This window comes from Dyadobacter luticola, from assembly GCF_005860805.1.
Classification (GTDB): domain Bacteria; phylum Bacteroidota; class Bacteroidia; order Cytophagales; family Spirosomataceae; genus Dyadobacter; species Dyadobacter luticola.
In genome coordinates, this window is sequence record NZ_VCEJ01000002.1 from 418375 (window position 1) to 533717 (window position 115343).

Below are 115343 nucleotides of genomic sequence, written 5' to 3' on the forward strand. Positions count from 1 at the left end.
CGATATCTACCGAGAAGACCGCAAGGCTGCAGGGTTCGGTACGGGGAATTATGGGTTCAACTTTTCACTTCCACAGGCATTGAAGGATGGCAAGGCCCACCAGCTTAGCATCCGCATCAAGGGTACCAGTTTTATTGTAGGCACAGCAAAAAGTGTAACTTGCTCCAGCAACGACTACAAGGGCCGTTTCGAATCTGCTAGTTGCACAACTATCAAAGGCTGGCTATGGGACAAGAATTTTCCAGATGTACGGCAAATCATTGAGCTCTTCGAAGGGGATACAATTTATGCAACACTGACTGCAAATGTTTACCGTGAAGATCGGAAAATTGCTGGATATGGAGATGGTTATTGTGGATTTACGATGGCAACCCCAGCTATAATAAAGGATGGACAGCAGCACCAGTTGAGTGCTCGTATTAAAGGCAGCAGTTACGTATTACTTAATTCTCCACTTAGTGTGACGTGCGCATCTCCTGCGCGCGTATCAATGACAGACGATTCTGATACGAGTGCGGTCAAAAAGAGTCTAGACCTGTTCGGAAATGAGTTTGAAGGAAAAGCAATTGAAGTCGTCGTAGCACCTAATCCAACCTCAGGGAAATTCTGGATCGAGTTTACGCCAACCCAGCAGTCTGCTGCAACTGTATTTGTTTCAGGGCAAAATGGTGTCGTAGCCCTGACGGAAGAGCTGATGGGAAAGGTTGGACAGACAGTAAAACATGAAATCGATTTGAGCTCGAATCCTTCCGGGGTTTATATAATTCAACTACGGTATGATGGAATGAAAATGGAATCGAAGAAGGTGATACTGGTGAAGTAAGCGTTAATCTTAAAAGTTTAAATAAGGCTGTCGATTATGTCGGCAGCCTTTCTCTTTGTTTAGATAATATTTATGAACAACTTCTGAGAATCTTCAAGCTTTATTCTCGGAAAATGTTAATAGATTCCCAGCACGTAGAGTGCTGAGCAATAAAAAAGGGCTAAAAAATGCATTGCCCCCAAGAAGTTAAACACTTCTCGGGGGCATTTTTTATGGGCAAAAACAGAAACACAGTTTAGAATTCAAGCTTAGGCTCATCAATTTGCACTTGAAAGGGGCTAATATTCGGGGATTGTCCAGTGAGTTCGGAGTAAGGCAGTCCTTACTGCGAAAATGGGTCGGGCATTATTGACAGGTTGGGTCAGTGAGCCTTTACCACACCACCGCCGGATCTACACCAAAGAATTCAAGCAAGAGGCAGTCCTGGCTTATCGGCAAACAGGCTTATCTTTGTATGAATGCTGCCTCAAATACAAGATACCCAGTGAGATTACGTTGCTCACCTGGATCAGGCAATACGAGCAGTATGGTATCAATGGTTTTAATAATGCCTGTGGCCGGCCCAGCAAGATGATCAAAAAAACCACATTCAAAAGAATTTACGGTCCTTTAACCCGGTTGGAAGAACTGGAACGAGAGAATTTGTACCTGTGCGCTGAAAATGAAGTTCTAAAAAGCTGGAAGCCTTAGCCCAACAGGAGCAACGCAAAGAAAAAGGCGTTAGTTGTTGATGGGTTAAGGCAGAAATTCCCGCTTGATTTATTATTACAGGTCCTGAAAATCCCCAGGAGCTGCTATTACTACCATTTGCAAACAAGGTCAGTGCTCAGCAAACACCGGGATGCCAAAAGCCAGATCCAACTGATATCACCAGCACAAAGGCAGGTTTGGCTATCGCAGGATCACCCTAGCTATGAAAAACATCGGCTGGCTGATCCAACCATAAAACGGTTTTGAAGCTGATGAGGCAGTCAGGATTGCGCTCATTGCTACGCATCAAAAAGTACCGTGCCTACAAAGGTGATACCGGCACGGTTGCACCCAATGCCTTACAACGCCATTTTAAATCCGAGCGTACTGGCCAGAAATGGACAACAGATGTAACAGCGTTTAAGGTTAAAGATCAAAAATTATACATATCGCCCATTATAGACCTGTTCAATGGATAGATTGTTATTTATAGCCTTTCAAATCTGCCAATTTCAAACAGGTTACCGACATGCTAAAAGCTGCATTTAAGAAAATAGATTGTAAAAAAGACCTGATACTGCATTCTGACCAGGGCTGGCAATATCAATGAAGGCTTATCAACGTATTTTGGCTGATAAAGGCATCACACAAAGTATGTCCAGAAAAGGTAAGTGCCTGGATAATGCTGTGATCGAAAACTTTTTTGGAACGATCAAATCCGAGTTGTTTTACCTGAAAGCTTACAACTCGGTCCAGGAGCTGGAAACTGAAATAAAGAGCTACATCAACTATTATAACAACGACAGAATCAGGCTCAATTTAAATGGAATGAGCCCGGTACAATACCGGGCTCAACACACTAATAGTTAATTTCTAAAAACGTCCAACTTTTCGGGTTCAGTCCAAGATAGGCCCTTTTTTATTATTATCTCTTTTACTCTTATACGCTTCTCTTTGCTACGTTATTATCGTCATTTTACTGCCCTCTCCCCAGCACCATCACCTGCACAGTCCTGAAAATCAGTCTCACATCATCAAAAACGCTATACGATTTCAAGTATTGAAGATCATATTTCAAACGTTCCACATTCTTCGCAACTGTATCCGCATATCCAACATTAATCTGACCAATGGAAGTAATACCCGGTTTTACAGTAAGAAGACGCTGAAAATCGTGAGGAGCAGCTTCCATTAGCATGTCCACGTCGTATTTGTAGAGAGGGCGAGGGCCGACTACGGACATTTCGCCTTTTAATACGTTAATAAATTGCGGTAGCTCGTCCAAACGTGATTTCCTCAAAATGCGACCAATTGGCGTTATCCTTGGATCGTCGTCGCCTTTTGAATGTTGTAAGCCCATTTTGTCCGCATCTACGCGCATACTTCTGAATTTGTAGATGTAGAACATTTCACCCCATCTGCCTGAACGTTGTTGTTTGAAAAATACAGGTCCCGGTGAGGTTATTTTAATTGCTGCCCAAACAAGGAAGAAAATTGGTGCACCCAAAACCATCACAATTGCCGAGAAAACAAGGTCGAAAGTCCTCTTTAACGTCTGCTCGTTAAAACTGGAAAATGGCTTGGTGTTGACCTGAATGATGGGGTACATATCGTGGTATTCGATTGTAGCCATGTTGGTCATAAAACCGCGGAAGTCGGGAACAAGACGAATCTGCGTTTTTCTGCGCTCGCCCATCTGGATCACGCTACGAACCTGATCATCGCTCATTTCGGAAAGACAGCAGTACACGTAATCCAGTTCTTTTTCTCTAACTAAAGATTCCAGCGAATTTAGATTATGGTCATCATTATTGAGATCGACCATTCCGAAATATCTGTAACCCAATTCTTTACGCTCATTGTAAAATTCACGGATCAACGTGGCAAGATCACCTTTTCCGACGATCGCATAGCGATTGTAGTTGTAGCCTGCCTGGCGATAAAATTTAAGAAAGAGAATCGCCGCAGCCCGTGTTAACGTTGACGAAACGATGAATAGGCCGTAAGTAAGCAAAAACTGGTACCTCGAATACTCTTCGCCTTGCTTGGTCAGATACAAAAAAGCCATGATCACAAAAATGTGGACCACGACCGCTTTGAGGAATTTTCCAAGCTGTGTATTGAAGTGATAAGAGAGCCTGGTAAAACGATAAGTGTTGAAAGTGTGGATTGTAAAAACCCAAACCAAGTTCGCTACAAGAAGCAGATTGACGTACCGGTTTTCCAAAGTTCCCCAATCATCCGGATCGAAGCGATACAGGTAAGCTGTCAGGAAGCACAGGTTCAGAAGAACCACGTCAGCCCATAAGTGGGCCTTGGGGAGGTTTCCAGAGTAATTATTTTTCATATTGTTGAACGTTGAGTGAACTTATCCGAACTTTCGCTGGCATTATTTCAAACCACAAAAGCCAAGTTGCACTGAAAGAGTAGATAGACGTACAAGTATAACGATTTTTTACAAGTTTGGCTCTTGTTTTTGTTATATTTTTACGTTTTCAGTAAAATCTATCAAACAATCGGAGTTAGTTAGATAAATACACTTCAACTATTCGACAATTCTCCTGCGTAGATTTGCTGATTGGCCAAGTCGATGGTAAGCTGTACCTGTTCGTCAAATGTCATTTCAGAGTTATCGATCAATACCGCATCCTCAGCCTTAATCAATGGACTTTCGGCTCTGTTCATATCATTAAAATCCCGTAGACGTAAATTCTCAGCGATTTCTTCCAACCCAACATTTTCGCCTTTTTCAACAAGCTCTAAATGACGGCGTTGTGCTCTAACTTCGGGTGAAGCAGTAAGATAAATTTTTAGCTCAGCTTTTGGGAAAACAACCGTTCCAATGTCGCGGCCATCCATAACGATACCGCCGTTCTCTCCCATTTTTTGTTGCTGTGCAACCAGCAGATGGCGAACCGCCGGAATCGCGCTAAATAGGCTCACTTTCTCAGAAACGTACATCTTCCGGATTTCACTTTCAATATTAACACCGTTTAGGTACACGTCATTGGTCATCGCCTCTGAGCGGTGAAAACCAATCTGGATATTATCCAATGCAGCGGTTACGGCCGTTTGGTCGTCTGAGGAGATATTATTTTGTAAGAAATAAAGAGTGGCAGCACGATACATGGCACCAGTATCAATATAAGGATACCCTAAATGCTCTGAAACTTTCTTGGCAGTGCTGCTTTTCCCGCAGCTCGACAGGCCGTCGATGGCGATGGTGATTCTTTTCATAAGAGTATAATTGGATTGTTGAGTAAAATGCTTTTTAACTTCGTGGGGAGTGGCTAGTTCAGAAAGACTTAGAAGCTTTGACTAGAAACGCGCCAGAATTATAAAGTAGCTTGCCATAATCGAGTGCAATAATTCCTCCTATCTGCAAGTCTGGAGACAAGTTGGTATGTGCTTCGGCATATCCCGAAAACTGGCTCACCGGCACGAATGTCTTTGTCTCGTGCGTTCCGAAATTGCGGGAATAGGATAGTTTTACCAATCCATCCCAACGGCCAAGGCTACCAGTAAATCCGGTATGTACGGCATAAAGCCGGTTGTTAATAAAATGGTAGCCTTCGCGCGTTACCTGACCTTTTCTAGCATCTGCTTCTCTTGTGATAAACGGCAACCCCAAACCGATCCCCTTATAACTCCAACCGTCGGTATATAAGTAGTGGTTCAAATAATTCTCGTTGCCCGTCTTAGTAGGCTTCGACCAAGGCTCTCCCGCTTGATTTTTAGTATACACGAATTCAAACAGAAACTTGCGCCATTTGACCGCTTTGGTACCTATGTTCTTATTGATAATCGAAAGCCCGTTTAATCCGTCAGCAATATTGGCAAGATGATACAAAGCTCCTACTTCATAGTAGCTTTGCCGATATGCTGCTACCAGCACGTTTTTGAAATCATATTCAAGGCGAACGTCAATGACTCCGACATGATTTCCAACTTTACTTCCATTCCATTTTTTACCAAACACTACTGATTGATAGCTTTCCCAGTCGGTTTGAATATAGCTTGAGAAGAGGGCACGCTCATTGCCCCAGAAAGCGTTGTCGTTGAAGCCCCCATAAAATTTGAATTTCCAATCATCTTTACCTATTCTACCCCAAAGCGACTTTTGGTGAAAGTAAGTATCTGCACCTGGAATTCTGCGGTTACGCACCTCCGTATATCCGACCCAGCCATGTGCATAATTTCCCTTGAACGCGAAAATTCTTCCTAGAATAGGCAGTGCATAAAACTCTGGAATACCAATTTGAACTTTGGGAATACCAAGCGCAGTCCCTGAAATGGCAAAGTTGCCAGCAGTTAAGAGCGTATCTGCTAAACCCATCACGTCTCTGGTTCTTCCACCTTTGAGTTCAAAAATCCAGAGTTTCACTTTTCCATAACCCTCAATCAGAGTTGCGTTTGAACCTTTCCCACCATTGGCACGGCCCTCGACAGCTGCACCCCAATCCAGAATCTGATGTCGAGTCGTATCGTAATCTTTACTGATACGTCCGATCGCACTGGCGGATGCGCCGGATAACGGAACACTTCCGTATTGATTGGTACGCATCCAAAAAGGGACGTGATCAGGTGTCGTGTAAGACCCCTGTCCTTCGATCCTGAAATTAACTTTATTGGATTGGGCATGACCTAAATAACCCATAAAATTCAGGATGCAAAGGATGACAACTCCTCTCATAGATTTCGACTTAATGAAATTTTTGGCTTAATTTGAGCCATTAAAAAGCTCGCGTTGAGGCTTCAACCTACTGAACCTTTACCTTAATTACAATCTTCTTAATATAACCGGGTTCACCATCTGCCCAAACCGGAGCATGGCCATCTTGTGGGAAAAACACAGCAAAAACATTATTGCCGATCACCACTTCGCCCTGCTTTTCAATTTTATTGAAAAATGTGTAGTCTTTTTCGGCATTGTATTCCATGCTGGGAGTTAATCTTTCCAGGTTCGACCACGGGATCAGCTCAGTGCCTTTAATGCAATACTGGACATCGATCACATGTTTGTGAGCCTCGTATCCGAAATCGTTTTCCGGCTTGGTTTCATATTCCATCACTACCGCTTTCGCCGTGTCAGTGATCGGATAGGTGCCCAATGCTATTTCAGGATCGGCATTTTTGATGAAAAGCAGACCTTGGTAAATGTCATCATTAATAGACTTATAAAACTCGATATTATTAAGTGTATCTACGAACATCGTTGAGAATTTAGAATTTGGATTTTATTAATTTTTACCGCTTGGCAAAGAAATACTGGCCTTTAAAAGGACCTACCGGTAAATAAGAAAGGATCAATTTTGGGATCAAAGTAAGACCAAATATGCTGTTTGTCCTGAAATAATCCGGGTAGAGGATTGCTTCGCTCATAACTTCTGGTGATGCCAGCATTTGTTCGAGAGATAGTCCTCGGTCTTTCAAAATTTTACTTGAACTTAGCAGCGAAGCATTTTCCAGCTCATCCAGATCGAATAATGCATCAAAATTAACTCTCGGGAAAACCTCTAACTTTCCGCCGTAGCCTGCATTCATAATGTTCACATCACGCCTTGCAAAGAATTCCCGTCCCTGCTCAAATTTTTCGAGCATTTCGTGGACTGTTGGATTATGATATTTCAAGCCTTTCCCAAAATAGCGAGGGTCGAAGTGATTTGGGTCGTGTTCGTCTGCTTCCCAGTCGCGTGAATTGATTTTCTTCACTTTCTGATCCGCGAAAGTCATGTCGACACCCAGGAGGTAAATGTTGGTAAAACCCAGGTAAGCTGCTACCTGAATCGCAGCATTCACAACCGTTTTATTAATGCCGCAATTGGGCAGGTCAGCACTGAACTCGGGACTGTCGGTATTAAGCCAGCAAACATTTTCCCGGTGATCTATATATTTGTCAAACTCAACATTCGAAGGGTGAATGTCAGGAAAAAATGCATTCGTTACAAGCGGCAGAATTTCTTCATTAATCTGCTCGTGCATGTCTTTGATAACCAAATCATCAGTTACCATGTAAAAATCTGGTACCCAGTTCAAACGTTCAAACATCAGGTTAAACCGGTTAAATGCCATGGTGTACTCATTTTCAAGTAAATACAGTGGCATTTGGTTCAAGCTGGGACCATTTCCGATCAGAAAAATCCTTTCACCTTTGTATTTATCCTTCAATGCAGCCCATTTCTGGAAGTTCCGATCATTTGCGCTCCTAAATAAACGCTTGATCTTTACCAGGTTATAGTTCCACAGCCTGGTCGTAAAAACCTTCGGGCCATCATTCTTAATAACGTTGAGTCCTTTGTCAATCAGTGCTTGCATAGGGCAGTCCTATTTTTTAAACAGAGAATTATAATCTACTTTTTCAAAAACCTTTAACTGGCCGTCCACAGTTGCATCTTTGATGACACGTCCATGTTTTTCGTATGCTTCTCTCGACATTCTGTAAGCAAGCTCTTCTCCCTTGTAATCAGGGATCCGCCACGCCATGCCTTTTTTATAATACCCTTGTACAAAGTGGTTCTTTTCATCTCCGGATGAGTAAACCAATGCGCCCGGGGTGCCTTTTTGTTCGTAGTTGTGGTCTTTGCCAACCAAGTAGACCTCATCAAAACCCATGTAAAACGCAAGCTGAATACATATCACCGTGACACTGTGACCAGCCCAGGTGGTTTTGGTAAGATCTGTTGAAAATTGAGGGGAATAATCGGATCTTATAAATGTAAGGTTTTCTTTGTTGGTAAAATGCTTCCGGGCATTCCAATTGAAAAATTTCGGTAGTTCCAGGGCGTCCAGATCGTCGCGAAATTGCATTAACTGGATCGCAATATCCTGAACTACAATATACGTAGGCATAAAACCCATATCGCCCGCATTCAGGTACATACGGTTCATTCCAATAGTGTATTCATCTTTCAGCAGTGTAAGATCCGTCTTTTTGAGACTTGGTCCGTTGGCTACGATGAAGCATCTTTTGCCTTTATGAATGTTGTGGTACTTCTCGATTTTTGCCTTATTCTGCTTTGCAAAGGACGAATTACCATGCCAGGACAGGTAATGAGGAATGTCTTTGACCCGTACCTTTACAGCATTGATCACCCGCTCCAAAGAAAGTTCTTTGAGGGACATATCCTTTATATATTGTAACCGGCTCATAGCTTATAAATTAAATTTCCCCATCTCCTCACTCGCCTTTCTTCCCATAAAAAAGAAATCCGTGCTGAATGCGACGAAGTTGTATCCTGCTTTATTTTTTTCTTTTACTAATTCAACGTTCGGGTCGATCACGTGGTAGCCCATCGAGAACTGGCGGTCGTTGCAGATTTTCTCTACTTTTTTGAGCGCTTCCTGCACGATCGGTTCGTTGTACTGGCCCGGAATTCCCAGAGATCCTGACAAATCATAAGGTCCGATGATGATACCGTCAATGCCTTCTGTTGAAATAATCTCATCAATGTTGTTCACACCTTCAATGTGTTCGATTTGCGCAATTACGACCAGGTGATTGCTTACCCACGACTTATATCCCTCAAAATCATAGCCGTAGCGCTGCGCGCGATTCAGGCCTACGCCACGTTTGCCGACCGGCGGATATTTGGCATAATCAACAGCTTGTCTTGCCTCGGCTGCGGAGCATACCATCGGTACAATGATACCGTCCGCACCGGCGTCCAGCGCTCTTTTGATCACCACTTCCTCATTTTTGGATACCCGTACCAGCGCCGCCATACCGCGTGCCTGGATGAAACCGATCAGAATTTGCAGTTCGTTGTAGTCAATCGAGGTATGTTCCAAATCGATCGTTAACCAGTCGAAACCGGCTTCGGCCATAATGTCGATTACCGCCTGGTGCGGGATCGTGATCCAGGAACCGATCGTGTTTTCCTTATTTTTAAGCTGTTGCTTTAATGTCGTGTTTTTCATAATCAGTTAAATTCTACCTCAGCTATTTTCGAACCGCTTCCGGATCATTCTGCATTCGCAAGCCTTCTTTGCAGCAAAAATTCCGCCCAATAGAAATCCTCCATATCGTCCATATCAGCCGCTTCCAGTCGCTCGATCGGGAACATCATCGGGTTGGAGCCGAGGCGGTTTTTGATCTTGTAATTGGTTTCTCTTGAAAAAATATAGAAGCATGAATTTTCGTGGTAGATCGGTTCCAGGTCCTGGGTGCGGATCAGCTTTTTCGGATCGTGGTTCACGCCCGAGCCGTCTGGCCAGTAAAAACGCTGCTTGGTTTCGGTTACTGAAAACAAGGCGTCATGCTCTGTTTGCGCGAAAAATGCTTCGATGGACGCGTTGATCGTCTCCGTCGTCAGCAATGGATTAGTACTATGGGTCTGCAAAAAGTAGGAGGCATCCGTTTGCTCAATGTCGTACTCGATCAGCGGCTGAATGCTCACCATATCACCCAGTAAAAAATCGGGGCGCATAAAAGCCTTGATCTTTGGGAATGCCTTGGTGCTTTCAAAAATCTCATCAGAATCGGTATTAACCAAAATTTCAGAGATGTATGGACTTGCAGACAAGGCTTCCATCACCCAGTGAAAAGCAGGCTTCCCTACGAGTGGCCGGATGTTTTTGTGCGGCACCCTTTCAGAATGCCCCTTCATTGGAACGAGAGCGGTGATTTTCGGAATCTCCATTTTAGCTGATGGCAATTTTTATGGTAATTTTTTTGATTAGCTGAGGTTGATCAACAAAATGCTGCGGTCCGTGGCCATCTTCCGGGAACATGATCGCGAAAATGCCTTCACCAATGTCGACATGCGTGCCGCGAGGGGAGGGGTCTTTGAAAAAAGTCCGGTCTTTCGCTTCGTCGTAAGGAATATTCACATTCATGCCTTCAATCGGCGACCATTTCACTCTTTCCAAACCGATTACCGGATACTGAATGTCGATCACATGTTTATGTGCCTCGTAACCTCTGGTAAAATCTGCAACCGTCTCATATTCACTTACAATCGCCTTCACATTTTTGCTGATCGGGTAGGTGCCTACCTCGATTTCGGGCTGGGCATTTTGTAAAAATTGTAACCCGGCATAAATGTCCGGCGACAATGCTTTATAAGTATCAATGTTATTCAGTGTACCGAGGATCATACGGTTTCCGCTTCGGTTAGTTGAGTTTCAAAATATTCTTTCATCCAGCCTACAAATTCGTCGTCAGCAGGGCGCATATCACGGAAAATTTTGCCGATGCCTTTATTGAGGATCAAACCCAATGTTTTACCCACATTCTTTTTGTCCTTGCTCAACGCTACCAGAAATTTGTCCAGCTCAATGTCGGAAATCGAAGTTCCAGCCCAGATCTGCGACAAAAGCTCGCGGATATACAGACGTGTTTCTTCTGAAATGTAGCCCAGTTTTACGGAAACAAAATTGGCCATATCCATGCCATAGCTTACTGCGATTCCGTGAGGAATACGATAGTTTGTCAGAGACTCAATTGCGTGGCCAAAGGAATGTCCGTAGTTGAAAACCAGCCTTTCATTCTGGTCAAACTCGTCTCTTTCTATGTAGCCTTTTTTGATTTCCAGACTTCGGTTAATGATGCCTGCCAAAACTTGTTTATCAGTTAATGCAGCGGCATATTCTCTTTTCAATCTTGCAAAATCCTCTTCTCCCGAAACCACATAATAATGTGTCATTTCACCCAGACCTGATTTCAGCTCAGCATCGGATAATGTGTTCAGGAATTCGAGATTGATGAAAATCTGATTGGGAGGATAAAAACCGCCAACCTGATTTTTGAACTTGTTAAAGTTGATAGAAGTCTTGCTGCCAATGCAGCTATCTCCTTGTGCCAGCAATGAAGTTGGGAAGAAGTACCATTTCACGCCACGGTACATGATCGATGCGATAAATGCCGTGGCATCCTGCGTGATCCCGCCACCAATCGCTACGAGACGATGGTTTTTACGGAAACCGTTTTCAATCAGGTACTGCATGATCGGCTCAACACCCTGGTAACTTTTTACCGATTCGTGGGCGTCAATACCAATGTGCCTGAACTTGTCCAGTACAGGCTGCAGTGTTTCCTTGTAAAGTTCTTTGATTTTATTGTCGATGATAATGACATCGCCTTCTTTCAGTTCGGCAAGAAGTGTAGCCTGGGTATCCTCGATAAACGTGACGCTATAATCGTGGATTACGGATTTTACGGTGAAATTATACATTGGTATATCCTCCATCAATGATTAAGTTTTGACCAGTCAGGTAGCTGTTTAGGTTGCTACTCAGATATAAAATAAGGTTCGCGATCTCCATAGGCTGGGCCATGCGGCGGATCGGGATGATGTCAGAAATTTTCTGGATTTCTTCCGGTGTGTTGGTACTTGCTGTAAGGTCGGTCAATGTAAAACCAGGTCCTACTGAGTTTACAAGAATGCCGTGCTCTGCGAGTTCTATCGCTAATGTTTTTGTCAAACCGCGGATCGCAAATTTGTTGGAAGTATAGATTGATCTGCCCGGTCTGGTGATTTCGCTCCATATAGAAGTGACGTTCACAATGCGTCCGTAACCATGTTTTTTCATGATTTTGCTGACTTCCCGGCAAAGGATATATGGGCCTTTCACATTGATGTCCGAAAGGAAATCAAAATCTTCCGTCGCCGTCTCGGTATTGACCGCGATTTTGTTCACACCAGCATTATTGATCAGAATGTCAATTTTCTTATCCTGGATCGCAGCAGTGAATGTTGCTACCGAATCCTGATTGGTAAAATCAACCTGTAGATAAGAAACCCTTTCAGGATCCGCGTTTTCTTTATTTAACTTTTCAACTTCTTCGACTTTGGTACCCGTAAGGATCACCGTAGCCCCGGCTTCAAGAAAACGTGCGGCGATTGCTTTGCCAATGCCTCTTGTGCCGCCCGTAATAAGGGCAAGCTGGCCGGTCAAATCAATGGAAACGTTTGATAGACTGCTCATGAGCGCTTAGGAAAAATGGCTTCATTGCCAAGCAAAAAGCAGCAATGAAGATAATGAGATAGGTGTCCCATATTACCGAGACAGTAGGAATACCCAGCCTTTTACACAATGCAAAAGGCTGGGTAATAGGACATTGATACTAGGTCAACGCAAGGAATTCCTCGTCAGTAGCCAGGTAGTTTACAATGATGTGGTTCAAAATCATGTGTACGTCCTCGATTGGGCCGTAATCACCTTTTGGATTTGGCGTGTACAAAGGTACTTTGGAGATTTCGTTCAATCTACCTCCCAGGAAGCCTACAAATGCGATAGTAGTACCGCCCAGTTCGTTTGCAAATTCAGCTGCTTTTACCAGGTTAGGTGAATTACCGCTGGCAGAAATCGCGATCAAAACGTCACCAGAAGTAAACTGGCCGCGCATTTGCTCTACAAATACGTCATCGAAATTGTTATCGTTTCCGATTGCCGTGATCATCGGAACATTGTCTGTCAATGCAATGATCTTCGGACGGAATTTTGAGAAATAACGAACAAAGAAGCGGAAATCAGCCTGCATGTGCGACGCCGTAGCCGCGCTACCGCCGTTTCCTACAACATATATGGTATTTCCGCTTTTGAAAGCTTCAATAAAAGTAGTGATCACCTGACCCAGTTTCTCAGGGTCAATCTGGTTCAAAATGTCGGTCAGACGACCAACGTAATCATTCAAATAGTTTTTTGCTAATTCGGTCCTTTCCATTTTTCTAGATTTGGTTGAGTAAAATTGAATTAAAAATCTTTCTGTTCGTACACTTTGTCGAGAATTGTCATGAGTTTCATGGCGTCATCCGAATTTCCGTAAACGATCGGTTTACCCTCATCGATGGAGTCGAAGAAATGATCCATTTCATATCTCCAGCTGTTGTTGTTTACATATTTCGTGATCACCTCGTCCTTCCAGGTAGCCGCAGGGGCTGTCGAGCGGTTTCTCGCCACCGACAATGTTTCCTCGCCGTAAGACATGGTTGAGGTAATCAAACCATTCAAAACCATGTAACCTTTTTCAAGGAATATCTCAAGAGAGAACAAGTGGCGCCACTGTGACATAGTCGAGTGCAGGGAAGCAACTTTGCCCGTCGCCGATTCTTTCAGGATCACGAAGGCATTATCCTCCACGTCCATGTGCCAGTAAAGATTGGATAATTCCGCTTTAACCACATCAAAATCACCGGAAAGGAACAGGAACAGGTCCAGCATGTGGATACCCTGGTCCATCAGGATACCGCCACCGGCAAGCTCCTTTTTAGCTCTCCATTGATTGAAGTAATCCTTGGTTACACTCTTTCCATAACGTCCCCGAAGCCAGAGCACTTTACCATATTCGCCGCTGTCAATGAGCCGCTTCATGTGCAGTACGCTATCGTGGTGACGGTGGTTGAAACCGTACATCAAAGTTTTGCCGCTTCTAGATTCAGCTTCCTTGATGTCCACAATGTCGGCAGCGGTAAATGCTGGCGGCTTTTCGCAAAAAACGTGCTTACCAGCATTGAGCGCGCGAATGGTAAGGTCTTTATTCAAAAAGTTGGGAGTGCAAACGATGATAACGTCCAGTTCGGGATTGTTGATGATCTCCTCGTGGCTCACATTAGGGATGCCATTCATATCAGCCCCAATACTTGGCTCTGATATCATCAGAACTTGCCCTTTTTTGATCTCGTCGATCGCGGTATGGCGGGTTTTACCCATTACACCGTAGCCGATGATGCCAATTTTGTAATTCATAAATTAAATAGTTGAGTAATTCTTAAATGAAATAATTAGCATTATAAAAATAAGCACTTACTTGATTTCTTCTAGCAGATTTTTCACAGCTTCAATTTCCATCAAGAGTTTGCCTTCTTCGGCGTAAGAGCCGAGGTGCGGTGTGAGCACAATATTATCAAGTTCAGTGAGCGGACCGGCATAAGGTTCCTCCACGAAAACATCCACCGCAGCACCAGCTATTTGTTTTGTCGACAAAGCCTGAAAAAGCGCATCTTCATCCACAATGCCACCTCTGGAAATGTTGATCAGCAAAGCCGATTTTTTCAGAAGCGCCAATTCTTTTTCCGAGATCACCGGTGATTTGTCTTCATTACCAGGCACATGCAATGTTACAATGTCAGCGTCGCTCAGCACGGTGTTGAAATCCACCAGCTTAACACCGGTCTTTTCAGCCCATTTCTCATTAGCATAAGGATCATAACCGATCACCGGGTTACCGATCCCACGGAAAAGCTCCGAAACCAGGCGGCCAATCCGTCCCAGTCCAACTACACCGATCACTTTATTAAGTACCAGGTTACCAGTCTGTTTTTTCCAGATTTTATTTTTCAAGGAAGCATCCGCCTGTGGAATCTTTCTCAAAAGCGACAAGGTCATCGCCAATGTTAACTCAGCCACGGCGCGCGTAGGCCCATCCGGCGTATTTCTGACAATGATACCTTTTTGTTGAGCGTAAGGCAAATCAATGCTATCCATCCCAATCCCAACGCGGCTGATTACTTTTAGATTAGGCAATGCATCCAGAACACGCGCATTCAATGTTTCAACGCCAGCCACGATCCCAATGCAATCTTTCGCCAGTTCAATAGCCTCATCTTCGGTCAGCTTCCGGCCATAAGGATTATTAATAACTTCAAATCCAGCTTCCTCCAACATTTGAAAAGGCTCTTTGCCGACTTGCCCAAAAGAGGAGGGGGAGGTTAGTACTTTCATGTTTGTTAAATTTGATAATGATGCTTCAATTGCGTAGATTTTTTCTCGCCAATATCTTCCTTTCGTTTGATTATTTCTGTTCAAGAAACTTTATAAAGCTTTCCGAGATTTTCTCAATATTAGCTTTATCGGTATAATATGGAGAACCTTTATGCCCGTCTATTACGCCAGCAAAACTACTTCTTATAATATATTCGGAATACTCCTGGCAAGACATTTTTTCCTTGTCTCTTTCTATGCATCGTTCCCGTAATTCAAAATAGTTAGATGTATATTTTAAGTCCTCCAACGTAATACGATGACAGTATTTTAGCTTATCGAAAAATATGTTACTGAATAGAAAAACATGCTTTTGATACAAAGCGCCTTCTAAAGCAACTGTTCCACTGTTTGTAAATATTGTTTCTGAAAGCCCTATAAGCTGATGCGAGCTTGTTTCCTCGTGAATAATAATAACATTACGAAGATTTTTTAGTCTTTTAAAGAAATCTTCACCTCTATTTCCAATCGCATTGGTGTGTTCCTTCACAACCAAATAGTAATCATTAGGAAGAATACGCCAAACATCCCGAATAATTAGATACTGGTCTTCGTAATATCTGCCAACTACATCTATCGAGGCTTCGGGCTGCATATGAAGCGTTATGAGAAAAAATTTTTTTCCCTCCAAAATGGATAAATTTTCTCGCTTTAATTGCTTGGTATAGTAGTATTGATTTTGCGAAACAGTAAGAAATTTATTAACCGCTTTGCCAATTGTCAATGATTGCGGATTGTCTTTTGGTCTCTCAATGAAACGATTTTGAGCCAAGAACTTAGTAATTCTATTTACTTTATATTTAAAAGTAATAGAATGCTTTACATCTTTTGCTACATCAGCTACCCGTTGAGGAACAACCGGCTTAAGAGGTAATTCAAATCCATTTAAAACATCTTCACCGTGAATGTATTCCGCTTTCTTAAATAATGTATCCTGATATTCAGTATCCATAAATGAAAATCGGCCATTAGGAATGCGTATAGATTGGGGGTGCAAATAGAAGCAGGAATTCTCAAATTTATCTTGACAAATACGGTTCATCAATATCTCATGCGCCCAAGTCATCTCTCCGAAGATATAACGTAGCTTTTTCTCCGTTACAAAATTGTAAAATAGCGACTGAAGTTTACTCAAATATGCCATACCATCATTAAACCTAAATTTTAGAACTCTGTCACCGTAAACAAGTTCGTGCAATTTGTACTCGCCGATGATCTCGCCAACATTACCTTCAATTAGAGCTAAATTCAGTAAAAGTACGTCCTCGGCAGGCCAGCCAGAGGATATAATATAGTCATATTGAAATTTTGCGGCACATATCCAGTGGATTTTTGTCCCTGACATTTTAGTAATAATAGACTTACTTATAAGGTCAAAAAACTGGCTTTTATGTCCGTTAGCAACAAAAGCAATATTCATAATGTCTTTTTTTAGTAAAGGTACCCTAATCTTGCTACTGGATAACCTCAGGACGTTTTTGACCTTTTGGCGCCTTCAGCGTTTCTATTGTTTTATTAAGGATGGAGGCGTCGTTCCTGTAAAATACGCACACCAATGCAAAAACCAGATCCACAATTAATAGCTCAGTCTTGTTATGACCTCCGTAAGCATAAAATGTAATCCCGGAAATTACTATTTTACACCAAATGCAAAGTATTATGATATTAGATAACGTTAAAAATCGCCTCGCAAGATTGGTGGCCCTTGTTATCAAGAAGGATATAAAGATAAGAAAGACGGCTCCACCAGTCTTCCCTAAATCCTCGATAACTGCCCCTATAAATGTATAAAAGACGTGCTGAGGAATATTCGTTTTCAATACCCAATAATCGCGCCTTTCAACAACATCGGTGAACGCTTTAAAGTCGAGCAAATCCTTGAAGTACGCAAAAATGTAATCGCCATTAGTTGTCCCTCTCATATTCCAAACGAACTCATTGAAGTACAATGTTCCCTCACCAGCGTAAAGTGAGATCCACTCGATTACCGGTACATCTGCGGCCACACTTTTTTGGTTATATCTAGCGAATGTGATAAAAAGAAAAATCCCTACAACCAGTGATAAAAGTATAATTCCGTACCTTCTGACAGCCTTTTTCGCGTTAAGTGGTAGGAAGTCTTTAAAAATTAGATAGAGAGCGAGAAAATAGACAACAGTGTATGTTAAAGTACTTCGCCCAGCTTGAACTACACCCATAGCATTCACACAGTAAATAGGTATAAGAAGCGCTATAATAACCTTCCAGTCCTTTTTACGAGAGGCAAGTTGAAGAAATAGTAAAATCGGTGTAACATCTGAAAATCTTGAAATCAGCACATACATAATTTTACTAATCCCACTCAGTTGTAAAGTATCAATAGTTCCCTCACCTTCATTCTTAAGACGGTGTATCTCAGCGAAGATCGACTGGTCCATTTGCGAAACTTTCGTGAGCAAAAAAGTGACTTCGATTGCTGGTAGAATGGAGATGGCACCGATTACCATTGACAACCAATATACGACGTTATAGTTAAATGTAATTCGCCAAAGCTTACTGGTGTCAAATCTAATGATGGGGTAAACGACAATTAAAAAAAGTACGAAAAGAAAGATCGCAGGAAATATCTTGAGATTCGAAAAGTTAGATAAAACAGAATTAAAAAAGACTAGTCCAAATATCGAAGAGACAGCATAAATGAAAAGCGCTAAACTACCCAATCTGACGGACCTCGCCCAAAGTTGAAAACCAAGAAACAGGCAGCAATACAGAAGAAGGTTTATCCAAACGGCTAATTCTTGTGGATCTCTCATATAACTCCTATCGAAGTGTTCTATTAAAGGAACTGTAATCTAGTTGCTTTTCTACCACTGATGAAAATCTTCCAATATTTACGGAAACTAAGACGATTTTTCCGGTGATGCCAGGAAGTTAGCTATGGTTTCTCCGTAAACTTTTTTCACATCTTTAGAAATTTTATTGAAGCTGACGTTAACATGTGCCTTAATCGCCTCTTTGTTTTCTAAGACATTCTTAATCACTTTCACGGCTTGCTCTCCATTGAAGTTTTCAATGTCGATGGAATAGGGTTCTAATTGAAAGTTCTCAACCAGAGCCGTCATTTTTTCCTGCACAGGAATCGAAACAAGGGGAATATCATTCAAAATTGTAGTGATCTGCCCATGATATCTCATAGATACGACCAAGTCACATTGCTTTAATTGAGAGAAATAAGTATCGAAGGTGATTTCTTCCTCATATTCGCATCCAAGCTCGTCAAGCAATATTTTATCCGAGAAATGAAATACCGGAAATATTGATTTAATGCCAGCTTCTTTAAGCAATGCAAATGTTTTTTTCATTTCCACACAGAACTGCTTATATTTTTCAAGCTTTTCTGCTGAGATGTGCTTTCTTATTTCGTCCATACCCTCCACACGGTGAAAAAATGGATGCAAGTGAAATGGCCAGATCAGAAAGGCAACGGTTGTCAGCCGGCTTACAGATTCAACATCTGTAGTATCGATAGATGCTGGCAAGCTGAAAACGGGATCATAATTTGAGATTAAATTTTCTGGCTTGCCACCGTTTTTAAGAAACCCGTTATACGATTTCTGATCACGGGTGATGATAAATTCTGCATGCCTTGCTACATCGCCAAAAACTTTTCTAAGAATAAAATTAGGGTAGGGATCTTTGTCAGCTCCAAGGCCCACAATTGCATATCTTTTGCCGTTTAATCGTGCATATAAAAGCGTATATAGATAAGACGGCACGTTACGCGTTACCTTATTTTTGTGAAGTTTTCGGTAATATTCAAATAGTCCGCCACCTCCCAGAAATACGAAATCACCGCTTTTGATTTCATTCATAATCTGTGTCTTATCCCATCTATAAAATGTATCTACACCGTAATTAGTTGTAGGTGTATGCTGACGACAAGATAGACTTATTTTAACGTGTTCTGGAATATATTGCTTAAGCGAGAAATAAATAAGGTCGTCACCGATATTTGTGTTTCCATACGCACCAAACCAGACGAGTTTTTTTACAGGATCTTTGCTTGGCTTAATGAAAATTTCTCTCAATTTAACTCTTAGGAATGTCAAGAAGAAGAGAGTATAAAACCCAGTCTCTTTAACTTCACTTTTTAAATCCTTGAAAAAATTCATATCAATCGTTAATTTCGCTTAAATAGCGTTGTTGAGTAAATATTCCTCTAAATGGCAAATGTGTCAGGGCAACTTCAGACAAGAACCTTCGTTCTTTTCCTTAGTTTGGTCGATACTATTGATATCACGTATGTACGTTCTTCCTTACGTAATCCAAAAACTGCAATTGTTAACATGCAACAGCTACTTGAAATGAATAACATTAGAAGTGATTCAATCGGTGATCTTCCAATCAAATATTCCTGAATGAGTTTGGGAATTATGTATGAAATTATAGAGACCAGCGCAAGCACTAAAACGACTTCCCGAACATAGTTTGCTATACTAAATTCAACTGCACGCTTTATCATTATTACTCTCAGCATGTTGCATACCACCGTATTGCTAATAAGAATGTAAAATACAATTTCGGCACCAAAACCTAACCTCAGAAACAGGTATGCAATCGGCAGACATAATAAGCGAGTGCCCCCTACTACGATCTGATACCATTTTACTTTGCCAGTCGCTTGATTAAGTGTAACAATGGGGTTAACCAGCAATTCTAATAATGTGTCAATTACAATTAATCGAATAAAAGTGACGGAATAAGCGGGAACCTCTTCAAGCCATAAGCCCAGGACAAATCGAGCTTCCAGAAGGATAGGTAATGAGAGAAGAAATAGTAGGTAAAAGGAGAATTTTGTGCTTTGAAAGACCAATTGAGTCATTTCCTCATGTTTGTCAGAGGCGTACGACTTGATAATCTGTGGACGAACTGCTGTGAAAAAGTTGTTTCCGAAATTGAGAACAACGGATTGTACCTGATAGGCAACACCCCGCGCAGCATTTACTGCAGGACCAAAAAAGATGTTAATGAGAATGTTTACGCCGTGATTTTTTCCAACGCTGGACAATGCACCAAATAAATTCCAGCCTGAATAGCTTAGTATTTTATTGAAAAGTTGCTTGTCCCAATAAAATAAAAATCGGCATTCTTCAAACCGCCGTTGACAATACGTGCGATAAATCAAGGTAACAATGCAGGTTACGGAAAAAGTTAGAATTCCATACAATTCCAACTTATCAAATGAAAACAATACCAGCAAATAAACGATTGCGAGCTTTAGTAACACTTCGATAATACTCACATAAGCATATACCTTCATGTTTTCATGCGCGATAATCGCGGCGTTGTAAGGTACTGTGAACATGGTCATCATCAACGATAAAATTGAAAATTGATAAACCCAATGCGCAGCCTCCATTCTGTCAGCAGGAATCGCCAACTTGTTATTCAAAAACCAAAGGCCAACTGTTTCAGCAAAAAGTAGTATCACCAGAGCTATCAATAAATAGATAGTCATGGTAGTACTAAATGTTCTTTTTAGTTGGTCACGATTCCCTTGGCCGATTTCAAAAGCAAAAAAACGCTGGGAGGCCGAAGACATCGTGTTACTTAGAAATGAAAACATGGTAACAATGCTACCTACCACGTTATAAATTCCGTAATCAACAACACCCATTGTCTTCAAAACAACCCTTACTGTGTACAGCGAAACACCCATGGTGAGAAGCATCCTGATATACAGAAAAAATGTATTTTTCGCTATTCGCTTGTTATTTTCAGCAGCCACAGGTGATTGGCGTTGATTTTGTAAATTCCATTACTCTACCTTCCAGAGTTATGGACTACCAACTTTATAAATACTGGTAATCCATAACTTGTATACATTGAACTCAAATTAGTTATTACTTTTTTCCTGCTTTCTATATTTTAATTTTTCTCTTTGGACATCTTCAATATCCAAAACTTCTTTCTTCTTGTAACTCAATGCTTTTGAAGTTGCGTCCAAATCGCGGACAAGTCTTCTTAAACCGTCTGGTTCTAACGAAGCAGAGTGGTCAGTACCCTTCCAGGTTCTGTCAAGGGTATAATGTCTTTCAATCCATTCAGCTCCTAATGTAAGCGCAGCCACATCGATAGCTATACCCAAATGATGTCCGGAGAAACCAATCGCCTTTACTTTCTCACCATATTTTTCTTTTAAAGTCTGGATTTCAAGTAGACAAACATCTTCAAAAGGCACAGGATATCCTGATGTGCAGCTATAAACTACGAGATCTTTATTACGGCCTTTTGTCACGAAAAATTCAACCAAATCTTCAATTTCATCCTTAGTTGTCATTCCCGTTGAGACGTGAATCTCTCCCTGATAATTATCTGCCAACCAACCCAGCATTTCGTAATTGTTGTTACACGCAGAAGGAATTTTGATTAAGTCAGGATTCAGCGGTGCAATTTCTTTTGCCGATGTCAGATCCCATACTGATGTTGAATAAATGATACCCAAATCATCACAAAAGTCTTTCAATTCTTTGTGTTGATCTGCTGTAAACTCAAGAAATTCACGGTGTGCACCGTAAGTATCTCCGTACGCATTTGCCGGATTTGGGTGGGGCGCATTGTATTGATCCTCAGTCAAAAGTTCTCTGTTGTTTCTTTTCTGAAACTTAGCTACGTCGGCTTTGCAAAATATCTTCGCTACTTTAATTAGCTCCTTAGCGATTTCCATATCCCCTTTGTGATTGCATCCAATCTCAGCTATAATCTTAGGCCTTTCCATTGTTTTATTTTTTGGTTTAAATTAATTATACGTTTGAGTAAATTATATGCGATTGTTTAATTTCTGAATTATTTCGATCGCTTCACGGATAGCTTTATTTCCACCCGAAGCGTGCAATACAAAGTCAGCATATTGCTTGACGATATCCAATGCATTGGCCGGAGCAAAACTCCAGCTTGCTGCCAGCATCGCTGCCAGGTCATTAATGTCATCACCTACATAGCCTATTTCACTTTCAGAAATATTCAATTTGCCGATCAGAAATTGCATTAAAGAATACTTATCCTTTACGCCTTTGAAGTAATTTTTAATACGCAATTTTTCAATTCGGCGGTCGACGATAGGACTATTCTCGGAGGTCATTACAAAAATTTCGAGACCTATTTCACGAGCTATTTCAAAGCCCATTCCGTCGCGCAAACTAAATGACTTGGCAATTTCACCTTCGGGACCGGTAAGCACGTTACCCTCCGTGAATACTCCGTCCACATCAAGAAAGAGATATTTAACTTTTGACCCTGATTTTTTACGTTTAAGCAGGCGACCTACAAGTAATTGTTCGACAATAGGCCAATCCGACGGCTCATCAATTTCGGTCAGGGATTCTTCGGGCATTTCTATCGTAGCAATCTTATCGCCTAGCCGATTTTTTGTCTTCAAATATTGTTGCTTGTTCGTAGCGTAGACTGCACCATTTTCAATCAGTAAACCTTCAAAATCCTGCCGTCTCGGTCGGTTAAGATAATCATAGTTTATACTTTTGCCATCATGAGACCAAATGAAACGTTTTGCACTAACAACAGTTAGCGCCGAATCTGATGCGCCAGATGTGACACTTTGCAAAACATTATTAATATCACTAAATTCAGTGATAGGTGAAGTTGCTTGAAGAAGGCAGATGATGTCGAATTCGTAATTTAAACCTTCGGCCAGTTCTAGCATTCCGCTTTCCGTAGACGCAGTGTCCGTTGCTGATTCTACACTTCTCGTCCAATATTTAACTTTTGGTGCCCACTGATAATCTAATTCGATACGCTCTTTAATTTCGAAGTCGTCCGAAAAAACATAAACTTCGTCCAAATCGCTTTTAATGGCTTCGCCTAGCACCCATTGATACAAAGGCCTTCCCAAAAGTTTCTTTTTATTTTTTCCTGGAATTCCTTTTGAACCTCTTCGTAGGGGTATAATCGCAATAGATTTCATAATGCATGCAACTAGTTAGCGTTGAAAGGTAGTGCTAAAAATAGAGAAGCTGCGCCATCGACACTAGATAAATGTTCATTGTTTAGGAACACTTATTTACAAGTCAAAGGTCAATGACAAAAGCCTTTATAGCTGTATTTAACAATGCCTTATAGGCGCGCAAATTACGCTAATTGATAAACGCGTTTCTTGAAAAATGGTAGGCAACAAAATCATTCTTAAAATGAATGTCGAATTATTGAAGTAAAATCGAGCCCACTTGAAGGCAGTTTCCATTTGAGTGGGAAGATAAGGAGTTAACTTAAGATAAGTTTTCATATGTCGTTGAGTATTGAGTGTATTTAAATTTATTGTATTAGTGAGAAAAGTAGACAAATTAACAAATGGTTGTCAGCTCATCCCTACTAACTTTTTGATTTTCTCCCCCACTCCTTTGCGTTTAGGTTTCTCATCTTCTGAATAATAACCATAACCGTAACCGCCATACCCATAGCCATACCCGTACCCAGTACCGTAATTAACTCCATTGAAAATTACGGAAAGGTTAGCAAAACGCTTTGTCCTATTAAGTTCGGCGATTCTTGTAATATGATCAAGTAGAGTATAGTTAAATCTAACTAGATATAAACTGGCATCAACGTAGTCGCTAATAATTGATGCGTCGGTAACTAAACCATATGGCGGTGAATCAATCAAAATATAGTCATATTCTTCACGAAGTTCTTTGATAAGTATAGGCAATCTACCGTTTCCCAAAAGTTCCGAAGGATTGGGTGGAATAGGTCCGCTGGTTATAACGTCAAATTTGGGATGGACACCAGTTGATTGAATTAAACTTGACACATCTCCGTGACCGATTAAATAGTTAGTTACACCTTTACTATTTGGAATGTTTAAGCGTTCATGTAATGTTGGTTTTCGTAAATCAAGACCCACTAGAATTACGCGCTTATCAGAATATGCTAAACTTGCCGCCAAATTGACACTTACAAAACTTTTCCCTTCACCCCCAATGGATGAAGTAAACATGAGCACCCGACATCTGCCATCTCCAAGATACTGTAAATTCGTTCTTAAAGCTCGAAATTGTTCTGCAACCGCAGATCGGCTGGTAATAGAGATGATCGCGTCCTGACCTGGATCGACTTTAAGCGTACCTATTTCTCCCAGCACAGATATACCGCTGATCTTTTCAATGTCATCTTTACTTTGAATAGTGTTATTTAAGAGGAAAATAAGATTTATTAATAGTACGGGAATTGCAAATCCAGCTAACAATGCGCCTGACCAAATAAATAGTTTTTTTGGCTTAATCGGTTCAATGGATGTTGTAGGAGCGTCAATTAAACGGCTATCAGTAACAGTGGATGCGTAGCCTAATGCTGTTTCTTCCCTTTTTTGCAAAAGATATAAATATAAGCCTTCCTTAATGGTTTGTTGACGTTTTATCCCAACATATTCTCGCTCTTTTTGAGGAATGCTGCGAAGACCTGCAGAAAATCTTGTATTGATGCCTTCTAAATTACGCTTTGTAACATCCATTCCTCTTCTTAAATTCTGAACATTCTCACGAATTGCTTGCTTCGTTTGCGCAAGCTGTGTATTAATAGTTTCGAGTAGGGGGTTGTTGGCCTGAGTCGTTCTTGCGTATTTTTCTCTTTGCAAAATTAAATCATTATACTTAGTCAAAAGAGAAACCAATACAGGGTCGTTAATCATGTATGTTGCAGGAGCCGTTGCACCATCCGTTGAATTCTTTATGTAGTTGTCAACACTTTCTAAAATGCTGATTTGCGTATTAATCTCGCTGAGTTTGGAATCATTTTCTTTTATGTTTTGCAGAAATAACTGAGATTCTGCACTTATATCAGTAAGTCCCTTGGATGTTTTATACGCTTCAACATCTTGCTCTACATCTCCTAACTCTCCGGTTATTAAGCCCAAGCGTGTCTCGATGAATTTTAAGGTATTGCTGGCCTCGCTATTTTTATCATTCAAAGACGATTGTACGTAAACATCCAACAGTTTGTTTAAAATGTCTTTACCACGCTGTTTTGATGGATCTTCAAAAGTTAATTGCAACACTGTACTCTTCATGTTTGCTAAACTTACAGTAAGCCGCGTGAGCATACTTGCTGTGAGCGTGGGTAGGTTAAAAAAACGCACCTCTATGTCCTTATATTCAGATGCAGTCCCTGCTTCAACCGTAAAGAGTCCCCAAGGATTACGAAATCTCTGGCCAAACTTATACACTTGCTCTTCATCATTGATTTTGTAATGTAAACTATCAATCATTTGAATATACATTGAATTCTCTAATGCATATTCAGATATGATTTCAGGTTTAACAACAATAGGACTGTTTTTATATAAGTCAACAGTTCTTAATCCATCTTTTGCAAAAAATGCAACTTCCAAATTTAGCTCCTTCGCAACTTGTCCCATTAGCGACTCGGCTTTGAAAATCTCTATTTCATTTTCAACAAGCTTGTCACCACCAAATTGAGTCATTTCTTCCAAAATGGAAGCACCAGCGTCGATACCCTTTTTCTCGTCCTTGATTAGAATTGAGGTTTGTGATAAATAGACAGGCTTTGTAATTTGCAAATATAAAAATGCAGCTATTAAAGAAAGGGCAACAAAAATAGGAAATAGGTACCAGTAACGGAGATATCGCAGCAAATACCCCTTTAGATCAAATTTTGAACGCTCTGGTCGAAAATAGTCATCGTCAATATCTTCGTGTCTCTTATTCATTTTAAAGCCTTTTTATAGAAGCAACGTTAAGTTTAAAAATGTCATATGCTACCTTGAAACCCGGTAAAAAGCTAGTGAAAGCGCCGCAATAAGACTTACGACCAGAGGTGCCAACTGTAGTGTTCTGTCGGTAGTGTTTATTTTAACTTTTGCGGGCTCTATGTAAATCACATCATTCTTGTGTAAATAGTAATAGGGCGAATTAAAAATATCACGTGATGTCAGATCCACTCTCGCGTATTGACGATTCCCATTTTCCTCACGAATAATTAAAACATTGTTCCTGCGACCGTAAATTGTTAAATCGCCCGCAAGGCTTAAGACCTCAGGTAGAGTGATTTTTTCGTCAGGGATGTTGTACACAGCCGGAGAGCGAACTTCTCCAAGTACAGATACCTTAAAATTGATATTTCTTATTGTGACAGAAGGTTCTTTTAAGTATAGTTGCAAACGTGATCTCAATGTATCCGCAGCGACTTTAATTTGCAAGCCCTCAACCTTTACTTTCCCTATCAATGGTAGTTCAATGTTCCCATCAGAGTCAACAAGATAGCCGAAAGGTTGAACCGCAGCAGTGGCCATTGTTCCATAGCTAGCAGAAGCGGAAGCATATCTGTTAGGAGCATTAAAGATTTCATTCGCCTCCGCATTCAAACTCCCCACAATGATCGATAACATATCATTCTTTTGAATCGTCGGAACGTAATTCTGAACGATTGGAGATGTGGAAAATTTCGTCGTATCCCCTTGGAAATATACAATGGTCTTTGGTGATACGCAGGAAGTCGTTCCTTTAATTATCACGAGAGAGATGAGGAGTAAAAAACAGGCTGACTTTGGAAAAAACCTGGTGTGCGAATTCATAGTAGAACGGTGAGTAAAACAAAAAAATATTAATTACTTGATCTTCAATGTTATATTTAAATGAATTCAAGGCCCAGCGGATAATATTCTGCAAATCTGTTCTTGGGAAACGACAGAGCTCGCGAAGCGCCTGGCAGGATTTTCTTGGTATTGTACAATGAAGTGTGTGGGAGTTATCTCTTACAAATATAGAATAAATTCAATTATCGTCATGGTATATCTATAAGTTTTTTATTTTGAAACGGATATTTCATGATCCAGTTATTTCGATTACTCTTCTGTATCATTTCCAAATGCTGAATCTTATGCGCGTCCGTGCCCAGGAATGTGATCAGATTATTGGTCAGCAGCCACTCGGCCATTTTTGTGATGTTTTCGCCGTAGTAGCCGCTTAATGACAGAATGTTTACTTGCAGCTCGCAGCCCTGGTCTACCAGTTTTTTGTAGACGTTGGGATCATTGTAAAAGTAGGTATATCGCTCAGGATGCGCCAGAACGGGCTGATATCCTTTTTGAATGATGGAAAAAAGCGTCTCCGAAGTGTTCATCAGCGGCGTGGAGTAGGGGAGTTCCACAAGCAATCTTTTGCCAGGTAATGTCAGAAATTCCTGACCGGAAGAAAGCAATTCGTTGAAGTGTTCGTCGATGAAATATTCGGCGGCGGCGTCTATTTTAACAGTCAAGCCGGCAGCGGAAATGGCTTGTCGTACTTCTTCTAAACCTTTGCGAATTATCTGCGGCGTATTTTTATAGCAATCCCATATAATGTGGGGAGTCGTCACAATGTTGGTATAGCCGAGCGCTTGCATTTTGGTAATCATTGCCACGGACTCTTCTACCGTTTCAACGCCGTCGTCTATTCCAGGAATGAGATGAGAATGTATATCTATACCGATGTGGTCTAAACTTACTTTCTTATCCTTTTTCTTATCAAATAACCAGTTGAGCATATGAAATTCAGCCTTTGAGTCTTCGCTTTTCAGAATTGAAAATCGCGCCTGCTGGCCGGAATTTTGATTTTATTAAAGTTGGACAAATTTAAGATAAAAAATATGACTTCATGCAGAATTTTCTACGGAATATTTTGCTTTTCCCTAAAAATGTAAAATTGTATTATTCTTTTGTAACATTCAAGGTTTTTGCATCCCGCTATGTTTTTTCAAACCCCTCAACTGGTCATTCGGGACGATTAGGCGATTGTAAGTCCGCAAACGGTTACAAAAAGTTGGATAAATCGATGTTTTGTGGGAATGGAACTTGTCCGTTTTAAAGTAGCGATATTTTGAAATATTCTTCGAAATACTTATTAACCGTTCTGCGCTTCCTTCTGATGTTTCCACAAATCCTGAAAAACCGTACTATGTTCACGCAAGTCGATAAAAGTCCCTTCATCCACCACACGACCATCGCGCAGAATGTACACGTAATCGAACTTGGTCAGTAAATGCAGGCGATGTAATGTTGATATAACGGCTTTGCCTTTGAATTCGGTGAACATCTTATCGTAAATCAGCGCTTCGGTTTTCGGATCGACACTGCTGGTGGGCTCGTCGAGTAAAACTATATCGCTGCCCCGTGCTGCCAGAATTCCTCGTGTCAGCGCCAGTCTTTGTTTTTGTCCGCCTGATAAGTTCACTCCTTTCTCCTGAATGTTTGAGGCTAACCCGCTGGGTAACTTCTCGATAACCTCCGTGAAATGCGCGATCCGGCAGACATCCAGAATTTCTTTTTCTTCAAATGGTAAGCCGAGCGTAATGTTGTAAGAAATCGTATTTTCGAAAATCTCCGGGTCCTGAGGGAACAATGTTACCTGGTCTGCCAACATTTCGATATCCGCATTCCGTCTTTCATCTACGCTGATAGTAGTACTTTTTTCGGGCTGGTAGAGGCCACGCAGCAGCGCCAGCAATGTGCTCTTTCCGCTTCCGCTTTCCCCGATAAATGCAATTCGATCGCCGCGGCGGATTCTTATATTAAGACTATGCAGGCTGTGCGCCCGCTGGCCGTCGTCATACATGTCATTGTGCGAAAAATTCAGGTTTTCAATGCGGATCTCGCGCCAGTTGACAGGCAGATCTTCCGCTTCATCATGCCGGTGCTGATTTTGATACGCTTCTCCGATGGACCTTGCAGTCTGAACCTCAGTGTTATATCGAATAATTTCAGTGTATTGCCAGGCGATATCCTGGAAAACACTCGTGAACTGATTGACATAGCTCAGCAAGGTCACGAGACCGCCGACAAGGAAGACTTCGCCGGGCACGTAGTGTTGATATACGTAACCGATAGTAACCACCACATAGATAATTCCGATGAAAACACTTGCCACAAACCATTTCCACTCGTTGATCACAATCGACCTTTTAAAAGGCGGAAAAATGTCGAGCACTTTCTCCATTAAACTCGACTTCATCCTCTTTTCGAGGCGCAGGGTGATCACCGTAATGATGTTGGAAAGGCTGTCAAAAAGCGTGGAAGAAACAACATGCTCTTTTTCGTTGGTTTCGTCGAGCGCTTTGATAAAGGGTTTGTCAAATTTGAAAATAACCCAAACATTGATGATGCCGATCAGTACCCCGATGCCTCCAAAGACCGGCGAAAACCACACGATGGCTATAAACGAGAAAACAAATTTTGCAAAAGCGTGCAGGAACATGAAACCGTTTTGGAAAAACTCTTTCAGTGCTTCGTAGGCTTTGCGTATCCGGTTGATGGTCGCGCCACTGTGATGGTCCTGGTGCCATTTAATTGGTAGGTGCAGCGCCTGGTGGTACATTTCGTCCAGAAAATTCTTGCTGAGATCAAAGGCCAGCTTACGCTCCATAATGCGCGCTGGTCCGTGAAATGCCCATTCTGCCAACATTAAAAAAAAGTAACCCGCCCCATAAATCCATACATTATTTAAAACCTTCGAAGGATCTTTTTGAATCGATTCCACAAACCAGCCGTAAATGAGCGGATTGGCTGCCAAAACCACATTTGCTATCACAAACATCGCGTAAATCAGCAGGTAACGTTTTCGTTGCTGACGTGCATAACGCCAGGCCGTGGCGAGCAACGACAGGTAAGGATTCTTCATTTAGCAGCAGTAGTTTTTGCCCGAATTCGAATTTTGATTCTTAAATCATTCGGAAGAAATGGTGTCAAATTTATTAACTACAAAATCATATATGAAAAAAGGTCTCTATTCAATTGGTGTTATCTTATTGTTAATCGCCGTAAATGCAACCTCAGTATTGGCCCAGGATGGCTGGATTTCGCTTTTTAATGGCAAAAATTTTGACGGCTGGAAAATCGGCGCAAATGCCAGTTCTTTCACGGTTGTCGATGGTACGATCCAGGTAGCTGGCCCACGCGCGCATTTGTTTTATGATGGGCCGGTAAAAAATCACATGTTCAAAAACTTTGAGTTCAAAGCGACTGTCATGACCAAGCCTGGCTCTAACTCAGGGATTTTTATTCACACAACTTATCAGGAAGACGGCTGGCCTTCGCAAGGTTATGAAGTGCAGGTAAACCAGTCGCACACCGATTACAAACGCACCGGTAGCTTGTATAATGTCATCGATGTGAAAGAAACTTATGCGAAAGACAACGAATGGTATACCGAATATATCAAAGTGGAAGGCAAGCACATTACCATCAAAATCAATGATAAAGTGGTGGTAGACTACGAAGAATCAGATGTAGACAAACGCGAAGGCGAAATGAAAAACCGCTTCCTGAAAACCGGCACCTTCGCATTACAAGCACATGATCCTAAAAGCGTCGTGTTTTATAAGGACATTATGGTGAAGCCGTTGACGGAGTAACATACGATTTTTTGGTCATTGATTGTCATTGGTAGAATGACAATCAATGACTCAACTTCCCACTCGAAATTCCCCCTCAGCTGCCCCCCGCCTTTTCATTCCGGCCTGAATTTTTTATATTTGTTGAAATCAAGCGGTTTGCTGACTGGGAAATTGAAGTCAGCTCTATCTATAACACGTTTGTGAAAGCCTATTTCACAGACTTTAAAAGCTGAATTTTGAATTTCAACGAATTTGAACTCCACGAAGACGTGCTTAGCGCCGTGGATTCCATGAACTACCAGCAGGCTACACCGATCCAGGAACAAGCTATTCCTTACATTCTGAGCGGCAAAGACTTGCTGGCCTGCGCTCAGACCGGTACAGGTAAAACAGCCGCCTATCTCATTCCTATCCTCGATAAAGTCGCGCATGAATCCAATGTGCACACCGGCGCGTTGATCCTCGTGCCAACCCGCGAGCTGGCAGTGCAGATCGACCAGCAGATCCAGGGATTGGGTTATTTTGTAGGTGCAACCAGCATTGCAGTTTATGGTGGAAATAAAGGTCCTGAGTGGGACCAGCAGAAAAAAGCATTGACCCAGGGCGCCGACATTATCATTGCCACGCCCGGCAGGCTGATTGCACATTTGCAGCTTGGGTACGTCAGTTTTCAGAGTATCAAACATTTGGTGCTCGATGAAGCGGACCGTATGCTGGATATGGGCTTTTTAAGCGATATTTTAAAAATTATGAGCTTTTTGCCTGCCAAAAGGCAGACATTAATGTTCTCGGCTACGATGCCGTCGAAAATCGGGGAGCTTGCCAAGAGAATCCTGCACAATCCCGAGGAGATCAGGCTGGCTGTTTCAAGGCCTGCCGATCGTATCGATCAGCAATTTTATCTGGCAAAGGACGAGCAGAAATTACCGCTGCTAATACATTTGCTTAGTCAGGTCGAAAGTACCAGCATGGTATTGTTCACCTCCCGTAAGTCAACCGTCGAGCCGATTGTCCGGGCCCTGAAAAAGCTGGGAAAAGGCGCGCATGGCATTTCTTCGGATTCGGAACAAAGCGAGCGGGAAATTGTGCTGCGCGATTTCAAAAACCGCCAGTTTCCGATCCTGGTTGCGACAGATGTTTTGTCCAGAGGTATAGATATTGATAACCTGAGCCACGTGGTCAACTACGATGTGCCCCGCGACCCCGAAGATTATGTGCACCGTATAGGGCGTACGGCACGTGCCGAATCAAAAGGAATTGCGATCACATTTATCAATGAGCACGACCAGAAATATGTTCAGAAAATAGAGCGGCTTTTTGAAACCGAGGTTGAAAAAAGGGCGATTACCCAAGATCTTGGGCTGGGAGAGGCGCCGGCGTTTGAGCCGAGGCGTTCGCGGCCGTCCAATGATCGGAAGCGTAAACCTTCCGGTAGTAACCAGGGCAGCAGGCCTGTCAGCCAGGCAGCCAAGCCAGGTGATGAAAAATCATCAAGAAGACCTAAGAGACGAAAACCGAAAAAGGAAGAAAAGAATAACCCCTCGCAGGCATAGCCAGCAATCAGAGTTTGTCAGACTTGACAGCACCCAGGCGAAGCAAATTGTAATTATATCAATGTTTGCTGTAATGTAACCAATGTTATCAATGTGGTATGCATTTTTTGCTTTTCATTTGCCTGCTTTCAATTGTCTAGCATGAACCTAAATTGATTATTGTTTGGACCGTTTAATAGATTGGATAAGAAATTATAAGTTTAGCGTTTCCGATCCTCCCATTGTAACCATGGAGGGCTTGTTTTCGCTTTTACTACTTTTAATTTTAAGTCTTGCCGCAGTTTTTTTCCACCTGATCAGAATCCTTTTCAATGCACCCGTCGATTTTTCGATGGACTGGAACCTGTTCCTCAGCTGGATTCCGCTGATCATCGCATTCTTTGCCGATAGTCTTACCAAACGTTTTGAAAACATCCCTGTTGCACTCGCACTGCTCAGCATTACTTGGCTGGCATTCCTGCCCAATGCACCCTACATGATTACCGACCTCGCGCACCTTACGGTTGATTATCAACGCGATCTGACCTGGCATGACACGATCATGCTATTTTTTTATGCAGAAGTGAGCCTTTTCAATGGTCTGGTATCGCTTTACTGGATCCACCGGTCGTGGCGGCGGGTGTATTCCAAAAGGTTCGGTAACATTCTGCTGCTGCTGAGCCTGCCTACCGCGGGGTTTGGCGTATACCTGGGTAGGGTTCGCCGGATGAACAGCTGGGATATTATTCACGAGCCGGGTGTCATTATCAATAATCTGCTCGACAGCATTCTAGACCGTACTGCGCTGGTTTTCAGCTTTGAAATAGGGTTACTTTTGGGAATCCTGTACCTCGTGCTCTGGGGAATTATCCGGTTCAGGATCAGATATAGCAAGAAGAACTAGCACAATCAGGGTAAATTGATTTCTTTTGCCCGAAACCTCTAAAAACTTACATCCATGCAGATTTCTGACAATGTAAAGGAATCTTACTCAGCCCAATACGACCAAAGTGTGGTCGACTGGCGCAATACCGGCGCGAAGTATAAAGCGCTGAACATTGTGGAGCTGGCAAAAAATATCAGCTTCAAAAATGTGCTGGAAGTGGGGGCGGGAGAGGGCAGTATCCTCAGCTGGCTGTCGCAGTGGGATTTTTGCAAGGATTTGAATTGCGTCGAAATTTCGGAAAGCGGCATTCAGCTGATCAAAGAAAAGAACATTAAAAACCTGAATGATATCCTGCTTTTCGACGGCTATAAAATCCCGTATCCAGACAATCATTTCGATTTGGTTATCTGCTCACACGTGCTCGAACATGTTGAGCATGAGCGGATTCTGCTGCGGGAAATCAAAAGGGTTTCCAAATATCAGATATTCGAAGTACCGATCGACTTTTCTTTTTATGTTGATAAAAAACTGAAACATTTTCTTTCCTACGGGCATATCAACATTTATACACCAGCATTATTCCGCTTTTTGCTTCAATCTGAAAATTTTAAGATTGAAAAAGATATATGTCATTTATACCATGATGAGGTAATTAAACCGATCTATAAAGACAATCCGACAGGCTTCTATCTCACCAAAGTGAAACATTTCCTGCTGCGCTTGTTCCCATACTTTTTAGGAATAAAACCAAATTCCTACGCAGTACTCACCTCAAAAACCGAGAAAGACCTCGCGATCTTCTAGGTGCCTGCATTGATTGATTTTCTGCTTCCCATCATTTACCAGGACGAATTTCTGGTTGCGATCAACAAGCCGCACGGATTACTGGTCCACCGGTCGTTCATCGCCAACGATACCGATCAGTTTGCCGTACAAATGTTACGCGACCAGCTCGGCCGGAAAGTATATCCCGTCCATCGTCTTGATCGTAAGACCGGCGGCGTGTTGTTGTTTGCTTTAAATGAGGAAGTTAATAGCTTAATGCAGCAGCAATTCCAGGAAGGAAATGTGCAGAAGACTTACCATGCAGTCGTAAGAGGTTTTACAGAAAGTGAAGGTTTTATTGATTATCCGCTCAAAAAAGAAGACGGCACAAGTCAGGAAGCATTGACCAATTACCGAACATTAAAGCATGCAGAAGTCCCTTTTGCAGTTGGAAAACACCCGACTTCAAGGTATTCTTTGGTGGAACTGAAACCGACCACCGGGAGGATGCACCAGCTCAGAAAACACATGGCGCATATTTTGCACCCGATCATCGGCGACCGGCCGCACGGCTGCAACAAGCAGAACAAATATTTCAAGGAGCAGCTCAATATGGATACCATGTTGCTGCACGCCAGTCAGTTGGCTTTCCGGCATCCGGTAAATAATGCGCCGGTCATGATCGCGGCGCCGATCCAGTCCGAGTTCTCACGAATGCTCGATTTGCTGGACCTGGCGCCGCTTTCGATCTGAAATATTAGTAAGGATTAAATTTTACGACTTCATTATTTTGTACCGGAACCGTGCGGAGGTAAGCATAAATCGCCTGTAAATCAGTTTCTTTCATGCCCGCATACATCATCCACGGCATTGGCGTATTGGCGCCATTTGCTTCCACTTTGTGAGGCACATAAGTCGAGTCTTTGTATTGTTTGAACCGCCGCACAAACTGGTCGCGGCTCCATAGGCCGATACCGGTTTTATTATCCGCCGTAATGTTGGCAGACCGCGCAGTGCCGGTTGGTAGTTTAAATTCCATCCCGCCGCCAAACTCGGTGCCTGGTACACGCGCACCTTTGTCGAATTTGCTGTGACATTCCACGCAGCCCGCAGCCAAAGTCATGTAGCCACCGTAAGCAACTGTATCAGACTCAGCAGGTTTCTTGCCCAGATTTGCTTTGGAAGGCATGGTATTCAGCAGCACGCTCACCGGGAAATCCGCCTCCGAAGGCTCCACATCGTGCTGGACCGGTTTCAGCGACCGGACGTAAGCAATAATGCTGTAAAGATCTTCCTGATCGAGCTGACCATAAGCGTGGTAAGGCATTACCGGAAACAATGCGTGACCGTCGCGGCTCACCCCGGTAGTTACTGCCCTGAAAACTTCACCGTCAGTCCATTCGCCGATGCCATAAGGTGATATATTTCTTGCGTAAAAATTACCCGGAAATCCGGCGTCTTTGCTGAATTTTTCACCACCACCGCCAAGTTCTTCGCCCACGAGCGGACCGGCGTAAAGATTCATATCCCTTTTGCTGTGACAATCCATGCAAACCGTCACATTGTGGGCCAGATACTTGCCCCTTTCAATCCGTTCAGGTGTTTTCTCAATTTTAATGTCGGGTGCCTCGCCGACATTAGGGAGCGCCGTTTTAACATAAGCAATTCCGGCAAGGGCAAAGACGATGAGGACGGCGAGTAGGATGCCAACGATTTTTAAAAGTTTTTTCATTTACAATTCTGGTGTTAAGTATAAACAGAGGTACTGAATCCGAAAGTCAGCAGGCCTCTTTTTGTACTGTAAATTCTTGTCGTTTAAACAAAAATCTATTTAACGGCAACCAGAAAGTTTTTTATCGGCTTTTTGTAAAATGCTTGCAACGTATTTTTCCGGAAGGGAGTCTGAAAGAAAATGACTTGCCTGAATTATCTATTTGCCATGAAAAATAAAGTAATCCCTGCCCTCTATTTGGGGCTGGCCATGTTCGGCCTCTGGATGATCCTCTCGTCCTGAGTAGCGACATCGCCGCGTCGCAAAACAAAAAAGCCATCGTGATTTTACTTACGATGGCTTTTTGTTGTTTATATAAAAACTGAAATGTCCTTAACTCCCAGCCTTCGGGAGGTTGTAAAACCTTCCCCGAATGTTACCCCCACTGCGTGACCCATTTCCCTGGCCCTGGCGATGATGAATTCAAGGAATTCAGGCGTTGAAATGTAGCTCTGTGGTTCGCCTTCGCCTTTATATTCCGGAATGTGAAACTGGCTTTTGAATGCACGCACCGCCTCGATTTTTTTATCATGAAAATCGGTGATATCGACAATGAAATCCGGCTGAATGAATCTGTCCTGGATCGCGTGAAAAACCTGTTTGGGCCGCCACGCTTCCTGCTCATTTCCAGCCTCATCATACGTTTTGATCATTCGCAGCCCCGAGTAAAAGCAACTCTCCGCAACCAGCTGACCGCCTCTGCCATGATCGGGATGGCGGTCGGTTATAGCATTCGTGATGACGATGTCGGGCTGGTATTTTCTGATAAAAGGAATGATCGCTTTTTGGTGGGCTTCGTCATTAACGAAAAAGCCGTCGGCCAGTCCGACATTCTCGCGCACTGTAATTCCCAGAATTTCAGCAGCGTCTTTTCCTTCCTGGATGCGTCCTTCGGGAGTACCCCGCGTCCCCAGTTCTCCGCGGGTCAGGTCTATGATCCCGACTTTTTTACCGAGCGCAATCTGGGACAATAATGTGCCGGCGCAGCACAGCTCAACGTCATCGGGATGGGCTGTGATGGCTAAAATATCTAATTTCATGATGAATGCTGATTATTTGATGCGGAGCTTTTGCCCGATCCGCAGGGTCGAACGCGTGGACATCCGGTTCCGGCGGGCAATCGAAGAAATGCTGACGCCATATTTGGAAGCGATGGAGCCCAATGTATCCCCGGACCTTACCTTATGTAAAATCGAGCGGCTGTAAGCGGCTGGCGCGTCACCGGATTCGAATTCACTTTTATTTGATTTTCCTCTTAAATGATCCCAGACGCTGCTCGTAAGCAGGAAATGATCCGATTTGATCGAAGCATTATCCCAGTCGAAAATGTTCCGCGGATCGAAAGGGTTACCCTCATACCGGTTCTCATAATGCAAATGTGAACCTGAGCTATGGCCGGTATTTCCGCCCAGCCCGATCACCTCGCCGGCTTTCACAATCTGCCCCGATTCCACCATTTGTTTTGAAAGGTGACCATACAATGTTTCCAATCCATTATAATGTCTCACCACAATAAATTTTCCATACCCGCTGCCGTCCCACGCCACAATCCGCACCATCCCGTCATACGTACTGCGCACAGTATCACCGGTTTCCAGATCTAGGTCGGTACCATTATGCCAGCGTCCCCAGCGGTAGCTGAAATTCGAGGTCGTCGGCGTGCGGGCCATCGGCGCGCTCCATTTACGGTTGAGCGCTTCATTATATAATGTTAAATCGACGGGCTCATCGAATTCCAAAGCTTTCAAACCATAAGGATTGATCGTCCGTGCGTCCCAGATTACATAATATTCCGCCGCTTTCACCCACTCGTCGGCCACCTGTAGCGAATCTTCCACGATCACGACTTCCGTTTCACCTTCGTCGATGGTCGTAGTATCCTCGTTTACAACCGGGTTCAGCGGTTTTACGGGTTCAAACTGGTTTTGAAATTTCAAATTGGAAGTTTCTACCTGGTATTCATCCTCAGGCTGAGGCGCGGTAGCTTTTGTAGTAGGGCCTTCGTTGGCGTTATTGCCGGATTGATTGATTTTTGGATTCCTTTTAAACTTGCCCCGCTCTTGCGCTTGTGCATTCCAGGAGAAGAGGCACAATGTAAGCAGCAGGCTTGCTAAAAAATTTACTTTCATAGTTCAAAAATGGATCAGACTATATGTACCTGAAAATGATACATATAGTCTGAGAATTTTAGGGGTTGGGCAAATAATTAAGCTGTTTCCTCGATAATAATTTCAACTTCACGTTCCATCAAAAACCGCTCGGCATCCAGCGCAGCCATACAACCTGTACCAGCTGCTGTAACTGCCTGTCTGTAAACATTATCCTGCGCATCACCACAAGCAAAAACACCTTTAATGTTAGTGCAGGAGCTACCTTTTACAGTCTGGATATAGCCGGTTTCATCCATATTAAGATAACCTTTGAAAATATCCGTATTCGGTTTGTGGCCGATTGCTACAAAGAAACCGGTTGCGTCCAAAAGTTGCTCCTCGCCGGTTTTATTATTTTTTACCAAAACCGATTCAAGCGCGTGTTCACCGTTCAGTTTCACCGTGTCGGTGTTCCACAAAATCTCAATGTTTGGCAGCATTTCAACTCTTTTCTGCATGATCTTCGAAGCGCGCATTTCGTCGCGGCGAACCAGCAGATACACTTTCCGGGCTAATTTGGCCAAATAGCTTGCTTCTTCCGCGGCAGTATCGCCGGCACCTACCACCACCACATCCTGTCCTCTGAAAAAGAAACCGTCACACACCGCACAAGCCGAAACCCCGTGACCATTCAATCTTTCCTCACCTTCAAGGCCCAGCCATTTGGCCGAAGCGCCGGTGGAAACGATTACCGAATCAGCCGTGATTTCGTGTTTGTTATCAATAATTACCTTGTGCGGATAGGAAGTAAAATCAACCGCGGTAGCCAGTCCGTACCGAATATCCGTACCAAAACGTTTTGCCTGTTTTTCAAAATTGATCATCATTTCCGGGCCGCTGATGCCGTCGGGATAACCTGGATAGTTATCGACTTCCGTCGTGATGGTCAGCTGACCGCCAGGCTGTGTACCCTGGTAAAGTACCGGATTCAGTCCGGCCCTGGAAGCATATATAGCAGCGGTGTAACCGGCAGGGCCGGAACCTATGATCAAACAAGAAACTTTTTCAGATGACATATTTATTAAATACTAAATGTTTATTAACGAATCAACCCTAATAATTTGAAAATCAGGGCGGCCTGGAACAGGCGATTACTAGTGTGTATGAGGGAGCAATACCATGATCGTCCTCGATGAATACAACATTGGCAGATCGACAAAAGTGCGAAATTATAGCTCTTTATGCAAATCCTTTCAGAGGATACGCCACTCGATCCGGCGGTTTTTCTGGCGGTTTGTTTCCGAATCGTTGGCAGCTACCGGCTTCGTTTCGCCATAACCTTTTGAGGAAATTCTATCTGCGGCAATACCGGATTTGTGCAAATATTGCTGAACCGACTGCGCCCGCCTTTTCGACAGTTCCAGGTTTTCCGTATCCGAGCCCACATCGTCCGTATGTCCCGAAATCTCGATTTTGATCGCTTTGTTTCGGGACAGGAAATCCGCCATTTTATCCAGCTCCACTTTTGATTTTTCGTCCAGCTCGTATTTTCCGGTCTGGAAAAAAATATTGTTCAAAACCTCCGCCCGGTCCTTTTCTATCGCTTCCATCGGAATGTCCAGATTGACGAATGAATCGGCATCTCCAACCGTAAAGGACAGACTCTTAAATAAATAACCATTTTTAGATACATAAAAAGCATATTCGCCGCCGCTGTTGAGTACGGTCAGGAATGTTCCGGTTTTGCCGTCGGAGGTAAATGCACCTACTTTTTGCTGGGTTTTTAAATCGAAAAGGTCAATGTCGGAGGCGAGGGGCGCATTTGTTTTTTTATCAAAAACTTTCCCTTTCGCATAGCGCGTCGGGACGATCATCTCCTGTAATGTGGGCGGGACGTGGAAAGAATAAAGCAGCGAGCGGCCTTTTCCTTTGTCCGAACTGTCATCGGTATAATATGCCATTTTACCATTTGAAGCAATAAAAAGCCCCACCTGATCCGCCACCGTATTAATAGGGTACCCAATGTTGACCGGCTTTGACCAGACCGTATCCATCCGCTGTGCGATGAAAATGTCGAAGCCGCCCATGCCCGGCAAACCATTGGACGCATAGAAAATCGTGCGGCCGTTTGCATGGATAAAAGGCGCATTTTCATCGTCGGAAGTGTTGATCACCGGCCCCAGGTTCTTCGGCGCCGACCATTGTTTTTTCTCGTCGAGCGTCGTCACCCAAATATCCCGCTTGCCCTGGCCACCTTTGCGGTCGGATGCGAAATACAGAATGTGTCCGTCCGCCGAAAGTGAGGGCTGCGATTCCCAGTCCCTGGAATTGACGCCGTCTCCCAGGTTCACCGGCGCGCTCCAATCTTTACCGTCTTTTTTGGAAATGTACAGGTCACAGCTTCCGAAACCATCGGCGCGGTTGCAGGCCGTAAATACCAGGGTGCGCCCGTCGGCCGAAACCGTGCAGGTACCCTCATTATTAATGGTATTGATCACTTTTGAAATCTCTTCCGGCACATTCCAGCGGTCCGCGGAGCCGCCATCATTTTTCCGGTGCGTGACGTAAATGTTCTCGTCGCGGTTTTCTGTCAACCCGGTGAAAATCAATGTTTCGTCATCGGCAGTAAGTACCGGAAAATACTGTGTCCCCAGAAAGTTGACCGTATCCCCCAAAGATTTCTTCTCAATAGGTAAAGGATTTTTAATCGCATTCTGGGCAAACTTCGAAGAGGCAATCGACTTCTCAGCCAATCTCGACAAACTCGATTTCGCCGGAAAAAGCGCGAAAGCCTTTTCATAGTAAACCTGCGCGGAATCGTATTTTTCGGACTCAAAAAAATATTTACCCAACCATTGAAATGCCGCAGCAGATTGCGGCGCAGAAGGTTTGATCTGAATTGCTTTGGAGTAGTATTTCCTGGTCAGGTCCGGGTTTCGCTGCAATTCGTAAATCTGCGCGAGCCGGATATTCACATCATAACTATTAGGCTCCTGCACCAGTACTTTTTCAAAAAGCGCCACGGCTTCCGGAAGGCGTCTTTCCTGCCAGGCCTGCTGCGCCTTATCGTAAATGTCGCGGGCTTTTTTGGATAATGTGACGTCCTGGGCGGACGAATAATGGGGGATCAGAAGAACAAAAAGACCAAATATGTAAGCAGCAAAACGCATCAGGGAATGTTCATATACTTGTGCGTTTGTAACGACATTTTCCATTTTGGATTGCCTTTGATATAGTCAATCATCAAAGGCAGCATCACGTCCTGCTTACTCCACTCGGGCTGCATCAACAGGGTACATTCGGGGGAGACCAGCGCCGCATGTTCCTCTGCAAAATCAAAATCGCTCTTATTATAAATGATGGCTTTCAGCTCGTTTGCCTTTTGGTAAATGTCTGGATGGGGAGTTTTAAATTTTTTTGGAGAAAAACACACCCAATCCCAATGTCCCGTAAAAGGATACACGCCGGAAGTTTCAATGTTGGTTTTAAAACCCGCCTGCTGCAAAGCGCCGGTGAGTGCGTCGAGATTATACATTAAAGGTTCGCCGCCGGTGATCACTGCCAGGCGGCCGGGATGCTGCAATGCGCCTTCCACGATCGCATCGATAGAAAACCTGGGATGAATGTTCGCGTCCCACGATTCTTTGACATCGCACCAGTGGCAGCCCACTTCGCAGCCGCCGAGCCGGATAAAATAAGCCGCGCGACCGCTATGCTGCCCTTCGCCCTGCAAAGTGTAAAAAGCTTCCATGACGGGAAGCTGGCTGGTGACGATAGGAGAAGTTTCTGTAAGCAAAATGTAAAAAGAGATTGTTAGTAATGTTGGAGAACAAATAATGTTCTTCAAAAATCCCACAAAGGTACACATTTCAAAAACGGAAGGATATAGGCCCAATCCTTCATTTAGTCGCATATTTGCAAAATGAATACAACGCCAATCCATCAGCAGGAAATTATTTGTGCACTTGCTACGCCGTCGGGCGTGGGTGCGATCGCCGTGATCCGGGTTTCGGGCCTGGGCAGCATCGCGCTGGTTAACTCGGTTTTCAAAGGAAAAAATCTGGAAAGTGTCGAAAGTCATACCGTGCATTTCGGGATTATTTATGATAGGGAAGAAGTGATCGACGAAGTGCTGGTCACGGTTTTCAAGACGCCCCGATCCTTTACAAAAGAAGATTCCGTCGAAATTTCCTGCCACGGTTCCGACTACATTATCAGGCAGATTTTGAAACTTTTGATTAAAAAAGGAGCGAGGATTGCCAAGCCGGGAGAATTTACGCAAAGAGCATTTTTAAACGGACAATTCGATCTCGTACAGGCAGAAGCCGTGGCAGACCTCATCGCTGCCGATTCACAGGCAAGTCACAAAACTGCTTTAAATCAACTAAGGGGTGGCTTTTCCAAAAAACTCGCATCATTAAGATCGGAGCTTATTCACTTCGCATCGCTGATAGAGCTGGAACTTGATTTCGGCGAAGAAGATGTGGAATTTGCCGAGCGCGAAGATCTGCGCAGACTTATCAATGCGCTTTTGGAGACTATCGCGCCGCTGATCGATTCCTTCGATTTTGGAAATGCGATCAAGGAAGGAGTTCCGGTAGCGATCATCGGCTCGCCAAATGTCGGAAAATCCACTTTGCTTAATGCTTTGCTGAATGAGGAAAAAGCCATCGTAACCAGCATTGCGGGAACAACCCGTGATGTAATTGAAGATACCATCGTTTTGGAGGGTCTCAAATTCCGCTTCATCGACACGGCAGGAATACGCGAAACAACAGATCTGGTCGAATCCATTGGAATTGAAAGATCCAAAGCCGCCATGGAAAAGGCGGATATCGTCATTTTTCTGTTTGACAGCGAAGCCACCTTGCTCGAAAACCAAGCGTTAGCAAAGCTGCTACCAGATGGTAAGGAAGTTTTATATGTGTTGAACAAGATAGACATAGACCCAGCCCAGGCAGAAAAATTGCTGGCACTGGACAGAATTATCGTGCCGATTTCGGCCCAAACGCAATCGGGTTTGCCGCAATTAACCAGCAAGCTGGTCGCCCTCGTCCACGGCCAGGCGGCCGGCGATACCGTGGTCACCAATGCCCGGCACTACGAGCATCTCGTAAAAACGCATGAGGCCCTTACCGAGGTAATCAACGGATTATCGCTTGGCATAACCGGGGACTTTCTGGCACAGGATATCAGGCTTTCCCTGCATCATCTTGGCGAAATCACAGGTACGATTGTGACTGACGATTTGCTGGATAATATTTTTTCGAAATTTTGTATCGGGAAGTAGAACGGCAAAGTAGCTGCAAGAGACTGTAAATAATGCCCTTAAAAACAGTCGCTTATGCTATAAATTCCATAGTTTTTTTGCAGTTTTTTTGAGCTGTTTTGTTTACATTTGTCCCCCAGTTGTCCCTCACAGATTAGCCATGACGAGACTGGAAAAAATCGGAGAGATTACTTCCCTTATTTACTCTTAAATGTTCTTGTTGACCCTTATAGTTATATTCTGCTTATGAGCTCCAATATTAAGATTAAGCGTATCTGCGAACATTGCGGGAAAGAGTTTACAGCCAAAACTACTGTAACAAGGTTTTGTGGTGATGATTGCGCAAAGCGTAATTACAAGCTCAGAAAGAAGAATATCAAGCAACAGAGAATGGAAGAAAAGATTAATGAGAGCAATAAACATACACAGCTGGTTCGCGACAAACCTAAAGTTCAAGTTCTTGAAAAAGAATTTTTAACTGTCAAAGATGCCGCTGTCTTGTTAGCCTGTTCCACAAAAGCGATTCATTTAATGATCGCATCGGGTAAGTTAAATGCGATAAACTTGGGAGTCAGGAAAACAAGGATTTTAAAATCAGAAATCCTGAATTTGTTTGCTCTGCCCGCACTAGCGGTAAAACATTTGGAGAAGAAGTCGTTGGCCGAAGAGCCGCTAACAAGAGATAATTGCTACACCGTTGAAGAAATAACATCCTCACTTGGCGTGACAAGAGATTCGGTATATAGCATGGTCAAGAGGAAAAAAATACCTAAATTTCAAGAGGGCAAGGAGATATACATTTCCAAAAGGCATATTGATAAAGCATATCGTTTGGTGAGAGGAGGTAGACAGTGAGCAAGGTAACACTTAGGCGAAAGAAAATTGGGAAGGGCAGGATAAGCCTCTTTCTTGATATCTATCCGCCCGTTCCAAATCCAGATACCGGCATTTTGACAAGAAAGCATTATCTGAGGATTTATATTTTTGAGAAGCCACGAAATGAACTCGAGCGGTTACATAACAAAGAGACAATCGAGCTTGCGGAAACTGTACGCGCTAGAAGGCAACTTGAAGTGCAAAGTCTGAGATTTGGTTTCTTGTCCAACAGAATGATGAATGGCGATTTTATTCGTTTTTTCGAAGATCAAAAGGAAAGACGAACGGGGTCAAATCTTGAAAACTGGAGAATGGCAATTGCTTACTTCAAAAGTTTTGCCGGTGATAAGGTACTTTTTCCACAACTGAATGAAACATTCAGCGAAGAATATGCGGATTACCTTTTGTCAGCTCCTGGTATAGGACGAAACAGTAGGCCAATTTCAAGGAATACAGCAGTCAGCTATTTCGCAAAGTACAAAGCAACTTTAAAGGTAGCATTCAAGAAAGGCTTTATACCAGTAAATCTTGGAGAGATTATTGATAGTATTTCTGTAAAAGATACACATCGCGAATTTCTATTTCAGGATGAAATACAACAACTAGTTAATACTTCATGCAAATCGGATGTTGTTAAAAGAGCATCTTTATTCTCAATCCTTACGGGCCTAAGGTTCTCAGATATTAATACGTTGACTTGGTCAGAACTGAAAGGATCTGCAGGTAATTACAGTATTCAGTTTCTAGTCGACAAAACAGGTAGCGCCGAGTTTTTACCCATTTCAGATCAAGCATATAACCTCCTCGGTCAGCCGAAAGAAGGAAAGGTGTTCGTGGGACTTAAATATCATCACGTCGATACTACCTTACCGGAGTGGATCAAAGAAGCCGGTATTAATAAACATGTAACCTTCCACTGTTTTAGACATACGTTTGCAACTCTTCAATTGCTATTTGGAACTGATATAGTTACGTTGTCTAAACTACTGGGTCACAAAGATATCAAGACGACCATGATCTATGTCAAAATCGTGGATAAGCTTAAACGTGACGCTTCGCATAGGATCAAACTCACGGTTGAAGGGGATTTAGTTTCAAAGAAATACCTTCGAGCGGAATAGATAGACTTCTTGTTTGCGGTCACATAGCTTAAAAAATCTTGGTTAAAGAATTATTTTTCAACCATGCATGCCCAAGGTTTGGTTTGGTCATGGTTTTAAAGACTCTTGTAGCTTACCCAAATATTGATCTATCACATCGTACTTGTATTCGGGATAATTTGTTCGGACAAATTCTTCCAAAACACGACTGAAATTAGCTTTCTGATAGTCGAGGATCGATAAAACTGGAAGCGATTCTTTCCACAAATCTTTCACCAGTGCGCATAAAGGTATGTATGGCGGGGCGTAAAAGACCGCATTGCTAGACAGTTTATTGAAGAGTTCTTTTTTAAGAGACTTGTCCAAATCGTTCAAGATCTGCTCAGCTCTACAATACTTTCCACCTTCTGACACAAGATGCGCCAAAATAGAGAAGCCTTCGTCTTGAAGGAAGGTGATCATATATTGCTGAAACCCCTCGTCCAATGCATAAAGCATATCCTGAGATAGTAAATAATAATCTCGCTTAAAGGCTTGAATCTGGAAATCGGAAGAATACCTTTCACATAGAACGCTTAATATCTTATTTTCAAGGGTTATCACTTGGTCTAACACCGGAGCTCGGTATCCCAAGACGGTTTGAACGCCATATTTTGTACGACTGAGCTGGTCAAAATAGCTGCTTTTGAAATAGAACGGTTTTTTCTTGTGTATCAATCTGATGTAAAGAGGAGCGGTTTGAATCCCATGGAAGCAAACATTTTTTAACCGTTTATTCAGATAGACTTGATAACTGATTCTTGGATGATCCTTCACTAGGAAAATGGATTTTTTTCAAAGGTACACTAATTCTAAATAAATTATGATAAACAATATATTTTATCATAATTATGATTAATTTCGGCTATGGTTGTTCATTGGCGGGTTTGGGTAAATAGCGCAATTCGTTCCCAGCATATCTAAGTGGACTGGTGAGGCCATTGACCGCCCAGATTGTCTAGGTTTGATAGTTTTACGGAGCTGTGAGATAGGAAGAGGAGAACTAGTATTTTTTAAAATTAGATGACTAATTATGGATTTGATAACTTTTGAACAGTTACCGAATGTGGTCGGGGAAATTAGAGACAGGTTGCTACGGATAGAGGGATATTTAGAAAAAAACTTTGGCTCAGCCAGTCTCGATGATACCAAAATGATGACGATATCTGAGGCAGCTAAATTTCTGAGCCTTTCAACTTCAACAATTTACAGCAAGGTGTGCAAGATGCAGATTCCTGTGCATAAAAAGGGCAAACGATTGTACTTCGAAAGAAGGGAATTGAGTGAGTGGATCCGAGGAGGTCAAAGGAAGACAGTTGAGGACTTGTACAATGAGGCAGACGAATATTTGAGAACTATGAGAAGTAAACCGCGTCGGGCTAATTGAAAACATATGCTACTTATAAGCTGTTTGCCCAACAAACTCGGCAAAAGCGCAGCTAAATAAGTGGCCCTATTTATGGAAGATTACTTAAGTCGCCAAAAGCTTACGGCATAATGGCGGCTTTTTCTATTCAATAGGGTCTGAAAGTTTAGCCGCCAGCCTTGGGACTGCGCGTCCCGGCACTTATTCCGTATCCAAGACCGCCGCTTCTTTGAAGTAACAGCCGTTTATCTTGCAGTTATCCCCTGGGCATCATTACCCTTCTTCGCGTTTTTCCGCATCCATCAAGTACCGGAAGCACTACTTACCAATGTAGGTTTCATTGTAATTACCGTGCTTTTCATCAGAAGGTCAATCCAGGAGAGCAGAGAAGAATACGATCGGCTGAGCAAATTGGCGAGTGGAGATGAAGAGGTGTCAATGTCCAAGCTCGATTTGATCGATCAAATGATCCGGCAGTTGGAGGCCAGCGGCATTTCACCTGCCCAACGTTTTGAGATTAATCTTGGGACAGTCGGGTTAACTTCCCGTGAAAAAGATGTTGTTCGCTTAGTCCGGGAAGGAAAGTCATACAAGTCCATAGCAGACCAACTTTTCATTTCAGAGCGGACGGTAAGTAAGCACATTCAGAACGTTTTCGAAAAGCTCGGCGTCTCCAATAAAATTGAATTACTTAGTCGGCTAGAAATTTGGGAAAACGGCTAAATTCGGTCGATAACCGTCATATACGTGTTTATGCGTAGTCGAAAATACGCTATTATGCGTAGCGTTCAATCCTCTAAATACTAGTTTTCTCGTATTTACTTTCCTTGCCAGATCTTCGAGTTTTACATACCATCAGACAGGTAGTCAACGGATGCGAAACGAATTGAAGATTGGTATGGAACAGGGGTATATTTTAGAATGGTTGGATCGTACAATTAATGAATTCAACCCTACACAAACGCAGTCTGCGAATTTTGAAGATCATCGCTTTCAATCCTTTTCGGAGGAGGTGCGGGATGAAAAGGCCAAACAGATCGCTTATTTGAAGAAGCTTGCCTTTAATTATCCCAAAAAGCGAAAATTCCAGGAAGTTCTGGATTCATATTTCAGTGCGCTGAATAATCTGATTGACAATGCAAAGCGCAACTTGAAGCTGATAGCAGCCGAATCAGTGATCTCGAAGAAAGCCCTAGAGCTTTCTGTCGCCAGCCTGGCCGACATCCATACGTTTCTTTTGACCAGGTACACAGTTAGCATAAGTCCAGATGAGCCACTAAGAAAATACAATTTAGAGGTGCCAGCCATTGATTTTGCTCAACCGACAGACAACATCTTATTGTCTTCTCATCCGGCGCTTGCTTCCTTAATACGAGATGAATTCAACGCAGTATTTAATATAGGCAATCTGGTAAACATCACCTCACGACAGGCAGAGTACTTTAAAGATCTCAACGACCAAATATGCACTCGCGAACAGCAAAATCCAGGTGACGAGTATTTTTGCAGCTTAGAGTTGCTACTCATTGAGCGGAATTTCAACTCTACCAGATTCGTCAAATATCTAAGCCATCGCTTTACCAACCAGATCGAGGAAGATGCCTCTGGTAATAGTATCGAAAAGTTAGCCTACTTACAAAAGTCATTCAATCAAATACCGGTAATCAAGGGATTGGCTTACGACCGACAACATGATGACCTGTCGCTGACGATCAACAACTGGTTCATTTGTGAAATAGAATTCAGGTCTAGAAGCAATACTGGGAAAGGTAGTGAATCCCCGTATACGGCTCCCAAAGCGAATAGCTATATAAAAAAGACTGCCGATAAGGTGCTCTGTAAATTAACCGTCGATCAGTTAGCTCTTTTTTTCAAGGCAGCCGATCAGTCAAAAATAATCGCAGCTAAGTCGCTATCTGCTATTTTCCATGCCGTCGCGCCCTACTTATCAACTCCGTACAAAGAAAACATTTCCCACGGGAGTCTAAGGTCAAAAAGTTACTCCGTCGAAGGACGTGATAAGGAGCAACTTCTTAGCTTTCTTGCCAAGCTGACCCGTCAGATTGAAGAGCTTTGAATTGGCATAGCTTTTTGTCTTTGTCAATGATTAGTTATAAAATAACATACATAGACATGGGAATCAAGCCAGGACCTAAAAAAGTTACAGAGTCAACGGGACAGCCAGATAAACGTCAACGGGATAATAAAGAATCCCCGGGTAATACGCCTTCGTTAAAACCACACAAGCATAAAAAGGGCGACTAGCTAGAACAAGGCAAGAAAATTGGATATGTGCCAATCATGGGGCCAGGATTTTTCCTGGCCATTTTTTGTGCGCTTCTACAGCAGGCAAGTTTGCTAACCTTCATTTTGCATGGACAGTGATGATCTCTTTCATCCGGGTGCTGTATCGGGGCGAAAGTTTATCTTGCTTCATCTTCCAACGCGTATTCAAATCTTGACTTGCCAGCAGCACCTTGTTCTGACCCATTGATTTATTTAATTTATCCATAACCGCCATCAGGTGGCCGTGACGAGGATCGGAGTTTTCAAAAATTTGTTGCTGCTTTGCATTCGCGGGAGTTAGCTCCATCACAATTACTCCCGCCTTTTTGTATCCATAGCCTTCCTTGAATATTCTATTTAGGGCATCCACAGCAAAGTGAGCAAGTTCCAGCGCTGAATTGGTCGGGAATGGAAGGTCGATTGTAATTGATTTATTGTACTGCGGTTGATCGGGCCGGAAGGTATTGGTGTGAACAAAAAGTTGAAGCACATTACAGCAGCTATCCTGTTCCCGAAGACGCTCGCTGCAAACCGAAGCGAATGTGATGACGCGCTCCTTTACATCTTCGAACGCGGTAAAATTCTGATTGAATGAACGGGTCACCGCTATGTTCTTTTTCAACTGTGGTGGTTCCAGATCTAGCGTTTTTTGGCCAGCCAGTTCTTGTTGCAGCCTCAGTCCGACGATGCTCAAATTTTTCTTTACCCAGTCTTCTGGCAGCAAAGTGAAATCCAGCACAGTTTCAATTCCAAGCGCCTTCAAGCGCTTTTCATGCTGACGACCAATTCCCCAGACATCGCCAATCCGGAAAAATGCGATTGCTTTGAGTAGCTTGTCCTGTGTATCTATGACGTGCACACCGCCCGTTTTGTCCGCGAACTTCTTGGCAATTTTATTTGCCAACTTCGCAAGCGCCTTTGTCGGTGCCATGCCCACGCTAATCGGAATGCCAGTGCTTTGTGTCACCGTTTTTCGCATATCTTCCCCCAGCTTCCGAAGATCCACATGCTTATTTCCATCGAAGCGAAGGAAAGCTTCATCAATGCTGTAAACCTCCATCGCAGGAGAGTAGCGACCAAGAAGAGTCATGACGCGATTACTCATATCACCATAAAGGGCGTAGTTACTGCTGAAAACGTGGATCTCCTGTTCTTTGAACTTCTTTTCAAACAGGAATGCAGGAGCACCCATGGTGATGCCCAATGCTTTTGCTTCGTTCGATCTGGCGATAACGCACCCGTCATTATTACTGAGAACAACCACTGGTTTACCATTTAATTCAGGCCGGAACATTCGTTCGCAGCTTGCGTAAAAATTATTGCAATCCACCAGTGCGAACATATCAGTAGAATTTGATGACGTTTGTGACAATTCCCCAGACCAAAAAATCAGTATCCTGGCCCACCCAAATTGGCGCGTATTGGTCGTTTTCGGCTACGAGCCAACATCCGCCCTCGTCGTAACGCACGCGTTTTACCAGAAAATCACCATTTAAAAAACAGACGGCAATGCAGTTTTCTTTGCATGGAAGACTTTTGTCGATGACGATAATATCGCCATCATCGATATGCACGTCACGCATACTTGTGCCCTGCACCTTGCCGTAGAATGTGCTTGCCGGATTTTTGACAATCTCTTTTTGCAAGTCAATTTCGAGGTCGATGAAGTCCGCCGCAGGGGACGGAAAACCTGCACTAATAGCGGGAATCAAGGCCGTAAGCCAGTTTTGGCTGGCAACGTTCCGATAAATTTTTAATGATTGAACGCTAAAAATCTCCTCCATCACTTTTCACTTTTTACAAAGGTTGCACGGGAAAAGCAAGAAATCAATACCTTGTATGGAATATTTCCATTGTTGTGGATTTATTCCATTTGTATTATATTTGGGAATATTTCCAGTGTTCGTATGTATTAAAACAACGTTTCAGACCTAAAATTCTAAGTTATGTGCTATCATGTGTCGAATGAAAGTGATGTTGAAACTCTGAAAGCAGAATTCAAACTTCCTGTTGACAAGCTCGAACAATTCAAGAAGAGATACGATTTCAATGGCTTTGAAAAGCCATTCTTGCCAGTTATGACTACTCCAAGGTCTCTGGATTTATACAGGTGGAGACTTGTGCCATCGAACGTGACTGATGAAAAGGCATTCAAGTTCAATACGCTAAATGCAACTAATCACGACTTGTTTAACCGGGACAAGATGTGGTGGAAATATGCGAAGCATAATCGCTGCCTGGTACTTTGTACAGGATTTTTCGAGCCGCACTATCCTGATTTGAACGACAAGAAGAATTATGAATCCTGGTACATCAAGCCTTTGGAGAAGAAGTTCTTCGCAATGGGTGCAATCTATTCAACCTGGAAGGGGATAAACACTTTTGCCATCGTCACACAGGACGCAAGCCCGTTAGTTGGGGCAATTCATAATGATGGAAAACGCCAGCCATTAATATTAAAAGGAGATGCTGCACTGTCGTGGATGATTCCAGGTCTGAACGAAAATGAGATTATGGATTTGACTTATTTTCAGTATCCAGATGATAAACTCTCAGCATATCGGGTTATTGATGGAGTCTATAGCAACCAGATTGATACCAACCTGCCCGAAGTATTAAATCCGTACGGGCATCCGTTTAGAAGAGCAGCTTAAAATTAAATGTCATTATAATAAGGGCGGGTATGTGTATTACTGGTTGTAGTTACACCGATATTATTCATTTTTTGCATGTTGATATTTTTAAAGGTAAAATGAACGATGCGAAACCTACAACTCATGGCTTCCACTTCCAGTCTCTTACTTCAGGCATATCCTGGCCGTGTTCATTGATGTAAATCCGGTGCCTGATAAGCATATCCTGCATTTGCTGTTTCAAGTAGGTCGCTTCACTGGACGGGGCTGGTATGCGGTCGATTACATCCTGTACCAGATGAAACCGGTCCATTTCATTGAGCACGGTCATATCGAACGGGGTAGAAATGGTGCCTTCCTCTTTGTAGCCCCTCACGTGAAAGTTATGGTGATTTGTCCGCTTATAAGTCAGCCGATGTATTAGCCAGGGATATCCGTGATAGGCGAAGATGACAGGGGTATCTTTTGTAAATAGAAGGTCAAATTCTTTGTCGGAGAGTCCGTGGGGATGTTCGGATTTCGACTGTAATTTCATCAGGTCAACCACATTGATGACGCGGATTTTGATTTGGGGAAGATGTGCTTTTAGTATCGAAACAGCTGCCAATGTCTCCAAGGTCGGCACATCACCCGCGCAGGCCATTACAACATCGGGATTGTCCTCCTGATCAGTACTTGCCCAGGACCAGATCCCGATGCCTTTCGTGCAGTGAATTTCAGCGCTGGGCATATCCAGCCACTGGGGCGCCGGGTGCTTTCCGGCAATCATCACATTGACATAATGTTTGGAACGCAGGCAGTGGTTCATGACCGACAGAAGGCAATTTGCGTCAGGGGGTAAATAAACACGCACGATTTCCGCTTTTTTGTTCACTACATGGTCGATAAATCCAGGATCCTGGTGGGTGAAACCGTTATGGTCCTGCCGCCAGACGTGCGAAGAGAGCAGGTAATTCAGTGATGCAATCTTTCGACGCCAGTCGATTGATGCCGTGACTTTCAGCCATTTGGCATGCTGGTTAAACATCGAGTCGACAATGTGTATGAAAGCTTCATAGCTGTTAAACAAGCCGTGCCTGCCCGTCAGCAGGTAACCTTCCAACCATCCCTGACATTGATGCTCGCTGAGCATCTCCATGATCCTGCCGTCTGCGGCGAGAAATTCATCTTCCTCCGCTTGTTGGCCGAGCCATTGCCTGTCCGAAGCCTCAAAAACAGCATTCAGTTTATTTGATAGTGTTTCATCCGGCCCGAAAATCCGAAAATTTCTGGCCTTACTGTTGCACCGGATCACATCCCTAAGGAATGTACCCGTTACAAGTGTATCAGATGCCGATGCCTCACCGGGTGAGCCTACCGCCACAGCATAATCCCGAAAGTCGGGCATTACAAGATCTCTTAAAAGCAATCCTCCGTTTGCATGCGGGTTGGCGCCCATCCTGCGGTCGCCTTTCGGCGCCAGATCGGCCAACTCGCCAGTCAGTCGGCCGGTCTCGTCGAAGAGCTCCTCCGGTCGGTAGCTTCTCAGCCATTCTTCGAGCTGCTGCAAATGGCCGGGGTTCGTCGCCGGGTCGGTGATAGGAACCTGGTGGGCCCGAAAAGTCCCTTCGTTCCGCTTGCCATCGATGAATTTTGGTCCCGTCCAGCCTTTCGGCGAGCGAAGTATGATCATTGGCCAGCGTGGTCGCTCAGTTTCGGCGCCGCCCCTCGCGTTAAAATGGATTTGCCGGATCTCATCCATCACTTCGTCGAGCGCGGCGGCCATTTTTCGATGCATCTCAGCCGGATCGTCACCTTCGACGAAATATGGTATCCAACCATATCCGCGGAAAAGCTGATCCAGCTCCTGGTGGCTTATTCTTGCCAGTACCGTTGGATTTGCGATCTTGAACCCATTTAAATGCAGTATGGGCAGCACTGCCCCGTCGGTTGCAGGGTTGAGGAATTTATTGGAATGCCAGGCGGTAGCCAATGCGCCTGTTTCTGCTTCGCCGTCGCCAACCACGCAAGCTGCTATCAGGGATGGATTGTCGAAGACAGCGCCAAATGCATGACTGAGCGAATAACCCAATTCACCGCCCTCGTGAATGGAACCCGGACATTCGGGAGAAACGTGGCTTGGAATGCCTCCCGGAAATGAGAACTGTTTAAAAAGCTTTCTGAGCCCGTCTTCGTCCTGGCCAATGTTCGGATAAACTTCGGAGTAAGTGCCTTCTAAAAAGGTGTTTGCGACCAGGGCTGGTCCACCGTGCCCTGGACCGGAAATGTAGATCATGTTAAGGTCATTTTCTGTAATGAGCCTGTTCAAATGCGCGTAAATGAAATTTTGTCCGGGACTGGTGCCCCAATGCCCGAGGATCATATTTTTGATATGTTCGGCTTGTAGTGGCTTGCGCATGAGCGGATTGTCTCTTAGGTAGATCTGCCCCACAGAGAGGTAATTGGCTGCACGCCAGTAAGCGTCAATGAGGTCCAATGTCTTTTGGTCGGTTTTCATTACTTGACCTGGTTTATTTAAATAATTCATTTCTCGATACATCGCCGCGTAAGGAGTGCAATCATGTACTCCTCATCTGTCTTAATCACGTAAACGGGTGTTTGGTTAGTTGTTGAAACCAGAAATTCGCCGGACGCATTTTTCTTTTCATCCAGCTGGATCCCAAAGAATTCAAGCTGCGCGCAGATCCGGGCCCTGATTTCCGGAAGATTTTCGCCTATACCACCGGTGAACACCACTGCGTCAATGCCGCCCAAAATGCCTATGTAAGCGCATAGTGCCTTTTTTACCTGGTAACAAAACATTTCGACGGCCTCAGAGGCACGGGCGTCTGTCTTTTCCAGGGCGAGAAGTTTTTGCATGTCGGAAGTTTGCCCGGATACACCAAGCAGGCCAGATTCCTTATTCAGCAGCTTATTTAGTTGCGATATGTCCAGACCTTCCTTTAGCATCAGGTAAAGAATAATCCCCGGATCCAAGTCTCCGCTTCGCGTGCCCATCATGACGCCGCCAGTGGGAGTGAAGCCCATCGTCGTGTCTACACTTTTTCCACCACAAACCGCTGCCAGACTTGCCCCGCTACCCAGGTGCATCAGCACGAGGCGGCCACTTGCTCCGTTTGTCCCGATTTCCTTTTTCAACTTCTCGATCAGGTAACTGTAAGAAAGGCCGTGGAAGCCGTAACGTATGATCCCATTATTGGCAAGCGTCTGTGGCAAGGCAAATGTCCGTGCTACTTGGGGCAGATCTTTGTGAAATGCCGTATCATAGCAGGCAACTTGCCTTAGATTTGGATACTTTGAACCAATGATTTTGATCAGCGCCAGCGCACCTGGCAAGTGGTCCGGATCCACGGCGGTTGCATTTTGCAATGCCATCAATGTACTTTCTGAAATGATTTCGGTATCGGTGTGATTCATTCCATGCACGATCCGGTGACCAACAGCCACGACATCTGTGAAGTTGAGCTGGCTTTCAAGCCAGTCCATTAAGAATTGTCCCGCCTCGTAAACATCCGCTACATCCAGGCTACGAATATTACCTCCGGCCGTTTTCATGGAAGATGTGCCGGGGCCAATATTCCCAATAGTCCCTTTCACAAGACACTGGGAAAGATCCGAAGCTGAAAAGACGCAGAACTTGATGCTGGATGAACCGCAGTTTAAGCTGAGGATATATGAAGCCGACTGTTTCATCTGGTTACTCTTTTGACACTTACCAAGCTTCCCAAGAAGCGGGTTCAAAAATAGCTCTGCCTGCTACGATAAATGTTGATCGTGGTTTGTCAAGAAAATGACAAATGTCAATAATCGGATTGGCATACGACTTCGATTGCGTCGCGGCCCGTACGCATTCAGACATGACCAAAGTCATATTCGCAAGTGTCTGAAAGTCATCAACATCAAGCACAGTCAGATCTAGCTTTGTTCATTCGATCTTAAAGCATTACCAAAACTTATATCGACATGAAAGCTGAAAAACTGGAACAGGTAGAAGGGCTTGTCACGGCCTTGAATGAAGAGCTAAAAATCGACGAAGCCGATAAAGACACAAAAAAGCTCGAAAAGCAGATCCGGAAAATTGCAAAGGGTCTCGTAGCGGATATCGATGTTGTGATCAAAAAGAAGCTTTCCCAGGAAGAGAGACGTCTGGCCAAAGAAGTAAAACGTCAAAACAAGGCTAACAGGATTCTAGCTGCCCAGGCAATCCTTAAAGGAAAAATATTTACCGCCACAACCGGCTGACAGCGTGTTCATGCAACCCTTCAGGTATCCAAAAGAAATCATGAATAAGTTTTTCCCAGTTATATTCAGCCTGGCGCTATTTTCCTGCCAAAGCAAAACCGAAACTTTAAAGCCTTTGAGGTCGAACATTTCGGAATCCGTTTACGCCTCCGGTATTGTAAAGAGCCGCAATCAATACCAGGCCTTTGCGGTCGTGAGCGGCATTATCGAAAAAGTGTTTGTTTCTGAAGGAGACCGTGTACAAAAAGGTACTCCTATACTCTCCATATCGAATCAAACCCAAAGACTTTCAGAAGACAATGCACAGCTTACCGCTCGTTACCTGGATTTTAATGCAAACCAGGGGAAATTGCAGCAGGCTAAGCTTGCAGCAGAACAGGCTCTGTTTGTTATGCAAAATGATTCGGTATTGTATTTCCGGCAAAAAAACCTTTGGAAAGGAAATGCTGGAACGTTGATAGATCTGGAACAGCGGGAACTGGCCTACCAGAATGCAAAGTCAGCCTACCGTTCGGCTGTCATCACGTATGATGACCTGCGGCGTCAATTAGATTTTAACTCACAGCAGTCCAGAAATTCCCTGTTGATTTCTTCCAGGCAGGCAAAAGACTTTACGGTGAAAAGTGAAGTTGACGGACTAGTTTACAGTATTTTAAAATACAAAGGGGAAATAGTAAATCCTCAGACGCCGCTGGCGATTCTGGGCGAAGCCGATCATTTCATTCTGGAAATGCAGGTGGACGAGTATGATATTCTCAAAGTGAAAAAAGGTCAGCGAGTCGTGGTGGCCATGGATAGTTACAAGGGAAAGGTTTTCGATGCCACAGTGACCAGGATCTTTCCTATGATGAACCCGCAAAGCAAAACGTTTCTGGTCGAAGCTGAATTTATGAGTCCTCCCGCTCCGCTTTACCCGAATATCACTTTTGAGGCCAGTATTGTGATTCAAACCAGGCAGAATGCCCTGCTCGTGCCACGGAATTTTGTATTGAACGACTCAGTCGTCCTTGATAAAACCGGCAGACAGAGAATCGTCAAAACTGGATTAAAAAATTATGATAAAATAGAGGTTATCTCTGGCGTCAGCGCGGATGAGGAATTAATCGCACCTGTGAAATGAAGTACTCCCTGCTGCTGGATATTGCGCGCGCTTTGCTGCTGGCCAGGTGGAAGCAAACGCTCGTTGCCGCTATTGGCGTTACATTCAGTATTACGATGTTTATCGGTTTGCTGAGTTTTATGTCCGGCCTGAATGATCTTCTGGACGGGTTGATTTTGAACCGTACCCCGCACATCCGTTTGTATAATGATGTTAAAGCATCTGGTAAACAACCCGTCGACCTGGCAGCCGAATATAACGGATACTACAATTTCGTTCACTCGGTCAAACCCAAAAATCGGCGGCAGGAAATCTATAACAATACACCCATTATTGCAAAGCTGAAAAGCGACGCGGCTGTGTCAGGGGTTGCACCCAAGATCGTTGCACAGGTTTTCTATAACATTGGGGTAGTGAGCTTGACAGGCATTATTAATGGGATCGATCCACAGGAAGAAAACAGGTTGTTCCGGTTTCAGGATTACGTTACCGGCGGCAATTATCAGGATCTCATCCATGTCCCCAACAGCATTATTCTAGGGAAAGGCGTGGCTGAAAAGATGCTGGCCGACATAGGCGATGTCATTCAGATCACAACGCCCAAAGGAGCACGTATACAGCTGAAGGTTGTAGGTTATTTCGAGTCAGGCTTGCAAGAAATTGACAAAATTCAAAGCTATGCGTCGATCGGTACTACGCAAAAGCTGTTGGGCGAAAGCGACATTTATATCACCGATATCCAGATCAAGCTTAAAGACCTTTCGCTGGCCCCGGAGCTTGCTAGACAATACGAAAAGCTTTTTGATGTGGACGCTATTGATATCCAGACAGCGAATTCCCAGTACGAAACGGGCAGCTCGATCAGAAGCCTGATCTCTTATTCGGTCGGCATTACCTTGCTGATCGTAGCGGGTTTTGGTATTTATAACATTCTCAACATGATGATTTACGAAAAGATGGACTCGATTGCGATCCTGAAAGCAACCGGTTTCTCGGGCAGGGACGTTAATCGGATTTTTACGGCCATTGCCCTTAGTATCGGTATTTTCGGTGGGGCACTGGGCTTGGCTTTTGGTTTTGGACTTTCAGTAATCATCGATCACATTCCCTTCAATACGCCGTCGCTTCCCACAATCAAAACATATCCGATCAATTATAGCTTGAAATATTACCTTATCGGTGGGATGTTCTCCGTACTCACTACCTATCTGGCCGGATACTTTCCTTCCCGAAAAGCAAGCAGAATAGATCCCGTCAGTATCATTCGAGGAAAATGAGCAGTACCATTTTACAGACTAAAAACATTTATAAATCTTTCCAGGATCCGGTAGAAATCCCGGTTCTGATTGATATCAGCCTTTCCATCAATCAGGGCGAATTTATCTCAGTCATTGGGAAATCGGGCTGCGGCAAATCCACGCTGCTCTATGTACTTTCCACCATGGATACGGACTATCAGGGAGAGCTATTGATTGAGGGCGAGCGCATGAGGGGAAAGAGCGAAGCAGAGCTGGCTATTGTCCGGAACCAGAAAATTGGTTTTGTATTCCAGTTTCACTATTTGCTTAACGAATTCTCTGTTCTGAAAAACGTCATGCTGCCCGGCTTGAAACTGGGGAAATATGCAGCCAGGGAAATCGAAGATCGTTCTTACGAGAAACTTAAAATGCTCGGTATCGAAAAAGAAGCACTGAAAAAGCCCAATCAGCTTTCCGGCGGACAAAAGCAGCGGGTAGCGATTGCCAGGGCGATGATCAATGATCCACTGATTGTCATGGGAGACGAGCCAACAGGCAATCTTGATAAAAAGAACAGCGATATTGTATTTGAGACTTTCCAGGAGTTGGCCACCCAATTTGGTCAGACGCTGCTTATTGTTACACACGACAATGAATTTGCCGCCAGGACCCAACGTACCATTGAAATGCAGGATGGAAGGATTGTCAAGGGATGAATGAATTATTTGAATTCATCGGTGAATGTGAATTTTATGGATTAGCACGATATTTCCTGAATTTTATCAAAACGGAAATAAAGATGACAACAATAATTCCGATGAAGACAAGGTGTTGAACCATCTGCATTTGGGAAAGTACACGGGCCAAGCCATGATGAAAAATTATGCCGCTGCAGACATAGACGGCGACGTAGGATAATGTGGTCAGACTATTGACGATAAAGAATTTTTTCCAGCCAATTCCAGATGTCGCGGCAATAATTGGGCTGAGAAACCGGACTTTTGGAAGCAACGCACACAGAATCAATGTGCGTGTAGTATGTGTTTTGAGGTCCTTTTTTAGCCTGGACAAAAGTTTCCCGTTGTAATTTTTAGTCAGCTGACCGGTATAACGGCGGCTTTTGACAGAGAGATAAAACAAGGCATTGTCGGTGATAAGTAGCCCGGCTAGGGAAACGCCGCCTGCAACCAGCAGGCTAAGATGATTGTGGATGCAAATATATCCCAACGAGATAAGTGAAACCTCTTCGGGAATTGGTGTGAGCTGTTCTATGACTAAAAACCATAAAAAAATCCCCCAATAGGAAAATTGGTGAATATAGGAGGAAATATCTGTCGCATGCATTTGATGCAGTTTTAATCCTGTGATTTCACCTACAATCCCGCAATCGATGGCAGCTCTACCGGCGGTCGCACTGGATCAGGTTCATGCTCGGGCGTGATTTCCGGCAGGTCAGGGAAATAGGGGAAGTTCGGAGCGTCCGGGATGAATTCAGGCTGCTCGGGACTTGGCGGAATCTCGGGTAATGGGTTCATCGTTTTCCTGGTATAAACTGATCGGGATCTTGTCTAAAATTCTTTTTAGCGTACGACTATTTTCAACTTCCTTTAAGGTGCGCATGCCGGAGATCCACGTTGTTTTGACCGGTATGATTCCGCAAAATTGAAGTGTAGCATTTTTAAGCATTTCAAAATCACTGTTCCTGTATTGAAGCCAGATCCACCACCAGGGTGCATCGGATGTAGCGATCAGTTCCGCACTTCTGCCTTTCAATAGCGTCCGCGATCTCCCCATTAAAAGTATCTTTGTTCGGATGTGCCAGTAGGATGTAAATTTTCATAAAAGCAGTCTTGTTTTGCACTTTCATTACCATCATTGGCCGATAGGCTATAAATGCTTCGTTTGATAAAAGTAGGAATCAGCCGCCAGCCAATGAATGATTTGCGTCATAAGACCAAGTGATCGATGTCCTCTGCATCGAAACAGGATTATTAATTCAATTTTTGGTCGAGCGAGTCCCAGGGCACCACCATTGTAGTTTTCAATACTTTTTAATTTGAGTACGGATTGCGCCATTCCACTTCTGGCTTGCTCTGAAAGCATGTGATAGTTGCGTTACCCTCTTTAAACAGGGTAGGTGCTTTTGATGCAATGGAGCATTCGCCGCTGCCTCAAACTAATATTGTTAGGGTCGGCGTGGAACAGCCACCACCGATCACGCCAACCGAAATGCCGACCGGAAATATAGCAAGGGTAGGAGAGCATCACCATGTTGTTTTTTAATGCAAAATTGAAAAATTCGACTTTCACTGTCAGTAATAAATGTCACAGAATGCCATACAGGCATGATAAAGGTCATTAAAATAGGTTGGTGGCAGTCATATTAATCTGTTTGCATTCCCACGATTTTTGACAAAGTAATTTGTCCAAAATCAACATGTTATGAAAAAAATAGTGATACTAATTCTGACTGGCTTTTACGGTTGCAGCCCCGCTATACGCTCGTATTACGATTTTGATAAAGAAGACAATGTTCGGAAGTATATCACCTATGCCTGGGGGACGGAAGATCTTAAAGAAGTCAAAAGCAATCCCTTATATTACAGTGAACTAAACGACAAACGGATACGGGCTGCGGCTAATGACCTGCTACGGGTAAAGGGATACATACTTACCGATCAGGATCCTGATCTCACATTACATTACCACATTGTCATCGAGGAACGATCTATGTTAAGCCCTGATCCTTATGGGTACATGTACGGCGATTACTTTATGAGGCCTCGATCGAACATTTTTACCTACCGCGAGGGGACGTTGATCTTTGACCTTATGAATACCAAACACAAAAGCCTGGTCTGGCGTGGATGGGCGGTAGCTGCCATGGAAGTGGTACTTTATGACACGAAAGACACCGATGTCTTAATCAGGTCGGCAGTTTCGAAGATTTTCCAAAATCTGCCTGAACGAGGTGTGGACAAGGATAGCACCGTTACTTTAAATTAATTTCAAGGCTGTTGAAAAGTTGGGGCAGTACAAGGAATTGAGCTTTTTTCGGAATCAAATTGTCTGGCTTGAAGGATAGAATAACATCATAAGGGTCGTTAGAAGCTAGTCTACAAGCAGTACAGAAGCGCCTGTTATTGACCCGTCACGAAGCGCGGTCAGCGCACTATTGGCCTCTTTTAAAGGAAAAAACCGTACGTCAGTTTTCACCCGTGTCTGAGCGAATACTTCCATAAATTCCTGAGCATCCAGCCTGGTCAGATTGGCCACGGATACTAGCGCCCTTTCCTCCCACAAAATAGAGTAGGGGAATGATGGGATATCGCTCATGTGTATCCCGCCACAGACGACAATTCCCCCCCGGTCGACAGCCCGTAGGGCGATAGGTACCAGCTCGCCAGCCGGAGCAAAAATGAGGGCAGCATCCAATTTTTCAGGGGGCATTTCACAGGAATTCCCTGCTCATACAGCCCCTAATGTCATTGCGAAATTCTGACTTTTAATATCGCCGTCCCGTGCGAACGCGAAGATCTTTTTGCCCTGGCTGATGGCGATTTGGGCCCTGATCTCCACCTGGGATGGGGATCGGGACACTTTTATATTGAAGCGGATCTCCCGGTTTGTCGAGTACCATTGCGTACATATAATCTGATAAATCCATTTTTTGGGCGTCCCGGTTAAAATTGTTCGTACTCGTAATACAGTGTTTCTTCCAGGACCTCTGGTCGGTCAAGCATTACCTTAACCAAAGTTTTACGGCTGGCCGGCATGCCGCTGGCATGGTAGGTATAGGCATAACTGGTTTGTGTTAGTCCCTTCACCAGTGAAGAAACCAAGTTATTTTTATTTAGATGCAGAAAATTGTCAATGCCGCCGTAATAAGTATAGTGCTGGAAATCACCTGTGATTGGAGATGCTATTTTCACTGGCGCCGGGATGATATAATTACCATAAAAAGGATTTTTATGACCGTCGAAAACAAGGAGGGAATTAACAATGCTAGTTTGGGATACACCTTTGGAAAAAGTGGTTTCGGAGTGGATTGAATTCAAATCGTCTGTGCTGAACGAATAGTTAATCAGTTGTTCGTACGAGAAAGCGCTGAAAAAATGAAAGGAACGCTTGCTGGACAAGAGTTTTCCCGAGCTATCATAGGTAAATGTCACGTCATAAAAGTCGTTAAGCGCGCCAGTGTAATTAATTTTGGACAAAAGGCCCGATTGGTCATAATTGTAAACATAACGCTCAGATCCCGACGTGCTCAGGGTGCGCTCCATTTGAGAAAGCCTTCCCCAAGGATCGTACTTATAAATACTTTTTTCTGTCTGAGAACTGGCGCTGTCGGGGGTTTGATAAGTAAATATAGAACCAATTTTTCCATCCGCATCGTAAGAAAACTGACTGATAAACCAGGTCCCGGGACTATCAGGCAGTACCCTCGTCAAACTTTTTACACGCCACTGACTTTCTTCGGGGACCTGGTGATCCGTACAGGAAATGAATGTTAATGTAAACCCGGCATATAATGTACAGAGGATAAACCTTGCTAATTTCATGGTTGTGTTTCTTTAACGAGTTTGTTACTCGGTGATTGCAGGATTGATCACGATGTGTGCTTCCGACGCATCTACCCCTAACGAATAATCGTATGGTGCAGCAGTAAGGACCTTTGTGGTTTCAATATTGTGAAATGCGTATAGAACATTGCCGGTGAACTTAGTATATACCGGTGTGTTAAGTGGCGGCAAATACTCGACCATAATATGATAGGCGGCATCGGAAATGACCACGGTTGTTTCTCCCAAAGGAAGTGATAGAAGCTCAATCGGTACCTGCGGATGTAGCGGTGGAAAGAATGCCGTCGAATAAAGTGACGCAATCGTTGAGGGCCAGCCGGTTGGTTTGTCCAGTATATATCCTGAGCTGGCATGGACGGAAGCGTTGGCAATACGCTTTACATAAAGCTTGATTTTAAATGTAATGTCGATCGTATTAGGGTTCTGACTGAAACGGTACCAGGCAAATTGCATGGGCAGTACCACATCCGGATTTTGAGGGGTTATTGTTGCAAAAATGTCGTTGATCGTTAACCCTTTGGCGAACTCCGCTTTGACGATTTCGAACTCGCAGGGATAGAGACGTGGCGTTCCGTCTGCGCGCTCGCAGTTACTCTCCGGCTCGGTGATATCATGGTCGGCGCACGAAATGGCCAATGCAGTTAGCAGGATTGCCAAGAATGATAGAAGTTTGAGTAACTGTTTGATTTTCACGTGTATAAGCGGTCATAGGTGATATAGACAAAGACTAAAAGTAAACTGGCAACCGTTGCAGAAGAATGACTTTGGTCATCTTTCTGACGATAATAAGTCAGTTAATTTCAGGCCAGCATAAATGCTTCCACAGCAATTGCCAGATCAATGAGATTATCTTTTGACACAGCGTCGACCCCATGGGTCATCACGTTTTTTCGTTCGGGATCTTTCTCAAAGAAAGCGGCCACTCGAAGCATTGTGCGGTCGACCAGATCCAGGGTATTGACAGTCAATTTTCCTGGCAAAAAGAAAAAATTGTCTTTTTTTAGAAGAGATTTAGGGATGTTTTCTGACAGGATTTTTTTTTGTTCTCTTTCGTCCGAATCAGGAGTAGCACAGTCGATGAATATGAACAGCTTTTTAGTCTTCAAGACCGCTTTGTGTTTTGTCAGGAAAGGTCGTAACAAAAGTTTCCCGTAATACACCGAGCTACCCAGAATGATAAAATCAAAACCTGACAGCTTTTCATCTGAGACCTGATCAGAATCCAGATATGGAAGATCCAGCTCCTGCCCCAGCCAATGCGCATACTGCATGGTAGCCCCATACTTTCCCTTAAATACGATAGCTCCGTTTTTCATGACTGGTCGTCTCAAATTGATGCCGCAACTGCAAGGCTAACACTATATAAAATGCCTTCAAATAACTGTGTTGCCTTGCAGTGTACAGCTTTTCATTTAGTTAAGATATTGCAATCTCCTTTTTAGGCGCCGGCAAAGTGGCTTCCTTTTTAGGAAGTGTCAGCTTGAGAATGCCATCTTGGTAGTGCGCATCAATTTTGTCACCATGAGAATTTTCGGGCAATTGGAAGGAGCGGGAAAAGCTATGATAAGAAAATTCCCTTCTTCTGTATTTGCCCTTTTCTTCATTTGTTTCCTGCTCTTTCTGAGCGCTAACGGTCAACATATTGTTTTCTACCTCTATCTTGAAATCCTTTTTTTCAAGCCCGGGTGCTGCCAGCTGAATGGTGTATTCTTCATTGTTTTCAGTGATATTGACCGACGGGAATTTTGCTGCCAGACCAAGCTCGGAAAGGTTTCCTTCAAAGTCAAACAGGGCTGGAAGACCCAGGACATTAGTGTCAAAAAAGTCGTTTAGAAGTAGTCTTGGAAACGTGGTTCCATTTCTTTTTACCAGTGACATAGTTTTGTCTTTTAAGTTTGAACAGTAAATAATCAACTATGTAAAAATAGGCGGTAAGCTGTTGGCTTTGAATGATTAGCCGCATTGACGGAAATGATCGTAGTCAGCTTTAAGTCAGTCCATCAGAGCAACCCACCAGCAGCCAACAACATCCAAATGGAATGTCCCCCGGCAAATCTTTATCCTCAAAATGATGGTACCTACCATTGATAACATCGGCATAATGATGATCTGGATAAAACAGGTTGATAGTCTTCCAGGTATTCATCTGAATAAAATTATTGGTCAGCTAATTCACCTAAATCAGTTAGCAGGGTGATCAAGGTCATTCGTGGAAGCGCGCATTCGTATTTGCTTTGCCAACCAATATTGGTCTAATCGCAACCAGAGCCTATTAACGCAAATTAGTGGTATCTGGTCGAAAAACACATTGAAATGGAAGTAAAAACGAAAACTGGAACTTTGCTGGCTCTTTGGAAAGAAGCCCGGACACGCTTTTCTAATCAGTTGTCCGCCTTAACTGCGCAGGACTTGGTAAGAAAATTACCTCAGACTCAAAATAGTGTAGGATTTTTGATCAGGCACATTGGAGATGTTGAACTGCTCTTCGCTAAAAACGTATTTGGCAGCAGATTAACGGTAAGTGCAAAAACGTTGATTGCACAGCAAGATACCGGTGAATGGACTGACCTGCCTGCCCTAATGCAGTATATATCGGAATCAGCCGACGCCCTGGAAGCTGCCATTCGCCTTCAAAATGATCAGGACTGGGAAACGGACGTCGTCACTAAGGAATTTGGTGTCAAAACCAAAGCAGAGTCTCTGGGGAGAATAATTTCCCATACCGCACATCATGGAGGGCAGCTGGCGATTATATTGAAATATGCTGACCACCTGGTTGCTAGCAATTAATTTTCAGCTTATATTATATCAATTAACTGTTCGCTGCAAAACTGCGACCTACCTTCTGACCAAATCAATTGGGCCAGCCACTGGCCCTTTTCTAAAATTTCGGTGGAGACGGCATGTATCGGTTTGCTGCATGGCGCAATCCTGAAAGAGATATTTTCCAGGCTTTTCGAGGACTTTGTAAATACAATTTCTGCCTTAGTGAAATAAATTGGTAAGACGAAGGTTACTTGCCGGGAGTTGGGTTTGTAGGTCATATTGTGATATAGATTTCGTTGTAACTCTCAGGTTTATACGTTAACTATACAATATTACTTCAAGGTTTGAAAAGCTGTAATGATTTTAGCACACTTGAAAGATGACAATTCTCATCATACCAGGATTTCCTCCTTTATTTCAAGATTGAAAAGATCATGCAGCGCATTGATCAGCGTTTCGGCTTCTCCTCGTTTGCAGGCAGCCTTCAATTGCATGACAAGCTGTTTGAGAATTTTTTGCATCATGTTGCCGGATATGAGGTCCAGTGTTTCACGCTCGACAACATTAAGCTTCTTGGATGCACGTGCCAGTTCTTCCTGACGGATTTGATCCAGGGCTAATTTTAGTTTCTGAATGACGGGCAGCATGACCGGCTGATCGGCCAAATTATCGAAATCAACGATGGCTTCCGACATAATCTGCACGTTAGGCATCGGCAATCTTCATTACAATACGTCCCTGGATCTCGCCGGCCTTCATCTCTCCAAACACTTCGTTAATGTCTTCCAGTTTAGCAGTTCTTACTGTCGCTTTCACTTTTCCATCCAAAGCAAAATCGATGGCTTCGTGCATATCTTTTCTGGTGCCGACGATGGATCCCCGAATGGTATACCGGTTGAGAACGGTTTCGAATATAGGTAAGTCGAAGCCACCAGGGGGAAGTCCGTTCAATGCAAGGGTGCCCTTCCTTCGCATCACCGAGATGCCCTGTTTAAAAGCAATCGGAGATACAGCCGTGACAAGTACCCCATGCATCCCGCCTGTTTCTTTCTTGAGATATTCGCCTGGATCTGTTTCCAAAGCATTTACTACGAGGTCAGCGCCCAGGCTTTTTGCCAGCTCCAATTTATCATTAGCTATGTCAATGGCTGCTACATGCATACCCATTGCCTTGGCGTATTGCACAGCCAGGTGCCCCAGTCCTCCAATTCCGGAAATCGCTATCCATTCACCAGCCTTGGTGTCTGTTTCTTTGATCCCTTTGTAAACAGTCACACCTGCGCAGAGGATTGGGGCCATCTCGATCATTTCGGTTCCGGCAGGTAAATGTGCCACATAGCGGGCATCAGCCAGAACGTATTCGGCATAACCACCGTCGACACTGTAGCCGCCATTTTGCTGGGTCTCACATAATGTTTCCCAACCTGTTGTGCAGTAATCGCAGCATCCACAAGCGCTGTACAGCCAGGGTACTCCCATAATATCACCTTCTCGCACATTAGTTACCTCCGGGCCGACGGCTGCTACATATCCAATGCCTTCATGTCCTGGAATCAGAGGGAGCTTGGGTTTCACTGGCCAGTCGCCGTCAGCTGCGTGTAAATCTGTGTGACAAACACCGCTGGCGATCACTTTAACAAGGATTTGATGAGCGCCAGGTCTTTTGACCTGCATTTCTTCAATTTGCAATGGTTTTCCGAATTCCCGGACAACCGCAGCTTTCATTTTATTTGGTAGCATTGTTATAAAGTTTTCGGACACTGATTTACTTTCGTTTGTAAAATTCAGCTTCAAAACACTTTAAACGCAGGAGCTAAATCAGAAAAGAAACTGACTTCGATCAGTTTCGCGAGGTGGCGGCGGTGGCTAGTTTCGGATTTTCTGGACCCGCTTCCTTATTAGGCAGGCTTACATAAAATGTTGTTCCTTTTCCAAGTTCGCTGATAAATGAAATGGCTCCGCCCATGAGTTCAACGTAGCTCCTAACAATATTTAGCCCCAAACCGGTGCCTTGCACTGTTCCTGCATTATCTGCCCGAAAAAACCGGTCGAAGATATTTGACTGGTCTTCAACCGGGATTCCGATTCCCTGATCGCATACTTCGATTGCGACCGTGTCAGTTTGCGCAAGTACATTCACAAAGATCGGTTTGTCCGTCGGTGAATACTTGATACCGTTTGACAGCAGGTTAAAAAGTATATTTTTAAGAAGTTGCTTATCCAGCCAAACCTCCGAAATGCCTGAGTGTTTGAAGTGAATTTGCTGCCCGTCTTTACAGGTTCCCTGAACCTGTTCAACTAAGCCTGCACAAAATTTTTCCATGTCTACAAGTACAGGTATACTATGAATGTGACCCTCTTCAAGCTTTCCAATGGAAAGGAAGTCGTTTAAAATCTCGGTAAGATTAGTGACTGCCGATTTGATACGGGCAACATGTTTTTGCCTTTTTTCTTCATCTTCGGTGGTGTTGTACCGACCTATCAAAGAGGCAGAAGATAATATTGTTGCAAGCGGTGTCCGGAATTCGTGCGAGGCGATATTCACGAATTGGCTTTTCATATTGTTGAGCTCTTTTTCTTTTTGCAAAGCTCGAACTACCTCCTCTTGTGATTCCTGGATTTTTTTTACTGCCTCTGCTAATTCGCTGGTTCTTTGCTCAACCCGCTCTTCTAAATCAGTATTTAATTTTTGAATTTCAAGATTGGCTTTCCTGATTTGATCCTCCTGATTTTTTCGCTCGGTGATGTCGATAATGAAGCTTACCACAAATTCACCATCGCTTGTCTGGAAAGGACTGAGGCTTACTTCCACCGGAAACTCGCTTCCATCAGATCTTTTTGCATACAGGTCCGTCGCGTGACCCATACCCCGGGCCCGCGGCGCTTCCATATATTGATTCCTGTGCTGCGCATGGTTCTTTGCGAAACGCGGGGGGATCAGCGTTTCGATTTGCTTGCCGATCAGATCTAGTTCACTATAACCAAAAAGCTCTTTGGCTTTTGGATTTACCATGACTATTGTACCCGACTTTTTTACTACGACAATCCCTTCAGTGGCATGTTTAAACAGTGCATCAAGCATTTCAATCTGCCGTGTTACTACTCTGGTTTGAACCAATAAGTCACTAAACATGACAATATACGTTTTTAGCGGCGACAGAACAAGCGCTTAACAAAAGCATAAAAATTGTTGTGATAATATAAATTACACCGAGAGGGGTACGGTATGGTTTTTACTTTTTGAACCGAAAGCAACCCTTTCTCATATCAGGTTAAAAAGGAGACTATCAGGCCTATTCTGTGGTAACAATCTAAAAAAGCCATGTTTGCACAGAGGACCCAGATGATGCAGGGTCACCAAATTTTTGCCTGTCTTCAAGCAGATAGCGTTATGAACCAGCATACGTCCAGACTGTCTCCGGGCAATGGTTGACCACGTCTTCTGCAATGCTGCCCAGCATGAGGTGTGTCAGTCCGGTGTGGCCGTGGGTCGACATGGCAATGATTGAGAATTGCAGTTGCCGGGCATATTTGATAATACCGTCTTCTTCTGTCTTGCCTTGTTTGACCACAGTCGTATAATTGTTCAGATCGTAGAATTTCGCGAAGTTTTCCAGGGCCATTTTCAGCTCCTGGTCTTTTTGTTTTGAATCAGGTGTTTTTACAAGCAATAAGTGCAGCCTTGCATTAAAAAATGCTTGCAGGGTCTTTATTTTTTTGATCAATGCATTTTTGTTCAGCTCGATGGTGGTTGGGAAAATGATGTTTTTGACACGCTCCACCTTTTGGTTTTTGTGTATTGCAAATACCGGTACCGGCGAGCTCCGAACAATTTTTTCGATGTTGGAGCCGACAAAAAGTTCATGGAGACCGCTGGCCCCCTCTGTTCCCATGACCACAAGATCGATATTGTGCTGATGGATTGACTTTAACACCGCCTGGTTGATCAGGCCTTGTTCCACGACGAACTTGACCGGGGTATCGCCGGTAACCATCTTTTTGGTCATCTCATGAAAATCTGCAAGCGCCTGATGCTTCAATTCTACCAAAATAGACATAGAATCCGCATAGTATGGGTTAATTTCCAGTGTTTCTATGTAATCGGGTGTGAGATTGACTACGTGTAAAACAGTTACTTCGCCAAGGCTTTTTGAAGCAATATCAAGAGCGAAACGAAGTGCATGCTCGGAGGCTGAGGAGAAATCGCAGGGAACAAGTATATTCTTCATGAGACCTAAGTTTTGGTTACGGACTGATCAAAATGTTATTCTTTTTAAAATTACATCACAGGTTAACCTGGCGCCGTGATGCCTGTTTGGCCAGAAAATGATCCTTGTCAGATGTGGCGCAGGCGAGAAGACCTGTGCGCTAATAACTTATATATCTCAAACCAAAGTACCGAAGCAAAACCAACCAGCATGCTAAGTAAAATCTGTGACAGACCGGGAATACCAAAACCGAATAACGTTCTCAATGCGGGAATAAGCATGATCAAAACAGACAGGAAAGTTGAGATGGCCAATACCCAGCCTACCATTGCGTTTTTGTATTTCAATGTCACGAAAAGTGATTTGTAAAATGAACGGTTGACTAGCGTCAGGAAGAAGTTGGCTGCGATCAGGCAAATAAAAACGGAACACCGGGTAACTTGCTCCGGGCTGCCGCCCGAAACTTCAAACCAGTACATGCTAAATAATCCAAGGGTAATGACCAGTCCTTGGAGAATACTGACCAGCATTTGTTTGGATGTGAATAAGCTGCTGCTGAAAGGACGTGGCGGTTGTGAAAGTATATCTTTATCGGCAGGTTCGTTTTCGTAAACGATCGAGCAGGTCGGCCCCATGATCAGCTCAAAAAAGATGACATGAACCGGTGTAAAGATCTCGCCATATTTCCATTTGAGTAAGAGCGGCACAAACACGGTCAGGATAATGGGTATATGAATAGAAATAATATACCTGACCGCCTTTTTCAGATTCGCATATATCCTGCGACCAGCCGCGATTGCGTCGACCATACCCGATAAATTATCATGCTGCAATATAAGTGCAGAAGCCTGCTTGGCGATCTCACTTCCCTTTTTCCCCATGGCAATGCCTATATGTGCCGCTTTTAGTGCGGGACCGTCATTTACGCCGTCGCCAGTCATCGCAACAATCTGTCCGTTTGCTTTCAATGCATTGATGACCCGAAGTTTTGCTTCGGGAAACATACGTGCAAAGATCTGGGTTTTCATCACCGTCTTTTTAAGTTGGTCGTCAGTCAATCCTATCAGATCTTTTCCCAGCAAGACATTTTCTGCTCCTTGAAAGCCGATCTGTTCTGCGATGGTTTGCGTGGTTGCTGCATTGTCGCCGGTAATGATTTTTACTTTAATCCCGGCCTGGTAAAAGGATTGCAACACCGACCGTATGTTGTTTTTGGGTGGATCGTAAAAAGCAACCAGACCAGCGAAACGAAACATGATCTGTTGCTGCATTTTCGGAAACTCTTTTCCAGAAAAAGCGCTGTCGCCAACACCTAAAATCCGGTACCCTTTCCTGGTAAAGCCATCCACTGCACTCAGAATGTGATCCTTTTCCTGGTCAGTCAATCTGCAAACCGCAATAATCGCTTCCGGTGCACCCTTCGCAGCGACAATTCTAACACCCGCTTGATTTTCGAACACATGTGTCATCATCGGTGGCGTGCCGCTCAGCGGATATTCGAATGCCATTTCGAAAACGCCCCGTTCGTCGCTGGGTGACAAGTTTTGGTATTCCTGGTGAAGCGCAACTTCCATCGGATCAAAAGGGTCGGGTTCGCTGGCCCACATTGCCAGGGAGAGGAGATGAACAGCCTCGTCATCAGATTTTTCCGGGGAGTTGATAACTTCGTCCCGGTCGGGCAGATAGATCCCGGCCAGCGACATACGGTTTTCGGTGATGGTTCCTGTTTTGTCGGTACAGATCACACTGGCGCTTCCTAGTGTTTCGATCGTCTGGGTGTTTTTAACAATCACACCCGTTTTCATAAGTCGAAATGCACCCAGAGCCATAAACGTTGTGAAAGCGACCGGAATTTCTTCGGGCAGTATGCTCATGGCCAGCGTGAGTGCTTTCATCAGGCTGTCCAGAAAGTTGAGCGACCGGCTGTAATTGATCGTCCAGACAAATAAAAACACAATGCCTCCAATCAATGCCATATTCCTGACCAGATGTCCCACCTGAACCTGCAAGGGTGTTTTTTCGGTCTCAATGGAATCAAGGCTTTCGCCGATCCGGGCAAGCTTTGTATTTTGGCCGGTTCCTCTTACTTCGCAGACAGCTCGGCCGCTTGCTACCAATGTACCTTGATACACTGTGTCGGAAATATATCTGAACACAGCCATGGACTCTCCCGTCAGCACCGATTCATTGACAGAAAAATCATGCCCTTTCACGATGATGCCGTCTGCCGCGATCCGTACGCCTTCTTCAAGGACCAGCAGATCTCCTACAACAATATCCTCCACCGGAATCTGGGTTTCAACAGCATTTCTGATGACCAGGCTTTTAGGCTGCGTAAATGTCCTGAGGTGTTCCAGAGCGCTCCTGCTCCTGGTATCCTGGTATAGCGAAATAACCGAGATCAACACGATAGCGACCAGCATCATCAAAGCTTCCTGATCGGCGCCTGTGAGCAAATAAATGCTGGCGGCGGCGATCAGTAAGATCAACATCGGCTCCTTGACCAGGGACAATAGCGCCGCTAAAAAACCACTTTGTGATTTACCTTCGAGAACATTCCTTCCAAACTTGTCCCTTGACGCCAAAACTTGGGTATCAGTGAGTCCTACTTCGGCGACAGCGTTCATATTTTGTCCAGGAATATTTCAATTATGTTGGAATTCAGAAAAATAAGCCTGCATCAAGCAGGCTTATTGCAAAATACCTAGCTCAATCTTCTTAAAAAGCAAACTCTTCCTCTTCCACCGTTAGATTGTTGATGACCTGGCTCACTCCTGTGGCCGCCCAGGCTGCTTCTTCGGCATCATCTTTCTCGTTCCAGGAACGGACGATACCTGTTAAAGTGACTTTGTTTCCAGTAACGGACACTTTCACTTTTCCCGAATCGATAGAAGCATGGCGCTGGAAGGCAGACTCAATCTTCCTACTGATATCGCCAGCCATTGGTTTGGGTTTCAAGCTAATATTGTTGACGACCAGGCGAACACCAGATAGGTTCTCAATTGCATTTATTGCCATCGAACGTTCGTAAGACCAATCAACCTCACCAGACAGGGTAACAAAACCATCTTCGACTTTGATCTTGATTTTTTCGCTCACAACAGCCGAATTCCATTTTAGCGCATTGGCTACAGCTTCCGCCAATTCGGTATCGGTTTTTTGTTTTTCCGGATATATACGAACAACGATGTCTTCTGCAACAGCTTTGACACCCGACACCTTTTTCGCTGCTTTTTCCGCAGCAAGTTTCTTAGGATAAGAATTCACCAGGCCCGAAAGGGTCACAATACCGTTCTTGACAGATACGCCAATTTCAGCGGCGTCCAGAATTGGTTGCCAGCGTAATTGGTCCATTACATTTCTTTGAATTTCCAGATCGGTTTTCATGATTGAAAATATTTTGAGTTATACATCGGCGAATTTTATTGCCTTGTTACAAAGCTATTTTAACTCGGTTGTTTGATGAATGACATTGATCAGCCGCCGTAGTGACTCTTGTCTGTGCCCCCATCCAATCGGTCACATCGCTCAGTCTAGTATTACCATCGGCACTCTGAATTTGGTGTGGGAAGACCTGTGATGATAAACTAAAAGGGGTACGTGGGTTTCAGTTGTGAGCTTTTTGGTCATGGACGGATTGAGAATCTTTTCAAAAAAACTCCGGTGTCGGTGCGAAACGATCAGCAGATCAGCCATTATTCTCTCGCAATAACCTTCGAGGGCATCCATTAAATGGTCACCGGTCAGAATGATGATATCTTCCCGGCGAATGCCTAGTTCTTTCCCAAGTTCATCAACATATTGCCCGTCTGGCTGGATATTCAGTTGTTCATCAGAATTCACTTTCACGAGTTTGAGCTTGCCGCCCAGTTGTTTAGCTAATGCTATAACGCTTACTAAAATTTCTTTCTCGTCGAATTCAAGCTGCGTCGCGTATACGATGTAGTCAAAATGCTCAGTTCTTCTGTCCGGGGGAATAATTAAAACAGGGCATTGGGCATGCAGCGCAATACCAGTTGCCGAGCTGCCAATCATTTTATCCAAAAACTTTCCGTGCCCCGTGCGGCCAACCACAATCAGATCAGCAGAGGTTTCCTGAGCCTGCCTTAATACGGCAGTTTCCACACCATCTGTCTCGAAAATACCATCTGAACGAAAGCCTTCCCGCTGGGCAGTGGAGACAAGTTCATTGAGTTTAGACCGGTAATCATCTTCCAGTTGCTGGTAAATGGGAGCGCTCGTAATCGACTCAGGAACCATATAATCGCCTACGTACGGCTGATAAGCATACATGATCAATAATTTAGCGCCGGTTCTGCCTGCGATCTGCTTGGCGGCAATCAGCGCTTTGTCGGCATTTTTGGAAAAGTCGGTAGGTACCAGGATTGTTTTCATAATAATGAATAGGTTGATTAGGGTGGACTCATTTTCAACGTGTTACAAAGTTGAAGGCCGCCATCCGATTTGGGAATGACAAAAATCATATCTTTTCAAAAGCCTGGTCAGTCGAATCGAATGGGTAGCTTGATAGTTTTGTTGTCATATAACAAAGCCGGTAAAATGACTGCTAACGGCATGATCAATTCCATTTTTGACATTGAGCTTTCCGCAAAGCCGGGAAAAACTTACTGGGTCGATGGCAATCGAGAGTGGCGGGAGGAATTTATTTATTTTTTGCTGGTTGATCGTTTTCACGATGATCTTGCCAGGAAACCGGCGGATCAAGCTGACCGGCAGCCGGGTTTCGGGAACGCTTCTCAACTTCGGAAAATTTGCGGCGGCACACTTAATGGGATAACACAGCACCTGGATTATATCCGTGATCTGGGCTGCACCGCTGTATGGCTCAGCCCGGTTTTTGAAAATAATGCGTTTTCCTACCACGGCTATGCCATTGAAAATTATCTGAATATTGATCCACGCTTTGGGACAAAAAAAGACCTGGAGGACCTTGTAGAAAAAGCCCACGGTTATGATATCAAGGTCTTTCTCGACATTGTACTACACCATTCCGGGGATAACTGGACGTATCCCGGAGATGACAAATACTTCTATTACCAGGGAGCAATTTTCCCATTTGAGTCCTGGCGCTCGCCGGAACTTCCAGTGCCAATCGAATTAAGAAACCCGGAGCTTTATTGGCGGAAGGGACAGATCCGAAACTTTGACGTATATCCGGAAACCCGGGAGGGTGATTTTGAAAACCTGAAAAGCTTCAAAAATGATTCGTCTCCCGAGGCCCTGTTGGTACAGCAGATACTGACCAAAATACATTGTTACTGGATTAGGGAGACGGATATCGATGGGTTCAGGATCGACGCGGTCAAGCACATGGGGGAGGAAACGGTAAGCCAGTTTTGCTCTCACGTGCGCGAGTATGCCTACAAACTCGGGAAACGTAACTTTTTTCTGTTTGGTGAATTTGTCGGGCCCGAGGAAATGTTTAATCGCTACATCGGCCCCAAGACGTCCGTGGTAGTGGAAGACAAGGCGATTTACTTTGGTTTGAACTCCGTCCTGGATTTTCCGCTTTACCACATTCTTGCAGATGTGATCCGCGGGGTTTCTAAGCCGGAGCGACTGATCGAGCGTTACGAATCGCTTCGCAAAAATGCCCTGGGACGCGGTGAGTTCGGCGAGTTTCTGGTCACCTTTATTGACAACCATGACCAGTTAGGCCAGGTAATTAAAAGGCGGTTTGGAAAAGAAGCTTCTGAAAATCAGATCATCGCGGGAATCGGTTTTCTGCTGTGCGCACTAGGCACCCCATGCATCTACTATGGTACCGAGCAGGGGTTTGAGGGATCTGGCGAGCAGGATTTTAATGTGCGCGAGGCGATGTTCAGCCTTGAAAATCCGGAATTGAATGCATTGAACAAATCCTGCCGGATATACCAGGAAATTGCTGCCTTGGCCCGGGTCAGAAAGGAAAATGCCCCGCTCAGGTTCGGCCGGATGTATATGCGCAAACTTTCGGTGGATGGCAAGAATTTCATTTTGCCCACCTTCGAGAAGTGTCTGCTCGCCTTCTCGCGGGTGCTCTACGATGAAGAAATAATAGTCGCCTACAACAGTTCCCAGAATGAAGAAGATGCAGAGTATGTTCTGGTGGACCCGATGCTTAACCCGCAAGGAAGTGTTTTCCGGTTTATTTATGGCGATAAAGGCAGCGTAAATGTGCTTCTGAACGAAGAAGGGAACAGACATTTTATTAAACTGAAACTGGGACCTGCCCAGTTTGTGGTGCTGACCAACGGTAATACAGTAGGGTGACGACCTGACTATTTACATTTAAAAACAAACTTATGCAATGAAAGAGCCTGGATCCGGATTAGTAATTGTAGTGTCGGGCTTACCCGGGTCAGGCAAAAGCTATTTTGCCGAAAGATTGGCTGAGGCATTAGAAGCGGTTTATCTTAGCAGCGACAAGATCCGGAATTCGCTGCAAGCCAGGGGAAAGTATGCGTTAGAGGATAAAATGCACATTTATCATGTGATGGCTGCAATGACCGCCCGACAGTTGGATAGAGGTCAACCCGTGGTTGCAGATGCTACTTTCTATCATCATATCATGCGCGATCTGTTTTCAGAAATCGCATCAAAGCATTATGCAAATATCGCCTTTATTGAAATTATAGCCACCGAGGCACTGATACGTCAGCGGCTGGCCAGCCCAAGAGAGGACAGTGAAGCAGATTTTGGCGTTTATGAAAGTATGAAAGGACTTTTTGAGCCCTATACCACCGAACATCTGGAACTTCATTCAGGCAACGATAATCTTTCAGAGATGCTCGCAGTAGCCACTGCTTACCTGCAACAATATGACTGAGCAAGACTTACAAATACTTGTAAAAGATGGGATCTATAAAGGCAAACCCCTTGGTGCAAAGCTTGAAGAAACCCACATATCCTGGATATTACTGACCAATGAGCTGGTATTTAAAATCAAAAAACCAGTGAAGCTCTCGTTTCTCGATTTCTCAGGACTAACCACCAGAAAAACGCTTTGTGAGAAAGAACTGAGGTTAAATAAACGGTTTTCACCTATTTATTTGGACGTACTCCCGGTTACTAAGCAGGTAGATGGATATGAAATTGGTGGTGAATCTGGCCAGATAATTGACTATGCCGTAATGATGAAACGGCTGTCGGCCGCAAAGAAAATGGACACCCTTCTTGCTGTTAAGGAAATTACCAGCGAGGATATGGTTGCCCTGGCAGAAAAAATTGCCGATTTGCATCGCAATGCCCAAGTTATTTCAACCGCGTTTGACCCGAATGTGCAAATGGCAACATTCAATGATATTGAGAGTATAAAGCTTTTTGCCGCCAGGCACTTAACAAAAGATTACCTGAACATTATTGACAACGCGACCTCGACCGGAAACGCGTTTATCCATCACTATGCCGACAGGATGGCAGAGCGGGTGAGACTGGGATTTAAAAGGGATGTGCATGGCGACCTTCACAGCGGCAATATTTTTATTGATAAAGAGCCTATAATCTTTGACTGCATTGAATTTAATGACGCTTTCAGGCAGATTGATGTGTTGAGCGACATCGCTTTCCTGTGCATGGATCTGGAAGCTGCTAGCCAGGGATCGCTTTCTGAAATCTTCCTCACTATTTATTGCGATCAGTTTCCCGCCTTTCAGCAGTCGGCTGACAATCAGATTTTCCTCTATTATAAATGCCTGCGCGCTAATATCAGGGCAAAAGTGAATGCGGTCAGCGCCTGGGAGTCAGAAGGAAGTGAACCTTTTCAGGAACATTTGGAAGCTGCCGAGAAATATCTAAGGCTGATGAACGACTATGTCATGCAAATACAGGGCAAGGCTGATTAATCTCATAAAATCAGGCAGGTAAGGGTCATATGCTCCGACATCCGACAGGTTTATTTTTATCATGAAAATAGACAGAGATCCTATGAGCACATCACGTACCCACATTTATTCCGAAGTCGCTACGACTGTAAGTGAAAAAACAGGCTATTCCGTTACACTGAAACTGGGGCTGGCGTTTATTACTTTATCGTTTGTCATATTTTTTATGGGACGGCTGAACCTGTATCTCAAATTCAGTGATGAGGTCGCGCAGCTATTTATAAGCGCGAAGGAGATTACATCAAAAAAGTATCAGGTGCGACAATTGGAAGGACTTCCGCAGCCTGTCCAGCAATATTTCCGGCACGTACTTAAAGACGGGCAGACCTATACGAGCACGGTGTACCTGCGTCATAACGGGGTATTCAAAACCGATTTAAAAAAGGGCTGGATTGATATTTCGGGTGAAGAGTATTTTACTGCGGATAAGCCAGGGTTCGTCTGGAAAGGTAAGACAGCAATGTTCACTGCCAGGGATATGTACATCGCTGATCAGGGCAGGCTGGTCGTTTCTTTGTTCTCGCTTTTTACCATCGAAAACCAGCATGGCGAAAAATATGATAAAGGTGAATTAATGCGCTGGCTTGGTGAAAGTGTTTGTTTCCCTACGAATTTGTTGCCACGTGAAAATCTGAAATGGTTACCCATCAACAATAGCTCGGCGGTACTCGAATACGAGCACAGGAATTTGATTGTTTCCTTTGTCGTATTCTTCAATGACCGGCATGAGATCATCGAAATGCGGGCATTGCGTAATATGGGGGACGGACCCAGACAGCCCTGGGTCACGAAATTGGGCCGGTATCAAAACTGGAATGGTATGCTAATCCCTACGGTTTTGGAGGCAGGGTGGGAGATCAGTGGTTTGTACCAACCTTATGCCCGGTTTACAATACAGGATATCTCCCATAACGTGAAATTTTAGACTTCTGATGACCAGTGTTCCCGAGGCTAATCTAGCTCATCAGGATAACTGACGATCGTCATAATTACGGTTGGTCCAGTTGCCCAATTTTGCAATTAGATGCCTGTCAAACATTTAATTGCTTAGTAATCATGTATGTAAAAAATATTCGCGGGTTACCTATAAACAGTATCCTTGATTTGCTGGAAAGCGGTGAACAAGGTTTGAGCGCTGACCTGGTCAAGAAACGCCAGAAACAAAGCGCGCAGCAGACAATCGATGAATCGGACTTCAAAAAGGGGCTGAAAATATTTGTCAGGCAGTTTACAAGTCCGCTGGTACTACTGCTAGTAATTGCCGTTTTACTGTCTGCGGTTTTAGGAGAGGTTTCTGATACACTGATCATCTTCTTTATCCTGATTATTACCGGATTATTAAGCTTCTGGCAGGAACTGCATGCCGGAAAGGCGGTTGAAAAGCTCCGGCAAATGATCGAGCTCAAAAGCCTTGTGGTGCGCGACGGGGCTCAGGTATTGGTCAATTTAAAGGAGATTGTTCCGGGCGATATTATCCGCCTCAAAGCGGGCGACATTATTCCGGCCGATTGCCGGATCATGGAAAGTAATGAGCTGCACGTCAATGAAAGCAGCCTGACCGGCGAGAGTTACCCGGCAGAAAAAATGCCCGGTGAAACCGATGAGCAAACCGCCCTTGCCAAAACCTTCAATTGTCTTTGGGAGGGGACCAATGTGGTGAGCGGTACGGCCACGGCTGTCGCTGTACGCACCGGAAAGGATACAATTTTCGGAAAACTTGCGACCAGCCTTTCCGAAACCCCTGAAACGGCATTTGAAAAAGGGATCAAACACTTTGGGTATTTCCTTCTTCAGATCACTGCCGCGCTGACGTTGGTTATTTTTGCGATCAATATCTATTTCCACAAACCGCTGCTGGATTCGCTTCTTTTTTCCCTGGCCCTGGCCGTGGGAATGGCACCGGAACTGCTGCCCGCGATTATGACGGTCTCCATGTCTTCTGGTGCCAGCCGGATGTTGAAAAAGAAGGTAATTGTTAAAAAACTCTCCTCGATATTTAATTTCGGCGAGGTCAATGTGCTGTGTTCCGACAAAACGGGCACGATTACGGAAGGCACGGTGTGTGTGAAAGATTTCGTCAACGTATATGGAAAACCGGACGAAGAGGTCCGGATGTTTGCCTACCTGAATGCTTCCATGCAGCAGGGTTTCTCCAATCCTGTGGACGAGGCGATCTGTAAATTGAAAGTTGATACAAAAACATATGCGAAGGTTGACGAAATCCCTTACGATTTCATTAGAAAAAGATTGAGTATCCTGATCAGTCATCAGAACTCGAAAAGTATTATCAGCAAAGGCGCATTGACCAACATTTTGGAGGTATGCAGTTTTATCAATGCAGAAACAGGGGATTTGCAGGCATTGGATGAAAAGACGCGGGCAGCCATTAATGATCGTTTCGAAGCTTATTCGAAAGAAGGTTACCGGGTTTTAGGGATTGCTTCAAAGACTTTTCAGGGCGAGAAAATAGGCCGCGACGATGAAAATGCGATGACATTCATGGGTTATCTGCTATTGGAAGACCCGCTGAAAGAATCCAGCACAGCCTCCATTAAGCGGCTCGGAGGAATGAATGTGCAGTTCAAGATCATTACCGGCGATAACCGTTATGCGGCCGCACAAATCGCCCAAAAGCTAGGAATTAACGCACCACAGGTATTGACAGGCGATGAATTGAATAAAATGTCGCCCGAGGCATTGCAGATCAGGGTGCTCAAAACAGATGTATTCTCAGAGATCGAACCCCATCAGAAAGTACGGATCGTGAAGGCATTGCAGCTGGCCAAACAGGTGGTTGCCTACATCGGTGACGGGATTAATGACGTGACAGCGATCAATGCAGCGGATGCCGGTATCTCGACCAGCAATGCGGTGGACGCGGCAAAGCAGGCAGCGGATTTTGTCCTGTTGGAAAAAGATCTTTCGGTTTTGGCCGACGGCATTGAAGAAGGTAGGAAATCCTTTGCGAACTCGATGAAATACATATTCATCACAACTGGGGCAACTTTTGGGAATATGTTCAGCGTAGCCGCGGCGTCTTTGCTGCTTCCCTTTTTGCCCATGTTGCCCAAGCAAATTCTGCTGACCAACTTTATCACAGACCTGCCCGCATTGGCGATCGCGTCGGACAATGTTGATCAGGCGCAACTGGCTTCGCCCGGTAAATGGGACATGAAGCTGATCCGCAATTTCATGATGGTTTTCGGCCTGCACAGCTCTATTTTTGATATTCTGACTTTTTACGTCCTCTATTTTCACTTCGAGCTGACCGGCGCAGCATTTCGCACGGGCTGGTTTTTGGAATCTGTGATTACCGAATTGCTGATCTTGCTGGTGATCCGCACGCAGGCGCCATTTATCAAAAGCAAACCTGGGAAAGCCCTGCTACTAATTACGTTGTTTTCGCTGACACTAGCGCTCATTCTGCCCTGGTCGCCTGTTGCACAGACTCTTGGTCTGATGGCAGTACCCGCCAGGCAAATGCTGATTTTGTCAGGCATTCTGATCCTGTATATGATGAGCGCCGACTGGTTGAAAATTCTGTTTTTTAAGTTCCATAAAAGCTAAGTCAGTGTCTGATGTGATCCTTAAAAGCTGACTAAAATCACTTCCTTTCATCTCAAATGTCATTAATAATCAATGTCTTACGGCGTAACTTGAATCAGTAATTCACTATCGCGAAGTCCTGAAATCAACAAGTTATGAAAAAGATCCTGGTCCCTTTCGACTTTTCCGTTGTCGCCCACCATGCCTACCAGTTTGCCTGCGAAATTGCAGTCGCAAATGACGGCGAGGTACATGTTATCCATGTCGTGGAAGTACAGTATCTGTTTGGTAATGGCATGCCAGGGCAACCCTATGTGGCTTTTGATTCTGTTCATACAATTACCGAAATCAGCCGTGACGCCGAAGATGAATTTAGGAAAATGGCGGAGGCATTAGGGCCTGGTGCTACCAAGGTGAAGTACTCCATAAAAACAGGCTCTTTGACAGACCTAATACTTAAAACGGTAACGGAAGAAAATATTGATCTGGTTGTGATGGCAACCTCAGGTGCGCATGGGCTCAAAAAATTCTTCATTGGTTCCAATACTGAAAAAGTTGTACGTATGTCTCCTGTGCCAGTTTTTGTACTTCCTAAAGCATTACACCTCAAAGATGTTCGCAACATTGTATTGCCAACATGTCTTGATCTGACACAGGGCGAGCTTATTAAAAAGGTGCAGGCTATGCAGCAGTTCTTTGATGCCGTCATCCATGTTTTGTATGTGAATAATTTCCCTACCAGCCTCATCCGGGACGAGGAAGTGGAAGTAAGCCTCAATGATTTTGTGAAATTTTACGGTTTGACAAAGTATACCCTCAACATTAGGAGGGGTGCAGATCTGGACGGGGCTATCATCCGGTTTGCCGGTAAAGTGCCGCATTCGATCATTGTAATGTCCACGCATGGCTATCAGGGCTTCAAGCACCTGCTAAGGGGTAGTGTGGCCGAAGATGTGGCCAATCACGCCGTCGAGCCTGTATGGACATATGTATCACAGGATGAGTAATGGACCTATATGCAACCGAGAATGCCGCTATGAAAACCTGTATTAGTGACTCGGCACTTGCTGATCATATCAAAAGTGCATTGCATCAAAACAGCCAGCTAAATGATAGTGATATCCACATATCAGTAGATGAAGGATGGGTGTCCCTGGATGGCAGGGTAGGCAGGGAGACTGACAGGCGTGTGGTTCAGTCCTGTGTAGAAGATATCCTGGGCGTTTTCGGGATAACCAATAATCTCACCTTTTCAAGACAGCTTTCCAAAAAGCCCGTTTCTGTATCATAACATGAAAAAAATTCTTGTACCCTGTGATTTTTCCGCGTCAGCAATTGAGGGGCTTCACTTTGCGGTTGAACTTGCCGCTGCTACCTCGGCAGCAATCACCGTGCTTTCGGTGATAAGCCTGCAGCAGCAAATGGACGAATTTCTGGTATCAGAAGGGTTTCGTGAGAATTTTGAAAATGAGGTTATCAAACTAAGGCTGCCTATTCCGATCTGTCACAAAATTCGGCTTGGGAAATTCGCGGTCTCTGTCATAGACGCTATTGCCGAGGAACGCATCGATCTGGTTGTGATCGGTACCCGGGGTTCACGGGGTTGGGAAGGTCCATTCATGGGGTCTAACGTTGAAAAAATTATCAAGGTCTCGCCAGTCCCTGTCTTCGCGGTAAAAGCGAAGACCCACCTCGCCGGAATCAGGAATGTCGTTTTTCCATGCGATCTGATGCTCTCAGAACATTATGGAATGACCCGGCTAAAAAAAATTCAGGCCGAGCTGGGCGCGACGCTTCATCTGCTCAGAATCGATACTTCAGGCTTCCTGAGCCGGGAAACGCTCTATGACCGAATAAAGGAATATGCCATATTTCATGGCCTTTCAAAATACACCATTAACATCGTTACAGATACGGACGAGACAGCAGCGATCCTGCATTTTGCCAAACAGTTAGGGGCAGATATGATCGCGATGACCACTCGGGGTGCGGCCGACCTTAATCATTTGTATATGTCAAGCATTGCGGCCGATGTCGTCAATCATGCGCATTTACTTACCTGGACCTGTATCCAGCAACCAGTAAAGCAACCGGTTTAACAAAATTCCGGGCATTCGATGCCCGGAATATGGCCCTACGTGTGGGCTATAAAGAGCGGGTTATCCAATTTTTCCATCAGTACATCTGCCATACTTCTGCGGAACCATCGCGAAACCAGGTTCCGCTGGTAAGCTCCCATGACGACCAGCGGCGGCTTTTCACTTACTTTTAAATACTTCACGATTTCTTCTTCGGGGATGCCATGCAGGACATGATAGCTGGCATTGTTAAAGTGCCGCCTCGAAAATTCCTTCATCAGGCGATTATCCGGTACGTGCAGGTTCTCATCCTGTGGTTTAACGGATAATATCTCCACAGGCTGCATTTTCATGAAAGGCAGCAGATAACTGAACATCTTGATCGCAAACATGGAAGAAGGCTGTCCATCGTACAATAATACCGTTTTGTCAACGAGCTCAAAGTTTTCCGGTACCACCAGTACCGGGCATTGAATATCGCCAAGTAAGTCGCGAAGAAATCCGGTGGGGGGCACCTGCGGGAACGGGGACAGCGTCTCGTTTTTGCCAATAACCAGCAGGTCGGCATAGACCGTTTCGTGCAGCAATTCAGGCAATGCAAAATTCCGGTCATGATGTATACTGAATTCCAATTCGCCCTTTTTGCAAAGCGCGGTAAACTTTTCTACGGATTCTGCCCGCTTAATAACATCTTCCTGATTAAGCTTGCGAAGTTGCTGTTCCCAGGGTTCAAGCCTTGGCGCTATTTCGTAAATGTTATAACTATGATAACTGAAATCTTCAATAAATACCCCGACCAGGTGTGATTGCGTTTCACGGGCTATCTGCAAGGCGAATTCGACAGTGCTTTCCGAATATTTGAGCCCATCGAGGGCGGCGATGATCTTTTTCATAGGCTTTTGATTTAATGATGTGCAAAAAAGAATGGCAGGTCCAGGTTTTCTAATAAGGAATCCGCCGTACTAGGAGATATCAATGTGGATAGTGCATTTCGTCCATAAGACCCCATGATGACCAATGTCTTTTTCTGATTGTACAAGTGTTTGTAAAGTTCGGAGCTTGCCTTACCGGTCATAGTTTTAAAAACAGGGTACGAGTAGTGCGCACTAATCCAGTTAGAAAGTTTCTCCCTTTGTATGTCATTCTCATGTTCACCTTCATCGACATGTAGCATTGTTATTTTCATATCATCCATCTCCGGAAAAAGGTAGCTGAATTGCTTGACGGCAAAAGCTGAGGAGCGGCTGTCGTCGTAGGCGAGCACGATTTCGTTGATATTGTTAAATGTGATTGGAGCTGTGATGACAGGACATTCGGCTTTTGCAATAATATTTTTCACAAAATCTGTTGGTGACTGGCCGGTATCTTCTTCCAGACTTGTGTTTCGATTTATGACCAGCAGGTCCGCAAATCTGCTTTCAGCAATAAATCCTTCGAATGGGTCGTCCAGATCCTGATTTATGCTGTGGCGTATACCCTTGTCTTCACAGATTTTCTTGAATGTCTCGATGTATACCGCGCGCATTTCTTCGTGTTCCGTGTAACCGGGAAGATCCGTGGCAACAATTGTCTCTACGTAGGGAATGCCGTACACTGTCTTTAAGGCGGGCGCTTTGTCCGCCAAATGTTTTTGCAAGAACACCGCTGTAAGCCTGGCTTGTGTTAATTGCGCCAGATAGCATCCAAAATGCATACAGGGAATACTGGGTCTTTCCGGATTGATAGCTAAAAGAATATTCTTCATAATCGTATTGATGTAGATATGCCTGGTTATTAAACCGTGAAATTGATCCTGTTGCCATAGACGATCGATCCATCGTCCAGAATTGCGTAGGCCCGGTAGTAGAAAAATGTTCTTCCGTTGATAAAATCCTTTGTATATGCGAACTGGTTGATCCCCAGCATGAGAGCATTGTCAAATCTTATTTTGTTATCTTCAATGGTGGGATTTAGGTTGTGATTGCCAACCCCCCGAAAATAGGCTGTATATACAATTCCATGTTCTCTCACAGGCTTATTGCCCTGATCTTCAACCTGAATTCTAAATATAGTCGTGGTGTCAACGTATTCGAAAGGCAATGTTCTAATGGATAGCTGACTATCTGGGATGACATGGTCATTGCATGAAAATGCGAGCAGTATCATTGAAAGGATGGCAATGGGCAAAGTTCTCATAATTAGTTTTGTTGGGATTCAGTTAAGACAAATCCGGAGAAGGTTCCTGAAACTTGTGATGTCGCTTCATCGACCCGGTTAGCCGCAGGTTTTGATACCAATTGAAGGCTTTTTCGAGCACATGCGGCGTCTGGCCGCCTCGTGTGCAGGCTTCTGTAAAATATTCCTGTAGCATGTCCCGGTATTCGGGGTGGACGCAATTTTTAAGGATTGCCTCTGCTTTCTGACGTGGAGCCAGGCCTCGCAAATCGGCCAGTCCGTGCTCTGTAACCAGAATATCTACATCGTGCTCGGAATGATCCACATGGGGTACCATCGGGACAATCCGGGATATGGTTTTTCCCTTACAGGTCGACTCGGTCACAAAAATGCTCAAATAGCTGTTTTGGGCGAAGTCCGCCGACCCGCCGATCCCATTCATGATATGTGTCCCCGAAATATGGGAGGAATTAACATTGCCATAGATGTCACATTCCAATGCAGTGTTGATTGCGATTACGCCCAGCCTGCTGATTACTTCGGCGGAATTCGTAATATCCTGAGGGCGAAGCAGGATTTTGTCTTTGTATTTTCCCCAATTTTGAAAAATCCGCTGGTAGCAAGTTTCAGAAACGGTAATGGAGGAGCCGGATGCGAAATCAAGTTTGTCAGCATCAAAAAGATCGAAGGTACTGTCCTGCAGAACCTCCGAATAGATGGTCAAATGCTCGAAATCACTTTCGGCAAAACCCTGCAAAACCGCATTGGCGACTTTCCCGATACCAGCCTGAAGCGGCAAAAGAGAGTTGGACAGGCGACCGGCGCGCACTTCACTGCCAAGAAAGTCCAGAATGTAGGAAGCGATTTGTACAGTTGTTTTATCGGGCGCAAGAATATCTGCAGGACTGTCTTTTTTATCCGTGAATACAATACCTATTATTTTGTCAGGGTTGCATGGAATGCTGCCACGACCAACACGTTGCCCGGTGCTGGTAATAGGTGTTACCGCTTTGTCGGGAAAGTTTCCAGAAAGAAAAATATCGTGAATACCCTCAATATCACTAGGGACGGCAAGATTGATTTCAACAATAATTTGCTTGGCTAGCGCGGCGAAAACCGCGGAATTACCCACGGAAGTGGTCGGCACAATACTCCCGTCCGCTTTGATGGATGATGCTTCAATAATCGCAATGTCGATATCGCCAAATATGCCGGTTTTCAGGTGCGCCGCTGTCTCACCCAGGTTTTCATCAATATACATCAGCTGCCCCTCATTAATTAATGTCCTCATAACTGGATCGGCCTGGAAGGGTAAACGTAGTGAAACGGCCCCGGCAGTGGCCAGACGCGCGTCAGTTTGCTGGCCGAGAGATGCGCCCGTGATCAGCGTAATTTGAAGAGGATCAAATTCAGCCCTTTCCGATAAGGCCAAAAGTACGGCCTTGCTATCTCCCGACTTGGTAAAGCCGCTGCTAGCCACTACCATGCCATCCTGAATAAATGAAGCGGCAGGGCCTGCCTCCATAATTTTTCCGGTCAAGGATGCATTGCCGATACGTGATAAGTCTGGTTTCATCGGTATTACTTTAAAGCGTGAGTAGCAATGCGTACCAGCTTGGATGGTTTTTTCTTTGCCGGTAACGGACTTTGATTTCTTTGCAGAACAAATAAGGCGACTGCCATCAATATGGTTGCCGGGAAAGCCGCATATAGTCCCAGCGGGGCAATGCTGATCCCGAACACGATCCCAGCCCAGCACCCGGCATTCAGGAATTTGCCTTTAAATAACATGGCTGCGGCGATTGTCAATTGAGCAAGAGCGATGATCAGGATCATCGGCGTGATGATAGCTTCAAACGCACCCAGAATAAATTGTTTGTAAAGAGGTACAGCTGTATCGGCATAGTCCTGGTAAGCCCAGGGAGAGTCAATGGCGATGTAGGTATTCGCCGCGGCCGCCGCGATAAATATAACAAAGAAGGCGGCCCTCGTAAATACGGGGTACTTTTTAGCAGACCAGATAAGGGTGATAGCAATTAGATTGCTTGTCGAGTATGCAGCCCAAAATGCAAGCGGGGATATTCCGTATGTTTCCATGATTTATCTATTGAAAGTGACGGGCCTATTTGCAAATGCTTTGTAGATATCCTGGTAATAAACCAGTCCGGCCTCAGCTTCCACCATTGCATAGGTGATGACAACCGGAACGGCGTTAGGTAACGGATAAGATTTGGAAGGCAAATTGCAATAACGTTCATCTGTAAACGCATCGGAGAGCCATTCTTTTCCCATCAATAAGTTAGCAAGTTTGACAGGCTCGGCGACCCGGATGCACCCATGACTAAGAAAGCGGTATTTTTTACTGAATAGCTCACGATGGTCTGTATCGTGCAGGTACACGTCATACGGGCTGTCCAGATCAAATTTGATTACGCCGAGCGCGTTATCGCATCCTGTGGACTGCCTTAGACGGTATGGGAAGTTTTTGGCAGACAAACGTTTCCAATCAATAATTTCCGGACCAACTATATTGCCTTGTGGAGAGATCACTTGCAGTTTCATGGCATTCAAGTAGCCACTTGGATCCTTTTTTATTTTCGGAAGAAATTCCTTCACCGCAATCGAGCGCGGTATATTCCAATATGGATAGGTTATCACCCTGGTCAGGTTTGCAACAAAGATAGGCGTGGGTGTGTGCGGGCTTCCCACGATCACTTTGCACTTTAAAAGCACGTGCCCTGCTGGATCAATGACCCTGAGTGTAGCCGAAGGGATATTAACCAATACAGTCATTTGGCCAGCCAGCCGGTTGACAATCCGGTATTCGTTCAAAGCATGGGAAATTGTTGTCCATTGGAGCAGTGAATCACTTCCTGCCAGTGAAATGGAATCAACAGTTCTTCTGAGGTCTTGGTAAGGTTCTGCCAATGGTTCAATGGCCCGAGCGTGCAGTTGCCATTGCGCAGTGTCTTTTATAATCAACCCAACCATCCGGGCTATATGGGCAGAATCAATCTTTTCCAGAACTTGTTTTGGGAATTTTTTACCTGTCGAACCGTATGCGATGGTATATAGTACCCTACTTAATTCCGCACTATCGGATAATTTGCCAGGTGTGTCCATTCCGGCCATTAAGCTGGCAGAATTCCAACTTAAATGCGTTTGAGCGATCAGGCTTTGATTGATCCAAGCAGTTAGCAGTAAAGCTAGTATCAGGGAAATGGAGCGCATGGTTGTCTATTGATTTCTGCATCAAAGTAACCATATGCAATGCTCGAATAAGCTGATGGTGAATAGGTAATGATATGATTTACATCAGTTTTCTTCTGCGATAACGTATGGTAGCTAGCCAGGTTTTAAGGACACTTTGAAACAAGACCCTTGTTCTATTTCACTGTCAACCTGAATATACCCTCCCAACGCCTCAATCTGAAACTTTGTAATAAATAAGCCCTACGCCTTTGGCATCTGCGTTGCCATGGAAAGTTTTGTACATTCCAAATAGGTCCTTGCCGTGTTTCTGCAAATCAATTCCGACACCATTATCCATAACTCGTAATTGTAGATAGTTATCTGTGGATAGCGTGTCAATATCGATTTTTGGAGCCCTGACAGGATGCCGGTACTTCAATGCATTACTAAGAAGATTTAGCATAATGCTTTCCAAGTATGCCGGATGTGCTAAGACCTTCAACTCAGGATCAATATTAGTTGATACCGAAGCGTTCAACGACCTAATCTGCAGGCTCAAAGAATTTATCGCGGCCGAAACGTGTGAGAGCAGATTACATGCCTGATATTTTTCTTTATCCAGGTTCTGAATTTTGACCATCTCTGATAAATGTTCGACCATTGATGAAAACCCTGTGGACAGGTCTTTGACCATCTGGATCAATTTTGTTGCTTCTGGCTGATCTTCAGCCTGATCGTACAGCATCATCAACGAGCGCAAATTACCTGCATAAGACCGGAGATCATGGGTCACGACATTTGCAAAGTTGCCAGGAGTTTGTTTTGTTGATTGATTACATCATTGGATTTTGACAGCTCTTTTTGCAGTAACTTAACATCATTAATGTCAGCTACATGTACAAAGAACCCAAGTATTTGCCCATCGACTATATCTGGATAATAATTAGCCAGCGTGTATTTTGGCTTTCCATTTGGGAGCGTAATCTCGCGCTCAAAGGTTTGCGCCTCGCCGCCAAGCACACCCTCGATGTAAGGTAGATTTTTTTCATAAAGCGGGCCGAGCAATTCTCTAAGCGTGATTTTGCCGATCATATCCTCACTTTTCTTACCAAACCATTCAAGGTATGACGCGTTTGCATATCTGCAAACCAGATCCCTATCCCAGTAAGCAATCATAGCAGAAATGTGATTAACCACAGAGTGGGCTAACGAAGCTGTTTCCATAAGATTAATGTTGGTTAATGCATTCAAATTGTTAAACAGAACGCAGTAGGTAAGTCGCAAAAGCGCATGTAATATGTAATTGCAGATTCTAGCTTCTGCTGACTTTTATCAGTTAAGAATATGATATAAAGCAGATTATGCTTGTGTTAAGATTCTGGGTTCTTAAAAACATGTAAAACCTGATGAATATCATATTGAATGGATGCCAAAGTCAATTAATGTTGCTATGGCACCCTATACCTTCGCTGCATCTTTCAATTAATATCAAGCAATATGCAGTTACTAAATAAAGTTGCGATAGTTACCGGGGCAGGCTCCGGTATCGGCAGAAGCGTTGCACTGGCCTATGCAGCTGAGGGGGCGAAAGTGGTTGTTTCCGATATTCAGGAAGCGGAAGGGTTGCAAACCGTTGAGATGATACGGCAGGCAGGTGGAGAATCTTTCTTTTTCAAGGCAGATGTATCTTCTGCAACTGACAATGCCGCGCTTGTCGATGCGGCAGTCACAACTTACGGCGCCTTGCATGTTGCTTGTAATAACGCAGGAATTGGTGGTGCATCGGCACCTGTGGGAGAGTATCCGATCGAGGCGTGGGACAAAGTAATAAGCATTAATCTTTCGGGTGTGTTCTATGGCATGCGCTATCAGATTCCTGCAATGCTGAACACTGGTGGAGGCACGATTGTAAACATGGCCTCAATCCTGGGCAATGTAGGATTTGCCGGTAGCCCAGCTTATGTAGCCGCAAAACACGGCGTCGTCGGATTAACAAAAAATATAGCCGTGGAATATGGGGCGAAGGGCATCCGGGCCAATGCAGTAGGGCCCGCTTTTATCAAAACGCCGTTGCTAAAAGATATGGACGAGAATACACTAAACTGGTTAGTTACCAAACACCCTATTGGCAGGCTGGGAGAACCTGAGGAGGTTGCTGAGCTTGTATTGTGGCTAAGCAGCTCTAAATCGTCATTTGTTACCGGTGCCTACTACCCGGTTGACGGGGGATATCTTGCTGGCTGAGTAATTGTTGATTTATAAATCCTGACATGAAAATCGTTTTCTTTTCTGCCAACCTTACGATAAAGCGTTTTTTAATCTTTATAACAAGGGCTGTGGCTTCGAAATCGAATACCTTGACACACACACCTTGGACCGCACATTGTGAATGCAGCTCAGGATTAGGAAGCCTCACTGGCGCAATTACTGCATGTTTTCAACCTATATTCGGGCAAACGCAGTTTTTTTACAATGAAATTATCTGCAACAACTTCATCTGGCAGGCGCAAGGCTTGTGCATTCTGATCCTGCCGAGTACCTATTTTATTCCATTGTTGAAAGAAGTCCAGCCAGCAATTATCTTTTTTTGAATGAATAGAAGTATTCACGAATGGCTAACGTATCCGCTTTGCTGATTGAATTTACATAGGATTCATCAAATTCATTAAAGCTTGTACCGGATGCGGAACCTCTATATAGTTTCGGATGGAGATAATAATAATCCGGGTCATAGAATATATTCCACGATACACGGCTGTACTCAAACACAGACAGATTCAGTTCGGAATAGTCTCCGTAACCCACTAGCATATTGTAGGTGCTGAATTTACCATCCCATACAGGCTCAAACTCAGCCCTGTATTTCGACATGTTATAGCCGTGTTGAATCGCTTCTTTTGTTACAATCAATCTGTTCGTCGACTTGAATATTAATTGGTTACCATTTTTCGTGACTAGTAAAGAGTTAAATGAGTTTGATAGTTCAGCGGAGTCGGTTGAAAAGAATTTGATGTTTTCATCGCTGATAAATGAGGAGTCTTTTAGTCTAAATCCACCATTATTTTTTAAGAACTTCTCTATCACGACCTTATTTGTTATTTCCTTCTTGTCAGTAAACAGCCGGGTTTGCGATTTTATGCTGACTCGATTTAAGTAAAGCGTTGAGGGAAATTCAGAAGGCTGCTCTATCTCTGTTTTTTTACAACTATTGATGAGAAGGAGAAGCATAATTAGAGACAGGTATTTCATAGATAACAGTTAGGGTAATTTTGACAATATTAGACATTTCGCGGCGCACAACATACCATGCCAGCTTTACGTATTTTCTAAAAAGCCTTCTCAAAACCGGAACAATTGAATGCGAAGCCCAGATTTAGGTTGCTAAGTAGAATTTCTCGTCAGATAGCTTGATTAAAGCAGTACGATCTGGATTGCAGGGAGAACTTTATCTGCCTAAATGTCTTGAATTCAGCACGCCGGAGCAGATTGCCACAACCCGCAAGCTTTTTGCCGACAATCAAATCAAGATCTGCAACCTGGGCGCCTCCACTGCCCTGCACCATCTCGACCCCGAAAAACGCAAAAAGAACCTGGACGAAGCGCGGGCTTTTATCGACCTCGCGCAGCAGCTCGGCTGTCCTTATGTGCGGGTGTTCCCCAATGATCTTCCCAAGATCAGGATCGCGAGAAAACGATCAATATGATTGGAGAGGGGCTGCTGGAACTTGCCCATTATGCCAAAGGAAAGCATGTTACCGTACTGCTGGAATCTCATGGGGAGGTAATCTGGAAAGATGTGCTGCTGCGCATCATGAAACAGGCCAATCACCCGAATGTGGGGCTGATCTGGGATATCTATAATATGTGGTCGATCACCAAAGAGTCACCGACGGAAGTGTATGCGACCCTAAAAAAATACATCCGGCACACGCATATCAAAGACGGCAGGCAGGTCGATGACAAACTGGCGTGCACTTTCATCGGCAAAGGCGAGTCCCCGCTCACCGAAGCGATCAATGCACTCGAAGGAGGTGGGTACAAAGGGTATTACAGTTTTGAATGGGAGAAAATGTGGCATCCCGAAATCCCGGAACCTGAGCTTGCCTTTGCTGATTATCCAGGCGCAATCAAACCTTACTTTTAAGCCGGCCGCCGCTAGACGTGACGGAATGCCTGGTACGCGAGTGGAATTGAGAGTAAGTTGAAAATGGTATGTGAGCACGGGATCAAACCGGTACAGGTAAGGCGCACAGGCAGAGTCATAGCCGGATGCTTGCGATTTTTTAAGCATATCTTAAGGAAGTTTTAAGAAAGGCTGCAGGCAAGCATGCTTTACTTCGTAGTTGAAACCAGGAACGGCTATCCAGGTTTATATTAGCGCATAATCTGAAAAAATCAAGATGTATGAGAGTCCTTATAATTGAAGATGAAAAGGGTATTTTAAATTTTCTTCGACAAGGATTAGAGGAAGAATCTTATGCAGTTGATACGGCTTCGGATGGAGCAACGGGCCTGGATATGGCGCTCTCCGGCAATTACGACTTGCTGCTGGTCGATTGGATGCTTCCCGGAAAAAGTGGTGTGGAGATTTGCCGGGAATTCAGAAAACATTTTGCAAAAATACCATTGATCTTTCTTACCGCCCGAGATACCGTACAAGACACTATTTTTGGATTGCAGGCCGGCGCCAATGACTACATTAAAAAGCCGTTTAGCTTTGACGAGCTTCTGGAAAGGATCAAAGTACAGCTGCGGCCTGTTTCAGGTGAACAAGCCGAATTCACGCTCGGGCCTATCCGCATCGACACACAATCCCATCAGGTCTTTAAGGGAGACGAAGAGATCAAGCTGACACAAAAAGAATTTGGCCTGCTTGAATTTCTGTTGCGCAATAAGGGAAAGGTGTGCCGGAGAACCCGGATCATTGAAAGTGTCTGGGACATTCATTTTGAGTATAATACCGGCGTCATTGATGTGTATATCAATTCGCTGAGAAAAAAATTGAAATTGGCCAAAGAAGAAGATTACATCCAGACCGTCCGAGGTATGGGCTACATTGCAAAAGAGATCGGCCAGCCTATACCATGATCAGTTCCTACAAAAACAAGATCGCTGCCAACTTTACGCTGAGCACCGCATTGCTGGTGACGGTCATTTTTTTTGTGATCTACTATGTCGTCAGTCTGGCGGTTTTCAATGGGTTGCAAAAAAGTCTCATTTTTGAAGCCGACAAGCATTTTTACGAGGTTGGCGTAAAGGGTGGGGCGCCTTACATTGCCGACAAAGCCGAATGGTTTGAAAGAGAGCATAAAGAGCTGGAAGTGAACCCGGTTTTTGTGCAGATTACTGATCAAAACGGTGTTACCATTGAAAAATCCCCCAATCTGAAACAGGATGCATTGACGACAGATCTTTCCAAAAAAGACAAGACGTTTTTCAGGAGCAAACTAAAAGGCCTTTCCATTGCCCAGATCCAGATTGGCCTGAAAGAAAGGGATAACCTGGCTGGATATCTGGTAGTTGCGATCCCGATAGCCGAATCGGAGCGGGTTTTAGATACGCTGAAAAACGTGTTGCTGACCGCATTTCCGATTGTGCTGCTGGTGTTGTTTTTTGTGACCAGGTTCATTGTAGGCAAAAGCATTCAGCCCGTGCTGAGCGTCATCGATACCGCCAGCAAGATCACCAATGAAAACCTGACTGCCCGGATACCATTGCCGCCGGGAAAAGACGAGCTGGGTAAATTGGTCCTTACGATCAATGATCTGCTGGACCGGATAGCGAATGCTGTAGATCGAGAAAAGCAATTTACCTCCGACGCATCTCACGAGTTAAGAACGCCGCTGGCAGTGATCAAAGGGACGCTGGAAGTCTTGATCCGTAAGCCACGAACCGCGCCAGAGTATGTAGAAAAGGTGGCGTATTGTATTACAGAAATTGACCGGATCAGCTATCTGGTTGATCAGCTGCTGCTTTTGGCCAGGTTTGAAAGCCAGAAAAAGGCGCTAGACAGCCGTAGCACCGACCTGGCCGACTTAACGGCGACCATTTTGCAAAGGCAACAGAATCATATTTTGGAGAAAGGCCTTTCTGTTGAACTTGAAACCGGGGAGCAGTACGACGTTTATAGTGATCCGTACATGGTGGAAATCATTATTGAAAACCTGATCTCCAATGCCATTAAATATTCAAATCCTGATGAAAGCATCCGAATTGAGATCAGCAAATCAAATTCAGAGATCACCTATACTGTGCTCGACAAAGGAATTGGCATCGCCGAAGGTGACATACCTAAAATTCAAGAACCCTTTTACCGTTCAAATCCCTTACAACACCCGCAGATTACAGGAAATGGCCTGGGTCTTTCGATCGTAAAAAGAATGTGTGAACTGCTGGCAATCCGTTTCGAAATTGAAAGTCGGCCCGGAGCTGGTACGCAAGCCCGACTCATTTTTCAGTCTTAAGCAAACCTTAAGATTTCCTTGAGAATACCCTAAGAATGCCAGGTTTAGTTTTGAATTGTCTTTCAGACAAAAGCAATTTTAAACAATACATTCTTATGAGCTTTGAGAAAAGTACTGCCAATATCAACCGACACGACTTTTTGAGACAACTTGGCTTTGCCGGTTCAGCGCTGGCAGCGGTCTATTTTGCCGGTCATCTGCAATCGTGCACCAACGACCGGGTAAGTCCGGAACCCACTAACCTGACATTGGATCTGACAGATCAGGCCAATGCTGCCTTGAAAACCAATGGAGGATATGTGATCAAGGACGGGGTCGTGATCGCCCGAAGCAACACCGGCGCGTACATTGCCGCAACCCTCACATGCAGCCACGAGGGGAAAAACGAGATTACCTACCAGACCGATCATTTCTACTGCACCGTGCATGGGGCCAAATATGACAATGCGGGAAAAGGGCTGAACAGTGAAGGAAAAAAAGGGATCAGGACATACACGACAAGTCTGACCGATAACATTTTAACCATTACTGCCTGATGAAAATGATTTTAGCTATTGCGATGGCCATGATCAGCTCATGCGCATTTGCACAGGACGACCTGCTGAAAGAACTGGATCAGGTTCAGGATTCGGTCATCACATACAGCGCCGCCACCTTTAAAGGGACCCGGATCATCAACGGTCATTCTGTTGAAACGGTCGGGAAAAACAATATGGACTTTATCATTTCCCACCGGTTCGGGGCAGTGAATTCAGGTGCAAATAACTTTTTCGGGCTGGACGAATCGCAGATCAGGCTGGCTTTGGAATATGGTTTAACGGATCGGTTGATGGTGGGGATCGGCAGGAGCAGTTACCAGAAAACGATTGATGTATTTGCCAAATACCGCTTATTAAGACAGTCGTCGGGTTATCGGAATATGCCCGTATCGGTTACACTCTTTGCGAGCGACGCCAATAATTCCAGCACATCCACAACGGAGCTTCCTTTCTACACGATCGCCCAGCGGCAGACCTACACTTTTCAGGCTTTGATCGCCCGGAAATTCAACGAGAAACTTTCATTGCAATTGACGCCCACAGTAATGCACCGCAATTTGGCTGAGAACCAGATCGATGCGAACAACCTGTATGCATTAGGAATGGGCGGACGCTACAAATTAACCAAGCGAACGTCGTTCAATGTCGAATACTGGTACACGCCTAAAACCTTCGCAGGCACTACACAGAGAGATCCCAGGTTCACAAACACCCTCTCGCTGGGCTTTGATATCGAAACTGGTGGTCACGTATTTCAGCTTCACCTGACCAATTCAAGGGGTATGATCGAAAAGCAGTTTATCGGCCAAACAACCGGCAAATGGAGCAGCGGGGATATTTTCTACGGCTTCAATGTATCCAGAACATTCAGTTTTGACAAGAGTAAAAAAAGCAAAACCAGTGGATACTAGAACTTTTAGAGTGATGCTGATATTGATGATCAGCCAGTTGCTTGCCATCGCCTCTTACGGACAACTGTATATGACCAAGACGGGTGAAACCAGCTTTTTTTCGGAGACGCCCCTAGAAAATATTGCCGCAGTCAACAAACAGGTTTTGGTAATCCTGAATCCGGCAAATGGTGAGATTGCGATCAAAATGCAGCAACAGAATTTTCATTTTCCAAATAAACTCATGGAAGAACATTTCAATGAAAATTACATGGAAACCGAGAAGTATCCGGCCGCTGTATTTACGGGAAAGATCATGGAGCCAGTTGATTACGGAAAAGACGGAAGCTATCCTGTTCACGCGGAAGGTGTGCTGGATATGCATGGCGTAAAGCAAAATCGCAGCCTCAAAGGTCAGATGTTGATCAATGGAGGACAAATCACGCTGACCTCGGATTTCGACGTAAAACTGGCCGATCATAAAATAGAAGTACCGACCCTGGTGATTGCCAAGATCGCAGAAGCCATCGCCGTGAAGAACAAGTTTGTTTTGTTGCCCAAGAAGCCCTAATGCAAAAACCGACTCCGAAAATCGGATGGAAATAAATCATTATGCTCAATAAGATCATCGCATTCTCGGTCGGAAACAAGCTCATTGTGGGCTTGTTTGTATTGGCATTAATCGGTTACGGAAGCTATGAGCTGACCCGGCTGCCGATTGATGCTGTACCGGACATCACCAACAATCAGGTGCAGGTGATCACCATTGCGCCTTCCTTTGGAGCGACCGATATTGAAAGACTGGTCACTTTCCCCATTGAGCAGGCCAACAGCAACATCTCCGGTTTAAAGGAAATCCGCAGCTTTTCCCGGTTTGGATTATCGCTGGTAACCATTGTTTTTGAAGATAATGTGGATGTTTACTGGGCCAGGCAGCAGGTTTCGGAGCGGCTTTTGAAAGTGCAGAATGAAATCCCAAAGGGAATTGGCACACCCGAGCTGGGGCCGATCAGTACGGGACTGGGTGAGATCTATCAATATGTGGTCCGGCCAAAAGAAGGCTATGAACACCGGTACAATGCAACCGAGCTGCGCACCATTCAGGACTGGATTGTGCGCCGCCAGTTACTGGGCGTTAAAGGTGTTGCGGAAGTAAGCAGCTTTGGTGGGAAACTCAAACAATTCTCCATCGAAATTGACCCGCAAAAACTGTTGTCCTATGGTATCACGATCAACAATGTTTTTACCGCATTAGAGAATAACAACCAGAATACCGGGGGCGCCTACATTGAAAAGGGGCCGACTGTGCTTTACATCCGAAGCGAAGGGCTGGTAGAAAACCTAGACGACATCAAGAACATATCCGTCAAGTCCCTGACCGACGGGCAACCCTTGTTTATCAGGGATGTGGCCGATGTGAAAACGCGTTTCGCAACCCGGTACGGCGCCATGACTTACAATGACAAAGGGGAAATTTCCGGCGCGGTGGTGATGATGCTGAAAGGTGCCAACAGCAGTGAAGTAATTAAAAATGTAAAGGAGCGGGTCGCCCAAATCCAGAAAACGCTGCCCGAGGGTGTGGTGATCGAGCCGTTTCTGGATCGGACAAAGATGGTGAACAATGCGATCGGGACCGTTGAGAAAAACCTGCTGGAAGGCGCATTGATCGTGGTTTTCGTGCTCGTGCTATTCCTGGGGAATGTGCGTGCGGGTTTGCTGGTCGCTTCCGTAATCCCGCTTGCCATGCTGTTTGCCGTCATTATGATGAACACATTTGGGGTGAGCGGGAACCTGATGAGCCTGGGCGCGCTGGATTTTGGCCTGATTGTAGATGGCGCGGTTATCATTGTGGAAGCAGTGATGCACCAGATCGCCCGTAATAAAAAGTTCGCGGGACTTGCGCGGATCAGTCAGCAGCAAATGGACGAAGAGGTGAACGGATCCGCTGACCGGATGATGAATAGCGCTGTTTTTGGCCAGGTTATCATCCTGATTGTGTACCTGCCGATTTTCACCCTGGAAGGCATCGAGGGAAAAATGTTCAAGCCGATGGCGCAAACCGTTGCATTTGCATTGCTGGGCGCATTCATTCTTTCATTGACCTACATTCCAATGATGAGCGCGGTTTTTCTAAGCAAAGAAATAAAAACCAGGCCCGGGTTCTCGGGCCGAGTGATGGACAGGCTTGCAAGAAAATACCGCCACACGCTGGAAGGTGTCATCCGGCATCCGAAACTGATCCTGCTCTCGGTACTGATCCTTTTCTCATCGGCGGTATATGTGTTGACCACATTGGGCGGAGAATTTATTCCGGCGCTGGAAGAAGGTGATTTTGCTGTCGATACCCGCGTGCTCACCGGAAGCAGCCTGACGACGACCATTGAAAACACGCAGAAGGCAGCGCACATTCTAAAAACACAGTTTCCGGAGGTTTTAAAAGTGGTGACTAAAATCGGGAGCGGCGAAGTGCCTACCGATCCGATGCCGATGGAGGCGAGTGATATGATGGTGATCTTAAAAGACAAAAAAGACTGGAAGTCTGCCAAAACATTCCCGGAGCTTTCCGAAAAAATGGGAGAGGCGCTCAAAGAAGTGCCGGGCATCACGGCCGGGTTCCAGTTTCCTGTCCAGATGCGCTTTAATGAGCTGATGACCGGCGCGCGCCAGGATGTAGTTTGTAAAATCTTCGGGGAGGACCTGGATACGCTCGCACTGTATGCCAAAAAACTTGGCGCGCTGGCTGGCCGTGTACAGGGAACCAGAAATTTGTACCTGGAGGCCGTCTCCGGTATGCCGCAGATCACCATCCGCTACAACCGCAATGCTTTGGCACAATACCGTCTGGATATTTCGGCAGTTAATAAAACCGTCAATGCAGCACTGGCCGGGCAAAGTGCCGGAATGGTTTTCGAAGGTGAAAAGCGCTTTGAACTGGTGGTCAGACTGAGCGGCGAGCGCAAGAAAAACCTGGAAGATATACGCAACCTGCTCGTAGCCGCGCCTGACGGATCGCAGATTCCCTTGTACCAACTAGCCGAAGTGAAGATCCAGAATGGTCCCAACCAGATCCAGCGGGAAGATGCAAAAAGGCGGATCGTAGTTGGCTTCAATGTAGCCGGTCGCGACGTGCAAACCATTGTCAATGAGCTGCAAACGAAAGTCAATCAGAATTTGAAACTTCCGACAGGCTACTATATTACCTACGGTGGTTCTTTTGAAAACCTGAATGCGGCCAAACAGCGGTTGATGATCGCGGTGCCGGTTTCACTGCTCCTGATTTTTGTGCTTTTATTTTTTGCCTTCAACTCGGTGAAGGACGGGTTATTGATTTATTCGGCGATACCATTGTCTGCGATCGGCGGGATATTTTTTCTGGCATTACGTGGTATGCCGTTCAGCATCAGCGCCGGAATTGGCTTCATCGCGCTTTTTGGCGTGGCGGTTTTAAATGGCATCGTGCTGGTTGCAGAATTCAACCGGATCAGAAAAGAAGAACAGAAAGACATTCAAGTAGCAGTCCTGGAAGGAACGCAGCATCGGCTCAGGCCCGTATTGATGACCGCTTTTGTAGCGTCGCTGGGGTTTTTCCCGATGGCTATCAGCAATGGAGCAGGTGCCGAAGTGCAGCGGCCGCTCGCTACGGTGGTGATCGGCGGACTGCTGGTCGCTACTTTTTTAACGCTGTTCGTCCTTCCGGTTCTATATCTCTTTTTTGAAAATGGTTTTAAGTTCAGCATCAGGAGCGGATCAAATGTGGCTCTTTGGTTTATTCCTGCTTTGATTATGCTGGGCAGTATGAACAGTTTTGCACAGACTAGATTGGACATAAAAACGGCTACGGGCATTGCTTTGGAAAACAATCAGAAATTGAAAACCGAAAGGCTCCGGGCCGAATACCAGAAATCGCTTATCAAAACAGCGGTCGTATTGCCGCAAACCGGATTTCAGGTCGAGGCGGGCCAGATCAATAGTTTTTATACAGATACACGGTTTAATATTACGCAGTCATTTAGTCTGCCGGTTGTTTATGCCAGGCAAAAAACACTTTTGCAAAGCGAGCTTTCTGCCAGCGTTTTGAATGTGGCTGTCAGGGAAAGTGAGTTGAAAAGAAACGTTGCGCAAGTATTTTATTTGTTTTTGTACCAAAAGCAGAAAGAAGCCTTGCTGACATCGCTGGACAGTCTGTACACAGGTTTTTACAAGAGGGCGCAGGAACGTTTCGAGAACGGGGAAAGTGATGTGCTTGAAAAAACGACGGCCGAAACCCAGCTCGCAGAAATTCAAATGCAATCCCAGCAGCTGGAAGCGGATATCAATTTGTCCAGGCTACAATTTCAGCTATTGCTGAATACCACGGATAAGCCGGAGCCCGGACCTGTAAATAACGTCTACATTCCGGCAGCTATTTCAGATTCCATGCAAGTGAACAACCATCCGATGATGCGACTGCTGATGCAGCAGCAACAGGTTGCAGCTGCGGGCATTGATGTGGAAAAGGCTAAACTTTTGCCACAGCTAAGCTTAGGCTATAACAACATGAGCATGCGGGGTACGGGTGCCGACGATAAATCTTACAATGCTTCCCAAAGATTTCAATCGGCGCAACTGGGCTTAGGGATCCCAATTTTTGCCGGTGCGCAGAAAGCCCGCATTAAAAGTGCCAGGATCAATCAGGACATCAGCAAGCATAGTTACCAGGCCGAGTTACAGACACTTCAATCGGAATACCTGTCTGCATGGGCAGCGTACCGCAAGCTGATGACGACGGTGCGTTACTATGAAAATACCGGGCTCAGGAATGCGGATTTAATCACTACAACTGCGAATGAGCAACTGGCGGGCGGCAGCATTAATTACCTGCAATGGGCACAGCTGATCAACCATGCCACCTCCATCCGGAGCAGGTACCTGGATGAAGTCATGAACCTGAATAGCAAGGCGATTGAGCTGGATTATTATCTTCAAAATTAACTTCGCAAGGATGAAATATCTGATATATAGTGCGCTTGTTGGCCTTTTTATTTCCTGCTCAAAAAAGGCTGAGAATGCGCCTGAGACAACAGAAAGTACGGTAACTACGAATGTCGCATCCCTAACCGACAAGCAGGTTCAGAATGCGGGGATTGTGACGGCTTTGCCCGAAAAAAAGCAGGTTTCTTCGGTTTTAAAACTGAACGGGAAAATTGATGTGCCGCCTCAGAACATTGTTTCAATCAGCGTACCGCTGGGCGGATATCTTAAAACCACCCGGCTGTTGCCTGGAACAAAGGTGAAAAGAGGGGAGGTCTTGGCCGTGATGGAAGACCAGCAATACATTCAGTTACAACAGGATTATCTGACGGGACAAGCGCGGCTGTCCTTTCTGGGAAGTGATTACCTGCGTCAAAAAGAGCTCAATAAAAACAAATCAAGCAGCGACAAGATCTTTCAGCAAGCTGAGTCAGATTACCAGAGCCAGCAGGTGATGATGAGATCTTTATTTGAAAAGCTAAAACTGGCGGGTATTAATCCGGAAAAACTGACCAAAGATAACATTTCGAGAAGTATCAGCATTCATTCGCCGATCGATGGTTATGTTTCCAAAGTCAATGTCAACATTGGCCGGTACGTCTCGCCCACCGATGTGCTTTTTGAGCTGATTAATCCCACGGATATCCATCTGGCGCTGAAAGTCTTTGAAAAGGATCTGGACAAGATCAAAATCGGTCAGCAGGTTATGGCTTATACCAATAATGCACCCGATAAAAAATATCCCTGCGAAATCATTCTGGTCAGCAAGGATTTGTCCCCGGAAAGGACTGCCGAGGTACATTCGCATTTTGAAAAATACGAGCTCGGACTTCTTCCCGGCATGTTCATGAATGGGGACATTCAGCTCGACAGCCGTGTGGTATGGGTGCTTCCTGACGATGCCATTGTCACTTTTGAGGATAAGCAGTTTATATTTATTCCAAAAGAGAAAAACAGTTTTGAGATGAAACAGGTCAAAACCGGAACATCTGAAAATGGCTTTACTGAAATTAGCGGTGAACAACTGGAAAATCAGTTGTGCGTGGTCAAGGGAGCTTATTCCCTTTTGATGTTTTTGAAAAATAAATCGGAGGATTAAGGACAATCAAGTATCCGGTGTTAAAGCCAAGCTAACCACTCATCTCGATCATGGTAAATCTTAAAAACATTCAGACAGAAGTTGATGCAAGTTTTCTCTATGGGATACTGGCAGATAACGAAGAGGATGAAAATGTGGCCAGTGTATTTCGCCAGATGAGCGAGATCGAGCGCGGGCACGCAGCGGCATTCATGGCTAAGAATGAGCTGCATTCTTCCAGGTTACCGGACCCTTCCAACAGAACGAAGATCCTGCATTTAATTGGAAAAATTTTTGGCTACGACTACATTCTGGGTGTCATGCTGGATACTGAAAAGGGCATTTCCAGTTCGGTTAAAAATTCCAGAAATAAACTCAAATCAACCGGTTCAATTTCAGATACTGCCCATGTGGCGATATTGAAGAACATATTGGAGAATAACCCAAATGTGTCAGGGTCAACATTGACCAGGTTCGAGAAAAGACATAGGTCTGTCGGCGGTAATGCGCTGCGTGCAGCAGTGTTGGGTGGAAATGATGGGCTGGTTTCAAATTTTAACCTGGTGATGGGTATAGCGGGTGCGGCGATTGGACAAAAGGAAATCCTGCTGACCGGATTGGCTGGTTTGCTCGCGGGAGCACTATCGATGGCTTTGGGAGAGTGGATTTCGGTCAAAAGCTCGCAGGAACTTAGTGAAAATCAGATGCAACTGGAAATGGACGAGCTGGAAACCAATCCTGAGGGTGAAGAAAAGGAAATTGCACTTATTTATCAGGCCAAAGGAATTCCACAGGAGCAGGCCAGAAAAATGGCCAGTGACATAATTTCAAATAAGGACAATGCCATGGCCATTCTTATTAAAGAGGAGCTGGGCATCAATGTGGAGGATTTGAAAGGGTCTGCCATGGAGGCGGCCATTACTTCTTTTCTGCTGTTTTCTGTGGGCGCTATCATCCCCCGGTGATACCCCTTTTCTTTTTAAGCGGCACTCCTGCTATTTTGGCAAGCACGGTTTTCAGTGCAGTTGGGTTATTTCTGATTGGCGCGGCCATTACTTTGTTCACGGGAAAAAGTGTTTGGTTTTCAGGTTTCAGACAAGTTCTTTTCGGGCTTGCGGCTGCTGCGATCACATTTGGTATTGGAAAGCTGATTGGCGTTTCAGTAGCAGGTTAAATAGCTTTTCATTCTTTCACGATAACCTTTCGTAATCATGTTCAAGAAAATCCTAATAGGTCTGCTTGTTATCCTGGTAATCATCCAATTTGTCAAGCCAGAGAAAAACCTGTCTGACGACCAGACTCACAGTATTGAAATGAAATATCCGGTTTCGGGCGAAGTGAAAGAATTACTCAGGGTTGCCTGCAACGATTGCCATAGTAATAAAACAGCCTATCCCTGGTATGTAAATATTCAGCCAGTTGCCTGGTTTCTGGACCATCACGTGCAGGAAGGAAAAAGAGAGCTTAACTTCTCTACATTCACCAAACTTCCCGTTGCTGTTCAAAACCATAAATTCGATGAGATCATTGAAATGATCGAGGAAAGGGAAATGCCGCTGGAATCGTATACTTTTTTTGGATTGCACAAGGATGCAGATCTATCTGATCAGCAAAGAAGGATTTTAATCAGTTGGGCTAAGCAGCAAATGGAGATGCTGAAAAATAGCTATCCTGCTGATAGTTTAAAAATGAAAAGGAGATGATAGGTCATAATGTGCATTCAAATGGTTTTCGTGTAGATTATATATTGAAGGACGGCGAATTGTTTGCGTCGGGCTTTATCGATTAAAAGTTCACTTAAAACAGAGCGATTTATTAATTATAAATCGGAATTAAGGTTTGTTATTAAGGTATGTGTGGCAGGTACGCAGCACGCTAACATGCCAGGGCTAGGGCAGGGAGCCTGATTGAAATGGCGGTGCCCTTGTCTTTCATTGATTTTACACCGAGTTGCCCCTTGTGGATGTCAACAATCTTTTTTGCAATGGTAAGTCCTAAACCAAAGCCTGGCACATTTCCCACATTGCCAGCCCGCATCATAGGTAAAAATACATCATCGAGCTCCGCGCCGGGGATACCGATACCCAAATCAGTGACTGTAATAATAACCCATGAAGGTTCCAGATCAACTTTTAGCTCGACTGGCTCTTGCCGTGAGTATTTGCTTGCATTATCCAGGATATTGGTCAGCACCGTACGCAGTAGCGTCGCATTCCCTAGAATACTGAAATTAGAGCTTTGCTGGGTAAAGGTATCTGTCAGAACAAGGTCAATTTGCTGCTCCGGGCGCTTTTCACTAAAATAGGTAATCGTATCCAGCACTGTGTCGACGATGTTGATTTCGTCACGCACCCTGGCCGACTGCAAACCTTCGACTTCGGCTAAATGGAGCAGGGAATTGGCAAGCTCGATAGCGCCCTCTAATCTGACCAAAGCCTTTTCCATGCTTTGCTTCACATCGCCCAGCTCTTTGTCGTATGCCAGCGATGTCTCCAAAATCCCTTTTACAACAGTTAATGGAGTCCGGATTTCGTGTGACGCGTAAGAAACAAAGTGTTCCTGACTGATGGCTAGTCCCTGCAAGCGTCCCAGCAGCTCATTGAAAGAATTTGTGAGATATGCCGCTTCGTCGGCGTTTGTGCGGCTTTGCAGCCGGAAAGAAAAATCGCTTACCGACGCAGGGTCCATTTGCGCGATCAGGCCGTCGAAGGGACGCATTGCGCGGCTTGCAAACAGAAATCCGGCAAATGCGACGATCACCAGCAGAATGACATTGCCGCTGGCCAAAATGAAAAACAGGCTTTCACTTGCCTGTATTCCTGTAACATCGTGCGCGGTGACAACAGAAACGTAACGCTTCCCATCAACTGTGAAGGACAAGGCAATACCTTCTTTTAATCTTTTTAATGGTTTGCCCGTGTAACTGAAATAAACTTCTTGTTTGCGGGCATCCGCAAGCAGTTCAGTGGTCAGCTTGTAGTCGCTGATTCCCGAAGATTGATAGATGATCTTGTTACTGCTATCGACGAGGAACTCGTGTTGTTCGGGCAGGGTAAGGTAGCTGGACCGGTGAAATTCAAGCCGGTTTTCAAAATAGAGCTGGCCGGCCACTGCCCTGCGCTGGAGGCGGTTACGCATGAGGGATTGCCGGTACGATTCATAGGTTTGATAAATAAAAATAGAGAAAAGTAAAAGCAGCAGTGCTACCAGCAGGCCAAATCCAATGGTAATGCGTTGCTTGATGCTCATGGCTCAGAGCCCATTAAATACCCAACCCCGAAAACCGTATGAAGCAGCCGCGGTTCAGATTTATCGATTTTACGGCGCAGGTAGTTCACATATACATCGACTACATTGGTATTGGTATTGAAATGCACGTCCCAGACGTTTTCAAGCAAATCAACTCGATTGATTACCTTACCCTGGTTAAGCATAAAATATTCTAAAAGCGCATATTCCCTGGCAGTGAGCTCAACCCTTTCACCTGCCCGCCACACCCTGTGTGAATCCGTTTCAACTTCCAGATCAAGCAGTTGCAGACGCTTTGGCCTTGGGGCGCGGGAAGGATGCCGTCTTGCAAGGGCCTTCAAGCGGAACAGCAGCTCTTTGAATGCAAATGGCTTTGCGAGGTAATCATCAGCGCCCGCTTCAAAACCCATGACCTTATTGTCCAGGCTTCCCAGTGCAGTCAGCATGATCACCGGAACGGCCGGCCAGTTCTGCTTGATAAACCGGCAGAGGTCATAGCCGTTCAGGCCCGGCAGATTAACATCCAGCACGACCACATCAAACTTGTTTTCATTGACCATACTTCTTCCGATCACCCCGTCAAATGCAACCGAGACGGCAGCACCTTCTGATTGCAGGCCTTTCTGAATGAACTGCGTAAGTTCCAGGTCATCTTCTACAACTAAGACATTCATGCTTATCTGGATGGCTATTGATCGGGTAAAATTAGGGATCGGAACCAGAAAATACTTTAAAACGACCCCTTCTCACCAAATTCTAATAACCTTCTCAATACCCTCTAACCAGGTGCCCATTTACTTTGAAACCGGTAAGATGTACCGCTGCCCCAAACAGGGCGTCGCAAGACTATTAAATGTATGAACCGCTGTCTGTTCCTAACCCTTTTTTTAATACTGGTCTTTTATCAGCATCCATCAGCACTCGGGCAAACCCTGGGTATGGAGGAGGCCGTTGAAGCCACCGTCAACCATTACCCGACGCTTGCCGCCCAACGATCTGCGCTGGAAGCTTTCCGCGCCAACTTGCAGGTGCTGCGCGACAACAGGCTGCCGAATGTCAAGGTACATGACCAGGTTAACCTGGGGACTGCCAACGGTCTTTCAGGTTCCTATTTCTCTATGGGTCTTATCGTACCCACATCTGGCGGAAGGAGGCCGGAAAATGCATCGGATCTGGCATCGGGCAATATCGCGCTGGCGTCTGCCGACTGGGAAGTCTACAATTTCGGCCGCTTTGGCGCTGAAAATAAATTGGCCCGGGCTGATATCGCCGTGGGGGAGTCGGGACTGGAACGCGAGCAATTTGCACTTCGTCAGGTAGTTATCAATACATTTCTTGACCTGGTCTGGCTCAGGCAGAACCTCAAAATCGAGCAGCAAAACCTGGCCCGCGTTGATACCGTCCGGCGCATTATCAATAACCTGGTGCAGAACGGTATCCGGCCCGGACTGGATTCGTCGCTGGCATCCGTAGAACTATCGCGCGCTAAGCTGAGCTACTATCAGATGCAGGAAGAGTACCGAAGGGCCAATGTACAGTTGGCCACATTAACTGGCAGGCAGGTCAGCGAACTGGAAGTGGATACCACTTTCAATGCCGGCTTGCTACTGGTCGAGCCGGCGCCGAGTGCGGTGCTGACATCGCATCCACTGCTCAGGTACAGAAATAACCTGCTTACTCGTCAGAATGCGGAAATTGATATGATCCGTAAATCGGCCCTGCCCAGGGTTACGCTGCTTACGGCCATATCGGCGAGGGGTACCAGCCTTGACATTAATAATAATTTCGGCCCGCTCGGCCAGGGCTTCGGGTATAGCCGCACCAACTTTCTGCTCGGAGCTGCCGCCACTGTCAACCTGATTGATTTTAAGAGGGTAAAAACGCGCGCCACCCAGCAGCAGTGGCGGGTGAAGGAGGCGGAGAGCTTATTGACCGTCGAGCAGGTGCAGCTGCAAAACACCTTGACGATGGCAGATTCTGTGATGTCTTCTATCCGGCTATCCTTGCGCGAGCTCCCCGTCACGGTAAGATCAGCAACACTTGCCTACCAGCAACGCATGTCCCTTTATAATAATGGGATTGAAAATATCCTGGGTATCACGGACGCCTTGCAACTGCTGACCAAAGTTGAAAAACAAGTCATCGATGTGCAGCGCCGGGCAGTTTCGGTTAGGCTGCAAAAAGCCTATGCGACCAGTGATTTTGAACCATTCTTTGCGCTTTTCAGGAGGCAATAACCCACTCGAAATATGCTATCAACCTCATTAAAGCGTCCTGTATCAGTTATGGTACTTATTGCAGGGCTTGTTGTTTTCTCGGTGATGTCGGCTACGCGAATACCCATCGATATTTTTCCCCGGCTTAACTCCCCGGTGATTTATGTGATCGAGCCTTATGGTGGTATGTCCCCGGCGCAGATGGAGGGTTTCTTTGCCACGCGTATGCAGGACCAGTTCCTGTACATTGGCGGGATCAAGGAGATATCCAGCAAAAGCGTGCAGGGTCTGACGGTGGTCAAATTGGCCTTTTATGAAGGAAGCGATATGGCGCAGGCCGCAGCAGAGGTGGCTATCCAGGTCAACCGCGCGATGAAGTTTTTTCCACCGGGCGCATTGCCGCCGCAGGTAGTCCGCTACGATGCTTCTTCAGTGCCGATCGGCGATCTGGTTTTTAGCAGCAAAACCCGTTCTTTGAAGGAAATCCATGAACTGGCAGTAACGCGCATCAGGCCACTTTTCTCAACCGTTCCGGGCCTCACAGCGCCGCCACCGATCGGTACCAACTCACGTACGGTCGTCATCAATCTGGACCCGCAGAAAGTCCGCAGCCTGAACATTTCCCCCGATGAAGTGGTCGAAGCCCTTGCTGCTAACAATGCTATGACCCCGTCGGGCAACATCCGCATTGGCAACACTTCTTATATCACCACGCTGAACTCGCTGGAAGACCAGGTCTCGGATTTTGGTCAGATCCCGGTCACGACCGACGGGCACCGGACCGTTTTTCTCCGCGATCTGGGAAATGTGGCTGACGCGTCGGATGTGACGGCCGGATATGCGCTGGTCAATGGCAGCCGATCATCTTACATTCCAGTGGTGAAAACCGCCGATGCATCTACCTGGGATGTGGTTACTGCCCTGAAGGCGCGGTTGCCGGAAATGCGAAGCCTTCTTCCTGATGACATTGAGGTTGCTTACGAATTTGACCAATCTGTTTTTGTAATCAACTCTGTAAAAAGTCTTCTTTTTGAAGGAGGGCTGGGCGCTATCCTGACCGGCCTGATGGTGCTGCTGTTTTTGGGCGACTGGCGCTCTTCCCTGATTGTGATCATTACGATCCCTGTCTCTATCGTCGCCGCTGTGCTCATGCTAAGCCTGGCTGGCCAAACGATCAATATCATGACATTGTCGGGTTTGGCGTTGGCCATCGGTGTTTTGGTAGACCAGGCCACGGTGACCATTGAAAACATTCACCAGCATATTGAGATGGGCAAGCCCCAAAAGCAGGCGATTTATGACGCTTGTAAGGAAGTTGCCTTGCCATTGCTTCTGATCCTGCTTTGTATCATCGCGGTTTTTGCACCTTCCTTTATTATGTCCGGTGTACCCAGGGCGATGTTTTTGCCTCTTTCGCTTTCAATAGGTTTTGCCATGACGGTATCCTATTTTCTGGCCCAAAGCCTGGTTCCCATCCTGGCTAACTGGATGCTGAAAGAGCATGTACATATTGTTAAAGCCGAGGGCAAAGTCACTTTTTTCGAGCGGGTGCGCCAGGGGTTCATGCGCCAGAATGAGCGTTTCGTAAGAAGTAATAAAATCGTGGTTGGGGTGTATCTCGTGGTCATTTTTGCGCTGGCAGCGGCAGGGTTTTTCTGGATTGGGACAGATATGCTGCCGCAGCTGAATTCAGGGCAAATGGTGATCCGTATGAAAACGCCCGACGGGACAAGGCTTGAAAGGACTGAGGAAAAAGTAAGTGAGCTATTGGCTTTGGTCAATCAGGTATCCGATGACCACCTGGCTATTTCATCTGCCTATGTCGGCGTTGTGCCTACCAATTATGCTACGACCAATTTGTATGTAAGCACCAGCGGCCCCAATGATGCGGTCATCAAAGTAGGCCTTGACCCGGAATATAAAACCAATATGCAGGATCTGAAAGAGCGGATCCGGCAAACTGTGGCCGAGCAGATGCCAGAGATTACCTTATCATTTGAACCCGCCGATCTGACTGAAAAGCTCATGAGCGGCGGCGCCTTCACGCCCATTGAAGTACAGGTTGCGGGAAGGGATATGAAAGAAATTGAAGGGTATGCTAATAAACTGGTAAAGGGATTGTCCGAACAGGCCCATTTGCGAGATGTCCGCATCATCCAGCCGCTCAAATTCCCTGTGATCAATATCAAGCTGGATCGTCAGAAACTGGCGACCATGGGCCTGAGCCTGCAGCAAACCGCACGCTCGATCACTGCGTCAACATCATCGAGCCGTTATACGGAAAAAAACCAGTGGCTCGATCAGAAAGCGGCATATACTTATCAGGTGCAGGTTCAGATCCCCGAATTTGCTATGCGGAACATGGCACAGTTGCAGGAAATCCCGCTGGTAGCAGGTCAGCCCAGACCAGTACTGGCCGATGTAGCGACCTTCTCAGTCGATACACTGCCAGGCGAGTATGCGAGGATCGGGCCACGCCGGTTTGTGACCGTGTCGGCCAATATCCATCACCAGGATCTGGGCACGGCAACCCGCTCGGTGGAGAAAGTCATTGCCGGGCTGGGAGAGACTCCCAAAGGATTGGTCACAGAAGTCAAGGGGATGTCATCACTTTTAACCGAAACCCTTGACAGTTTGCAACTGGGACTGGGCATTGCCATTGTGGTAATATTTCTGCTTTTGGCTGCAAATTATCAGTCGTTCAAACTATCACTGGTGATTTTGTCGACCGTGCCGGCCGTGATCGTGGGCTCCATTGCTTTTCTGCTCCTGACGGGCAGCACGCTAAACCTGCAATCCTATATGGGCATCATTATGTCGACGGGAATTTCGGTGGCTAATGCTATCCTCATTGTAACCAACGCAGAGCGGCTCCGCTGGGAATACCGCGATGTGCGCCGTGCCGCGCTGGAAAGTGCGGGGCTCCGGCTAAGGCCGGTACTGATGACCAGCTTTGCGATGGTGGCAGGCATGGTACCCATGGCATTGGGTACAGGAGAAGCCGGAGAGCAGGTTGCACCGCTTGGCCGCGCCGTGATCGGGGGATTGATCGCTTCTACGCTGGCAGCGCTGTATATCGTGCCGCAAGTCTACGTTTTTCTGCAAAATAAAACAGCTTATAAAGATCCATCGCTTTTACCTGTTGAAAACGAACTGGTTAGCCCACCGGATATGCATTCTAATGGCCATTCAGACCCAACAACCTATGAAAAACATAACATATAATTGTATTGCCCTTCTCTTTGGGCTAACAGTTTTCAATGCTTGCTCGTCATCGGAGTCGGCTGAGAACAAAACGCAAAAAAAGACCAGCAGTAAACCGGCTGTGAAGCTTGGCACGGTTAGCTCGCAGAAAGTAGGCCAAGAGGTTCAGTTGCCTGGCGAGTTCCTGGCTTTCCAGGAAGTGAATATCTATCCCAAAGCCGATGGGTTTGTCGAAAAGGTGCTTGTAGACCGTGGCAGCAATGTTCGCAGGGGCCAGGTGCTGATGGTTTTGGAAGCGCCCGAAACCGAAGAGCAGCTGGTGGCGGCACGCTCGAATTACCTGAAGGCCAAAGCCATGCTGGTGGCCAGCCAGGAGCATTACAAACGCCTGAAAGCAAGTAGTGGTATTCGTGGCTCCGTGTCTGCCCTTGACCTGGAAAGCGCCAATGCCAAGATGATGGCCGACAGCGCGGCGGCAATGGGGGAGCAGGCTAATTTCAATGCGCTTACCAAAATCAAATCCTATCTGACCGTGCGCGCGCCCTTCGATGGCGTGATTACGGAACGGAATGTACACCCCGGCGCATTGGTCGGTTCAGGCGTACGGTTGCAGGGGCCGATGCTGATGCTGCAAGAACAGAACCGGCTCAGGCTGGTCGTGGATGTACCGGAGACTTACAGTGTTGGTTTAAAGCAAGGCAAAGCCGTAACATTTACTGTAAATGCAATGCCTGGGGAGCAGTTTAAAGGCAAAATCAGCCGGCGTTCGGGGAACATGAACCAGAAATTCCGCTCGGAAACTGTCGAAATAGATGTCGCCAACGCAAAGGGAACCATTAAGCCGGGCATGTTTGCCGAGGTGGTTTTTGCCCCGGAAGGCACACAGGGTTCCCTTACAGTCCCGAGCAAGGCTGTGGTAACTTCGACCGAAGGCCAATATGTGATCAAGATCAATCAGGGGAAGGCAGAATTTGTGGACGTCAGAAAAGGAATGCAATCTGATGACAAAACAGAAGTTTTTGGCGCGCTTCGCGATGGGGATCAGATTATTGTCAACCCGCGCGACGATATGAAAAACGGGGCACAGGTTGCACAGAATTAATCTGCTGTATTTAGATACCGTATTGGAACCTCGAATAGGGAATGAACTTTAATTACATCCCATCAAGCCATTCTATGCTATTTCGGAGTAGCCGGATTTTCCTGTCCTGCTCCATTTTCTTCAACAATCTTGATATAACCTCCCGCGACGTATTGAGATCATTGGCAATTTCCTGGTGGGTGATGAATATCTGGTTTCCCTTGCTGTTGGCAAATTGGTTTTTCAGATAAAATTCCAGTCTTTCATCCATGGCCTTGAAGACTACATTGTCGAACACCACCAGCAGCTCTTCAAAGCGGGCGCGGTAGTTGGCAATCACAAAGTAATACCAGGTTTTGTATTGCTGCATTAGCTCGTCCATTAGCTGGATCGGTACCATAATCGCAACAGTGTTTTCTATTGTTTTGGCCATGATCTCACTTGCTTCCTGTTTGGTATTGCAGATCATCGACAGCGCACAGGCATTTCCGGGTTCCAGATCATAAATGAAAGCTTCTTCACCATCGTCACCCTGCCGGTAAAGCCTTACCCTGCCGCTCCCGATGAGTAAAGTATGCTTGATATATTGTCCGGTCCGCATGATGACTTCCCCGGCCGGAATATTTTTCAGGATACAATCCCTGATCAAACGGTTTTTCAATTCAGGCTCAAAATCCGGAAAAACGGTATCCAGATAGTACGAAATATCTTCACTCATGATAGCGCAATGATTAGCGATGCGTAATGTGATAAAATAAAGCCGGTCCAAAACGTTCCGGGATGTTTTTCTGCAAAAGCATTCGGTGACCGACCTAACTTTCATTAGCGAAATTCACAACAATAATGTTGCGTGTATGTGACCTTTGTCACTTTCAAGCCGATCGATACTTCTGATTTTTGTCATGTAATCAATACAAAAAATGGAAATCATCGCCTACATAGCGTCGGTATTTATTGGTATTTCGCTGGGTATGATCGGCGGGGGTGGCTCCATCCTGACTGTGCCGGTCCTGGTTTACCTGTTCGGCATGAGTCCTTTGGTATCGACATCCTACTCGCTTTTTATTGTCGGGTCAACCAGCCTTGTGGGGGCATATAGCAATTATCGGAGAGGCACGGTCAAAATAAAAACTGCCCTGTTGTTTGGAAGCACATCGATCACAACGGTTTTCCTGACGCGCAAGTTTTTGATTCCTTTAATCCCCCATGACCTATTCAGCATTGGCGCATTCCGGGTCACCGAACCATTGTTAACCATGATGCTTTTTGCCGTGCTGATGCTAGCGGCTTCCGTGGGCATGATCAAAAGCAAAGAACGGGAACCCGGGTGTATGGAGTGTGATTTGAAGGGTAATGTGATCCGGATGCTTTTAAGTGGCGTCGGGATCGGACTTACTACCGGTTTTCTGGGAGCAGGGGGCGGGTTTTTGCTGATACCAACCCTGGTGTTGGTCCTGGGAGTGCCCATGAAAGAAGCGGTGGGCACTTCGCTTCTGATTATCGCGCTGAATTCACTGATCGGTTTTGCCGGGGACTTAGGTCATCTGGTGATCGACTGGATTTTTCTGTTCAAAATCACGGGTATCGCCGTCGCTGGTATTTTAATCGGCAGCATCCTGGCCAAAAGGGTAAGTGCGGGTTCTTTAAAAAAAGGTTTTGGCTGGTTTGTGCTGGCGATGGGAATCTATGTGATATGGCATTCAATTTTTTTTCCCGTGTGACAGATGTCACTGACCAGCCAGTTTCGCATCCCGAAATTTATATCATTCATTCAAACAGAGTTTATCAAAGACAACAAAATATGAAACTCGAACAAATTTATACCGGCTGCCTCTCGCAAGGAGCTTATTATATCGAAAGTAATGGGGAAGCAGTGGTAATCGACCCGCTCCGTGAAGTGAGGCCTTATATAACCCGTGCTGAAAAGGATGGTGCAAAAATAAAATATGTGTTAGAAACGCATTTTCACGCGGATTTTGTGTCGGGCCACATTGATCTTGCCCAAAAAACAGGCGCGCAGATTGTTTTCGGTCCAACCGCGAAGCCTGGCTTTGATGCACTCGTCGCCGTGGATGGTCAGGTGCTGAAAGTGGGCGATGTTTCACTAACTGTACTGCATACACCGGGACATACCATGGAAAGTACCTGCTATCTTTTAAGCGATGAGCAGGGAGAGCAGGTGGGTATTTTTACGGGCGATACCCTGTTTATTGGCGACGTCGGGCGTCCTGACCTGGCACAAAAAGTATCCGACGAGCTGACGCAAGAAAAGCTGGCCGGGTACCTTTTCGATTCTTTGCGCGATAAGATTATGCCGCTGGCCGATGAGATCATTGTTTACCCGGCCCACGGCGCAGGCAGTGCGTGCGGTAAGAACATGAGCAAGGAAACGACCGATACATTGGGCAGTCAAAAAGCTTCCAATTATGCACTGCGTGCCGATATGAGCAAAGAGGAATTTGTCAAAGAGGTTACCCATGGCCTGACGCCGCCCCCGGCTTACTTCCCCGAAAACGTTTTGATGAATATCCGCGGCTACGAGAGCATTGATACCGTACTCGATCGCGGGACGCATGCGCTGGAACCGGCAGCTTTCGAAGCAGCCGCCAATGAAACGGACGCAGTGATGATCGATACCCGGGATGCTGAAAGCTTTGCAAAGGGATTTGTGCCTAACTCGATCAACATTGGAATCAATGGAAGCTTTGCGCCATGGGTAGGGACGCTTATTCCCGATATCAAACAGAACATTTTGCTGATCACCGATCCGGGCCGGGAAGAGGAAGCGGTAACGCGTCTTGCCCGCGTGGGTTACGACCGTACGATCGGGTACTTGAAAGGCGGGATCGATGCCTGGGTTAAAGCTGGGAAGGAAGTTGATCGGATCGAATCAGTAAGTCCGCAACAGATGAAAGACCGGCTGGAAAGTGATCCATCAAATCTAGTCCTGGATGTGCGCAAGACCAGTGAATTCGAGTCGGAGCATGTCATTGGCGCTGAAAATATGCCGCTCGATTACGTGAACGAGCATTTGGCACAGATCGATAAGACCAAAACCTACTTCGTCCACTGTGCAGGCGGGTACCGCTCGATGATCTTCAATTCTATCCTGAAAGCAAGAGGGTATGATAACCTGATCGATGTGAAAGGAGGGTTTGCGGCGATCAAGGAATCAGGGAAGCTTGCCGTGAGTAACTACGTTTGTCCAAGTACACTTTTATAATAACTACGATGCTGGAAATCATAAAACAGCCTTGGCCATGGTATGCGGCCGGGCCGCTGATCGGGCTTACGGTGCCCGCCTTGTTGATCCTGGGCAACAAATCTTTCGGGATATCCTCCTCGCTCCGGCACGTGTGTGCAATGTGTATTCCGGCGAAAATCCCGTTTTTTCAATATGATTGGAAAAAGGAAATGTGGA

At 45.0% G+C, this 115343-nt stretch carries 111 protein-coding genes (1 of these 111 running past the window's edge); 50 read left to right on the top strand and 61 right to left on the bottom strand.

The window, feature by feature from the left end:
- From FEN17_RS01670 to FEN17_RS01680, 4 genes are all read left to right on the top strand, one after another.
- Positions 1-823, top strand: an 823-nt coding sequence (locus FEN17_RS01670) for a T9SS type A sorting domain-containing protein (RefSeq protein WP_171037805.1), incomplete at its 5' end; no start/stop codon positions are given.
- A 268-nt stretch (positions 824-1091) separates the two neighbouring features.
- Positions 1092-1175, top strand: a complete 84-nt coding sequence (locus FEN17_RS27915; protein ID WP_374756664.1) for a hypothetical protein — start codon at positions 1092-1094, stop codon at positions 1173-1175.
- The gene (locus FEN17_RS01675; protein WP_138363581.1) at positions 1157-1513 is read left to right on the top strand and encodes a transposase; all 357 of its coding nucleotides are present in this window, start codon (positions 1157-1159) and stop codon (positions 1511-1513) included. The genes FEN17_RS27915 and FEN17_RS01675 overlap by 19 nt, the downstream gene beginning before the upstream one ends.
- 606 nt (positions 1514-2119) lie before the next feature.
- Complete coding sequence (locus tag FEN17_RS01680; protein ID WP_138363582.1) at positions 2120-2383, top strand: IS3 family transposase; 264 nt, start codon at positions 2120-2122, stop codon at positions 2381-2383.
- Between the two features lie 106 nt (positions 2384-2489).
- On the opposite strand, the gene FEN17_RS01685 is transcribed toward FEN17_RS01680, so the two are convergent.
- From FEN17_RS01685 to FEN17_RS01800, 24 genes are all read right to left on the bottom strand, one after another.
- Positions 2490-3860, bottom strand: a complete 1371-nt coding sequence (locus tag FEN17_RS01685) for a sugar transferase (protein ID WP_138363583.1) — start codon at positions 3858-3860, stop codon at positions 2490-2492.
- A 194-nt stretch (positions 3861-4054) separates the two neighbouring features.
- Complete coding sequence (gene cmk, locus FEN17_RS01690; RefSeq protein ID WP_138363584.1) at positions 4055-4750, bottom strand: (d)CMP kinase; 696 nt, start codon at positions 4748-4750, stop codon at positions 4055-4057.
- A gap of 58 nt (positions 4751-4808) precedes the next feature.
- Positions 4809-6206 (bottom strand): capsule assembly Wzi family protein, encoded by a 1398-nt coding sequence (locus tag FEN17_RS01695; protein WP_138363585.1) that lies wholly within the window; start codon positions 6204-6206, stop codon positions 4809-4811.
- Positions 6207-6273: 67 nt separating this feature from the next.
- A complete protein-coding gene (locus tag FEN17_RS01700) occupies positions 6274-6726 on the bottom strand; it encodes a NanQ anomerase/TabA/YiaL family protein (RefSeq protein WP_138363586.1) in 453 nt (150 codons plus the stop codon).
- 34 nt (positions 6727-6760) lie between these two features.
- Positions 6761-7828, bottom strand: coding sequence for a 6-hydroxymethylpterin diphosphokinase MptE-like protein (locus tag FEN17_RS01705; RefSeq protein ID WP_138363587.1), 1068 nt, complete (start codon positions 7826-7828; stop codon positions 6761-6763).
- 9 nt (positions 7829-7837) lie between these two features.
- Positions 7838-8662: a 6-hydroxymethylpterin diphosphokinase MptE-like protein gene (locus FEN17_RS01710; RefSeq protein ID WP_138363588.1), complete on the bottom strand. Its 825-nt coding sequence runs from the start codon at positions 8660-8662 to the stop codon at positions 7838-7840.
- Positions 8663-8665: 3 nt separating this feature from the next.
- A complete protein-coding gene (locus FEN17_RS01715) occupies positions 8666-9430 on the bottom strand; it encodes an HpcH/HpaI aldolase family protein (RefSeq protein ID WP_138363589.1) in 765 nt (254 codons plus the stop codon).
- Between the two features lie 44 nt (positions 9431-9474).
- Positions 9475-10119 carry an acylneuraminate cytidylyltransferase family protein gene (locus FEN17_RS01720; RefSeq protein ID WP_205748083.1) on the bottom strand — a complete coding sequence of 215 codons (645 nt, stop codon included), beginning with the start codon at positions 10117-10119 and terminating at the stop codon, positions 9475-9477.
- Between the two features lie 34 nt (positions 10120-10153).
- A complete protein-coding gene (locus FEN17_RS01725) occupies positions 10154-10609 on the bottom strand; it encodes a NanQ anomerase/TabA/YiaL family protein (RefSeq protein ID WP_138363591.1) in 456 nt (151 codons plus the stop codon).
- The gene (locus tag FEN17_RS01730) at positions 10606-11700 is read right to left on the bottom strand and encodes an AroB-related putative sugar phosphate phospholyase (cyclizing) (RefSeq protein WP_205748084.1); all 1095 of its coding nucleotides are present in this window, start codon (positions 11698-11700) and stop codon (positions 10606-10608) included. The genes FEN17_RS01725 and FEN17_RS01730 overlap by 4 nt, the downstream gene beginning before the upstream one ends.
- A complete protein-coding gene (locus FEN17_RS01735) occupies positions 11678-12439 on the bottom strand; it encodes an SDR family NAD(P)-dependent oxidoreductase (protein WP_138363592.1) in 762 nt (253 codons plus the stop codon). The genes FEN17_RS01730 and FEN17_RS01735 overlap by 23 nt, the downstream gene beginning before the upstream one ends.
- A gap of 139 nt (positions 12440-12578) precedes the next feature.
- The gene (locus FEN17_RS01740; RefSeq protein WP_138363593.1) at positions 12579-13178 is read right to left on the bottom strand and encodes a D-sedoheptulose-7-phosphate isomerase; all 600 of its coding nucleotides are present in this window, start codon (positions 13176-13178) and stop codon (positions 12579-12581) included.
- 29 nt (positions 13179-13207) lie between these two features.
- On the bottom strand, positions 13208-14200 hold the full coding sequence (locus FEN17_RS01745) for a Gfo/Idh/MocA family protein (protein ID WP_138363594.1): 993 nt from the start codon (positions 14198-14200) through the stop codon (positions 13208-13210).
- Positions 14201-14257: 57 nt separating this feature from the next.
- Positions 14258-15175: a phosphoglycerate dehydrogenase gene (locus tag FEN17_RS01750; protein WP_138363595.1), complete on the bottom strand. Its 918-nt coding sequence runs from the start codon at positions 15173-15175 to the stop codon at positions 14258-14260.
- Positions 15176-15245: 70 nt separating this feature from the next.
- Complete coding sequence (locus tag FEN17_RS01755; RefSeq protein ID WP_138363596.1) at positions 15246-16634, bottom strand: hypothetical protein; 1389 nt, start codon at positions 16632-16634, stop codon at positions 15246-15248.
- A gap of 34 nt (positions 16635-16668) precedes the next feature.
- Positions 16669-18006: an O-antigen polymerase gene (locus FEN17_RS01760; protein WP_138363597.1), complete on the bottom strand. Its 1338-nt coding sequence runs from the start codon at positions 18004-18006 to the stop codon at positions 16669-16671.
- A gap of 87 nt (positions 18007-18093) precedes the next feature.
- Entirely contained in the window at positions 18094-19365 is a 1272-nt protein-coding gene (locus FEN17_RS01765; RefSeq protein ID WP_138363598.1) for a polysaccharide pyruvyl transferase family protein, read from the bottom strand.
- 74 nt (positions 19366-19439) lie between these two features.
- Complete coding sequence (locus FEN17_RS01770; protein ID WP_205748085.1) at positions 19440-20981, bottom strand: lipopolysaccharide biosynthesis protein; 1542 nt, start codon at positions 20979-20981, stop codon at positions 19440-19442.
- Positions 20982-21089: 108 nt separating this feature from the next.
- Positions 21090-21971, bottom strand: a complete 882-nt coding sequence (locus FEN17_RS01775) for an N-acetylneuraminate synthase family protein (RefSeq protein WP_138363599.1) — start codon at positions 21969-21971, stop codon at positions 21090-21092.
- A 42-nt stretch (positions 21972-22013) separates the two neighbouring features.
- Positions 22014-23174, bottom strand: coding sequence for an acylneuraminate cytidylyltransferase (locus tag FEN17_RS01780; protein ID WP_138363600.1), 1161 nt, complete (start codon positions 23172-23174; stop codon positions 22014-22016).
- Between the two features lie 390 nt (positions 23175-23564).
- Positions 23565-25931, bottom strand: a complete 2367-nt coding sequence (locus FEN17_RS01785; protein WP_138363601.1) for a GumC family protein — start codon at positions 25929-25931, stop codon at positions 23565-23567.
- A 48-nt stretch (positions 25932-25979) separates the two neighbouring features.
- A complete protein-coding gene (locus FEN17_RS01790) occupies positions 25980-26795 on the bottom strand; it encodes a polysaccharide biosynthesis/export family protein (protein ID WP_138363602.1) in 816 nt (271 codons plus the stop codon).
- 209 nt (positions 26796-27004) lie between these two features.
- Positions 27005-27745, bottom strand: a complete 741-nt coding sequence (locus FEN17_RS01795; protein WP_138363603.1) for a tyrosine-protein phosphatase — start codon at positions 27743-27745, stop codon at positions 27005-27007.
- Positions 27746-28101: 356 nt separating this feature from the next.
- Positions 28102-29874 carry an ABC transporter ATP-binding protein gene (locus FEN17_RS01800; protein ID WP_138363604.1) on the bottom strand — a complete coding sequence of 591 codons (1773 nt, stop codon included), beginning with the start codon at positions 29872-29874 and terminating at the stop codon, positions 28102-28104.
- Between the two features lie 91 nt (positions 29875-29965).
- Here FEN17_RS01800 and FEN17_RS01805 point away from each other — a divergent pair, with 91 nt between their 5' ends.
- The 5 genes from FEN17_RS01805 to FEN17_RS01825 all read left to right on the top strand — a co-directional run bounded on the left by FEN17_RS01805 (position 29966) and on the right by FEN17_RS01825 (position 34525).
- Positions 29966-30607, top strand: a complete 642-nt coding sequence (locus tag FEN17_RS01805; protein WP_138363605.1) for a 3-keto-disaccharide hydrolase — start codon at positions 29966-29968, stop codon at positions 30605-30607.
- Positions 30608-30825: 218 nt separating this feature from the next.
- Complete coding sequence (locus FEN17_RS01810; RefSeq protein WP_138363606.1) at positions 30826-32142, top strand: DEAD/DEAH box helicase; 1317 nt, start codon at positions 30826-30828, stop codon at positions 32140-32142.
- 229 nt (positions 32143-32371) lie between these two features.
- Positions 32372-33025, top strand: a complete 654-nt coding sequence (locus FEN17_RS01815; protein ID WP_138363607.1) for a DUF1361 domain-containing protein — start codon at positions 32372-32374, stop codon at positions 33023-33025.
- Positions 33026-33079: 54 nt separating this feature from the next.
- Positions 33080-33811, top strand: coding sequence for a class I SAM-dependent methyltransferase (locus FEN17_RS01820; RefSeq protein ID WP_138363608.1), 732 nt, complete (start codon positions 33080-33082; stop codon positions 33809-33811).
- A complete protein-coding gene (locus FEN17_RS01825; protein WP_229208647.1) occupies positions 33812-34525 on the top strand; it encodes a pseudouridine synthase in 714 nt (237 codons plus the stop codon).
- A gap of 4 nt (positions 34526-34529) precedes the next feature.
- Here FEN17_RS01825 and FEN17_RS01830 read toward each other — a convergent pair whose 3' ends face one another.
- The 6 genes from FEN17_RS01830 to FEN17_RS01855 all read right to left on the bottom strand — a co-directional run bounded on the left by FEN17_RS01830 (position 34530) and on the right by FEN17_RS01855 (position 41384).
- On the bottom strand, positions 34530-35504 hold the full coding sequence (locus tag FEN17_RS01830) for a cytochrome c family protein (RefSeq protein ID WP_138363609.1): 975 nt from the start codon (positions 35502-35504) through the stop codon (positions 34530-34532).
- Positions 35505-35854: 350 nt separating this feature from the next.
- On the bottom strand, positions 35855-36583 hold the full coding sequence (gene bshB1 / locus FEN17_RS01835) for a bacillithiol biosynthesis deacetylase BshB1 (protein WP_138363610.1): 729 nt from the start codon (positions 36581-36583) through the stop codon (positions 35855-35857).
- Between the two features lie 12 nt (positions 36584-36595).
- Complete coding sequence (locus FEN17_RS01840; protein ID WP_138363611.1) at positions 36596-37672, bottom strand: peptidoglycan DD-metalloendopeptidase family protein; 1077 nt, start codon at positions 37670-37672, stop codon at positions 36596-36598.
- 77 nt (positions 37673-37749) lie between these two features.
- The gene (gene trxB, locus FEN17_RS01845; RefSeq protein WP_138363612.1) at positions 37750-38709 is read right to left on the bottom strand and encodes a thioredoxin-disulfide reductase; all 960 of its coding nucleotides are present in this window, start codon (positions 38707-38709) and stop codon (positions 37750-37752) included.
- A 177-nt stretch (positions 38710-38886) separates the two neighbouring features.
- Entirely contained in the window at positions 38887-40848 is a 1962-nt protein-coding gene (locus FEN17_RS01850) for an OmpA family protein (protein ID WP_229208648.1), read from the bottom strand.
- Complete coding sequence (locus FEN17_RS01855; RefSeq protein ID WP_138365233.1) at positions 40803-41384, bottom strand: 7-carboxy-7-deazaguanine synthase QueE; 582 nt, start codon at positions 41382-41384, stop codon at positions 40803-40805. Before FEN17_RS01855 ends, FEN17_RS01850 begins: the two co-directional genes overlap by 46 nt.
- 171 nt (positions 41385-41555) lie before the next feature.
- Here FEN17_RS01855 and mnmE point away from each other — a divergent pair, with 171 nt between their 5' ends.
- The 3 genes from mnmE (at position 41556) to FEN17_RS01870 (ending at position 44899) form a co-directional block, all read left to right on the top strand.
- The gene (gene mnmE / locus FEN17_RS01860; RefSeq protein WP_138363613.1) at positions 41556-42923 is read left to right on the top strand and encodes a tRNA uridine-5-carboxymethylaminomethyl(34) synthesis GTPase MnmE; all 1368 of its coding nucleotides are present in this window, start codon (positions 41556-41558) and stop codon (positions 42921-42923) included.
- 225 nt (positions 42924-43148) lie between these two features.
- Positions 43149-43757 (top strand): helix-turn-helix domain-containing protein, encoded by a 609-nt coding sequence (locus FEN17_RS27180; protein ID WP_171037806.1) that lies wholly within the window; start codon positions 43149-43151, stop codon positions 43755-43757.
- Positions 43754-44899: a site-specific integrase gene (locus FEN17_RS01870; RefSeq protein WP_138363614.1), complete on the top strand. Its 1146-nt coding sequence runs from the start codon at positions 43754-43756 to the stop codon at positions 44897-44899. The genes FEN17_RS27180 and FEN17_RS01870 overlap by 4 nt, the downstream gene beginning before the upstream one ends.
- An 87-nt stretch (positions 44900-44986) precedes the next feature.
- Here the strand turns inward: FEN17_RS01870 and FEN17_RS01875 are convergent, their stop codons facing one another.
- On the bottom strand, positions 44987-45694 hold the full coding sequence (locus tag FEN17_RS01875; protein WP_138363615.1) for a hypothetical protein: 708 nt from the start codon (positions 45692-45694) through the stop codon (positions 44987-44989).
- Between the two features lie 379 nt (positions 45695-46073).
- On the opposite strand from FEN17_RS01875, the gene FEN17_RS27920 reads away from it, so the two are divergent.
- The 3 genes from FEN17_RS27920 (at position 46074) to FEN17_RS01890 (ending at position 48360) form a co-directional block, all read left to right on the top strand.
- Entirely contained in the window at positions 46074-46304 is a 231-nt protein-coding gene (locus tag FEN17_RS27920; protein ID WP_374756665.1) for a helix-turn-helix domain-containing protein, read from the top strand.
- A gap of 330 nt (positions 46305-46634) precedes the next feature.
- Complete coding sequence (locus FEN17_RS27815; protein WP_310589741.1) at positions 46635-47006, top strand: response regulator transcription factor; 372 nt, start codon at positions 46635-46637, stop codon at positions 47004-47006.
- Positions 47007-47181: 175 nt separating this feature from the next.
- Positions 47182-48360, top strand: a complete 1179-nt coding sequence (locus FEN17_RS01890; protein WP_171037807.1) for a hypothetical protein — start codon at positions 47182-47184, stop codon at positions 48358-48360.
- Between the two features lie 288 nt (positions 48361-48648).
- Here the strand turns inward: FEN17_RS01890 and FEN17_RS01895 are convergent, their stop codons facing one another.
- Together FEN17_RS01895 and FEN17_RS01900 are read right to left on the bottom strand one after the other, a co-directional pair.
- Positions 48649-49911: a Y-family DNA polymerase gene (locus FEN17_RS01895; protein WP_138363618.1), complete on the bottom strand. Its 1263-nt coding sequence runs from the start codon at positions 49909-49911 to the stop codon at positions 48649-48651.
- A 1-nt stretch (position 49912) separates the two neighbouring features.
- Complete coding sequence (locus tag FEN17_RS01900) at positions 49913-50353, bottom strand: LexA family protein (RefSeq protein ID WP_138363619.1); 441 nt, start codon at positions 50351-50353, stop codon at positions 49913-49915.
- Between the two features lie 162 nt (positions 50354-50515).
- Here FEN17_RS01900 and FEN17_RS01905 point away from each other — a divergent pair, with 162 nt between their 5' ends.
- Complete coding sequence (locus FEN17_RS01905; RefSeq protein ID WP_138363620.1) at positions 50516-51223, top strand: SOS response-associated peptidase; 708 nt, start codon at positions 50516-50518, stop codon at positions 51221-51223.
- A 121-nt stretch (positions 51224-51344) separates the two neighbouring features.
- Here the strand turns inward: FEN17_RS01905 and FEN17_RS01910 are convergent, their stop codons facing one another.
- Positions 51345-53699, bottom strand: a complete 2355-nt coding sequence (locus FEN17_RS01910; RefSeq protein ID WP_138363621.1) for a phosphoketolase family protein — start codon at positions 53697-53699, stop codon at positions 51345-51347.
- Between the two features lie 26 nt (positions 53700-53725).
- Positions 53726-54895 (bottom strand): acetate/propionate family kinase, encoded by a 1170-nt coding sequence (locus FEN17_RS01915; RefSeq protein ID WP_138363622.1) that lies wholly within the window; start codon positions 54893-54895, stop codon positions 53726-53728.
- Positions 54896-55165: 270 nt separating this feature from the next.
- Here FEN17_RS01915 and FEN17_RS01920 point away from each other — a divergent pair, with 270 nt between their 5' ends.
- From FEN17_RS01920 to FEN17_RS01935, 4 genes are read left to right on the top strand one after another with little or no spacing between them, the layout of a single operon-like run.
- Positions 55166-55444, top strand: a complete 279-nt coding sequence (locus tag FEN17_RS01920; protein ID WP_138363623.1) for a hypothetical protein — start codon at positions 55166-55168, stop codon at positions 55442-55444.
- A gap of 40 nt (positions 55445-55484) precedes the next feature.
- On the top strand, positions 55485-56564 hold the full coding sequence (locus FEN17_RS01925; RefSeq protein WP_138363624.1) for an efflux RND transporter periplasmic adaptor subunit: 1080 nt from the start codon (positions 55485-55487) through the stop codon (positions 56562-56564).
- Complete coding sequence (locus tag FEN17_RS01930; protein WP_138363625.1) at positions 56561-57820, top strand: ABC transporter permease; 1260 nt, start codon at positions 56561-56563, stop codon at positions 57818-57820. Before FEN17_RS01925 ends, FEN17_RS01930 begins: the two co-directional genes overlap by 4 nt.
- Positions 57817-58497: an ABC transporter ATP-binding protein gene (locus FEN17_RS01935; RefSeq protein WP_138363626.1), complete on the top strand. Its 681-nt coding sequence runs from the start codon at positions 57817-57819 to the stop codon at positions 58495-58497. Before FEN17_RS01930 ends, FEN17_RS01935 begins: the two co-directional genes overlap by 4 nt.
- 34 nt (positions 58498-58531) lie before the next feature.
- On the opposite strand, the gene FEN17_RS01940 is transcribed toward FEN17_RS01935, so the two are convergent.
- Together FEN17_RS01940 and FEN17_RS27185 are read right to left on the bottom strand one after the other, a co-directional pair.
- Positions 58532-59125, bottom strand: a complete 594-nt coding sequence (locus FEN17_RS01940) for a DedA family protein (RefSeq protein ID WP_138363627.1) — start codon at positions 59123-59125, stop codon at positions 58532-58534.
- 29 nt (positions 59126-59154) lie between these two features.
- The gene (locus tag FEN17_RS27185; protein WP_171037808.1) at positions 59155-59316 is read right to left on the bottom strand and encodes a hypothetical protein; all 162 of its coding nucleotides are present in this window, start codon (positions 59314-59316) and stop codon (positions 59155-59157) included.
- A 907-nt stretch (positions 59317-60223) separates the two neighbouring features.
- Here FEN17_RS27185 and FEN17_RS01945 point away from each other — a divergent pair.
- The gene (locus tag FEN17_RS01945; RefSeq protein WP_138363628.1) at positions 60224-60787 is read left to right on the top strand and encodes a DUF4136 domain-containing protein; all 564 of its coding nucleotides are present in this window, start codon (positions 60224-60226) and stop codon (positions 60785-60787) included.
- Positions 60788-60892: 105 nt separating this feature from the next.
- Here the strand turns inward: FEN17_RS01945 and FEN17_RS01950 are convergent, their stop codons facing one another.
- The 5 genes from FEN17_RS01950 to FEN17_RS01970 all read right to left on the bottom strand — a co-directional run bounded on the left by FEN17_RS01950 (position 60893) and on the right by FEN17_RS01970 (position 64242).
- Complete coding sequence (locus FEN17_RS01950) at positions 60893-61231, bottom strand: MDR/zinc-dependent alcohol dehydrogenase-like family protein (protein ID WP_138363629.1); 339 nt, start codon at positions 61229-61231, stop codon at positions 60893-60895.
- 233 nt (positions 61232-61464) lie between these two features.
- Positions 61465-62343 carry a hypothetical protein gene (locus tag FEN17_RS01955; RefSeq protein WP_138363630.1) on the bottom strand — a complete coding sequence of 293 codons (879 nt, stop codon included), beginning with the start codon at positions 62341-62343 and terminating at the stop codon, positions 61465-61467.
- Between the two features lie 24 nt (positions 62344-62367).
- Entirely contained in the window at positions 62368-63021 is a 654-nt protein-coding gene (locus tag FEN17_RS01960; RefSeq protein ID WP_138363631.1) for a hypothetical protein, read from the bottom strand.
- 143 nt (positions 63022-63164) lie between these two features.
- On the bottom strand, positions 63165-63680 hold the full coding sequence (locus tag FEN17_RS01965) for a flavodoxin domain-containing protein (RefSeq protein WP_138363632.1): 516 nt from the start codon (positions 63678-63680) through the stop codon (positions 63165-63167).
- Between the two features lie 100 nt (positions 63681-63780).
- Positions 63781-64242, bottom strand: coding sequence for an Hsp20/alpha crystallin family protein (locus FEN17_RS01970; protein ID WP_138363633.1), 462 nt, complete (start codon positions 64240-64242; stop codon positions 63781-63783).
- Positions 64243-64677: 435 nt separating this feature from the next.
- Here FEN17_RS01970 and FEN17_RS01975 point away from each other — a divergent pair, with 435 nt between their 5' ends.
- Complete coding sequence (locus FEN17_RS01975; protein ID WP_138363634.1) at positions 64678-65154, top strand: DinB family protein; 477 nt, start codon at positions 64678-64680, stop codon at positions 65152-65154.
- A gap of 368 nt (positions 65155-65522) precedes the next feature.
- On the opposite strand, the gene FEN17_RS01980 is transcribed toward FEN17_RS01975, so the two are convergent.
- From FEN17_RS01980 to FEN17_RS02010, 7 genes are all read right to left on the bottom strand, one after another.
- Entirely contained in the window at positions 65523-65843 is a 321-nt protein-coding gene (locus FEN17_RS01980) for a glutamyl-tRNA reductase (RefSeq protein WP_138363635.1), read from the bottom strand.
- Positions 65836-66870, bottom strand: coding sequence for an alcohol dehydrogenase AdhP (gene adhP, locus FEN17_RS01985; RefSeq protein ID WP_138363636.1), 1035 nt, complete (start codon positions 66868-66870; stop codon positions 65836-65838). The genes FEN17_RS01980 and adhP overlap by 8 nt, the downstream gene beginning before the upstream one ends.
- A gap of 100 nt (positions 66871-66970) precedes the next feature.
- A complete protein-coding gene (locus FEN17_RS01990) occupies positions 66971-68263 on the bottom strand; it encodes a sensor histidine kinase (protein ID WP_138363637.1) in 1293 nt (430 codons plus the stop codon).
- A 256-nt stretch (positions 68264-68519) separates the two neighbouring features.
- Positions 68520-69359 carry a universal stress protein gene (locus FEN17_RS01995; RefSeq protein WP_138363638.1) on the bottom strand — a complete coding sequence of 280 codons (840 nt, stop codon included), beginning with the start codon at positions 69357-69359 and terminating at the stop codon, positions 68520-68522.
- Positions 69360-69466: 107 nt separating this feature from the next.
- Positions 69467-71965, bottom strand: coding sequence for a cation-translocating P-type ATPase (locus FEN17_RS02000; RefSeq protein WP_138363639.1), 2499 nt, complete (start codon positions 71963-71965; stop codon positions 69467-69469).
- A 91-nt stretch (positions 71966-72056) separates the two neighbouring features.
- Complete coding sequence (locus tag FEN17_RS02005; protein ID WP_138363640.1) at positions 72057-72725, bottom strand: BON domain-containing protein; 669 nt, start codon at positions 72723-72725, stop codon at positions 72057-72059.
- A gap of 141 nt (positions 72726-72866) precedes the next feature.
- Positions 72867-73733, bottom strand: coding sequence for a universal stress protein (locus FEN17_RS02010; protein WP_138363641.1), 867 nt, complete (start codon positions 73731-73733; stop codon positions 72867-72869).
- A 180-nt stretch (positions 73734-73913) separates the two neighbouring features.
- Here FEN17_RS02010 and FEN17_RS02015 point away from each other — a divergent pair, with 180 nt between their 5' ends.
- The 8 genes from FEN17_RS02015 to FEN17_RS02050 all read left to right on the top strand — a co-directional run bounded on the left by FEN17_RS02015 (position 73914) and on the right by FEN17_RS02050 (position 82866).
- Positions 73914-75611 carry an alpha-amylase family glycosyl hydrolase gene (locus tag FEN17_RS02015; protein ID WP_229208649.1) on the top strand — a complete coding sequence of 566 codons (1698 nt, stop codon included), beginning with the start codon at positions 73914-73916 and terminating at the stop codon, positions 75609-75611.
- Positions 75612-75648: 37 nt separating this feature from the next.
- Positions 75649-76167, top strand: coding sequence for a P-loop nucleotide/nucleoside kinase family protein (locus tag FEN17_RS02020; RefSeq protein ID WP_138363643.1), 519 nt, complete (start codon positions 75649-75651; stop codon positions 76165-76167).
- Positions 76160-77182: a phosphotransferase gene (locus FEN17_RS02025; protein WP_138363644.1), complete on the top strand. Its 1023-nt coding sequence runs from the start codon at positions 76160-76162 to the stop codon at positions 77180-77182. Before FEN17_RS02020 ends, FEN17_RS02025 begins: the two co-directional genes overlap by 8 nt.
- A gap of 82 nt (positions 77183-77264) precedes the next feature.
- A complete protein-coding gene (locus FEN17_RS02030) occupies positions 77265-78146 on the top strand; it encodes a DUF6544 family protein (RefSeq protein WP_138363645.1) in 882 nt (293 codons plus the stop codon).
- A 131-nt stretch (positions 78147-78277) separates the two neighbouring features.
- Positions 78278-80788 (top strand): magnesium-translocating P-type ATPase, encoded by a 2511-nt coding sequence (mgtA, locus tag FEN17_RS02035; protein ID WP_138363646.1) that lies wholly within the window; start codon positions 78278-78280, stop codon positions 80786-80788.
- Positions 80789-80922: 134 nt separating this feature from the next.
- A complete protein-coding gene (locus FEN17_RS02040; RefSeq protein WP_138363647.1) occupies positions 80923-81774 on the top strand; it encodes a universal stress protein in 852 nt (283 codons plus the stop codon).
- 29 nt (positions 81775-81803) lie between these two features.
- Positions 81804-82058 (top strand): BON domain-containing protein, encoded by a 255-nt coding sequence (locus FEN17_RS02045; protein ID WP_171037810.1) that lies wholly within the window; start codon positions 81804-81806, stop codon positions 82056-82058.
- A 1-nt stretch (position 82059) separates the two neighbouring features.
- Positions 82060-82866 carry a universal stress protein gene (locus FEN17_RS02050; RefSeq protein ID WP_138363649.1) on the top strand — a complete coding sequence of 269 codons (807 nt, stop codon included), beginning with the start codon at positions 82060-82062 and terminating at the stop codon, positions 82864-82866.
- A 35-nt stretch (positions 82867-82901) separates the two neighbouring features.
- Here the strand turns inward: FEN17_RS02050 and FEN17_RS02055 are convergent, their stop codons facing one another.
- The 8 genes from FEN17_RS02055 to FEN17_RS02090 all read right to left on the bottom strand — a co-directional run bounded on the left by FEN17_RS02055 (position 82902) and on the right by FEN17_RS02090 (position 89415).
- On the bottom strand, positions 82902-83738 hold the full coding sequence (locus tag FEN17_RS02055; protein ID WP_138363650.1) for a universal stress protein: 837 nt from the start codon (positions 83736-83738) through the stop codon (positions 82902-82904).
- 11 nt (positions 83739-83749) lie between these two features.
- Positions 83750-84589, bottom strand: a complete 840-nt coding sequence (locus FEN17_RS02060) for a putative universal stress family protein (RefSeq protein WP_138363651.1) — start codon at positions 84587-84589, stop codon at positions 83750-83752.
- A gap of 29 nt (positions 84590-84618) precedes the next feature.
- A complete protein-coding gene (locus tag FEN17_RS02065; protein WP_138363652.1) occupies positions 84619-85020 on the bottom strand; it encodes a hypothetical protein in 402 nt (133 codons plus the stop codon).
- Between the two features lie 22 nt (positions 85021-85042).
- On the bottom strand, positions 85043-86575 hold the full coding sequence (gene scpC, locus FEN17_RS02070) for a succinyl-CoA:acetate CoA-transferase ScpC (protein WP_229208650.1): 1533 nt from the start codon (positions 86573-86575) through the stop codon (positions 85043-85045).
- A 5-nt stretch (positions 86576-86580) separates the two neighbouring features.
- A complete protein-coding gene (locus FEN17_RS02075) occupies positions 86581-87096 on the bottom strand; it encodes a hypothetical protein (RefSeq protein ID WP_138363653.1) in 516 nt (171 codons plus the stop codon).
- A 3-nt stretch (positions 87097-87099) separates the two neighbouring features.
- On the bottom strand, positions 87100-88230 hold the full coding sequence (locus FEN17_RS02080) for a L,D-transpeptidase family protein (protein ID WP_138363654.1): 1131 nt from the start codon (positions 88228-88230) through the stop codon (positions 87100-87102).
- A 193-nt stretch (positions 88231-88423) separates the two neighbouring features.
- Positions 88424-88984, bottom strand: a complete 561-nt coding sequence (locus tag FEN17_RS02085) for an ATP-binding protein (protein ID WP_138363655.1) — start codon at positions 88982-88984, stop codon at positions 88424-88426.
- Complete coding sequence (locus FEN17_RS02090; protein WP_138363656.1) at positions 88981-89415, bottom strand: PAS domain-containing protein; 435 nt, start codon at positions 89413-89415, stop codon at positions 88981-88983. The genes FEN17_RS02085 and FEN17_RS02090 overlap by 4 nt, the downstream gene beginning before the upstream one ends.
- A 273-nt stretch (positions 89416-89688) precedes the next feature.
- Between FEN17_RS02090 and FEN17_RS02095 the strand changes: the two genes are divergently transcribed.
- Together FEN17_RS02095 and FEN17_RS27425 are read left to right on the top strand one after the other, a co-directional pair.
- The gene (locus FEN17_RS02095; protein ID WP_138363657.1) at positions 89689-90435 is read left to right on the top strand and encodes an SDR family NAD(P)-dependent oxidoreductase; all 747 of its coding nucleotides are present in this window, start codon (positions 89689-89691) and stop codon (positions 90433-90435) included.
- A 26-nt stretch (positions 90436-90461) separates the two neighbouring features.
- The gene (locus FEN17_RS27425) at positions 90462-90782 is read left to right on the top strand and encodes a hypothetical protein (RefSeq protein ID WP_205748087.1); all 321 of its coding nucleotides are present in this window, start codon (positions 90462-90464) and stop codon (positions 90780-90782) included.
- Here FEN17_RS27425 and FEN17_RS02105 read toward each other — a convergent pair.
- Positions 90769-91440 carry a hypothetical protein gene (locus tag FEN17_RS02105; RefSeq protein WP_138363658.1) on the bottom strand — a complete coding sequence of 224 codons (672 nt, stop codon included), beginning with the start codon at positions 91438-91440 and terminating at the stop codon, positions 90769-90771. The two genes, FEN17_RS27425 and FEN17_RS02105, sit on opposite strands and share 14 nt — an antisense overlap.
- 158 nt (positions 91441-91598) lie before the next feature.
- Here FEN17_RS02105 and FEN17_RS27595 point away from each other — a divergent pair, with 158 nt between their 5' ends.
- The 12 genes from FEN17_RS27595 (at position 91599) to FEN17_RS02155 (ending at position 103875) form a co-directional block, all read left to right on the top strand.
- Positions 91599-91895 carry a sugar phosphate isomerase/epimerase family protein gene (locus FEN17_RS27595; protein WP_229208651.1) on the top strand — a complete coding sequence of 99 codons (297 nt, stop codon included), beginning with the start codon at positions 91599-91601 and terminating at the stop codon, positions 91893-91895.
- Complete coding sequence (locus FEN17_RS27600) at positions 91892-92335, top strand: sugar phosphate isomerase/epimerase family protein (RefSeq protein WP_229208652.1); 444 nt, start codon at positions 91892-91894, stop codon at positions 92333-92335. Before FEN17_RS27595 ends, FEN17_RS27600 begins: the two co-directional genes overlap by 4 nt.
- A 260-nt stretch (positions 92336-92595) precedes the next feature.
- A complete protein-coding gene (locus FEN17_RS02115) occupies positions 92596-93279 on the top strand; it encodes a response regulator transcription factor (RefSeq protein WP_138363659.1) in 684 nt (227 codons plus the stop codon).
- Complete coding sequence (locus FEN17_RS02120; protein WP_138363660.1) at positions 93276-94655, top strand: sensor histidine kinase; 1380 nt, start codon at positions 93276-93278, stop codon at positions 94653-94655. The genes FEN17_RS02115 and FEN17_RS02120 overlap by 4 nt, the downstream gene beginning before the upstream one ends.
- 95 nt (positions 94656-94750) lie before the next feature.
- Positions 94751-95191: a Rieske 2Fe-2S domain-containing protein gene (locus FEN17_RS02125; protein WP_138363661.1), complete on the top strand. Its 441-nt coding sequence runs from the start codon at positions 94751-94753 to the stop codon at positions 95189-95191.
- A complete protein-coding gene (locus tag FEN17_RS02130) occupies positions 95191-96105 on the top strand; it encodes a DUF5777 family beta-barrel protein (RefSeq protein WP_138363662.1) in 915 nt (304 codons plus the stop codon). The genes FEN17_RS02125 and FEN17_RS02130 overlap by 1 nt, the downstream gene beginning before the upstream one ends.
- Positions 96106-96118: 13 nt before the next feature.
- Entirely contained in the window at positions 96119-96655 is a 537-nt protein-coding gene (locus FEN17_RS02135) for a YceI family protein (protein WP_229208653.1), read from the top strand.
- A 41-nt stretch (positions 96656-96696) separates the two neighbouring features.
- Entirely contained in the window at positions 96697-101055 is a 4359-nt protein-coding gene (locus FEN17_RS02140; RefSeq protein ID WP_138363663.1) for a CusA/CzcA family heavy metal efflux RND transporter, read from the top strand.
- 10 nt (positions 101056-101065) lie between these two features.
- Entirely contained in the window at positions 101066-102193 is a 1128-nt protein-coding gene (locus FEN17_RS02145) for an efflux RND transporter periplasmic adaptor subunit (RefSeq protein WP_138363664.1), read from the top strand.
- A 50-nt stretch (positions 102194-102243) separates the two neighbouring features.
- Entirely contained in the window at positions 102244-103137 is an 894-nt protein-coding gene (locus tag FEN17_RS27925) for a VIT1/CCC1 transporter family protein (protein WP_205748088.1), read from the top strand.
- Positions 103134-103346 (top strand): VIT1/CCC1 transporter family protein, encoded by a 213-nt coding sequence (locus FEN17_RS27930; RefSeq protein WP_205748089.1) that lies wholly within the window; start codon positions 103134-103136, stop codon positions 103344-103346. The genes FEN17_RS27925 and FEN17_RS27930 overlap by 4 nt, the downstream gene beginning before the upstream one ends.
- Before the next feature lie 37 nt (positions 103347-103383).
- Positions 103384-103875, top strand: coding sequence for a heme-binding domain-containing protein (locus tag FEN17_RS02155; protein WP_138363665.1), 492 nt, complete (start codon positions 103384-103386; stop codon positions 103873-103875).
- A gap of 172 nt (positions 103876-104047) precedes the next feature.
- On the opposite strand, the gene FEN17_RS02160 is transcribed toward FEN17_RS02155, so the two are convergent.
- Together FEN17_RS02160 and FEN17_RS02165 are read right to left on the bottom strand one after the other, a co-directional pair.
- Complete coding sequence (locus FEN17_RS02160; RefSeq protein WP_138363666.1) at positions 104048-105421, bottom strand: sensor histidine kinase; 1374 nt, start codon at positions 105419-105421, stop codon at positions 104048-104050.
- Positions 105418-106095, bottom strand: coding sequence for a response regulator transcription factor (locus tag FEN17_RS02165; protein WP_138363667.1), 678 nt, complete (start codon positions 106093-106095; stop codon positions 105418-105420). Before FEN17_RS02165 ends, FEN17_RS02160 begins: the two co-directional genes overlap by 4 nt.
- 264 nt (positions 106096-106359) lie before the next feature.
- Between FEN17_RS02165 and FEN17_RS02170 the strand changes: the two genes are divergently transcribed.
- The 3 genes from FEN17_RS02170 to FEN17_RS02180 are packed head-to-tail and all read left to right on the top strand — an operon-like array spanning position 106360 to position 111943.
- The gene (locus tag FEN17_RS02170) at positions 106360-107658 is read left to right on the top strand and encodes a TolC family protein (RefSeq protein ID WP_171037811.1); all 1299 of its coding nucleotides are present in this window, start codon (positions 106360-106362) and stop codon (positions 107656-107658) included.
- A gap of 12 nt (positions 107659-107670) precedes the next feature.
- Positions 107671-110862 (top strand): efflux RND transporter permease subunit, encoded by a 3192-nt coding sequence (locus FEN17_RS02175; RefSeq protein ID WP_138363669.1) that lies wholly within the window; start codon positions 107671-107673, stop codon positions 110860-110862.
- A complete protein-coding gene (locus FEN17_RS02180) occupies positions 110843-111943 on the top strand; it encodes an efflux RND transporter periplasmic adaptor subunit (RefSeq protein WP_171037812.1) in 1101 nt (366 codons plus the stop codon). Before FEN17_RS02175 ends, FEN17_RS02180 begins: the two co-directional genes overlap by 20 nt.
- A gap of 52 nt (positions 111944-111995) precedes the next feature.
- Here FEN17_RS02180 and FEN17_RS02185 read toward each other — a convergent pair whose 3' ends face one another.
- Complete coding sequence (locus FEN17_RS02185) at positions 111996-112640, bottom strand: Crp/Fnr family transcriptional regulator (protein ID WP_138363671.1); 645 nt, start codon at positions 112638-112640, stop codon at positions 111996-111998.
- Positions 112641-112842: 202 nt separating this feature from the next.
- On the opposite strand from FEN17_RS02185, the gene FEN17_RS02190 reads away from it, so the two are divergent.
- The 3 genes from FEN17_RS02190 to FEN17_RS02200 form a co-directional block, all read left to right on the top strand.
- A complete protein-coding gene (locus FEN17_RS02190) occupies positions 112843-113643 on the top strand; it encodes a sulfite exporter TauE/SafE family protein (protein WP_138363672.1) in 801 nt (266 codons plus the stop codon).
- A gap of 80 nt (positions 113644-113723) precedes the next feature.
- Positions 113724-115145, top strand: coding sequence for an MBL fold metallo-hydrolase (locus tag FEN17_RS02195; protein WP_138363673.1), 1422 nt, complete (start codon positions 113724-113726; stop codon positions 115143-115145).
- Between the two features lie 8 nt (positions 115146-115153).
- Positions 115154-115343: the 5' portion of a YeeE/YedE family protein gene (locus FEN17_RS02200; protein ID WP_138363674.1), read on the top strand. Its footprint extends 374 nt past the window's final position; the window shows 190 of its 564 coding nt (coding positions 1-190); its start codon is at positions 115154-115156; its stop codon lies off the right edge, out of view.

Coding starts and splice junctions, on each gene's coding strand:
- FEN17_RS27185 (WP_171037808.1), bottom strand. CDS start 59,316: ATGAACCCATTACCCGAGATTCCGCCAAGTCCCGAGCAGCCTGAATTC.
- FEN17_RS01675 (WP_138363581.1), top strand. CDS start 1,157: ATGGGTCGGGCATTATTGACAGGTTGGGTCAGTGAGCCTTTACCACAC.
- FEN17_RS01980 (WP_138363635.1), bottom strand. CDS start 65,843: ATGCCTAACGTGCAGATTATGTCGGAAGCCATCGTTGATTTCGATAAT.
- FEN17_RS01830 (WP_138363609.1), bottom strand. CDS start 35,504: ATGAAAAAACTTTTAAAAATCGTTGGCATCCTACTCGCCGTCCTCATC.
- FEN17_RS02005 (WP_138363640.1), bottom strand. CDS start 72,725: ATGAAAACCGATCTGGAAATTCAAAGAAATGTAATGGACCAATTACGC.
- FEN17_RS01775 (WP_138363599.1), bottom strand. CDS start 21,971: ATGGAAAGGCCTAAGATTATAGCTGAGATTGGATGCAATCACAAAGGG.
- FEN17_RS01905 (WP_138363620.1), top strand. CDS start 50,516: ATGTGCTATCATGTGTCGAATGAAAGTGATGTTGAAACTCTGAAAGCA.
- FEN17_RS02050 (WP_138363649.1), top strand. CDS start 82,060: ATGAAAAAAATTCTTGTACCCTGTGATTTTTCCGCGTCAGCAATTGAG.
- FEN17_RS01950 (WP_138363629.1), bottom strand. CDS start 61,231: ATGCCCCCTGAAAAATTGGATGCTGCCCTCATTTTTGCTCCGGCTGGC.
- FEN17_RS01840 (WP_138363611.1), bottom strand. CDS start 37,672: ATGAAAGTAAATTTTTTAGCAAGCCTGCTGCTTACATTGTGCCTCTTC.
- FEN17_RS01935 (WP_138363626.1), top strand. CDS start 57,817: ATGAGCAGTACCATTTTACAGACTAAAAACATTTATAAATCTTTCCAG.
- mnmE (WP_138363613.1), top strand. CDS start 41,556: ATGAATACAACGCCAATCCATCAGCAGGAAATTATTTGTGCACTTGCT.
- FEN17_RS01760 (WP_138363597.1), bottom strand. CDS start 18,006: ATGAGAGATCCACAAGAATTAGCCGTTTGGATAAACCTTCTTCTGTAT.
- FEN17_RS27425 (WP_205748087.1), top strand. CDS start 90,462: ATGAAAATCGTTTTCTTTTCTGCCAACCTTACGATAAAGCGTTTTTTA.
- FEN17_RS01910 (WP_138363621.1), bottom strand. CDS start 53,699: ATGAAAACCGACCAAAAGACATTGGACCTCATTGACGCTTACTGGCGT.
- FEN17_RS02045 (WP_171037810.1), top strand. CDS start 81,804: ATGAAAACCTGTATTAGTGACTCGGCACTTGCTGATCATATCAAAAGT.
- FEN17_RS02130 (WP_138363662.1), top strand. CDS start 95,191: ATGAAAATGATTTTAGCTATTGCGATGGCCATGATCAGCTCATGCGCA.
- FEN17_RS01755 (WP_138363596.1), bottom strand. CDS start 16,634: ATGAATATTGCTTTTGTTGCTAACGGACATAAAAGCCAGTTTTTTGAC.
- FEN17_RS02190 (WP_138363672.1), top strand. CDS start 112,843: ATGGAAATCATCGCCTACATAGCGTCGGTATTTATTGGTATTTCGCTG.
- FEN17_RS02015 (WP_229208649.1), top strand. CDS start 73,914: ATGATCAATTCCATTTTTGACATTGAGCTTTCCGCAAAGCCGGGAAAA.
- FEN17_RS01920 (WP_138363623.1), top strand. CDS start 55,166: ATGAAAGCTGAAAAACTGGAACAGGTAGAAGGGCTTGTCACGGCCTTG.
- FEN17_RS02025 (WP_138363644.1), top strand. CDS start 76,160: ATGACTGAGCAAGACTTACAAATACTTGTAAAAGATGGGATCTATAAA.
- FEN17_RS02120 (WP_138363660.1), top strand. CDS start 93,276: ATGATCAGTTCCTACAAAAACAAGATCGCTGCCAACTTTACGCTGAGC.
- FEN17_RS02040 (WP_138363647.1), top strand. CDS start 80,923: ATGAAAAAGATCCTGGTCCCTTTCGACTTTTCCGTTGTCGCCCACCAT.
- FEN17_RS02185 (WP_138363671.1), bottom strand. CDS start 112,640: ATGAGTGAAGATATTTCGTACTATCTGGATACCGTTTTTCCGGATTTT.
- FEN17_RS27600 (WP_229208652.1), top strand. CDS start 91,892: ATGATTGGAGAGGGGCTGCTGGAACTTGCCCATTATGCCAAAGGAAAG.
- trxB (WP_138363612.1), bottom strand. CDS start 38,709: ATGTCATCTGAAAAAGTTTCTTGTTTGATCATAGGTTCCGGCCCTGCC.
- FEN17_RS01720 (WP_205748083.1), bottom strand. CDS start 10,119: ATGAAGGGGCATTCTGAAAGGGTGCCGCACAAAAACATCCGGCCACTC.
- FEN17_RS02115 (WP_138363659.1), top strand. CDS start 92,596: ATGAGAGTCCTTATAATTGAAGATGAAAAGGGTATTTTAAATTTTCTT.
- FEN17_RS01680 (WP_138363582.1), top strand. CDS start 2,120: ATGAAGGCTTATCAACGTATTTTGGCTGATAAAGGCATCACACAAAGT.
- FEN17_RS02030 (WP_138363645.1), top strand. CDS start 77,265: ATGAGCACATCACGTACCCACATTTATTCCGAAGTCGCTACGACTGTA.
- FEN17_RS02125 (WP_138363661.1), top strand. CDS start 94,751: ATGAGCTTTGAGAAAAGTACTGCCAATATCAACCGACACGACTTTTTG.
- FEN17_RS01795 (WP_138363603.1), bottom strand. CDS start 27,745: ATGCTCAACTGGTTATTTGATAAGAAAAAGGATAAGAAAGTAAGTTTA.
- FEN17_RS01790 (WP_138363602.1), bottom strand. CDS start 26,795: ATGAATTCGCACACCAGGTTTTTTCCAAAGTCAGCCTGTTTTTTACTC.
- FEN17_RS02160 (WP_138363666.1), bottom strand. CDS start 105,421: ATGAGCATCAAGCAACGCATTACCATTGGATTTGGCCTGCTGGTAGCA.
- FEN17_RS02010 (WP_138363641.1), bottom strand. CDS start 73,733: ATGAAAACAATCCTGGTACCTACCGACTTTTCCAAAAATGCCGACAAA.
- FEN17_RS02145 (WP_138363664.1), top strand. CDS start 101,066: ATGAAATATCTGATATATAGTGCGCTTGTTGGCCTTTTTATTTCCTGC.
- FEN17_RS02105 (WP_138363658.1), bottom strand. CDS start 91,440: ATGAAATACCTGTCTCTAATTATGCTTCTCCTTCTCATCAATAGTTGT.
- FEN17_RS02175 (WP_138363669.1), top strand. CDS start 107,671: ATGCTATCAACCTCATTAAAGCGTCCTGTATCAGTTATGGTACTTATT.
- FEN17_RS01855 (WP_138365233.1), bottom strand. CDS start 41,384: ATGGAAGCTTTTTACACTTTGCAGGGCGAAGGGCAGCATAGCGGTCGC.
- FEN17_RS01990 (WP_138363637.1), bottom strand. CDS start 68,263: ATGTTTAGTGACTTATTGGTTCAAACCAGAGTAGTAACACGGCAGATT.
- FEN17_RS01685 (WP_138363583.1), bottom strand. CDS start 3,860: ATGAAAAATAATTACTCTGGAAACCTCCCCAAGGCCCACTTATGGGCT.
- FEN17_RS01890 (WP_171037807.1), top strand. CDS start 47,182: ATGGAACAGGGGTATATTTTAGAATGGTTGGATCGTACAATTAATGAA.
- FEN17_RS01940 (WP_138363627.1), bottom strand. CDS start 59,125: ATGCATGCGACAGATATTTCCTCCTATATTCACCAATTTTCCTATTGG.
- FEN17_RS01915 (WP_138363622.1), bottom strand. CDS start 54,895: ATGAAACAGTCGGCTTCATATATCCTCAGCTTAAACTGCGGTTCATCC.
- FEN17_RS01970 (WP_138363633.1), bottom strand. CDS start 64,242: ATGTCACTGGTAAAAAGAAATGGAACCACGTTTCCAAGACTACTTCTA.
- FEN17_RS02020 (WP_138363643.1), top strand. CDS start 75,649: ATGAAAGAGCCTGGATCCGGATTAGTAATTGTAGTGTCGGGCTTACCC.
- FEN17_RS02060 (WP_138363651.1), bottom strand. CDS start 84,589: ATGAAGAATATTCTTTTAGCTATCAATCCGGAAAGACCCAGTATTCCC.
- FEN17_RS01805 (WP_138363605.1), top strand. CDS start 29,966: ATGAAAAAAGGTCTCTATTCAATTGGTGTTATCTTATTGTTAATCGCC.
- FEN17_RS01820 (WP_138363608.1), top strand. CDS start 33,080: ATGCAGATTTCTGACAATGTAAAGGAATCTTACTCAGCCCAATACGAC.
- FEN17_RS02155 (WP_138363665.1), top strand. CDS start 103,384: ATGTTCAAGAAAATCCTAATAGGTCTGCTTGTTATCCTGGTAATCATC.
- FEN17_RS01800 (WP_138363604.1), bottom strand. CDS start 29,874: ATGAAGAATCCTTACCTGTCGTTGCTCGCCACGGCCTGGCGTTATGCA.
- FEN17_RS02055 (WP_138363650.1), bottom strand. CDS start 83,738: ATGAAAAAGATCATCGCCGCCCTCGATGGGCTCAAATATTCGGAAAGC.
- FEN17_RS01780 (WP_138363600.1), bottom strand. CDS start 23,174: ATGAAATCTATTGCGATTATACCCCTACGAAGAGGTTCAAAAGGAATT.
- FEN17_RS02170 (WP_171037811.1), top strand. CDS start 106,360: ATGGAGGAGGCCGTTGAAGCCACCGTCAACCATTACCCGACGCTTGCC.
- FEN17_RS27920 (WP_374756665.1), top strand. CDS start 46,074: ATGACGATATCTGAGGCAGCTAAATTTCTGAGCCTTTCAACTTCAACA.
- FEN17_RS01850 (WP_229208648.1), bottom strand. CDS start 40,848: ATGGAAAATGTCGTTACAAACGCACAAGTATATGAACATTCCCTGATG.
- FEN17_RS01815 (WP_138363607.1), top strand. CDS start 32,372: ATGGAGGGCTTGTTTTCGCTTTTACTACTTTTAATTTTAAGTCTTGCC.
- FEN17_RS01750 (WP_138363595.1), bottom strand. CDS start 15,175: ATGAAAGTACTAACCTCCCCCTCCTCTTTTGGGCAAGTCGGCAAAGAG.
- FEN17_RS01930 (WP_138363625.1), top strand. CDS start 56,561: ATGAAGTACTCCCTGCTGCTGGATATTGCGCGCGCTTTGCTGCTGGCC.
- FEN17_RS01785 (WP_138363601.1), bottom strand. CDS start 25,931: ATGAATAAGAGACACGAAGATATTGACGATGACTATTTTCGACCAGAG.
- FEN17_RS01740 (WP_138363593.1), bottom strand. CDS start 13,178: ATGGAAAGGACCGAATTAGCAAAAAACTATTTGAATGATTACGTTGGT.
- FEN17_RS27925 (WP_205748088.1), top strand. CDS start 102,244: ATGGTAAATCTTAAAAACATTCAGACAGAAGTTGATGCAAGTTTTCTC.
- FEN17_RS01715 (WP_138363589.1), bottom strand. CDS start 9,430: ATGAAAAACACGACATTAAAGCAACAGCTTAAAAATAAGGAAAACACG.
- FEN17_RS02090 (WP_138363656.1), bottom strand. CDS start 89,415: ATGGAAACAGCTTCGTTAGCCCACTCTGTGGTTAATCACATTTCTGCT.
- FEN17_RS02065 (WP_138363652.1), bottom strand. CDS start 85,020: ATGAGAACTTTGCCCATTGCCATCCTTTCAATGATACTGCTCGCATTT.
- FEN17_RS01975 (WP_138363634.1), top strand. CDS start 64,678: ATGGAAGTAAAAACGAAAACTGGAACTTTGCTGGCTCTTTGGAAAGAA.
- FEN17_RS01925 (WP_138363624.1), top strand. CDS start 55,485: ATGAATAAGTTTTTCCCAGTTATATTCAGCCTGGCGCTATTTTCCTGC.
- FEN17_RS27180 (WP_171037806.1), top strand. CDS start 43,149: ATGAGCTCCAATATTAAGATTAAGCGTATCTGCGAACATTGCGGGAAA.
- FEN17_RS01730 (WP_205748084.1), bottom strand. CDS start 11,700: ATGGAGGATATACCAATGTATAATTTCACCGTAAAATCCGTAATCCAC.
- FEN17_RS02135 (WP_229208653.1), top strand. CDS start 96,119: ATGCTGATATTGATGATCAGCCAGTTGCTTGCCATCGCCTCTTACGGA.
- FEN17_RS01725 (WP_138363591.1), bottom strand. CDS start 10,609: ATGATCCTCGGTACACTGAATAACATTGATACTTATAAAGCATTGTCG.
- FEN17_RS01945 (WP_138363628.1), top strand. CDS start 60,224: ATGAAAAAAATAGTGATACTAATTCTGACTGGCTTTTACGGTTGCAGC.
- FEN17_RS01955 (WP_138363630.1), bottom strand. CDS start 62,343: ATGAAATTAGCAAGGTTTATCCTCTGTACATTATATGCCGGGTTTACA.
- FEN17_RS01705 (WP_138363587.1), bottom strand. CDS start 7,828: ATGCAAGCACTGATTGACAAAGGACTCAACGTTATTAAGAATGATGGC.
- FEN17_RS01765 (WP_138363598.1), bottom strand. CDS start 19,365: ATGAATTTTTTCAAGGATTTAAAAAGTGAAGTTAAAGAGACTGGGTTT.
- FEN17_RS02165 (WP_138363667.1), bottom strand. CDS start 106,095: ATGAATGTCTTAGTTGTAGAAGATGACCTGGAACTTACGCAGTTCATT.
- FEN17_RS01735 (WP_138363592.1), bottom strand. CDS start 12,439: ATGAGCAGTCTATCAAACGTTTCCATTGATTTGACCGGCCAGCTTGCC.
- FEN17_RS01710 (WP_138363588.1), bottom strand. CDS start 8,662: ATGAGCCGGTTACAATATATAAAGGATATGTCCCTCAAAGAACTTTCT.
- FEN17_RS02195 (WP_138363673.1), top strand. CDS start 113,724: ATGAAACTCGAACAAATTTATACCGGCTGCCTCTCGCAAGGAGCTTAT.
- FEN17_RS02000 (WP_138363639.1), bottom strand. CDS start 71,965: ATGAACGCTGTCGCCGAAGTAGGACTCACTGATACCCAAGTTTTGGCG.
- FEN17_RS01700 (WP_138363586.1), bottom strand. CDS start 6,726: ATGTTCGTAGATACACTTAATAATATCGAGTTTTATAAGTCTATTAAT.
- FEN17_RS01745 (WP_138363594.1), bottom strand. CDS start 14,200: ATGAATTACAAAATTGGCATCATCGGCTACGGTGTAATGGGTAAAACC.
- FEN17_RS01695 (WP_138363585.1), bottom strand. CDS start 6,206: ATGAGAGGAGTTGTCATCCTTTGCATCCTGAATTTTATGGGTTATTTA.
- scpC (WP_229208650.1), bottom strand. CDS start 86,575: ATGAAACCAGACTTATCACGTATCGGCAATGCATCCTTGACCGGAAAA.
- FEN17_RS01965 (WP_138363632.1), bottom strand. CDS start 63,680: ATGAAAAACGGAGCTATCGTATTTAAGGGAAAGTATGGGGCTACCATG.
- FEN17_RS02095 (WP_138363657.1), top strand. CDS start 89,689: ATGCAGTTACTAAATAAAGTTGCGATAGTTACCGGGGCAGGCTCCGGT.
- FEN17_RS02140 (WP_138363663.1), top strand. CDS start 96,697: ATGCTCAATAAGATCATCGCATTCTCGGTCGGAAACAAGCTCATTGTG.
- FEN17_RS02180 (WP_171037812.1), top strand. CDS start 110,843: ATGAAAAACATAACATATAATTGTATTGCCCTTCTCTTTGGGCTAACA.
- mgtA (WP_138363646.1), top strand. CDS start 78,278: ATGTATGTAAAAAATATTCGCGGGTTACCTATAAACAGTATCCTTGAT.
- FEN17_RS02075 (WP_138363653.1), bottom strand. CDS start 87,096: ATGGAAACATACGGAATATCCCCGCTTGCATTTTGGGCTGCATACTCG.
- FEN17_RS02080 (WP_138363654.1), bottom strand. CDS start 88,230: ATGCGCTCCATTTCCCTGATACTAGCTTTACTGCTAACTGCTTGGATC.
- cmk (WP_138363584.1), bottom strand. CDS start 4,750: ATGAAAAGAATCACCATCGCCATCGACGGCCTGTCGAGCTGCGGGAAA.
- FEN17_RS01895 (WP_138363618.1), bottom strand. CDS start 49,911: ATGTTCGCACTGGTGGATTGCAATAATTTTTACGCAAGCTGCGAACGA.
- adhP (WP_138363636.1), bottom strand. CDS start 66,870: ATGCTACCAAATAAAATGAAAGCTGCGGTTGTCCGGGAATTCGGAAAA.
- FEN17_RS01995 (WP_138363638.1), bottom strand. CDS start 69,359: ATGAAGAATATACTTGTTCCCTGCGATTTCTCCTCAGCCTCCGAGCAT.
- FEN17_RS01900 (WP_138363619.1), bottom strand. CDS start 50,353: ATGGAGGAGATTTTTAGCGTTCAATCATTAAAAATTTATCGGAACGTT.
- bshB1 (WP_138363610.1), bottom strand. CDS start 36,583: ATGAAATTAGATATTTTAGCCATCACAGCCCATCCCGATGACGTTGAG.